We start from the raw sequence: 115,343 nt of genomic DNA on the forward strand, positions 1-115,343 counted from the left end.
GTCAATCACGACCGCCTGATGGCGCGGCTGAAAAGTCGCTGTCCGGACGCCGATCTGTTGCGGCTGGTCAATCGCTTCCTGAAGGCCGGCGTGAGCGTGGGTGGCAAAATTGAGCCCACGTCCATGGGCGTCCCGCAAGGCGGGCCGCTCTCGCCGGTGCTGGCCAACGTGGTGCTCGATGAACTGGATTGGGAACTGGCTCGGCGCGGCCACCGCTTTGCCCGCTATGCCGACGATTGCAACATCCTCGTCAAAAGCAAACGCGCCGGCGAGCGGGTGATGGCCAGCGTGACACGCTTTGTCAGCGACACACTGCGACTCACAGTGAATCCGCTGAAGAGCGCGGTCGATCGACCCAAGAACCGCAAGTTCCTGGGTTTCACGGTTAGCCGCAACGGCGCCAAGCTCAAGGTGGCCGATCAGGCCATCGACAAGCTCAAGGACCGCTTGCGGGAACTGACCCGTCGTACGCGAGGCACCAGCATTGGCGCACTCGTCGCGGAGCTTAGAGAAACCCTGCTTGGTTGGAAAGCGTACTTCGGCATTGCGAGGTGCTGAGTCCTCTGCGCGAGATCGACAAGTGGGTACGACGCAAGTTGCGCTGCTATCTCTGGAAACAGTGGGGGTCGTCTGGCTATCGGCAACTGCGCCAACGTGGCATCTCGGTCCGCGAAGCGTGGAACACCAGCAAGTCGGCCCATGGCCCGTGGCGGCTGTCCAAAACACCGGCTCTGTCCATCGCGCTACCATTGCGCTTCTTCGAAACATTGGGACTACCCAGCCTTGCGCCACGGTAGGAATTCAATTCATCGAACCGCCGGATACGTGACCCGTTCGTCCGGTGGTGTGGGAGGGGGAGGCCGTGAGGCTTTCTCCTATCCCGATTAGGCATCGCAAAAACCAACTGGGAGAGCCGTTTGTCAGACCCTCGCATTACGCGCCTTAAGACACCCGAAGACTGTGAGCAGTTTGCCAAGAACGTTGAGGCAGAACACCCAGAACTTGCAAAGCTGGCTCGTCGCCGGGCAGTCGAGCTCAGAGCCTTAAAGTACGGGGCGACAACTGACGTTGAGCGCGAAGCTCTACAGTGCATCTACGCCTTTGAGGAAGCAAGGTCGCAAGAAACTGGAAAGCGCGCAAGAGCCAACCGCACTTGGCAAAGCATCGCCAAGAACGGTATCTTGCCGACCGTAGACAAAGTTGTTGCAAGACGGAAGGCTACTGAAGGCTATGACTCGCTTATTAAGGCCGGGCTTGAAGACTTCACGTTTGAAACGGTCGTGCTTAAGTTCCAGGATCACTTTTCGCCTGAGGCCGTACAACAGGCAAAGCTGCGGCTCACAACCGGCGATGCCTAACAATTCCGTCGAGAGGGACGGCCCAAAGCTGCGCTTTGGGTTCCCTCCGCCTGCGGCTCCGGCCGCCCCTCACGTCAAACGTTGGGCCGCAAGAAGGAGCGATACGATGCCTCGATATTTGATTTCGTTTGATGACGGATCGATGGACCATATTCCCGATGAAGATTGGCCGTCGGTGGGCGAGGCATCACATAAGGTGGTTCGGGAAGCAAAGGCCGCAGGAGTCTGGATCTTCGGCGGCGGTGTCGAGCGCCAGCAATCGACCATCGTTGCGACAGATGGGACCACCACAGCCGGACCAGTACCGGAGACAAAGGCGGTCGTTGGAGGGTTCTCGATCATTGAGGTTTCTTCGCGTGAGGAGGCACTCGTTTGGGCTGCCAAAATCGCCATAGGATGTCGCTGCGCACAGGAGGTCCGGGAGATCATGTTCGATCCGGAGTCGTAACGTATGGCCGGTCTGCGGCCTAACGAATAAGGATAGATCGTGCGCAGCCACGATCTGATCCGTTTGTTGGACGAGCCCGGGCCGGAGCGCTGGGCGCCCCCTCTGCAAATATCTTTTTGGGTTACTCCGGAAGCATGGGCTCCGGATGGCCGGGAGCCGAGAAGTCCCGGCGCGCTGCGGGACAGGCAGCGAAGATCTTGCGAATCCGGCCGTTTTGGCGTCCCGGCCCCCGAATTCCGGGCGACCGCGCCACGCAGCTTGGGGAAACTGAAGTCCCGAACGCGGCCGGACAGCGCCGTGAAGGCGGCTTACATGATCAGAGGGCGACCGCAACGACCGGTGGCATAGCAACGACACTGGACGACGTCGATCGAATCCGCGTCCTGACGATCACCGTCACGGCGCCACAGCACGCGCAAAGCATCGCTGGCCGCGCCTTGCGCGGTGGCGTGAAGCGGCTGGGATCGAACTTCAGCAAGAGATGCAGCAAGCCGATCAGGCGCTTGCAATTGGCGTGCAGGAAGCCGAAATTGAACAGATAGACGCCGTTCTTGCCGCGACGCTTGCGTCGCCAGCGCTGCTTCGCTGCATCGACCGCCGCCGCGGGGACGACGAGATGGACATGCGGGTGGAAATCGAGCCGACGCGAGTGTGTGTGCAGGACCGCGGAGCGTCAAGGCCCCCGGAGTGCCCTGCAACTGCCGGTCGTTCTGGCTGAAGCGATGCACCGTTTCCCAGGCGCAGCACATCAGGAGATCGAAGGCGACCTCGGCATGCGCCGCAACGAGCCCGCGCAATTCCGCTGGCAGCGTGAAGGTCAGCAGAAAGTAGTCGGCCGGGACGAAGCGCTGCATCTGACGTTCCAGCCATTGCCGGCTCTCGTGGTGCTGGCGGTGCGGGCAAAGGCGATGGCCGCAGGAATGCGGAACGAGCTTTTGCTGATCGCAGCCTTCGCACTGGACCTGCATCATCGGGCTGGCCGGCCTGCGGCAATCGCGCATCGCCGAGAGCGCCTGAAGCTGCTCGAAGCTCAGCCGGTGGCGAAATTGCGTCATGAAGTCCGCTTCGAACTGGGCGATGACAGAGCCGAGGCGGATCATCGCGGCGTCCCCTTGGCCAGGCAATAGCGGTCCATCAGCGCGTTGATGCGGTCGATGGCGTGATGCCTGGTTTGCTCCGTCAGATGGGTGTAGCGAACGGTCGTGAGAATCGAGTGATGGCCGAGAATGCGCTGCACCTCGGTGAGCTCGACACCATCCCGCGTCTGCTGGGACACGGCCGCGTCAGCACGACGATGCGCTACTTCCATCTGGCGCGCACGCGGCTAACCGGTACCACCTCTACGCTCGAACTGCTCACGCCCAGCTGACCGGCGCCGGTGAAAGCGGCCGGCCTGGCCGGGGTGTTGGCCACCTTCGGCCAGGCTTAGCTCGCCAGCAAGCCTTTGGCGCGCGGGGCAGCCCGCGTCTGGCGTGCGATCCTTGCCTGTCGCACGGCGATCCTCGGCGGTCACGTCGAAAGCTGTGAGCACTGCGGCACGACCCGGCACGTCTATCACTCGTGCAGGAACCGGCACTGCCCACATTGCAAGATCGGGCAGTTTCGCGTGGTCGCGACCCTCTTGCCACAACGCAATCTCCCGAATCCGCGCGGACCGCCGCAATGATCGACGTCGGTTGCTCTCTTCCGGAGTCATCGGGTGGCGCTGCCATCCGCAGCGCCGTTCGCCTTTTTGGCAGCCGATCGGTGCCAGGAGTCCCGCGCCTACCGGCTGCGCTTCGGCTTGTCGATCTTCCGCGAGCTTTGCCGGCTATCGATGGGCAACTAGCCGCTCGGCGGATTCATGCCAAGCGACTGACTTCGGACCGTCCTATCGCCTTAGCGCTCGCGCCAGTATCCTGGCTTGCGGCGTTGGTGCGCGACAGCGAGCACTGTCACGGTATTGCCTCGAATCTCGTAAAAGACCGTGTAAGGAAAGTGACGGAGAATGTTTCGCCTGATTGCATCCTCGTCTTCGGAGCACATCAGCGCACTGATACCAAGCCGATCAATGGCCCCAAGGGTCTCGGTTCGAAAAGCATCGGCCGCAATTGGGCTGCGCTCAAAGTACCAGAGGAATGCCTCTCTGATTTCTGCCTCAGCCTCGGGCAGAATCTCGACTACAAAGCGAGTCACAGAGTGCTCAGTCTTGCTCTGGCTTCCGTCCAAGAAACGGCCTTTACTGTTCCCGCTCGTAGGGCCGCTTGCCGCGATCTGATTTCCTGCCGCCAAGCTTCCGCAATTGAAGAATCGTCACTGCCTTCGAGACTATCGAGTAGCGCTACGGTCAAGGCTGCACGCTCGGCGGCTGGCAGGCCGAGAGCTTCGTCCAGAAGGTGGTCCACGTGGGCGTTCATGCAGCAAAGTCTAGCACTCAGATTGGGCCGGGTCACTGCCTGCTTGGAGGCGATGCCCAACGAATGGGGATAGATCGTGCGAAGCCACGATCTGATCCCTTTGTTGGACGAGCCCGGTCCGGAGGGCTGAGCGCCCCCCCTGCAAATATCTTTTTTGGATTTGCCCCACAGGCATGAACGCCGGAGGGCCGGGAGCGGGAAGTTGCGGCGCGCTGCGGCGCAGTCAAGGAAGATCTCGCAAATCCGGGCGTTTTAGCGTCCCGGCCACTGAATTCGGGGCGACCGCAACGAGCGGTGGAACGGCAACGATGCCGGGTAATGTCGATCGAATCCGCGTCCTGACGATCGCCATCACGGCGCCACAGCACGAGCAACGCATCGCTGGCCGCTCCTTGCGCGGTGGCGTGAAGCGGCTGGGATCGAACTTCGGCAAGCGATGCAGCAAGCCCATCAGCCGCTTGCAATTGGCGTGCAGGAAGCCGAAATAGCGCGCGCGGCGAAAGCCCTTGGGCAGCAGGTGCTGGAGAATCAGCCAGAGGAAATCGGCACCGGTGAGCGAGCGCTTTTGCACCTTGTTCGTCTTTGCGCTGCGATAGCAGAAGCTCACCCGGCCATTCTCGCAGGCGAGGATGGCCTGTTCACGGATGACGCCGCGGTAGAGGTAGCGACCGAGGGTGATCAGGGCCTTCTCGCCATTACCCACCGATTGGCAGTGCGCCACCCATTGCCGCGGAGCGTCAAGGCCCCCGGCCTGCCCGGCAACTGCCGGTCGTTCTGGCTGAAGCGATGCACCGTTTCCCAGGCACAGCGCATCAGGAGAGCGAAGACGACCTCGGCGTGCGCCGCAACGAGCCCGCGCAATTCCGCTGCCAGCGTGAAGGTCAGCAGAAAGTAGTCGGCCGGGACGAGGCGCTGCATCTGACCCTCGGTGAGCTCGACGCCGGCCTCGAGCAGGTGCGTGGCATAGGCGTGCCTCCTGTGCCGAGCTCGGCACAGGAGGCACTATGCTTGTTAGTTTGTTAGCATGGCCACTTCGAATCGGGAAGCCAGCGCATGGACAACAGCGAGCAACCGCCAGCAGGGCGACGCAAGGGACGCGGGCAGCGGCGGGGGAGGCGCGTTGACGTAGCCACGCGGGACGCGGTCGCCGCGCTGCTGAGCGATCTGCCGCTGCGCCGCGATCTGTTGATCGAATATCTGCACCGGCTTCAGGACAGCCGCGGCTGCTTGCGTGCGGGCGAACTGGTGGCGCTTGCCGACCTGCTGCGCATCGGCGTCGCCGAGGTCTACGAGACGGCGACCTTCTATGCTCATTTCGACCTGCGCGATGATGACGAAGCCGTGCCGGCGCTCGCTGTGCGCGTCTGTGACGGGCTCAGCTGCCGGCTGCAGGGAGGCTTGCAACTCGACGCCGCCTTGCGCGCGCAGCTCGATCCAGGGCAGGCGAGAGTGTTGCGCGCGCCGTGCATGGGCCGTTGCGATCTCGCGCCGGTGGTGCAAGTAGGCAAGCGCCACGCCGACCGCGCCAGTGCCAGCGACGTGCTGGCCCTGATCGAAGTTGGCGAATTTGCAGCCTTGCCGGTCGTCAGCGAGACGCTGGCCGCCTACCGCGCACGCGGTGGCTACCGGCAGCTGCTGGCGCTGCGCGACGGTCGCCTGCAGGCCGAAGCCGTGATCGCCGAACTCGAAGCAGCCGGCTTGCGCGGAATGGGCGGCGCCGGTTTTCCCGCCGCGCGCAAGTGGCGACTGCTGCGCGCCGCGCCAGCGCCTCGCTACCTGGTCTGCAACGCCGACGAGGGCGAGCCGGGCACTTTCAAGGACCGGGTGATTCTCGAAGAGCAGACACACCCCTTCCTCGATGGCTTGCTGCTGGCAGCGGCCTGTATCGGCGCGCAGCGCTGCTGGATCTACCTGCGCGACGAGTACCCCGCGGCACACACGCTGCTGCGCCGCGAGATCGCGGCGCTCGAAGCAGCGCAGCTGATCGAGCCGGGTTTCATCGACCTGCGGCGTGGTGCGGGCGCCTACATCTGCGGCGAGGAATCGGCGCTGATCGAGTCCATCGAGGGCAAGCGCGGCTACCCGCGGCAACGCCCGCCCTACGTCGCCGAGGTGGGGCTGTTCGGACGCCCGACGCTGGTCAACAACGTCGAGACGCTGGCCATGGTGCCGACAATTCTCGCGAGCGGCGGTGCGCACTTCGCGGCGCTGGGCAGCGAGGGTTTCACCGGCCTGCGCAGCTACTCGGTCTCCGGCCGGGTACGCGAGCCCGGTGTGAAGCTCGCGCCGGCCGGGGTCAGCGCGCGCAAGCTCATTGATGACTACTGCGGTGGCATGGCCGATGGGCAGCAACTGCTGGCCTATCTGCCGGGCGGTGCTGCGGGGGGGATTCTGCCGGCGAGCATGGCCGAGCTGCCGCTACACTTCGGCGAACTGGAAAAGCACGGCGCACTGGTTGGATCGGCGGCGGTGATCGTTCTCTCCGACCGTGACGACCTGCGCGCCGCGGTGCAGGCGCTGCTCGAGTTTTTCGCCGACGAGAGCTGCGGCCAATGCACGCCGTGCCGGGTCGGCACCGAGAAGATGCTGGCACTGTTCGCGGCGCCTGAGCTCGATGTCGAATTGCTCAAGGAACTGGCGGCGGTGATGCGCGAGGCGTCGATCTGTGGCTTGGGGCAGGCGGCGCCGAATCCGCTCACCACGGCACTGACTTATTTCCCGCAGCAGCTAACGGTCATGGCTGCCCCCCCTCTTCCCCTTTTCCCCGGCCCTTCTCCCGCGCGGGGAGAAGGGAGATTGGTGAGTCGCGTACGCGACTTTCCCGGTACGGAGGAAGCGCGATGAGTGATGTAGTACGGCCAGTGCAAGCGACGCAGCTGCGCTTTGAACTCGACGGTCGCCAACTGATTGCTCTGCCCGGCGAAACGATCTGGCAGGCCGCCAGGCGCGCGGGCACGACGATTCCGCATCTATGCACGCGCGAGGCGCCGGACTATCGGCCGGGCGGCAACTGCCGGGCGTGCATGGTCGAGATCGACGGCGAGCGCAACCTGGCGCCGAGTTGCACTCGCCAGGTCAGCGCCGGCATGCGCGTGCACAGCGACACTTCCGAACGCGCGCTGAACAGCCGGCGGCTGGTGATCGAACTGCTGCTCAGCGAGCAGCCGCCACGCGCGCAGGCGCACGATCGCAACGCGCCGTTTTGGCACTGGGCCGAGCAATTGGGCTTGCAGGACAGCCGTTTCCCGTCGCGCGCCGCCATGGCCGGCACAGCGCCCGCCCCCCTCCCCGACCGCAGCCACCCGGCGATGAGCGTGCAGCTCGACGCCTGCATCCACTGCCAGCTGTGCGTGCAGGCCTGCCGCGACATCCAGGCCAACGACGTGATCGGCATGGCCGGTCGCGGCGCAGCGGCGAAAATCGTCTTCGATCTCGACGATGCCATGGGCGATTCGAGCTGCGTCGGCTGCGGCGAGTGCGTGCAGGCCTGCCCGACCGGCGCGCTGATGGCGACGACGATGCAGGCCGCAGACGGCAGCGGCCTGCTCGCGACGGGGGAGTCGGTCGACCGCGTCGTGCCCAGCATCTGCCCCTACTGCGGTGTCGGCTGCCAGATCGACTACCAGGTGCACAAGGAACAGATCATCGCCGTCACCGGCCGCAATGGTCCGGCCAACCGCGAGCGCCTGTGCGTCAAGGGCCGCTTCGGCTTCGATTACGTGCACTCGCCGCAGCGCTTGCTGACGCCGCTGATCCGCCGTGACGATGCGCCGAAAGTTGCCGACGCCACCTTCGACCCGGCCAATCCGCTTACCCATTTTCGCGAAGCGAGCTGGGCCGAAGCGCTAGAGCGCGCCGCCGCAGGGCTGCGCGCGATACGCCAGCAGCACGGCGGCAAGGCGCTCGCCGGCTTCGGTTCGGCCAAGTGCAGCAACGAGGAAGCCTACCTCTTCCAGAAACTGGTACGCACCGGTTTCGGCACCAACAACGTCGACCATTGCACGCGGCTGTGTCACGCCTCCTCGGTAGCGGCCCTGATCGAGGGCGTCGGCTCCGGCGCGGTTTCGGCATCGTTCATGCAGATCGACAAGGCCGAAGTGGCGATTCTCATCGGCTGCAACCCGGAAGCCAACCACCCGGTCGCCGCGACTTTCTTCAAGCGTGCCGCGCGCCGGGGCACGCGGCTGATCGTCATCGATCCGCGCCGCCACGGCCTGGCGCGCTTTGCCGATCAGACCCTGCAGTTTCGCCCCGGCAGCGACGTCGCGCTGCTCAACGCCATGCTGCACACCATTGTCGACGAGGAACTCTTCGACCCGGCCTATATCGCCCGTTACACCAGCGGCTTCGACGCCATGCGCGCACACCTGGCTGCCTACAGCCCGGAAGCGATGGCCGAAGTCTGCGCTATCGCCGCCGCCCAGATCCGCGAAGTGGCACGGCTCTACGCGCGCTCGAAAGCGTCGATGATCTTCTGGGGAATGGGGATTTCGCAACATGCCCATGGCACCGACAATGCGCGTTGCCTGATTGCCATGGCGCTGATGACCGGCCACATCGGTCGCCCCGGCACCGGCCTGCATCCGCTGCGCGGGCAGAACAATGTCCAGGGGGCATCGGATGCCGGCCTGATCCCGATGTTCCTGCCCGACTACCTGCCCATCTCGCTGGCCGCCAATCGGCAAGGCTTCGAGCAATTGTGGACGACGACGCTCGATCCTCAGCCGGGGCTGACCGTTGTCGAGATCATGAACGCCGCTGCTGCCGGCGACATTCGCGGCATGTACATCGTCGGCGAAAACCCGGCCATGTCGGACCCCGATCTCAAGCACGCGCGCCAGGCGCTGGCGTCGCTCGATCACCTGGTGGTGCAGGATCTGTTTCTCACCGAAACCGCCATCTACGCCGACGTCATCCTGCCGGCCTCGGCCTGGCCGGAAAAGGAAGGCACGGTGACGAACACCAATCGCCAGGTTCAGTTCGGCCGCCAGGCCCTGCCGCTGCCCGGCGATACCCGGCCTGACTGGTGGATCATCCAGGAACTGGCGCGCCGCCTCGACCTCGACTGGCAATACGAAGGACCGGCGGCAATCTATGCCGAGATGCGCCAGGCGATGCCCTCCCTGGCCCATATCAGTCGCGAGCGGCTCGAACGCGAGGGCTCGGTCAGCTACCCGTGTGCCGGCGAGGATCTCCCCGGTGCCGACGTCGTCTTCGCGAACGGCTTCCCGACGCCGAGCGGCCGCGCCGGCTTCGTCGCCGCCGCGCTGCTACCGCCCGACGAGCAGCCCAGCGAGGACTACCCGCTGGTGCTATCCACCGGGCGACTGCTCGAGCACTGGCATACCGGTGCCATGAGCCGGCGCAGCGCGGCACTGGACGCCCTGGAACCCGAAGCGGTGGTTACCGTCAGCGACCAGGATCTGCGCCGACTTGGCCTCGCCGACGGCGAGCGCGTCCGCCTGATCACCCGGCGCGGCGCAATCGAGGTCACGGCACATGCCGATCCGGCGGTCGCGCCGGGGTCGCTGTGGCTGCCGTTCTGCTTCCACGAAGCCGCCGCCAATCGCCTGACCAACCCGGTGCTCGACCCCTTTGGAAAAATTCCCGAGTTCAAGTATTGCGCCGTGCGCCTGGAGCGCGCCGGAATCTCATGAGGCGCGTTTGGATGCTCAAGTTCCTGCACCGGCTAGGCATTGGCGTCGCCCTGCTGGCGGCCCTTCTGTGGGCTGCCGGCCAACTCGGCCTGTTCACCGGCACGCCGCCGAGCGACCTGGGCGTTCGCGACGGAAAGCTCCCTCGACCATCGGCAACACCGAACAGCGTCAGCAGCCAGGCCAGGCTATGGCCAGATCATCCGCAGGGCGAGTACGCAGACATCGCACCGCTGGCGCTGCTGCGCAGCGATGGACCAGCCACCATCGCCAAGCTCAGAACGCTGCTGGCGAGCGAGCCGGGAGCCACCCTGATCGACAGCCGAGCCGACTATCTCTATGTGCAATACACCACCCGACTGCTGAAGTTCGTCGACGACGTCGAATTCTGGTTCGACCCGGCCAACGAGGTGATCCAGGTGCGCTCGGCATCGCGCATCGGGCGCAGCGACCTCGGCGTCAATCGCCAGCGCATCGAAGCCCTGCGCCAGCGGCTCGCGAACTCCTGATCGAAGGCAGGATGCGATGTCGACAGCGGTGATCGAAATAGTTCACTGTCCCGTCCTGACGCAATTCTTGCCCACTTGCTTGGCCACATAGACGGCCTGGTCTGCCGCCTTGATCAGCTCTTCAAAACTTGCGACGGCAGGCGTTCTGGCCGCAACCCCGACACTGATACTACCGTGCCAGGGCTCACCGCCAGTCGGCACGCGCAGGGCCGCGACAGCTATCCGGGTCAACTCGGCGATATGCATTCCGCCCTCCTTGTCGGTATCCGGGCAGATGACCAGAAATTCGTCGCCACCGAGACGGCAGACCACATCGTCACTGCGAAAGGAATGCTGCAGCCTCTTGGCCAACTCGATCAGCACCCCATCGCCCGCATCATGGCCACAGGTATCATTGACCCGCTTGAAGTGATCCGCATCGATCATCATGCACACCAGCGGCGAATCGTTCTCGACCGACTCCTCCCATAGCGATGCCAGTGCCCGCAGCGCGTGGCGGCGATTGGGAAGCCCGGTAAGGGCGTCGGTCAAAGACAGTTCGACCAGTTGAAGATTCGCTTCCGACAGTTCCCGGGTACGTTGGCGCACTTTCTCTTCGAGCGAGCGATTCAAGGCCAACAAATCCCGGTTCCTCGCCGAGACCTGATTGAACAGGCCGTTTAGCGCGATGAGCAGGGGCTCGGTGGCATTGTTGCTGGCTTTCTCTTTTTCGTCATAGGCTCTGCTTGCTTCCATACCACTCCCGATGGCGGCCATCTGCCTGGCCATGTTCTGGTCTGAACCGAGGATGTGATAGGCGAGCCAGTGCGTCAGAAGATCAAGAATATGCTTTGCCGCATCGAGATTATCCGGAGTAACACCGGCATGCATGGCGCTGATCTCGCGCAGAAAACTGCGATGCGCTTCAATGTGAGGGCCGAGATGACGCCGATCGATACCCACTTTCAACATCAAGGCCTCTTCTTCCTGGAAATGGTACCTGGCGTAATCGGCCAGCTTCGCGAAGACCTCTTCAAGGTCACTGAAGGCGACTTTGTTTTCCGTCAGCAGGTCGCCAAACTGGTTGATGATCCCGACCAGATGTTGATGCTGCTGATCGACATCTGAAAAGCCGGTAACAAAGTGCTTGTCCCAACGAAATGATTCCATAGACGAATTGCCTCCCCCGTTGATTTCCTGCTCCCGTAAGCGCTGCCGAGCGAGCACTTTGCACAGCGCAATGGCGACTCGGGCCGTCGCCACTCGCTGCGCGAAGTTCTATGCCTGCTGATTTCCGGCAGGCGCAGCTCCAGCGCCGGTGGTGCCAAGCTGACGGGTCAGCAAAGCGCCGCCCTCGACTGTTCCTTTTGTCCAAGGAAGCAGGGCATCCTACCAATTTTTCTCGAAGCTTGCGGGCCAAGGCGATCACCCAAGTCCGGCGATTGACATTCTCGCCGAGCGGCTGCCATGACTCTGGCACACACGCGGGAGTGGCACGAAGGTCGCCTCGTAGGGAATGACCTCGGTGCAGCGCCGACGTAAGGGAAACGCCCGCATCGCGCGATGTTCGCTTCGCTACTGCTAGCGCGGTTGGCGCAATACTTTGAATAAGCGCCACTCTCCCACAGGCCTTGCCGGAAGGCGGTGACAGATCAGCAAGGAACAAAAGCACCGATTCCCAACCAGCTTGCTTCGCTCATGGCTTGCGCCTGCGCGTGTATTCACATACCCTCAGCTCATGGGTGTCGGTTTATCTTACACTCCGCGCTGGCGCCGGCCGCCAATACTTTTCCATACGTCTGTTTATAAACAATAATTGCTATCAGCCATGATTATTGCATAGACGTCAACTTGACGGTGGAGGCATTCAAGGCCCACATGTCAATCGACCGACCACTTCGCAATTTCAACCCTTTTTTGATTGGAGAAGCATCCATGTCACGCATGAGCGTTGTAGTCGGTAGTGCTACCTTCGTGCTCGGCGCACTCGCCTGGCATCCTGCGTCTGCCATAACCATAACCATCGATGACTTCGTTACCGTACAAAACGCGGAGGTGCTTGCCAGCGCCCCACCAATTGCGTCTGCCGGAAGCGCGCTAGCTGCCCCCGGTGTAATTGGCGGCGAGCGCGATCTCTACGTTGAAAAAAACCGCCGGAGACGACGACGAGCGGGTGCGAGCTCGGATAAACCCGAGCGGACTAAACTTGCTGCGCATGACGATTGACGATGCAAAGGGGCGCGTGGTAATGACCTGGGACGGAAGCGATGGCCTGTTCGCTCCCGGTCAGGTAAGTTATGCGGGCCTTGGCGGGATAGACTTCACCCAGGCGTTGCAACTCGACCTCCTGGTAACGTTTTCGGACGTCGGCGGTCCGGTCAAGTTTGTCTTCTGGGACGCAGCGGACCTCTCAGGGAACACTCGCGCCACGACGACATTCACGGTCCCTGGGAGCATTCCTGCCGCCTCGAGCGTCACGCTCTCCAAGACCTTCTTGTCTTCCGATTTCACCGCGACGGGCGGAACCCTGGCCAGTATTTTCGCCAACGTCGGGGCAATCCAGATGGAAATCGATGCGCGCGCTGTAGCGCAGGAAGGGTGGGACGCGCGCTTCGACTATGTTCGCGCAACTGGCACGCTGCCGCCGACCGGCGTGCCCGAACCTTCCACACTGGCGCTCCTGGGACTCGGTCTCGTTGGCCTGGCACAGCGTGCCCGTCGCCACCGCAACTCCCCGACCGCCTAAACGAGCCTAGAGTAGAAACCGACACAGTAACGGGGCCGCCCATCCCTTCGCTGGCCCCGTTCAGTCTTCCTGGCAACATCCTTGCGGCAGATGCGAAAACCGATTCATCGTCCTGGCTAGAACTCGACCCTGCCCCTGAACACGAAAACGCGGGCCCCGCAACTGCGGCGCCCGCGCTTCTTGGGGAGAAAGGACTTACTTGCTGATCGACTCACCCGGCGTAACGATACCCAGGAAGCTGTCGGCCTTGAGCGCGGCGCCGCCGATCAGGCCGCCGTCGATGTCTTTCTGAGCGAGCAGGCCGGCGGCGTTGTCCGGCTTCATCGAGCCACCGTACTGGATGCTGATCGACTGTGCGACATCGTCGCCGAAGAGCTTGGCCAGCAGGCCGCGCACCAGCGCATGCGCCTCCTGTGCTTCGCCATCGCTGGCGGTAACGCCGGTGCCAATGGCCCACACCGGCTCGTAGGCGACGACGGTGCGCAGCGCTTCGTCAGCGGAAAGCCCGGCGTAGGCGCCATTGACCTGCGTCGTCAGCACGCTTTCCAGCTTGCCGCCCTTGCGCTCGTCGAGGGTCTCGCCGATGCAGACGATCGGGCCCATGTCCAGCGAAAGAACCTTCTTGATTTTCTTGTTGACCGTTTCGTCGGTCTCGCCGAAATAGCTGCGCTGCTCGGAGTGGCCGATGATGACCATATCGACACCGATGTCCTTGAGCATGTCGGCACTGACCTTGCCGGTGAAGGCACCCTGGTTTTCCCAGTGAACGTCCTGCGCCGCGAGCTTGACGTTGCTGCCCTTGACGACGTCGGCGACCTTGGCCAGCGCCAGATAGGTGGGAGCAATGGCGACGACGACGTTCTTGATGTCTTTGGCGGCGGCGACCACTTCGCTGGCCAGCCTGACTGACTCGGCAACCGACTTGTTCATCTTCCAGTTGCCGGCAATAACGATTTTACGCATGGTATTCCTTTTGTTGGTTAATGTGAAAGTCGCGCAAGCGACTCACGAAACTCCCTTCTCCTTGCGGGAGAAGGGGCAGGGGAAGAGGGGGAAACGGCCATGACTTTCATGATCTGGGGCATCTCGACAAGGCATGACCGTTAGGCATGATTCGGGGAGCAGGAGCAAGGCGGCCCCGGCACCCTGGCGGGGCCCCGGGGCCGCTCGGCTTACTTCTCGGAGAGTGCGGCGACGCCCGGCAGGACCTTGCCTTCGAGGTATTCGAGCGAAGCCCCGCCACCGGTCGAGGTGTGCGTGACTTTCTTCTCGGCGCCATATTTCTTGGCCGCGGTGGCGGTGTCGCCACCACCGATCACGGTCGTCGCCCCTTTGGCCGTCGCCTCGACAATGGCGTCTGCCATCGCCTTGGTGCCGGCTTCGAAGTTGGGAAATTCGAAAACGCCCGCCGGGCCGTTCCAGATGATGGTTTTGGCGTTCAGGATGGCGTCGGTAAACACCTTCGTCGATTCAACTCCGCAATCAAGCCCCAGCCAGCCATCGGGAATCCCATCGACATCGCTGGCGACACCGGTGTTGGCATCGGCGGCGAACTTGTCGGCGATGACGAAATCGCTTGGCAGCAGAATCTGCTTGCCGTTGGCTTTCGCCTTGGCCATCAGCTCCGGGACCAGCTTGGCACCCTCCTCGTCGAACAGCGAGTTGCCGATCGGCATCCCGGAAATCACTTTCTTGAAGGTAAACGCCATGCCGCCGCCGATGATGATCTGGTCGGCCTTGTCGAGCAGGTTGTTGATCAGCTGGATCTTGTCGGCCACCTTGGCGCCACCGAGGATCGCCAGCAACGGCCGTTGGGGGGGATTCGAGAACTGCCGAGAAGGCCGCCAGTTCCTTGTTCATGAGATAACCCGCCGCACGCTGCGGCAGCTGCACGCCGGTCATCGACGAGTGATCGCGGTGGGCGGTACCAAAGGCGTCGTTGATATAGACGTCGGCAAGCCGGGTCAGCGATGCACGGAAGGCCTTGACCTTCTCGGGATCGGCCTTGATCTTGCTGACGCTGCCGTCGGCCGCCTGGACGGTGCCCTTGCCTTCTTCCTCGATGTGGAAGCGCAGGTTCTCGAGCAGAATGACTTCGCCGGGCTTGATGCTGGCGCAGGCGGCTTCGACGTCAGGGCCGACACAGTCCGAAAGAAAGCTCACCGGGCGGCCGAGCAGCCCCTCCAGTGCGGTGGCTACGGGCTGCAGGCTGAATTGCGGCATGGCCTTGCCGTCCGGACGGCCAAGGTGCGACATCAGAATGACCGCGGCGCCCTTGTCCAAAGCCGACTGGATCGTCGGTAGCGCGGCTTCGATGCGCTTGGTATTGGTGATCGCTCCGGTCACCTTGTCCTGTGGGACGTTGAAATCGACGCGGATGAGTACGCGTTTGCCGTCAAGGGCGAGATCTTCGATGAACAATTTGGACATGTTTTCCTCGAGAAAGAGTGTTGCTGGATTAGAGGCGGACTACGAATCGAAAATGGCAGGGTGTCTCGGTTGCGGCCACAAAACGCCCCCTCAACAGGGCACCCATGCGCCACTGCGTTGAGAACCTGGAACATCGGGGAAAGCGTTTTAACCACGCAGACGAAGTATCCTTGGCGCCGCTGCCGGAGTCAAATGCCTTTCGGCGATTGGCGCGAGCAGTCACGCGGATAGCGCGGCATGGTTTTCTTCTCGCGCCGAAAAGGGCGCCGGTCGTCGCCACTTTTATGTAGTTACAGTGACACAATGACTTGAACAAGACAACAAGCGCTCAGCCAGCGGGCAAATCCTCGCTGGCGCTGCTGCCCGCCTTGACCACCAGGATGTCTTCCATCACCAGATACTCGAGATCCGAGCCGAAGAACATATTCAAGGCGTCGGTCGGCGAACAGATCATCGCTTCGCCGCGGCGGTTGAGCGAGGTGTTGAGAACGACGCCGTTGCCGGTCAGTTTTTCGAGTTCGAGCATCAGGTCGTAATAGCGCGGATTGAATTCGCGTTGCAGTACCTGCGCCCGCGAGCTGCCGTCTTCGTGCACCACTTCCGGAACGCGTTCCTGCCAGCCTTCGGCAACCTTGAAAGTGAAGGTCATGAAAGGGGCCGGGTGATCGCTGCCGAGCATCTGCGGAGCGACCGTATCGAGCATGCTCGGGCAGAACGGACGCCAGCGCTCGCGGAACTTGATCTGCGCATTGATCCGGTCGGCAACGCCGGCAATGCTCGGGCAACCAAGGATCGAGCGGCCGCCAAGCGCACGCGGGCCAAACTCCATACGCCCCTGGAACCAGGCCACCGGGTTGCCGGCCACCAGCAGCGCGGCAATTTCCTGTGCCACGTCGCGCAGCCGCTGCCCTTGCGGTTTTTCCGGATGGCGAGCACAGGCGGCAAGAACGTCTTCGTTGCTGTACGCCGGGCCGAGAAAGACATGCGCCATTTTTTCGATCGGCACGCCGCGCTGCACCGAGACGTAGCCCGCAGCGCCGACGGCAGTCCCGGCATCGCCCGAAGCCGGCTGCACGAACAGTTCCTTGACGTCCGCGCGGGCGATGATCTTCTGGTTGAGCTTGACGTTCAGTGCGCCACCACCGGAGAAAGCGAGCCGACCGGTTTCGCGCAGAATGTCGCCCAGGTAATGCTCGATCATCTGCAGCGACAGATCCTCGAACAGCTTCTGCATGCTCGCCGCGTAGTGGATATAGGGATCGTCGGCGCTGTCGCCGGCCCGCTTCGGGCCCAGCCACTCGATCAGCTTCGGCGAGAAGTAGTAGCCTTTGCCCTGCTCCTTGTAGCGGCGAAAACCGATCACATTGGCGTAGTCGGTGTTGACCGTCAGTTCGCCATTCTCGAACTTTGCCAGACGCGAGAAATCGTAGCGATCGGGGTCGCCATACGGGGCCATGCCCATCACCTTGTACTCGCCGTCCAGCATCTCGAAACCGAGATACTCGGTCAAGGCGCCGTACAGTCCGCCCAGCGAATCGGGGTCGTAGAACTCCTTGATCTTGTGAATTCTGCCGTTTTCGCCGTAACCGAAGAAAGTGGTCGCGTACTCGCCCTTGCCGTCGATGCCGAGGATCGCCGTCTTCTCCTTGAAACCCGAGCAATGGTAGGCGCTGGACGCATGCGCCAGGTGGTGCTCGACGGGCACGATTTCGGTCGTCTTGAGATCAAAACCGAGCTGCAGCAGACACCATTCGATGCGTTTTCGATAGCGGAAGAAACGCCGGTTGCCGGTCAGGAGGGCGTCCAGCGCCCGATCCGGCGCATACCAGTAGCGTTTGGCATAGTGCCAGCGGGCGCCTTCGGCGAGGCTGATCGGCGCAAAAGGAATGGCCACCGCGTCGACCTCGGCCGGCTTGATGCCGGCAAATTCCAGGCAGAACTTCGCCGCTTCGTAGGGCATGCGATTCTTGGCGTGCTTGTCGCGGACGAAGCGCTCCTCTTCCGCTGCGGCAACGAGCTTGCCATCGATGTACAGCGCGGCCGAAGGATCGTGGGTCAGCGCGCCGGAAAGTCCGAGTAGGATCAGTGCCAAAGTCGAGGTCTCACAGAGTCACACGTCGGGTCCCGCTAGCCAACTGGCCGCTGCGGACCGACGAAAGCGCCGAGTATACCTGCTGCAATGCCCCGCACGCGGAAGCAAGGACGCGACATCGCCCGGACGGTCTGCTCAGGCAGTGACGGGAAGGCGCGCCAGATAGTCCTGATGCACGGCCAGGCTGAGCGCATTGGGGCGCAGCGCCTTGACCACCGCCAGCGCATCCTCTTTGGCGTAGCCGCGTTCGACGAGGATCTGCGCCGCCATCAGGCCGGTCCGGCCTGAGCCGCCCTTGCAATGCACGACAATCCGCTTGCCGGCGTCGAGCAATTGATGGACGGCTGCCCCTTGCAGCTTCCAGGCGGCGGCAAAATCTTCTGCCGGCGCGTGGTCGTCCGCGATCGGCAGGTGAAACCATTGCAGCCCGTTTTGCGCGCACAGCGCCGGCAGGTCGCTCACCGCATTGCTCGCCATTTCGGCATCCTGCATCAAGGTGATCACGGCGCTGGCGCCGGCCGCCTTGAGTTGCTTGAGCGCGGTCTCGGTGTCAAGTTCTTTGGTCCCCGGACAAGGGGTCAATATCAGACCACCGGCAGGCGCTGCCAAGGGCAACAGATCGGATGGATGGCTAGGCATGGGGTTCCTTTGCTGGCTGGACAATGCCGCCAGTCTACAGCTGATTGTCGCTGAGCTGAAGCGAAGAGATTTGCTCACTTGTTGACGACTTGTCGGCCCATTTGTACCTTGCACGGCGCAAGCTACGCCGAGCTAACGCTCATGACAATCGAGACACCCCAGATCATGAAGGTCATGACCGTTTCCCTCCACTTGCAGTGCGCATTCCGGCTTGCACGCCGGAATCGTTCGCCGAGCGGGGAGCATGCTCCCCGAATTCCCCGCCTCACCCCCCCGGCCCTTCTCCCGCAAGGGAGAAGGGAGTTTCGTGAGTCGCTTGCGCGACTTTCACATTAAAGTCCGCGGTCCGACTCACGTTCTGAAACGAAGGAAAAAGTGATGCCCAAATTTGCCGCCAACCTGACCATGATGTTCAACGAAGTCCCCTTCCCGCAGCGCTTCGCCGCCGCGGCCAGGGCCGGCTTCCGTGCCGTCGAGTTTCTCTTCCCATACGACCATCGCCCCGCCGAGGTGGCCGGGTGGTTGCGGGAGAACGAGCTCGCAAGCGCTCTCTTCAACCTGCCGCCGGGCGACTGGGCCGGCGGCGAACGCGGGCTGGCTGCCTTGCCGGGTCGCGAAGCAGATTTCCGCGCCAGCGTCGCCCGTGCGCTGGAGTACGCATTGGCCATGGGCACCCCCCGGATGCACGCGATGGCCGGTTTGCTACCGGCGCATGCCGACCAGGCATACCGGGCAGCCTGCCGTGAGACCTACCTCGAAAACCTGGCCTATGCCGCGCGGGAATTGGCAAGGCATGGGCGGACGTTACTGATCGAGCCGATCAACGGGCGCGACATGCCCGGCTACTTCCTCGCCAGCCAGGCCGAAGGGCACGCCATCCGCGCGGCAGTGAACGAGGCGAACCTCAAGGTGCAGATGGACTTCTACCATGCGCAGATCGTCGAGGGCGATCTTGCCACCACCTTCAGAAAGCACTTCGCCGGCATTGGCCACGTGCAGATCGCCAGCGTCCCGGCCCGCCACGAACCGGACGACGGTGAAGTCAATTATCCCTACCTCTTCAGGCTACTCGACGAGCTCGGTTACGACGGCTGGGTGGGCTGCGAATATCGACCGCGAGGCAAGACGGAAGATGGCCTGGCTTGGTTGCGGGCCGCGCTTCGATAAGCCGACGAGGAATCCCCATGGCGATCGTGGCTACCGGGGATGGCGTTTTGGCTAGCATCGTCCACGCCTGTGTCGAGGACCACCAGCCAGCGTCCACGACATCGCCCAACTAGCGGATAAACGGCGTAGCCAGCGCAGGAAACACGCCACCAGCTTGCAGCGCGCCTGGACGATAGGGGCAAAAAAAACCAGGGGAAAAACCGGGGGGGGGTGGGAGCGCGGCCAAGCGCGCCCCCCACCTTGCTGCAAACTACTCCGCCTCGCCGGGCGGGCCAGTCAGACTACGCCACGCCGTTGCTGGCGTGGCGCGAACTGCGACAGGACTCAAGCGTTGCGCTCGCGCATCCACTTGCCAACCGTCGGCGCCAGCACCTTCTGCGACAGGCCGCCGGTGTAGATACCGATGTGGCCGGTGGCGATGGCGAACTCCGTGTAGTCCTTGCTGCCGACATGCTTGCCAAGGGCAACCGTGCACGGTGGCGGCACGATATGGTCCTTCTCGGCGAAGATGTTGAGGATCGGGATGGTGAGATTCTTGAGATCGACCTTGCGACCGCCGATCTCGAGGTCACCCTTGACCAACTTGTTGCCCTTGAGGAAGTCGCGGACGAACTCCTTGAACATCTGACCACCAGCATCGGGCCCACCGAACAGCCACTTTTCCATGCGCAGGAAATTCTGCACAGCCTGGCGATCGTCGAGGATATCGATCACGTCGGCGTACTTGCCGTAGTTCAGGATGAATGGAGAGGCCATCATGAACGACTCGTTGAGTACCGTGGCCGGCACGTTGCCATGCACAGCCACCATCTGCTCGACGTCGGCCTCGGCGCCCATGGTGAACATCAGGCCCTCGTGTGGCTTGTGATTCGCCTTGTAGGCGTCGAAGTCAATAGGCGTAACGGTCAGGACCAGATGGCTGATCTTGTCCGGGTTGAGCGTCGCATAGGTGGTTGACATGGCGCCACCCTGGCAGATCCCCAACAGGGCAATCCTGTCGACGCCGTGGTGCTGACGAATGAAGTCGACGGTGTCATCGAGGTAACCGTTGATGTAGTCGTCAATGGTCCTGAATTTGTCGACCTGACGCGGGTAGCCCCAGTTGTTGAGGTAGACGTCAATACCCTGGTTCAGCAAATTGCGGACCAGTGAGCGATCCGGTTGCAGGTCGGCCACTTCGTAGCCGTTGATCAGCGGCGGCACGATGAGCAGCGGCGTCTTCATGATCTTCGCCTGCTCGACGAGCGCGTGGTAATGGTAAACCTCGATCCCGTCCTGCTCGAAGATAACGTCCTTCGGCGTGCTGCCGATGTCGATATCGTCGTCGGTCATCTTGGTGAGATTGCTGATGCCCTTGGTGAGCTTCGCGTTCAGGGCGGCGGTTTCCGCGGCGATGTCGGCGGGAAGAATCTGTATTGGGAAAGAAAACATAGGGGTAGCGTCCTCCTAAAAGTCTATTAGCTTGTCAGCCGGATCAACAAGGGTCGGGCGGGCTCTGCCTACTCGCTCTTGGCACGACGCGCCGCGGTAGTACGAGCGGCAGGCTTGGCTGCTGCTGTTGCGGGAGGCAAGGACTTCTTGAGCAGGCGGACCTCTCTCTTCAGGTCGTGGATCACCTGGTAGGTTTCGTCCAGCTCGCTGCGAGTGGGCATATCCAGGCCGCGGAAGATGTCCTCGACGACAGCGCGCTGCGCCAGCTTGAACGCATGCTGAGCCTTGGTGAAATCGTTTTGCGTGTCGAGGAATTCCTGCTTGTTGAAGGTCACCAGCAGCGACTTGTCTGCGGTGCGATACCAGAGACTCATCAGCTGGCGTACGGCCGTGATCTTGTCGCCTTTGGCAGCAACCTTGCCAAGCTCATCGACGGTCGCTTCGACGGCCGTGGCAAGCGCCTCGGCGAAGCGCTTGTGAAACGCCAGGCTGGTCTTGCGCAGATCAACGACCGCGTCGACCAGCCGCAAGGTTTTGGCGTGCTTCTCGCGCGATGCGCCAAAGAGGGGGATCTGACCGACGCCGGGGACATCGCCTTCCATCGACAGCAGACGATTGAGACCCGACGTGCCACCGAGCATCGCTTCGCCAACGTGCCCCGACGAGGCCGCCTGCATCAGAAAGGACAGCCAGGGACCAAACGCATCGGGCATATCCTTGCTCATCGTCCCGGCAAGATCGCCGAGGTGAGAACTCATACCCATGCTGCGCTGGAGCATGGCAGTCGATTCCTTGGCCCAGTTATCGGCAAAACCCTTGAGGTCGGGACGCCAATCCTTGTTGGCCTCAAGGTTCGGTGCCACAACCTTCATCGACCGGAAAAAGAAATCCATTACCCGGGTCATTGCGGTCTGGCTGCCGGCCATGCGCTCCATAAGCATCTTCGCCGCATCATTGCTACCCTTGGTAGCCGCTTCAACGCCTTTCTTCACTGCTTCAACGGGGCTTGCCGTAGCGCCGCCTGGGAGATTCTGCAGCATCCCGGCCCAGTCGCTCATCATGCGCTTCTGCATATCAGCCCAAGCGTTGACGACGCCGCCTAGTTGCTCATTCGGATTATTACTTTCCACTCGTTCGATCTCCTTCCAGTGTGTCGGACACGCCTACCGTGATGCCGGGCAAATGCCCATCGGTAGACAAGGTGCTCTACAACCAAACAGCGGCCGTCCGAAGACGGCCGCGATCATGCAGTCGTACTGGCTAAAGCCTTGTCACGCCAGTGCCACCACCGCATCTGCCTTGTGCTTGGCCTCACCCTGCTCGTTGGCGCAGGTTAACTCGAGGCGTACACATTTCTCGCCGTTTTGTTCCAGCTTCTCGACGACTTTGCCGGTACAGACCATGCTTTCGCCGACCCAAGTGATCGCCGTGAAGCGCACCCCGAAAGTGCGGATCGCCTCCTGCGGCACCCATTGCGTCAGCAAGCGACCGAGGTAGGCCATGCCCAGCATGCCATGCGCAAAAACGTCCTTCATCCCGTTCGCGCGGACGTAGTCCTGGTCGAGGTGCAGGGGATGGTGATCGCCCGAGCCGGTCGCGTACAGCGCCAGGGTTAGACGAGACACCGGCTCCGTGGTGAACGAAGGGATCTCGTCGCCCACGTTGAGTGCATCAAAATTCGGTATTGTCATCGACTTTCCCCTATGCCCTGATGACGATCACAGTGCGCAGATCGCACACCGCTTCGCCCTGCCGGCTGACCTTGACATCCTTGACGATGAACTGCAAGGCACCGTTCTTCTTGTCGTAGATATCCGTCACCTGGCCGTCAAAATCCAGCGTATCACCTGAATAGACCGGCTTGTGATAGGTGAAAATCTGCTCGCCGTGGAGCATCTTGCCAAAGTCACAGCCCATGGTTGCGATGTAGTCGAAGGGCTCGTCCTTGTCCATGTCCATGCAGAAAAAGAAAGTCGGAGGCACCAGCACGCCTGGCAGGCCGGCCTTCCTGGCCGCCGCTTCGTCAAAGTAGATGGGGTTCGTTTCACCCGTCGCCTTGGCGAACCACTTCAGTTGCCACGCCGTCGGGGTGACCGCGTGTGGCGGCACTTTCATGCCTATGTGTTTCTTGTCAATCAACATCTGCTTCACTCCTCGCCCACCCCGCAAGCCAAGCTTACGGGGTGGGAATCCTCGTTGGCGACTCGATCAGAGAACTTCGATGGCAATCGCTGTTGCTTCACCACCACCGGCGCAAAGGCCGGCGATACCGCGCTTGAGACCACGCGCCTTGAGCGCGTAGAGCAGCGTCACCAGAATCCGCGAACCGGTGGCGCCGATCGGATGACCGAGCGCGCACGCGCCACCGTTGACGTTGACCTTGTCACGCGACAGCTTGAGGTCGCGCATCGAGGCCATGGTCACCGCCGCGAAAGCTTCGTTGATCTCCCAGAGGTCAACATCCTCGGCCTGCCAACCGACTTTCTTGAGCAGGTTCTGGAAAGCAAACACCGGCGCCGTGGTGAACCACGACGGGTCGTGCGCAAAGGTCGAATGGCCGACGATGCGTGCCAGCGGCGTGACGCCGGCAGCCTTGGCATCCGATTCACGCATCATGACAAAGGCCGCTGCACCGTCGGAAATCGACGACGAGTTGGCCGGCGTGAGGCCACCGTCCTTCTTGAACACCGGCTTCAGCTTCGAGATCTTCGAGGCGTCGCACTTCATCGGCGTCTCGTCGGTATCGAAGACCGTATCGCCACGGCGGGTGCTGACCGTAACCGGTGCGATTTCGTCCTTGAAGAGGCCGCTGGTGACGGCATTCTGCGCCAGAGTCACCGACTCGACAGCGAAAGCGTCCATCTCTTCACGCGTGAAGGCGTATTTGTCGACACACAGCTCGGCAAACGCACCCATCGGCTTGCCTTTTTCGTACGCGTCCTCAAGACCATCGAGGAACATGTGGTCGTGCAGTACGCCATTGCCCAGCCGGTAGCCCGAACGGGCGGTGGTCAGGACGTGCGGTGCGTTGGTCATCGACTCCATACCGCCGGCAATGGCGATATTGACCGAACCGGCGAGCAGTTCGTCATGCGCGATCATGATCGTCTTTTGCGCCGAACTACACATCTTGGTCAAGGTGGTGCACGGCACCGAGGTCGGCAAACCTGCGCCGAGAACGGCCTGGCGCGCCGGCGCCTGGCGCACACCGGCCATCAGGCAGCAGCCCATCAGGGCTTCGTCGATATCCTCGACCTTGACGCCCGACTGCTCGACGGCGGCCTTGATGGCGACGGCGCCGAGCTCGGGGGCGGTGACCGCCGAAAACTGGCCCTGGAAGGAACCGACGGGGGTGCGCTTGGCACCTACGATGACAACTGATTCACTCATGTAACACTCCTTTCATGCAATGGGTATTGGCGGTATGGCCAACGCAAAGTTCGCGGGTAGTCGGCGATTACTTCGGCGCCATGCGAATGGAACCGTCGATGCGGATCACTTCGCCATTCAGGTACGAGTTCTCGCAGATGTGCTGAACGAGGGCGGCGTATTCGGCCGGCTTGCCCAGGCGCGAAGGGAAGGGAACCATCTGGCCCAGGGAATCCTGAGCGGCTTGTGGCAGGCCTTTGAGCATCGGCGTTTCGAAGATGCCTGGAGCGATGCACATCACCCGAATGCCGTGCGCCGCCAGTTCACGCGCCACCGGCAGCGTCAAACCAGCCACCGCGGCCTTCGAGGAGGCATAGGCTGCCTGACCGATCTGACCATCGAAAGCGGCAACCGAGGCGGTATTGACGATCACGCCACGCTCGCCCTTGTCGTTCGGCTCGTTCTTGCTCATTGCGTCAGCGGCCAGACGAATCATGTTGAAAGTGCCGACCAGGTTGATGCTCACCACGCGCGCAAAGGTGGCCAGATCGTGCGGGCCATTGCGGCCGAGCACTTTCTTGGGGGGTGCGACGCCGGCACAGTTGACCAGCCCGTGCAGCCCACCGAATTCATTCACTGCCATTTCGATGGCCGCAGTGGCGCTCGCTTCATCGGTCACGTCGGTCTTCGCGAAGCGAGCGTTTGCCCCCAACTCCGCCGCCTGCGCCTCACCGGCAGTGGCATCGATGTCGACGATCACCACTTTGCCACCCGCACGAACCAAGTTGCTCGCCGTCTCTGCGCCGAGTCCTGAACCCGCGCCTGTTACCACAAACACACTACCGTTGATTTGCATTTTAACCCCCCAAAAAAATATCGCGACATCACGCGATGTCGCGCTACTGGTCCATGCCGACGTCGATCGTTGCGACCCGACATCGGCACGGAAGAATACGGTCCCCCCGCTGACCCGCCGCCATCCTGGTGACGCCGCAGCCGTGCCTGCGAAAATACTGCCCAGTGAAAAAATCGCACTGGCGGTCCGCCTCCCTGCTCACTGCGTCGCAGTGCCTACTTCCCGGCGGGACCGGTCGCAGCGACGAGCAATCGTGGCATTGTCGAATGCCGAGTGCTACTGAGTCAAGCTCTTGCTCTGCTCTGCGCTTACGCGTCAGCTACTCCGAGAGCAAAGCGCTTGCTGTGATGGCCGCCGACCTGGTTTCTGCCAGCACCCAGACCGAATCACCGCCGTCCCGTGCCGACAGCGGCCAGTGCAAACCGGTGCTGCCAACCCACAGCAGGCGTTGCGCGCGCTGATCCAGGGCAGCTGTCTGCAAAAGTTGACCTGGATCAGTCCGCCAACGGCCCGATGCCTTAGCATTTTCGCTTTGGCCGAAGCGCTTCGCGGCACCGACTGACGGGCACTCCGGCAACCATCGGAAGAGACTCCCATGAGCGAGAACTCCAAGCAATCCATCGAACCCTCCGTCGAGCCCGGCGTCAACGACGCAGCCCCACCGCCCGCGCACTTCTCGCGCCGCCTCAGCGATCGCCACACCCTCGATTCCCGCGCGCTGGAAGATATCGACCGCATGACCAACATCGCGCTTGGCAAACTGTGCGGTGGCGTTTCACCAGCGTCACTGGCCATGGCCTACCTCGACTGGACGGTGCACCTCGCCTCTTCACCCGGGAAACAGTTTCAACTGGGCGCCAAAGCGATCCGCAAGGCCATGCGCCTGGGCAGCTATGCCCTGACTTCGGCAATCACCGGCAAGGCCGAGCCGTGCATCGAGCCACTTCGCGGCGACCACCGTTTCGACCATCCGGGCTGGCAACGCTTTCCCTACAACGTCATCTACCAGGGCTTCCTGCTCAATCAGCAGTGGTGGCACAACGCCACCACCGACGTACGTGGCATTGCGAAGCACAGCCAGGCCTCGGTGTCGTTCACCGCCCGCCAGATCCTCGACATGGCGGCGCCGTGCAACCTCCCCTTCCTGAACCCCGAGATCGCCGAAACAACGCTCAAGGAGCGCGGCGCCAATCTGGTGCGCGGCGCAAGCAACTACCGTGAGGACTTCGGCCGCTCGCTGCGCAAGGAAGCGCCCGCCGGGGTGGAAGCCTTCCGCGTTGGCGAGAACCTGGCCATCACCCCCGGCAAAGTGGTCTACCGCAATCACCTGATCGAGCTGATTCAATATTCACCGAGCACCGACACCGTTCAGCTCGAACCGGTACTGATGCAATCGGCGTGGATGATGAAGTACTACATCCTCGACCTTTCACCGCACAACTCGCTGGTCAGGTACCTCGTCGATCGCGGCCATACGGTGTACATGATCTCCTGGCTCAACCCGGGTCCCGAACACCGCAATCTGGGCATGGAGGACTACCGCCGGCACGGCACGCTGGCCGCGGTGGACGCCATCTCCGAGATGCAAGCCGGGCGCAAGATCCACAGCGTCGGCTACTGCCTGGGGGGGTATTCTGCTGATCATCACCGCTGCAGCCATGGCCCGCGACGGTGACGATCGCCTGGCCAGCGTCACCCTGTTCACCACCATGACCGATTTCACCGAAGTCGGCGAAATCAACGTTTTCATGGACGCCAGCGAAGTGACGCTGCTCGAAGACATGATGTGGCAGAAGGGCTACCTCGATCACACGCAGGTTTCGGGGGGCTTCCAGATCTTGAAGTCTGCCGACCTGATCTGGTCGAAAATGGTCCGCGAGTATTACCTCGGACATCGCGAACCAATGTTCGACCTCATGGCCTGGAACGCCGACGGCACGCGCATGCCCTATCGCCAGCACTCCGAACTGCTGCGCCGACTGTACGTGGACAACGAGCTCTTCGAAGGCAAGTACATGGTCGAGGGCCGCGCCATTTCGATCAGCGACATCCACTGCCCGATCTTCGCCGTCGCCGCGGTCGCCGACCATGTCGCCCCCTGGCACTCGGTCTACAAGCTGCATCTGCAAAGCGATGCCACGGAACTGACCTTCGTCCTCACCAGCGGCGGCCACAACGTCGGCATCATCAACGAACCCGGCCACCCGGGCCGCTCCTTCCAGCTCAGCGTCTGCCACGAAGGGGACCGCTGTATCGACCCGGAAACCTGGAAGGAACGCACCCCGAGCACCGCCGGCTCGTGGTGGCCGGTGTGGCAGCAGTGGCTGACAAGGCATTCCTCGGGCAGCGAAGCGCCACCGGGCATGGGTGCGCCCGACAAGGGCTACCCGCCGCTGTGCGACAGCCCGGGAACCTACGTGCTGCAGAAGTAATCTGCATCCCTCGGCCGCCAGCGCCTCGAGAACGTCGACGACGAGACCAGAAGCATCCTCGTTGCTGGCGGGCTTCTATCAAGCTACCGGGCCTTGGTGGCCTGGTTACGTCGCGCGGCCCTGCGCTTGCAATCTCCCCTTGTTTCCGGAACAATAACCAAGCGCTTGCTTTCTTGGCACGTTCTTGCCATCTTCCGGAACCCACTTCATGAACCTGAGCACCGGCACCGTCGTGCCTTCCCCACCGCCTTCCCCCTACTCTCACTTGCTGGCCCCGCTCGATTTGGGCTTCACGACGCTCAAGAACCGCGTGCTGATGGGTTCGATGCACACCGGGCTCGAAGAGGAAAAGAACGGCTTCGTGCGCATGGCCGCGTTCTATGCCGAGCGCGCCCGCGGTGGCGTCGGGCTGATCGTCACCGGCGGCTTTTCGCCCAATCTGGCGGGGCGGGTCTACCACTTCGGTTCGCAGCTCAGTTTTCCCTGGCAGGTGCGCAAGCACCGCCTGATCACCGAGGCCGTGCATGCCGCCGATGGCAAGATCGCGCTGCAGATCCTGCATACCGGCCGCTATGCCTACCACCCGCTGAACGTCGCGCCGTCGAAGCTGCGCGCGCCGATCAACCGCTTCACGCCGCGCGCGCTGAGTGAGTGGGGCATTCGCAAGACCATCGGTGACTACGTGCGCTGCGCGCAGCTGGCGCAGACGGCCGGCTACGACGGCGTCGAGATCATGGGCTCCGAGGGTTACCTGATCAACCAGTTCATTGCCCAGCAGACGAACAAGCGCAACGACCAGTGGGGCGGCTCCTTCGAAAACCGCATCCGCTTCGCGGTCGACACGGTGCGCGCGACACGCGAGAAAGTCGGCCCCAATTTCATCATCATTTTCCGCCTGTCGATGCTCGATCTGGTCGAAGGCGGCAGCAGCTGGGAAGAAGTGGTGCAACTCGCCCAAGCCATCGAAGCGGCCGGCGCGACCTTGATCAATACCGGCATCGGCTGGCACGAGGCGCGTATCCCGACCATTGCCACCATGGTCCCGCGCGCCGCTTTCGCCTGGGTGACCAAGCGCCTGAAGGGTTCGGTGAGCATTCCGCTGATCACCACCAACCGCATCAACACGCCGGAAGTCGCCGAGGAAGTGCTGGCCTCGGCAAGCGCCGACATGGTGTCGATGGCCCGCCCCTTTCTGGCCGACGCCGATTTCGTCAACAAGGCGGCGGCCAACAGGAGCGACGAGATCAACACCTGCATCGCCTGCAACCAGGCCTGCCTGGACCACATTTTCAAGGGCAGGTTGAGCAGCTGCCTGGTCAATCCGCGCGCCTGCCACGAAACCGAGCTGATCATCGAGAAGGCGCTGACACGCAGGAAAGTTGCCGTCGTCGGCGCCGGGCCGGCAGGCATGGCCTGCGCCACCACGGCCGCCGAACGCGGCCACGCGGTCACCTTGTTCGAAGCGGCCGACCAGATCGGCGGCCAGTTCAACATCGCCAAGCGGATTCCCGGCAAGGAGGATTTCGCCGAGACGCTGCGTTACTTCGCTCGGCGCATCGAAACCAGCGGCGTGACCCTGCAGCTGAATCAGCGCGTCGATGCCGAACTGCTCAAGGCCGGCGGCTTCGACCATGTCGTGCTGGCCACCGGCATCAGCCCGCGCCAGCCAGCCATCACCGGCATCGACAGCGACAAGGTGAGCAACTACGTCGACCTCGTCGAAGGCCGCAAAGTGGCCGGCAAGCGCGTGGCCATCATTGGCGCCGGCGGCATCGGCTTCGATGTCGGCGAGTTCCTGACACATGCACACGACGAGCGGAGCGAAAGCGAACGCTTCAACGACGAATGGGGCATCGACCCGAGCTACGCGCATCGCGGCGGCCTCAAGCCGCCGCTCGATGAGCCGGCACCGCGGCAGGTCTTCCTGCTGCAGCGCAAGTCGTCGAAAGTCGGTGACGGCCTGGCCAAGACCACCGGCTGGATTCGCCGCACCCTGCTCAAGAAGCGCGGCGTGCAGATGATCGGTGGCGTGAACTACGAGCGCATCGACGACGCCGGCCTGCACATCACCGTCGATGGCAAAGCGACGACGCTGCCGGTCGACACCATCGTCGTCTGCGCCGGACAGGAATCGCGCCGCGAACTGCTCGCCCCCTTGCAGGCCGCCGGTATTGCGGTGACGCTGATCGGCGGTGCCGACGTCGCCGCCGAACTCGACGCCAAGCGCGCCATCGATCAAGGCACGCGGGTCGCCGCGGCGCTGTGATAATGGCTCGCCCGCACAAGCATCTCCGGCAAGCCGGTGCACGCCGGCTGCGCCGCGACGCCCGGGCCTGAGCCGATGCCCAGGCGAAAAGCAGAAGCCGGGCTCGAGCCCAATCGCCGCGCCGAGTTGCTGCGCGCAGCCGCCCGACTGTTCGTCGAAAAAGGTTTCGACGCCACCACCACGCGCGACATTGCCGACGCGGTCGGCATGCGCTCGGGCAGCCCTTTCTACCACTTCCGCAGCAAACAGGAACTCCTCAAGACGGCCATGGTGGAGGGACTCGACGCCGGCTACGCGCGCCTGCTCGCCGCCATCGACGGCATCACCGACCCCGAACAGCGACTGCGCATCCTGGTGCGCACTCACCTCGGCACCCTGCTCGAAGGTGAATGCCATGCGCCAATGCTGCTCGGTGAAACACGCGCCCTCGACGCCGCCGCGCACGCCGAAATCGCCGCCGCCTTCGACCGCTATCAAATGCCGTGGCAGACCACCCTCGACGAACTGCAGCACAGCGGCAAGCTCGCTTCGGCGGCGGCGCCGGTGCGGCTGCTGCTCTTCGGCATGCTCAACGGGTCCAAACACTGGTATCGCCCGGACGGAAAGCTGTCGCTCGATGAACTCGCCGATAGCGCGGTGGCGTTGCTGCTCGGCGAGTCGCGAACAATGGTGCCAGCAACAGGAACGCCCAAAGTGCCATGTTGACGACCCCGCAAACATCCTCCCCCGCCACTGCGAGGAACGCAGCGACGCGGCAGTCCAGCGCCGCCTTCTCGCCATAGCCGTTCCCTCGACTTCGATCAGCCAACGCGATTTTCACCCCACGAGCACACATGAACGCAGCGCCAGACTTCGCCCTGCAGCCCACACTAATCGGCGAAACGATTTTCCTTCGCCCGCTGCAAGCCGGCGATTTCGAGCCGCTCTACGCGGCCGCGTCGGATCCCGCGATCTGGGAGCAGCACCCGGAACCCTTGCGCTATCAGCGCGCAGTCTTTGCAGGCTTCTTTGCCAGCGCCCTCGCCTCCGGCGGTGCGCTGCTGGCTATCGAAAAAACATTCAGGCGCGGTGATCGGGTCGTCCCGCTACTACGACTGGAATCCCGAGGCCAGGGAGGTAACCATCGGCTATACCTTCCTGACCCGTAAGCATTGGGGTGGCTCCACGAACCGCGAAATGAAGCAACTGATGCTCGGCCATGCCTTCCTGTTCGCGAAAGCCGTGTGGTTCCATATCGGCAGCGACAACCGGCGTTCGCGCAAAGCCATGGAAAAGATTGGCGGCCAGCTGTCGCACGAGGTCAGCGTCGAATCGAACGGCGTCGCGCATGACTACGCCTTCTACAAGATCGAGGCGCCACGGTGATTCGGCAGCGAAAGCAAGCGGCTGGCAATGCTGACGGCGCCAGGCGATGCCTCTGGCGCGGAACAGGACAATCGGCCCTCAGCTACTGTTTCTTGGCACCCACGTCAAATGTGCTCAGCTGTTTCCTTCGGCATTTCCTTGGTAGCATTCAGGCCCGCTGATCGTCCTCTTGTTCAACCCGGCCGCTTCGCGGTCGAGAAGCTCGCTCCGCAAGCAATCAAGCTACCGGTCATGACATGTCGAGACACCCCTGATCATGAAAGTCATGACCGTTTCCCTCTTCCCCTGCCCCTTCTCCCGCAAGGAGAAGGGAGTTTCGTGAGTCGCTTGCGCGACTTTCACATTAACGCCAGCTCATCACGCATGGAAGTCACCACCGTTGGCGATTTGCTGCACTGGTCATAGGCAAACCTTGCCATGGCACACGCACACTCAGCCATTGCGGCAAAGGCCGACAAGTACAGTCGCACGCGCTTCATGATTCGTTCTCGCCGTTACGCGGGACTCAACAAGGAAACAATGAATATTGGCCCTCTGGCTGACGACGAGCGTTGCAGATGGTGCTCCCACAGGCCTGCTGTTACTGCGGGAGTCGCGACCGCCTGTCGGTCGACCATCTCATTCCAACGAAACATGACGACCGCTTGTAAACTCCGCTGGAATCAGGTCGACTCTCGTCTTTTGGGCGACCGAATCCTGAAGAAGATCATTCTCCATTTGATTCGGCTGCATACCTGCGACCAGACAAAAACCAGCTTGCGCCTGACGCGCACGCGAGCCGCTCGGGATGACGAGGTTCGGATGAAGATCCTGGGTTTCACGAAGTTATGATTGTCGCGTGCGGAGGCCCGGGCTGAAACCCCAACCCCCGGGCCTGACGCGCCAGGGCAGAAAGCGTGCCGACCGTAGCGGCCGAATCGCTGTCGGCAAGGAGCTCTTTGCTGCTCGGCGAAACCGCCGCCCAAAGTGACTGAAGGAGGTGTCCGTGGACTTGAATCCAGATCCGAAGACGTCGCTACGCAGGCTTGAACTCCCTGCAAAGCGCGCTGAACGATTCCTGTCAATCCGCCAAGTGACGAGCGCTCTTGCCGCGCCCCTTTCGACGGAGGATTGCGCGATCCAGTCGATGCCGGATGCCAGCCCGGTGAAGTGGCATCTGGCGCACACGACGTGGTTTTTCGAGACCTTCGTGCTGGTGCCGCATCAACCCGGCTACCGGCCACTTGAGCCGTCCTATCGCGTGCTCTTCAATTCGTACTATTACGCGGTCGGGGACCGACACCCTAGACCGGAGCGGGGAATGCTCTCACGTCCAGGATTGGAACAAGTGCGCGCGTATCGCGATCATGTAGATCAGGCCATGCTCGAATTTCTTTCCGGGGAACGGGCGCTCCCCGCGGTGGACGCCTTGATCGAGCTCGGGCTGCACCATGAGCAGCAGCATCAGGAGCTTATCCTGACCGACATAAAACACCTGCTCTCGCGCAATCCCCTGAAGCCCGCATACCAGGAACAATGGCCGCTGACCGCTATTCACGCATGCGCGCGGCGCTGGATTTCTTGCGCAGCGGGTTTGCGCGAGATTGGCTACTCCGGCCCCGATTTCTGCTTCGACAACGAGACGCCGCGCCACCGCGTCTGGCTTGACGCCTTCCGGATCGCCTCGCACCCGGTGACCCACGGCGATTTCATGGAGTTCATCGATGACGGTGGCTACCGGCGCCCGGAACTCTGGCTCTCGGCCGGCTGGGAGGCGGCGATGGCCCGTGGCTGGCAGGCGCCTGCGTATTGGGAGAGTCGGGACGGGCGCTGGTATTCGTTCACGCTTCATGGCGAAGCGCCGGTGGACCCGCATACGCCGATCTGCCATGTGAGCTTTTACGAGGCCGATGCCTTTGCGCGCTGGGCGAACGCACGGCTTCCGACCGAGAGCGAATGGGAAGTGGCTGCACGCAGCTCGCCGCTGGCCGGAAATTTTCTTGAGAGCAGCGCACTGCACCCGCTCGCGCTGCGCGAGGCGTCGGCCAACGGGACGCCCGCACAAGCATTCGGCGATGTCTGGGAATGGACGCGTAGCGACTATGGGCCCTACCCCGGCTTTCAGTGTACCTCCGGTGCGGTCGGTGAATACAACGGAAAATTCATGAGCGGCCAATACGTGCTTCGCGGCGGGTCGTGTGCGACCCCTTGCAGTCACATCCGCGCAAGCTATCGCAACTTCTTCCCGCCTGATGCGCGCTGGCAATTCTCCGGCCTACGCCTGGCGCGCGATGGCGAATGATGCTCCGGTCGTCCAGCCCACTGGGCAGGCAAAATCGCGGCAACCACGACCTTGCCGCGGAAGCGCTGAAGCGCGCGCCCCTGCAAGGCGAGTTTGGAGGCGCGTTGTTCCAAAATTGAAGGTCGCCTTTGGGTCACTAGCGCTCTTCCGTAAGCGTCACCGTACGGAGCATGGACGACTGGCAGCCATTTGCGCATCGCTACGCCATCCGGCGTAACAGCAAGCGCTTCTGGCCCTTCTATGACTAGCTCAATGCCTGGAACTTCGGCACCCGCAGTACTGACGCCTACTGGCCGCTCCCCCTTAGCCTGCGATTTTTTCCGCTTTGTGAGCTGAATCCATGCAAGGTCGCTAGCGAGGACGCCGCGTACCCATCAGGCGCCGGATATAGTCGGCAACGACCAATAACTGGCGCCTGTCCAGTCGCGCAATGATGTTGCGGATCATTGGCGCCATGATCCGGGTGGCGCCGGCTACCCCGAGATTGGCCGACTGCTGTACGACGAAGCCAACCTTGGCCAGCAGGAGTGGTTTGAGAAAGCAGTAGTCCATGCCGCTGTTGGTCAGTTCTACCACCAGGTCACCCAGCTCAGCGCGGTGCACCGTCGGGTCTTCGGCATGCTCGAGCGTATTCAGAAGCTGCACGGTCCTGGCGTGCAGATCCTCGGGATAGGCGATATGCAGGCAGTGTGGCTGAGCAGCGCGGGACATCAGTTTCTCCTTCGACAATCGCCGATCCCGCCGGCCGGGGTCAGCCGCGGCTGACCGGCGACCACTCGCGCCGTCAATGCCGGATGCAGATCTTTCCGAAATGGGCGCCGCTCTTCAGCCAGCCCATCGCTTCCTTGAGTTCTTCGAAGGCAAAGATGCGGTCGACCACCGGCTGCAGCCGATGCTGCTCGATCGCCCGCAGCATCGCCTCGAAACCGTCGCGATGTCCGACGGTGATCCCCTGCAGACGCACCTGGCGCGTCACCACCAGCCCGAGTGGCGCCGCCAGGCTCGACCCGGACAATACGCCAATCATCGAGAGCGTCCCGCCCGGCTTGATGCAGCGCAAGGATTGCGGCAGGGTCTTCTCGCCACCCAGTTCGACGATGTGATCGAAGCCGCGCCCGCCGCTGATCGCTCGCGCCGACCTGGCCCATTCCGGCGTCGTCAGGTAATTGATCCCGGCATCCGCGCCGACGGCTTGCGCGCGTGTCAGCTTCGCATCGCTCGACGAAATGACCGTCACGTGCGCACCGAGCAGCTTCGCGAACTGCAGGGCGAACAGCGCCACACCGCCGGTTCCCTGCACCAGTACGTGCGATCCGGGAGCGAGCGTGTCGTGGGTGACGACCGCGCTCCACGCAGTAAGCGCCGCGCAGGGCAGCGTTGCCGCCTGCTCGTCGGCGAGATGAGCGGGCACCTTGACGACGCCGCTTTCGGGCAGGCACACGAGATCGGCCATCATCCCGTCGACCGGCCCGCCAAGCGTCTGTGTCAGCCGATCGAGATCGGGGGCGCCGGCCAGCCAGCCCTGGTGGAAGCAGGGGCATGCGCGATCGCCGACGCGCACCCGGCTTACCCCTGCACCGACCTCGACGACGTCGCCGACACCGTCGGAAACCGGAATCAGCGGCAGCGTTCCGGTAAACGACCCGTAGCCGCGATCGGGTACGACCAGGTCGCGGTAGTTCAGCGAAGCCGCCTTCATCCGCAGCAACACCTGCCCCGGCCCGGGCTGAGGATCGCGCCGACTGGCCAACTGCAGATGGTCCATACCCCAGTCGTCCTGAATCTGGAAAACTCTCATCGCGCGCACTCCCAACGAGGTTGAAGACGACATCATGAGCTGGCACGCGGCGAGCTGCAACACGCTCCGGAGGGAAGGAGGAGGTGGCGGCGGGAGACGTGTCAACAACGAAAAGTATAGGAGGCCCGGTCAACCGCGGTCAATTGCAGATCCGCTCCCGGTGTATGAAATCGGCTCCGGCGGACGCTTGCCCGCCATCGAGAAAGCGGTGAAACCGGCGGAAGCCGGGGCGAAACCGGGGTAAGGCCGTTCGAAATGGCGCAGGTCATGCCAATTGCCGAGGCTCTTGTTCGAGTTCGCGCGGCACTATGCAAGACAGCTGCACAACCTTGCTTCCGGTGCTCGGGAGGGAACGCCTGACGACCTCGGCCGGAATCTTGCCCGGCAAAGCCCGCGCTAGCGTGATCGCCGCCCGGGCAGGCCATCGCGGCGCACCGCAATGCGCCACGCGGCCGCCCGGCTCCTCTGCCTGCGGTCGCCGGTCGCCACCCGCCCCGGCGAAGGGTCTCCCGCTGACCGGGAATGTCGCCTGCTCGAACTCGGGCCATCGACGATCACAGCGCGAGTTTGAATCTTCGATCTTGAACTATCGGCCTTGGATCGTCGCGATAGAAGCCTGGGTGAAAAAGATCCACGCGCCGGCAAAAAAAGCATGCAGACTTCCATTGTCGCCATCGGCGCATCCATGACAGCGATGGAACGATCGATGATTCGCATTCATCTACCGATGTCGCGCAGCGGCCCGTTCGCTGCGGGCGATGGAACGATGACTGCGGAACTACGAGCCTTGGGTAAAAAAGTATCCGCTCTGGGTCGGCAAGGGTGAAGAGTGGGTCAAAAGGATCGAAACCCGATCGGTGCTCGTGCAGCTGTCGATCGATCCGCTACAGGCTTCGCTGGCGGCGCCCGGCGCTTCGATCAGGAACGCGCAGCAATCGCCGTCGCGCAGCGAATGTTTCATCGCCGCGATGAAACATTCGCTGGCGAAGATGAAGAGCTCGATTGACCGCGTCCAGCCCTCGACCGTTGACGTTCGAATGGCTGCCCCCCGAGCTGGCGGCAGACCAGGCCCGGGGCGCGTGCGCAGCGCAGTCGGGCCGGAAGAACGCGGAAGAAGGGGGCCAGGCTGAATGTCACGCCCGCAGTCAGTTCCTCTGCCAACACAATTGAGTCTGGCCCCTTCATGGCCTCAGGTTCTTCAGCGCGCCACGGCAGTCAGACCGCCCCCACCGCCCGCAGCCGCTCGATCGCGGCCTCATCCCAGCCGAGTTCCAGCAAAATCGCGTCGCTGTGCTCCCCGAGCGCCGGCACGGCGTCCATGCGCGGCGTGAAGGAATCGACCTGACCGGGTGGCAGCAGGGCCGGGATCGGGCCGCACGGGGTATCGACCTCGGTCCAGCGGCCGCGCGCCTTGAGCTGCGGGTGCTCCCAGACGTCGTGCATGTCGTTCATGCGCGCGTTGGCAATCTGCGCGGCGTCGAGCCTGGCGATCAGCTGCTCGGAGCTGAGGCGCGCGAAGCGCGCGTCGATTAGCGCGCGCAGCTCGTCACGTGCCTGCGTGCGCCGCGAGTTCGACGAAAAGCGCGCGTCGCTGGCCAGCTCGGGCAATTCGAGCACCTGCGCGCAGAAGACCTGCCACTCGCGCTCGTTCTGCAGGCCGAGCATCACCGTCTTGCCGTCACCGGCGGTAAACGGACCGTAGGGAAAGATGGTCGCGTGCGCGGCGCCGGCGCGCGGCGGTGGCGGCGCACCGTCAAAAGCGTAGTACAGCGGATAACTCATCCACTCGACCATGCTTTCGAGCATCGACACTTCGATGTGGCAGCCGCGCCCAGTCCTGCCTCGCTGCAAAAGTGCGGCCAGGATGTTGCTCTGCGCGTACATCCCGGCCGAGATGTCGGCGACCGAGCAGCCGGCCTTGGCAGGCGCGTCAGGCAGGCCGGTCACCGAGAGGAAGCCCGACTCGCTCTGGATCAGCAGGTCGTAGGCTTTCTTGTCGCGATAAGGCCCGTCGCTGCCATAACCGGAGATGTCGCAGACGATCAGCCGCGGATGTCGTTCGCGCAGCGCTTCGTACGACAGGCCGAGACGCGCGGCAGCGCCGGGGGCGAGGTTTTGCACCAGCACGTCGGCCTGTTCCAGCAGCTTGCGCAGGATAGCCTCTGCCTCGGCATGCTTGACGTCCAGCGTCAGACTCTCCTTCGAGCGGTTGGTCCACACGAAATGCGACGCCAGGCCACGCACGCGCTCGTCGTAGGCACGCGCAAAATCGCCGGTTCGCGGTCGTTCGACCTTGATCACGCGGGCGCCAAGATCAGCCAACTGGCGGGTGCAGAATGGCGCGGCGATGGCGTGTTCGAGAGTGACTACGGTGATGCCGTCGAGCGGGCGCATGGCAGGCTTCCTAGAACGAGCGCGGCAACCCGAGCAGGTGCTCGGCGACGTAGGAAAAGATCAGATTGGTCGAGATCGGCGCCACCTGGTAGAGGCGCGTCTCGCGGAACTTGCGCTCGATGTCGTACTCGGTGGCGAAGCCGAAGCCGCCGTGTGTCTGCAGGCAGACGTTGGCCGCCTCCCACGAGGCTTTGGCGGCGAGATACTTGGCCATGTTCGCTTCGGCACCGCAGGGCTGCTGCGCGTCGAACAGCGCGCAGGCCTTGAAGCGCATCAGGTTGGCCGCCTCGACTTCGATGAAAGCCTCGGCAATCGGAAACTGCACGCCCTGGTTCTGGCCGATCGGGCGCTCGAAGACGACGCGCTCGCGGGCGTAGCGGCTGGCACGTTCGACGAACCAGTAGCCGTCGCCGATGCACTCGGCGGCGATCAGCGCGCGCTCGGCGTTGAGGCCTTCGAGAATGTACTTGAAGCCCTGGCCTTCCTCGCCGATCCGATTCTCTTCGGGAATCTCCAGATTGTCGAAGAACAGTTCGTTGGTTTCGTGATTGACCATGTTGGCGATCGGCTGCACGCGCAAACCATTGCCAATGGCTTGTTGCAGATCGACGATGAAGATCGACATCCCTGCAGACTTCTTCGTCACCTCGGCGCGTGGCGTGGTGCGCGCCAGCAGGACCATCAGGTCCGAGTGCTGGACGCGCGAAATCCAGACTTTCTGGCCGTTGACCACGTAGCGGCCGTCCTTTTTCACGGCGCTGGTCTTGATGCGCGTGGTGTCGGTGCCGGCGCCGGGCTCGGTGACCGCCATCGCCTGGATGCGCAGCTTGCCGGCAGCGATGTCCGGCAGGTATTTTTCTTTCTGCGCCCGGCTGCCGCTGCGCAGCAGCGTGCCCATGTTGTACATCTGGCCATGCACGGCCGCCGCGTTGCCGCCGCTACGATTGAGCTCTTCCATGATCACGCTCGCCGCCGTCAGACCCAGGCCCGAGCCGCCGTATTCCTCGGGAATCATCGCCGACAGCCAGCCGGCGCCGATCAGCGCATCGACAAAAGCTTCGGGATAGCCGCGCTGCGCGTCGATCTGGCGAAAATACGCGTCCGGAAACTGGCTGCAGAGGTCGCGCACGGCAGCGCGGATTTCCTGGTATTCGTCGGGGGTGTCGAGCATGGAGACCTCGTGGTTTCTTGGGGGAATGGCCGCCTGCAAGCAGCGGCCAGATTGTGCTTCAGACGCTGCCGCGGGGCAAGGCTGCTGCTGGACGGGCTTCGTGCCAGGGTTTGCGTGAACCAGATGGCGTCCGCAACACCGCCAGCAACAACAGTTGCGCCAGGCCGAACAGCCACAGCGGCGCGGCGCTGGCGGGTGGCTGCAGCAAGGCCAGCGCATCCCCCAGCCACCGTCATTGCGAGGAGGCGCGTGCCTGCTGTCGCGCCGCAACGTCATCCTCCATGTCATAATCCCGGCCCATGACCGACCCCAGCCCTAGCGGCAGCGCCGACGCCGCTGCCGCAGACTCTGCCGCCGCCTTTGTCGCCCGCTGGCGCGCGGCCGACGGTTCCGAGCTGGCCAACTATCAGCTCTTCGTCACCGACCTCTGTCGGCTGCTCGACGTCCCCTCCCCCGACCCGGCACACGACGATAGCCGCGACAATGCCTACGTCTTCGAGCGCCGCGTCAGCTTTCGCCACGGCGACGGCAGCTCGTCGAGCGGGCGCATCGACTGCTACAAGCGCGGCCATTTCGTTCTCGAAGCCAAGAAGATCCGCCTCGTCGCTGCCAGCAAGGGTTTCGACGATGCCTTGCAGCGGGCGCGCGGCCAGGCCGAAAGCTACGCTCGCGCGCTGCCCGCCGACGATGGCCGGCCGCCGTTCCTGGTCGTCGTCGATGTCGGCCACGTCATCGAACTGTACGCCGAGTTCACACGCTCTGGCGCCACCTACACCCCTTTCCCCCGACCCGCGCTCGCATCGCATCAAACTCGCCGACCTCGCCGAGCCCGGCATCCGCGAGCGCCTGCAGATGCTGTGGCGCGACCCGCTGGCGCTGGACCCGACGCGCGTCTCGGCGCGCGTCACGCGCGCGATCGCCGGCCACTTGGCACGCATCGCCCGCACGCTCGAAGGCGCCGGCCATCACCCCGAACTCGTCGCCGGCTTCCTCACCCGCTGCCTGTTCTCGATGTTCGCCGAAGATGTCGGCCTGCTGCCCCGGGAGAATGGCCAGGGCGCTTTCACCACCTTGCTCCAAACCCTGCAGAACAGTCCGCAGCAATTCGTGCCGCTGCTCGCCGCGCTGTGGCGCGAGATGGACGCCGGCGGCTTCTCCGTCGTCCTGCGCGCCACGCTGCCGCGCTTCAACGGCAAGCTCTTCAAGCAGCCGGAAGTGATCGCCCTGGATCGCGAGCAGATCGGCCTGCTGCTACAGGCCGCGCACGCCGACTGGACGCAGGTCGAACCGGCGATCTTCGGCACCCTGCTCGAACGCGCACTGACGCCCAGCGAGCGGCACGCACTCGGCGCCCACTACACGCCGCGTGCCTACGTCGAACGCCTGGTCCTGCCGACCGTCGTCGAGCCGCTGCGCGGCGAATGGCGCAACGTCCAGGCGGCGGCCCTGCTGCTCGCCAACGAAGGCAGGCTCGACGCCGCGCGTGCCGAAGTCGACGCCTTCCACCACCGCCTGTGCCAGATTCGCGTCCTCGATCCGGCCTGCGGCTCGGCGAATTTCCTCTACGTGACGCTCGAACACATGAAGCGCCTCGAAGGCGAAGTGCTCGACCAGTTGCACGCTTTCGGGCGCGGCCAGCAACGCCTCGAAGCCGCAGGACTGACCGTCGACCCGCAGCAGTTCCTCGGCCTCGAACTCAACCCGCGCGCCGCCGCCATCGCCGAACTGGTGCTCTGGATCGGCTACCTGCAATGGCACTTCCGCACCAGCGGCAGCGGCCTGCCGCCGCAACCGATCCTCAAGGACTTCCGCAACATCGAATGCCGCGACGCCGTGCTGGCCTGCGATGGCATCGAAATAGTCGTCGACGAGCGCGGCGTCCCGGTCAGCGGCTGGAACGGCGTGACCACGAAAACCCACCCGGTGACCGGCGAGCAGGTGCCCGACGAAAACGCCCGCACGCCACTGCAGCGCTATATCAACCCGCGCCAGGCGACTCGAAAAACTGCGCAGCGGCGAAGCGCTCAGCGCCAGGGAAAAAACCATCCACGAGCAGGGCCTGGTCAGCGTGCTGAAGACGCTGCACGACGAACTCGACGCCGCGGTGCTCGACGCCTATGGCTGGAGCGACCTCACCAGCGCACTCGCCAACCCGGAGCAGAAAGACGCGGCCGGCGAAACCCTGCTCGTGCGCCTGGTCGCGTTGAACGCCGAACGTGCGGCGGAAGAAGCGCGCGGCCAGGTGCGCTGGCTGCGGCCGGAATACCAGCACCCGGCCGCCGTGGCGAGCCACTCGCCGCTGGCTATCGGCGATCCGGACGTTAAACAGGCTGCGCTGACCACCGCCGTGGCGACAAGTCCCAGCGCACGCCAGGCCTGGCCGGCGGCACTGCCCGAACAGGTCGCCGCCGTCGCCAAGGTGCTGGCAGCCGCAGCTGTACCGCTTTCGGAAGCCGAGCTGGCCGCACGCTTCACCGGCAAAGGGGCATGGAAAAAACGCCTGGCGCAGATCGTCGACACGCTCGAAGCGCTCGGTCGCGTACGCCGTCAGGGAGCGCTACTGGCAAGCGCCGGCTAGTCCAGTGTTGCATTCACTGCGCACGGCGCTCGCTACTACCAGGTTCTCGATGCGCCGGCCCCGGATGCTCCTGCCTCGGGGTCGCCTGGTGGCACGGTGACCGTGGCTTGGCTCCTGGCGTCACGCCGTTGATGTCGCGCTTCGCGGGCCAGCGCGCGAAGTTCGTTGCACTTGCCGACGATGTTCACCAGCACGCTGGCGGTCCAGGCGAAGGTGAACATGCCCGAAATGGCGATGATCGGGGAGAGCATGTACCACTCATCGGACAGCACCCGGTGGGTGCCAAGCGTGGTGTAGGACAGCGCCGCGAAACGTGCAGCGGCAGCCCATACCGGGATGATCCCGCCGTACACGAGGGCTGCCGACCAGAGAATGATCGACATCAGGTGCAGACCGAGCATCCTGAAGACGGTGAAGCCAAGCAAGAGGTCAACGCTCCACCAACCCGAACGCTGCTCGATGCGCTGGGCGCGCTTGTCGAAGCGGCCGACAAGCAGACGCATGCCGATGGCCTGCAGGATGACGACGGCGACGAGAACCCCGCCACCAAACAGGATGTCCGGCAAAGGCAGCGCCTCGATCATCGGCAACTTCGCCTCGACGTAGGCTTCCGTCGACGCCAACTCGACGGGTAGCTGCTTGACCGCTGTCGTGGGGAGCTTGACCAGTTCGTGGGGCACTTTCTCGACGGCCTTCGGAAGCCGCGACAACTCCGTTTCGACCCGTTCTGCCACGGGTGCCAGCTTGACCACGTCATCCGTCAACGCACCGGCAAGCGAAGCCTTTGGCGGCAGCTCCTGTGCGGTTTTCCCACTCCCTGTCGTATCGGCCACTATGGACAACTCCCCAGCTGAAACCAGCGCAAGCAAATGTATTGACGAGCCTCTCGGTCGCACCCCCCGGTAGGTGGCCGTTGCTCGCAAAATGCGGGCAGCGAAAACTTCGCGCCAGCTGACTAGCATCTGCTTCTCGCCCGCCGTATGGCAAGCGGGCTACGAGTATACTAGCTCGTCCGCGGACCCGGTGTGCCTTGCCGCAGCCCCCGTGGCCAATGGGCCGGCCGTTTTGCCGGGGGAGAGGTGAGCTGACTTTGTCTCCGATGTCGGGCGGCTTGCTCCATCGCGACAGGGAGACAGGCTGCAAAGTGGAAGCGACCCTTATTGATGGCCAGGGCGTAATCAAGCGGCTCTCCGGGAAGGATCTTGCTGCCCGGCTCATCGGCGACTGGCGCCGCTGCGAGACCGAGTGAAGCCCGTAGTCACAGCAATCGGAGGCGTCCATGCTACCCGCCAGTGTTGTGTTGCACGCAGTATGGAATCTATAGATTCCGGCTACCGCGTCGGTTTCGCGCCGCTCTCATGCTTGCTGAAGGCCGCGTCGGGAATGGTGAATGCGGCGCCACACCCCACGTCATTGCGAGGAGGCGTAGCCGACGCGGCAATCCAGTTCCATCCTCTCACTTTTCCCAGCCGCATTGACATCGTGACAACGCGAAAAGCCAAACCTCTGGATTGCCGCGTCGGCTGCGCCTCCTCGCAATGACGGAGGTGGGGAGATGCTTGCCGAAAGTCTCATCAAGAAAGCAACACGACACCAGTGGATCCCCGCCGGCGTACGTCGCACCATCAAGGACGAAGACATGAACGAGCCGAGCCGCAGCAGACGAATCAGCGTGAACGGGGCAATCGCCCTCGGCGTTGGCTCCATGGTCGGAGCCGGCATCTTCGCACTGATGGGCGAAGCGGCGGCGATGGCGGGATCGGCGGTCTGGCTGTCGTTTCTGGTCGCCGGGATCATTGCGCTGCTCACCGGACACTCGTTCGCACAACTCGGCGTTCGCTATCCGTCGCGCGGCGGCGTCGTCGAGTACCTGGTGAAAGCCTACGGCCCGGGGCTCTTCTCTGGCGGCTGCTCGATCCTGTTCTATATCGCGCAGCTGATCGGAATGGCGATGATCGCGCTGGCCTTCGGCAAGTTCAGCGCCAAGCTCCTGGACCTTGGCGAAGCGGATCTGCTGCTCTGGGAACGACTCCTGGGATCCGCTCTGATCGTCACTCTGACTGCGCTCAACCTGGTCGGCGCCAAGTTCGTCAGCTCCGCCCAGCGGCTGGTCGTCCTCGCCAACCTGGCGGTCCTCGCCCTCTTTACGGTCGCGCTGTCGATGCACGCGGACGTGGCTAGACTCGCGCTCGAAACCTGGCCCGCAGCAAGGCCGATACTCGGCAGCCTCGGCCTCACCTTCTTTGCCTTTACCGGCTTTGCCGTGGTCAGCAATGCCGCCGGGGACATGGACAACCCGACTCGCGACCTGCCGCGGGCGATGTACACCACCATCGCCATCGTCCTGGCACTCTATGTCGCCCTCGCACTGGCGGTCACGGCCACGGTCGATGAACACCATCTCACCGCGAGCGGGGCAACGCTCCTGGTCGTTGTAGCCCGCCACAACTTCGGCGAAATCGGCTTCCACATTCTGCTGCTCAGCGCCATCCTGGCCACCGTCACCTGCCTCAACGGCGGCTTCTTCGGCGCCACCAGCATCACCTACACGCTCGCCGAGAACGGCCAGCTCCCTTCGCGCTTCGGGCAAAAGATCGGCATGAGCTATCGCGGCCTGACCATCTCCGCGTTGCTCGCCCTGCTAATGGTCAACTTCCTGACGCTGACGACCGTCGCCTCGCTGGGCAGCGCCACCTCGCTGCTGGTGTATTCCCTGGTCAACTTCGGCGCCTGGCGGCTCCTCAAGGGCGGCGGCTGGCACCGGGTCGCCATCCTGCTGAGCATCGTCGCCTGCGTTCTGGCGATCATCGTCTGGGGTTTCGACACTTTCCAGACTTCGCCCGGTTCGTTCTCGATCTTCCTCTCCTTCCTGGTCATCGCCTTCGCCGCAGAAGGCTTGCTGCAGCGCTATCACGGCCGGCGGATCCTGGCGCAGGAGCACTGGGAGAGTTCGTGACTGCAAGCAGCGGAAAAGCCACGGTCGATGGACTTTCCCTGCTCACGGTACCTTCCTCTCCTCTCCTGTGACCGAGCCCCCGCCTTCGTCAGGTCCGAGCCCTGTCGTCGCTCTTGTCGCTCTCACCGCTCTCGCCGCTGTCGATTGCTGTCGTCGCCGCGGCCGCCGCCACCTTCTCCTCGTGGTCCACGATCACCGCATGTACCGAACCGTAGATCGCGTTCGCGCCGAGCAGTTCGGTGAGGCCGTGGCGGTCGAACTGGGCGTGCAGTGCGGGAGAGACGTTGGCAAACACCAGCCGAATGCCCTGCTCGCGAAGCAGGAGGCAGACGCTGCGCAGCATCGCCGCAGCCGAGAAGTCCACGTCGCCAATCGCCGCCGCCTCGACGCACAGGCAATCCAGGGGGGCTGGCGCCCTGGTCTTTGCCAGGCCAAGGACCTCTTCGGAAAACTGCGCGCAGTTGGCGTAGTAGAGGCTGTGGCTGAAGCAATAGACCAGGAGACCGGGTGCAATCTGCTGCGCTGGGTTCAGCGGCACCATCTGCCAGCCCTTCTTGCGCTTGTCGGCGGCGATAACGGTGTTGTTGCCGCGATAGCCCCGGCGCACATGATCGAGCAGCGACAACACCATGGCCAGAACGATGCCCTGCTCGACGCCGACAACGACGACGGTGGCCGCGGTCAGCAAGGCCACCCAGAACTCGGCGCGCGCCTCGCTGTAAATCCGCCGCATGCCCTGGATATCGATCATCTTCACGGCCACCAGGAAAACGATCGCCGAGAGAACCGCGGCCGGCAGGTAAGCCAGTGGCCCGGTCAGGAACAGCAACACCAACAGCACGATGGCACTGGTGGTGAGCTGCGAAACCTGGCTGCGGCCACCGCCACTGGCAACCATCTCGGTGTTGGTCGGGCTGCCATTGACGATGAAAGTACCGGACAGGCCGGCGCCAAGATTGGCCATTCCCAGGCCGACCATGTCGACGTTCTCGTCGAAACGATCGTCGAAGCGGGCAGCGTAGGCGCGCGAGGTCGCCGCGCTCTGCGCAAGAATGACCACGAAACAGGCCAGGGCGATCGGCAGCAGTTTCCAGATCAGCGGCCAGCTCCAGTCGAGCTGCGGCAGCCCCAGCGTCGGCAGACCGCTGGGTACCGCGCCCAGGGTCTCGAGGTGGGCGCCGAGATTCAGTGCCCAACTGGCCGCGATGGCCGCCAGCACGGCGATCAGTCCACCGGGAATTTTCTGCGATATCTTCCGGCCACCGACAATGATCAGCAACACCGCCAGTGACACGGCGACGGCATAGGGATTGGTTTCGCCGAGCGAGCGGACGTCGTGCAGGATCTCCGTGAGCGGGTGGTTGCCGGTGCTATGCACACCCAGCAAGCCGGAGACCTCGAGCAGCGACACCTGCACGCCGACGCCGGTGAGAAAGCCGGTGAGCACGGTGCGCGAGAGAAAATCGGCCAGAAAGCCCAGGCGCATCACGCGTGCGAGGAACATGAAAGCCCCCGCCATCAGGGCAATCAGGCTGCACAGCGCCAGCCACTCGTCGCTCCCCCGCACCGCCATGCCGGCGAGAGCGGCGGCAACCACCGCCGCCGTCGCCGAGTCGGCATTGACCGAGAGATGGCGCGACGACCCGAAAATGGCGAACAGGCTCATCGGGATGAGAATAGTGTACAAGCCGGTGATCACCGGCGTGCCAATGATCTTGGTGTAGCCCATCGTCCCCGGAATCGACAGCGCGGCGAGGGTGAAGCCGGCAATGACGTCGCGCCCCACCCCTGCCCGGTCGATCGGCAGGATGCCCTGCAAAATCGGCAAGCTGAAGCCCTTGCCCTTCCCCTTGCCCTCGCTGGCCTGCGTCATTGCTGCCCTCCCTCGCTCACCCCACGCCCCCTGCCGTCATTGCGAGGAGGCGCAGCCGACGTGCCAATCCAGTTCCACCCTCTCACCATTTCCCGCCGTATTGATCTATTGAAAACGCGAAAAGCCGTACCTCTGGATTGCCGCGTCGGCTTCGCCTCCTCGCAATGACGTGCGGGCTGGTGTAGCGTCGCCTTCCCGACGAGACTTTCAGCAAGCCTGACAGCGGCGCGAAAACCGCAGGGCAGCCGAAATTCATAGTTTCCATACTGCGTGCAACACTACATTAGCCCTTGCCGTTTCGCTGTGCCTGCTCCGCCTCGGCCGCATGATACTTGGCGGTGATTTCCTTCAGATCCACCCGCGTCGCTGGCCGCTTGAGCCCCATGTCTTCCATGGTCTCGGTGATGATCTGCGAAATGGCCAGGTTGCGGAACCACTTGTGGTTGGCGGGAATGACGTACCAGGGCGCATCCTTGCTGCTGGTCTTGCTCAGTGCTTCCTCGTAGGCTTCGACATAGTCCGACCAGAACTCGCGCTCGGAATAATCGCCTTCGCTGATTTTCCAGTTGCGCGCCGGGTCGTCGAGTCTTTGCTTGAAGCGCGCGAGTTGCTCCTCCGGGCTGATGTGCAGGAAGAACTTGAGGATGCGCGTCCCGTTCGCGACGAGCAGCTTCTCGAAATCCTGGATCAGCTCGTAGCGCCCCGACCAGACGGGTTTCGGAACCAGATTGTGTACCCGCACGACGAGGACGTCTTCGTAATGCGAGCGGTTGAAGACCACGATCTCGCCCCTGGCCGGGGTCCTTTTATGGGCACGCCAGAGAAAGTCGTGTGCCGCTTCCTCGGCGCTCGGTTGCTTGAAACCGAAAACCGAGGTGCCCTGCGGATTCATGCCGCTGAACAGGTGGCGGACGACGCCATCCTTGCCGGCCGCGTCGAGCGCCTGCAGCACGACCAACAGCGACTGATTGCCGTCGGCGTAAAGCAGGGCCTGCAACTCGGCCATGCGCGCGACGTTTTTCTGGATCGCCGGCAGCGCCTCTTCCGACGAGGCATGGCCAGCAGTGTGTGCCGGGTCGATGGCGGCCAGCTTGAGTTTCTTGTCGGGGCTGACGAAGAATTGTTTGCGATAGTCCATGGGCTTTTCTCCTCGCGTGAGTAGCAGATGATCAGGTGAACAGGTGTCGAGCTAGGCGGCCGGTACGTGCGGCTGCAGCGACTGATTGACCATCTCCAGATGCTTCTGGCGACGTGCCGTCCGCTGGCTGGCAAAACGGTCGTAGACCAGGCGAACGCCGCCGAGGATGAACATCCAGGTCGCCACGTAGAGCCACACCCAGCCGATCAGCGTCCAGGAAATCGCCGGGACCAGCAAGCCAAAGCCGCACATCAGGGCCGCCGTGAGCTGCGTTCCGGCGATGGCCCCGAGCAGCGGCGCGGCCGGGTATGGGCGCTGGAAGAACCAGTTTTCGGTACGGGTAATGAACAGCAGCAGTTGGCCGCCGCCCACCAATTGCAGGAACATCATGGTCTGCAGTTGCGCGTGTGTCGTCAGCCCGAAGCTGGCCTGCAGATGAGGCTCCGACAACACCTTGACACCGAACAGCAACAGCCCGAAAGACTCGGCGATGAGAAAGGCGCCGAGAATCGAAGCCAGGCCGAAAATGCGCGGCAGATCCCAGCGTACCGGCCGCGGATTCACCGGCGTGTTGTCGTAGGCGATGGTCATCATCGGCAGGTCGTTGAGCAGGGACATGACGACGATCATGATCGCCGTCAAGGGCGAGAAGCCCAGGAAAATGGTCGACAGGACGACGACGAACATGATGTCCAGGGTCAGCGCGATGCGATAGGTCAGGTAGCTGTTGATGCGCCCGAAGATGCGCCGCGCCTCGTCGATGGCGCCATTGATCACCGACAGGCCGGGAGCCGTGAGAATCAGCGCCGCGGCGCCCCGCGCAGCATCGGTGGCCCCCGAAACCGCCGTGCCGCAATCGGCCTGTTTCAAGGCCGGTGCGTCATTGACCCCGTCGCCGGTCATCGCCACCAGGTGCCCGCGCGACTGCAAGGCCTTGACGATGGCGTACTTGTGCTCCGGGAAGACGCGCGCGAAACCATCCGCCCGCTCGATGGCGTCGATGATCGCCGGCGGCACGTTATCCGGATCCATGTCCTTGGGGAAGGCATCCGCCGCCGCGATGATGTGCGTGCCCATGCCCAACTGGCGCGCCGTCTCGATGGCGATGGCGGTGTCGTCGCCAGTGATCATCATCACCCGCACCCCCTTCTCCGCCGCCCTGTCGATGGTTTCCTTCGAGTCATCGCGTGGCGGGTCGAACATCGGCAGGATGCCGAGGAAAGACCAGCTCGCGCCGCCATCCGCCGAGCGCGCCACACCCAGTGCGCGCGCGCCCTGCGCTGCCAGCTTGTTGACCGCTTCCTTGACTTTCTGTGCGACATCCGCAGGCGCCTGGGCGAGATCGACAATCGCTTGCGGGGCGCCCTTGGCGACCATGAAGGACTTGCCGCTGGCGTCGGCCACCGTCGCCTGGGTGCGCTTGGTCACCGGATCGAAGGCCACGAACTTGCTCAGGGTCCAGGTCTTGAGAACGCTTTGGTCCTTGAGCGCGGTAATCACGGCCGTATCGATGGCGTCCTTGTCCTCGAGCTTGGACGCCAGCGCCGCTGCCAGGATGCAGTCCTGCGGGTCGGTGGCGGCGAAGAGCATCGGCTCGCTGAGGCTCAACTGGTTTTTGGTCAGGGTGCCGGTCTTGTCCGAGCAGAGAATATCGACACCGGCCATTTCCTCGATTGCCGAGAGCTTGGAAACGATCGCCTGTTCCTTTGACAGGGCCAGTGCACCGAGCGCCATGGTGATCGAGAAAACCGCCGGCATCGCCACCGGGATCGAAGCGACCATCAGCACGAGCACGAACTGCAGGATGCCGAGCGCGTCATCGAGGCCCCAGTCCCTGGCAATGACGATATCGTGATAGACCTTGACGCACACCATGACCAGGGTCAGGCAGACGGCGACGATGATCAGGAAGTTGCTGATCTGGAACATCGCTTTCTGCGCGTGACTGACCGATCCGGCGCCAGCGACGAGCTGGGCGGTGCGGCCGAAGAAGGTATTGGAGCCGGTGGCGATGACCACCGCTTCCATCTCGCCCTGCTTGACGACGCTACCCGAATAGGCCTCGTCGCCGATTTTCTTTCTGGCGGGCAGCGACTCGCCAGTGAGCGCCGCCTGGTCGATCGAGGCGAAGTCACCACCGGTCAGGCGCAGATCCGCGGGCACGATCACGCCAAGACGGATCTTGACCATATCGCCGGGTACCAGCGTCGACGCCTGCACCGTGCTCCACTGACCGTCGCGCAGCACGGTTGCCTCGGGTGCCAGGCCGGCCTTGAGCGCGGCCAGCGCGTTCGAGGCCTTGCGGTCCTGCCAGTATTCGAGAGCGGCGTTGAACAGCAGCAAGGAGCCGATGATGACGAAGTCGTCCCAGTGGCCGAGCAGTGCGGAGACCAGAGCCGCCGCCTCGATGACGTAAGCCATCGAGCCGGTGAAGTAGCCGCGAATCTGCTCACCGAGCGTCTTTTCCTTGACGATGATCGCGTTGGGACCGTATTTGGCCGTGCGCTGCTGAACTTCCGCCGCGCCGAGACCCTGCTCGGGCTTGACGCCGAGGGTCGACAAAACCTGCTCGACCGGAATTTTTTCGAGATCCGCTTCGTTGGCAGCAGGAGCGCCTGCTTGAGTGGGGACATTGGCCATACATTCCTCCCGTGAAAAAGGAAATAAAGGTAATGAAACATCAAGCCTTAGGCGATTGCCGGGAAAAACGCTGGCCTCTCGGAGCTTCGTCCCGGGGTGAAAATATAACGGTACGGTGATTTACTTGCTTGCAGCGGCCGGTGCCGGTGCGGGTGCCGGTGCAGCGGCCGGTGCAGGTGCGGCTACCGACACTTCGATAATCTCGATCTTGGCCTTGGCTTTGAGATCCTCGAGATCCTTTTTCAGGTTCTGCTGCTGCAGATGTTGGGCCAGGTCGGGTTTGACTTCGTCAAAGGGTGGCGCCTCTATCGGCCGGGTATCTTCCAGCAAAATGACGTGATAGCCGTACTGGGTCTTGACCGGTTCTTGCGTGAATGTGCCCTTTTCCAGCTTGCTGATGGCGCCGCTGAACTCCGGCACCATACTGCTCACGTCAAACCAGCCCAGATCACCGCCCCGCAGCTTGGAGCCGGCATCAGCGGATTTTTCCATGGCCAGCTTCGCGAACGATGCCGCATCGTCCTTCAGCTTGGCAATAATTGCATTCGCCTCGGCTTCGCTCTCGACGAGGATGTGGCGCGCCTTGTATTCGCTGCCAGTAACGGTGGCCTTGATACGCTCGTACTCGGCTTTCAGCATTTCGTCACTGACTGGATTGTGCTTGATGAAATCCTGTACATAAGCGTCGGCCAGAACCGATTGCCGGAGGATCTCGAGTTGCTCGGTGACTTCGGGCAATTTATCCAGGCTTTTTTTTCACCGCTGCCTCTGCGATCAGCGTTTGCATGGTCAGCTTGTCGATGATGCTCTTTCTGGCTTCCGGAGTGTCCACTTCGCCGGCGCTGGCACCGTGCGCGATGATCATGTCGACACGGCTCTTGTTGATGGCGGTGCCGTTCACGGTCGCCACGGCCACTCCCTTAACCGCTGGTGCCGCTGCCGGCGCTGCAGATTGTGCATTTTGCTCGGAGTTGCAGGCGCTGAGGACCAGCAGCGAAGCGGCGCTGGCGAGCAGAACTCGGGATTTGATGGATTTCATTGATGCTTCCTTGGGATATATGTACTGCTCCGCAAAGACCAGGCGGAACTGGGAACTGGGAACTGGGCTCAGATTGCCCCGTACGCTTGCCTCACTCGAAACTGAAGATCTTCTTCCAGTCCTTCTTCATGCTGATGACTGTCCAGCCCTGCTTTTGCGCCTCGTCATAGAGGGCCTGCGTGAAGGCGCCGACCTTGGTCGCCGGCAGCCCTTGTGCTGGACCATAAGCATATTCACGTTCGCCATCGTCGTGCATCACCAGCATCGACAGGCGCGCACCGTCCCCCGCCTTGGTGTATTCCAGCATCTGCTGATCACCCGAGGTGTTGCCAACGGCCATGTGCGGGCGTCGACCAATCATCAAATGGATGCCCTCGACCTTGCCGGCGTTGTTGTCGTTGAGCAGCAGCTTCGGCTCCTTGGTCAAAAAGGGCGAGCCGTCCCTGGCGTAGCCGTACTTTGTGCCGACCGCACTACCCACCACCTGCTCGGGAGGAATGCCATAGACCGCCTCGGAATACTGACGCACGAAGTCCTGCCCGCCACCGGTGACGATCCAGGTCTTGTAAGCATTCGCCCGTAGATAGGTCAGCACTTCCTGCATCGGCAGGTAGGTGAGCTCGGTATAGTGCCTCTTCCAGCGTGGGTCCTTCGCTTCAGCCAGCCACTTCTTCGCCTCGGCGCTAAAGCTGTCCACCGACATGCCGGTCAGCGTGGCCATGGCGAGCTTTTCGAGGTCGGGCAGCGTCAGTTTGGCGATGGCCGCACGATCGCCTTTGAGTATTTCCAGCACCGTCGAGTAGGGCGCGACCTTGGCCAGTTCAGGCTTCGCCTTGACCAGTGCTGGCACGCTCTCGAGGATGTACATCACCTGCGAGTACATCGGGTGCTCGACCCACAGCGTACCGTCCTGGTCAAAAGTGGCGATGCGCTCGGCGGGCGGCACGAACTTCGGGCTGCCCTGCATAGTGGTCTCTTCTACAAAGGTAATGATCGCCTGCTTGGCGGCACCGTCGTTCCAGGACGGCAACGGGTCTGTTTGCGCCTGGGCATGCATGCCCAGGGCGAGCAGTGCCGTCAATGCCAGAAAACGGGTAAACGCTGAAAAGGACGGTGTGGTTCCAGTCATGTTTCGTCTCCAAAAACACCAGAAAAACGGGCGCCCGATAACAGGCGCCCGCGCAGTCACAAGTCGTCAGCCCGCGGGCTCAATCGTGCCCGTTGTTACCACCCTTCTGCATGGCCTTGAGGATACCGTCCAGATTGTAGGTTTCGGGAGCCTGCATCGGCGGGAACTCCCTGTACGAAGACAGCTCCTTCTCCCACAGCAACTGCCCGATCGGCAACATGTTCCAGTTGTAGATATAGGCGTTGCCGGGAGAGCCAAGCGCACCGCCGTAGCCCAGCAGGGACTTCGCGTCGGCACCGACCGTTTGCTCGAAGGGATCGCGCTTGAGGTTGAGGAGCTGGGTCCAGTGGAAACTGGTGGCGCCAAACAAGCCGCCGGTCGCCGTGTCAGGCACGATCGTGTAGTACATCTTCCAGTTCTTGTAGCGCACCGCCGATGGTTGCGAGCCGGTGTAGTAGAAGAACACCTCACGCGCCGATTTCTCGGACTTGCCGGTCAGGTAGTCGGTCTGGTCAACGCCGTCGAGCTTGGTCTTGACGATGCCGGGGTAGGTGCCGGCCATGATCTGCTCGTTCAGCGCATTGCCCTTGAGCCCACCAGCGATATTGACCAGCGTCGGCACCCAGTCGAGCGAGGCGAAGATATCGTCCTTGACCGTGCCCGGCTTGATGACACCCGGCCAGCGCACGAGCATCGGCGCGCGCATGCCGCCTTCCCAGGTGGTCAGCTTGCCACCTTTGAACGGAGTGGTGCCGCCGTCCGGGAAAGTGATGTTCTCGGCGCCGTTGTCGGTGGTGAAGACGATGATGGTGTTGTCGAGTTGACCCATGGCTTCGAGTTTCTTGATCACTTCGCCGATGTTGTCGTCCATCTGCTTCATGCCCGCTTCGTTGGTGCCCCAGTCCTTGCCACCGGCTTCACCCACCATGGCCTCGTACTTCGGCGGCAGCACGGTCGTGATGTGCATGCGTGCCGGGTTGTACCAGACGAAGAATGGTTTGCCGGTCTTCTTCGGATCGTTGCGGTCGAGGAAGTCGATGACCTTGGCCGAAATTTCTTCGTCGACGGTCCGCGAGCGATCCAGGGTCAGCGGTCCTTCGTCCTTGCAGGTGGTGTTCTTCTGCGTGCCGTCGCTGGACTTGCACCAGATGACCGGCCGCGGTGGGGTCAGGCAGGTCCCTGTTTTGGGATCGATGGCGCCTGGCACCTCTGGCAAACCGGTGATTGGCGTGTTCGTGCACGGCGGCGCAATGCCCTGCACCAGCGGCGTCTTGTTGATGTCGACGAAGCTCACGCCCTGCATGGCGTCGAGGTGGTACAGGTAGCCCCAGTATTCCTGGAAGCCGTGCGAAGTCGGCAGTGCCTCGAAATGGTCGCCGAGGTGGTTTTTACCGAACTCGCCAGTGTTGTAGCCAAGGTCGAGCAGGAACCTGGCCAGCGCCGGCGTGCCCGGACGCAACCAGGACGGGCTGCCCGGCAGTTGCGGCGGGATCATGCCCGTACGCAGCGGGTGCATGCCGGTGAAGAAGGCGTTGCGCCCCGCCGTACAGCTTTGCTCGGCGTAATAGGTCATGAATTTCGCACCTTCCTTGCCGATGCGATCGATGTTCGGCGTTTCACCGACCATCAGGCCCTGATGATAAATACCCGGCTGCATCCAGCCGATGTCGTCGCCCATGATGAACAGGATATTGGGCTTGTTGGCGCTGGAGGCGGCACTCGGGGTCGCACCCGGAGTGGCAGCCGGAGTCGCAGCCGGAGTCGCAGCCGGTGCGGCAGCGGGGGCGGCAGTCGGGGTCACGACGCTTGGAGTCGTCGCACTGGGAGTCTCGCTCGGGGTCGTGGGCAAAGCGAAGACCGCCCCGATACACAACGCCAGCGCAGCGGGAATTGTCAGTAGTCGAAAACGGAATCTCGAGATACGTTTCATTTTCTTTCTCCTATGTTGTCTGTCCTGCCATAACAAGAACAATATGTTCCGCCCGCAGCAGCGAGCGCCGGTGCCGGACACGGTAATCAAGAACCGCTTACAGAGGTGCTGCGCCCGCGAGACCGAAACGTCCCGCGCCCCCGCAGCGGTGTGTCTCCAGCAGTGTTTTCAGCAGTGCCAGGACGATCATCCTACGCCGGGCAAGTGTCATTACCGTCGATTCAAAAAGCGTGCCGATCATCGCACAGAAAAGCCAGGAGCACGCGACTGACGGGCGGCGATTTCCAGCTGCCGTCGAGAATCGCCTGTGCGCGCCACTACTCTCGCAGCCAGATCGAGTAGAGCCTGCCGGATGGCTGACGCTTTAACCACTTCCCTTTCCGGAAGGTTTGCGCCTCTTCGTCGAATAATCCCTCGGCCTGCAGCAGCCGGCACCCACCGATCAGCTGTCGATTGCCGATTGCCGACTGACGGCGCGGGTCGCAGCTCTCAGCCGGCAGCCCGCGCGACCTTGAGCGCCGCTTGCAGCTTGGCTTCTTCCTGGTGCGTCAGATTGGTTTCGAGGACCTTGCCGCCGGTACCCTGCAGTGCGGCCAGCACCTGCTCGGGACTCGCGTGGCGGATCAGCACGAAGAGGACCGAGCTGCCGTTCTGGAAAGTCGCGGCCAGGTCCTTTAGGAAATCCTCGTCGACGCCCGCGCCCGCCAGTGCGCCTCTGATCGCACCACTGCGCGCATCGCTGGCCATACCAAGAGTCGGTTCCATCACGATCGCCCCGACCAGCGTGTTCCAGAAGCCTTTGTGTGCTTCGACCTCGACAGCCGGCTTGGACATCCTCAACAGGGTCACCTCGCCCTGATCATCCTTGACGGCGACGAGGGCTTGCTCGAGATCGATGAGATGATCCTGTTGCAGCCTGCGCAGCTTGGTGCGGACCTCTTCGGCCTTGAATTGATCATCGTAGGCAATTACCGCGAGCTTGCTCATGAAACGTTCTCCTAGCTTGGTTGAGTCACAGTGACCGGAGCTCGTGCTCCGATAGAATCGCGACGCCATGGCAATCGCTTGAAATCCGTTGGCGGTCGCCCGCCATCTTCGCCCGGCAGAATATCGCCTGTCGAGCAGCGGCTGGCAAATCACCGAACGAGCCGCCTGCCAGCGCCTCAGTCTTTCCCTTCTTCGAAAGGAATGCGCGCATCATCCTCGAAGCGCGCCTTGCGCTTGCGGCCGAACACCCAGATCACAATGCCGGCGAAGGCGGCGATCAGGAGCCAATGATAGACGCTCAAATCCATGTTCATTCTCCTCGTCACATTAACGCGTCATGACCTGTCGAGAGGCGCCAGATGATGATGAACCCTGGCGCCGCGTAGTGTTTCGGCGCCCGACATTCTACCTCAGCGCGGTGCGACCGGATGCAGCAAGCCGAAGCGCAGGCACGGCAATTCATCAAGCTGCAGAGGCCGGGGCACAAGCACCCGCAAGCTTGGCAGGCCAGTCCCGGCAAGCCGCTGCCGCAGACGAAGGAGTGCCTGAAAATGCTATATTTGCCGTATTCCGTTTCGCCACACCGCCATGAGCCGCAGCACAACTGGATGACTGACATGAAAACCGTTCATTACTTCCTCCTGGGGATTTTCGTCTCGGCAAGCGTCGCCGCGCAAGCAATCTACGAAACGCAAGGCAAGAACGGCCCCGTCTTCTCGGACCTGCCGAGTGAAGGCAGGGACTTGCCGAGTCCAGGGGCGACCGAGGTGAAACTGCCGCCGCTCAACCTCAGCGACGCACCGCCCGCCGCCCGAGCGGCCCAGCCGACGCCGGCGCCGGTCGGCGCTCGCTACCAGTCGCTAAGCATCAGCCAGCCAGCCAGCGGCGGCACGATCCATTCGAATACCGGCCAGTTTTCCGTCCAGGTGGCCATCGATCCGGCGCTGCAGGTCGATCAGGGTGATGTCCTGGTCGTCAGCCTCGACAACTTTGCGCTGCCGAGCACGCGGACAACGCTGCAGTTCGAGATCAGTGCCTCGGAATGGCAGACGGCGGCAGCAGATAGTGTCGAACATCAATTGCAGGTCTCGGTAATGGACCGCTCGGGCAAGCTGCTGCTCACCTCCGCGCCGCAGAACTTCTACGCTCACCGCGCAACGCAGAGCCACCGCGCGCGATAGACCGATCCGCCGGCGTAGAAAAGGCGGCGATCGCGCGCTCTCAATATGCCGGCGACCTTACGCCGATGGGTTATACTCGCGCAACCCTCGGGGTGCGAATCATGGCGCGCTCTCATCGTTGCTTGGCCGCAGCCAGGCGGCTTTTCCCGAAACCAGGATCGACCGGCGGCAAAACCTCATGGAATCTTTGGCATCCCTACTGGGTACTGGCAATCTCGTCGACCTGTCAGCGACCGCGGCAACCAGCTTTGCCCTGATCGCCGCCGCCGAAATCGGCGACAAGAGCCAGCTGGTGTGCATGACGCTGGCCTCGCGGCACCGCCCGGCGCCGGTGATGCTCGGGGCCCTGGCCGCCTTCTCCTTGCTGAATACGCTGGCGGTGGTCTTCGGGGTGGCCATTGCCAACTGGTTACCGCCGTACGTGGTGGGCGCGATCGTCGCCATCCTGTTCGCCCTCTTTGGCCTGCACGCCTTGCGCGCCAAAGACGACGAAGACGATGACGAAGTCGAGGAGAAAAGCAGCCATGGCATTTTCTTCACCACCTTCATCTTGCTGACCGTGGCCGAGTTCGGCGACAAGACGCAACTCGCTGTCGTCGCCCTGAGCAGCACACAGCTTCCAGCCGGCGTCTGGCTCGGCGCCACCCTTGCACTGGTCGCCACCTCAGCGCTGGGCATCCTGGCTGGTCGCACCCTCCTGAAGAAAATCCCGATCGCGCTGCTCCACCGGATCAGCGGCGCTTTCTTCCTGATCCTGGCGCTGGTCGCCGCCTGGCAGGCGTACACGGCGTACAGCGGAACGTAGCAGCGGGACGGAATAGCGCGCCAGCGCGCGAAATTCGCAGGCCATGGCTGAGCCCGGCTCGGAGGAAACCGCATTGGCAGGGCTGTTGGCGAGCAGCATTCGCCGGGTTTTCCGAATTGTCTTTCCGCGTTCTGCCGGTTTATCCGGCTCTGGCAAAAAGCTATAGTCTCCCACCGCCAAACAAGGAGTGAAGGAAATGACCCAACTGACCATCGTCGCCAACATCCACGCCAAGCCCGATCAAATTGACCTGGTCAAGGCGGAGCTGGAAAAGCTGCTTCCGATCACGCGCGCCGAAGAAGGCTGCCTGCAATATGACTTGCACCGCGACAACGACAATCCGGCGCATTTCATGTTCTTCGAGAACTGGGAGTCGCGCGAACTCTGGCAGAAGCACACCGCCGCCCCGCACCTCGCTGCATACAGGGCAGCCACGGACGGCGCCGTTGCAGAACGCACGGTAACCGAAATGACCCACATCGGCTGAGCAGGCTCTCCCACCAGGAGATTCAAGAATGAAAGCTGTTGCGCTTACCCACTATCTTCCCGTCGAGGATGCGAATGCATTTCTTGACGTGGACCTGCCCAAGCCGACGGTATCGGGTCGCGATCTGCTGGTCGCGGTGCGTGCGGTATCCATCAACCCGGTCGATACCAAGGTCCGCAGCCCGAAGGGCAAGGTGGAAGACAGCCCTCGCGTCCTGGGCTGGGATGCCAGCGGGATTGTCGAGGCGGTTGGCCCGGAGGTCACGCTGTTCAAGCCCGGGGATGAAGTCTATTACGCCGGCGACATTACCCGCTCGGGCTCAAACGCGGAATTTCAGCTGGTTGATGAACGCATTGTCGGATACAAACCGAAGAGTCTCGGTTTTGCCGAGGCCGCGGCGTTGCCGCTGACGACGATCACCGCCTATGAAGCTTTCTTTGACCGTCTGGGAATCGATCGCGACGGGGCCGACGAGGGGCAGTCGGTGCTCATCATCGGTGCGGGTGGGGGGGTTGGCTCGATCGGCATTCAGCTTGCCAAGGCGGCCGGGCTGGTCGTCATCGCCACGGCTTCGCGCCCGGAGACGGAAAGCTGGGTCAGAGCGCTTGGCGCCGATCATGTGGTCAATCACCGCCTGCCGATGGTCGACCAGGTGCGTGCGCTCGGCTTCCAGCATGTCGATCACATCGCCATTTTCAATGACATGCGCCATTGGGAAACGGCTGTTGAACTGATTCGGCCGCAAGGGGCGATTGTCACGATTGATGACACGGAGCTGCCGATGCCGATGGCGGGCATGAAAATGAAGGCTGCCAGCCTGCATTGGGAGTTCATGTTCGCCCGCGCCATGTTCCAGACAGCGGACATGATCGAGCAGCAGCGCTTGCTGAACTACGTGGCGAACGAAATCGACGCTGGCCGGATTCGCACGACGCTCGCCACCGTTCTCAGCCCGATCAATGCGGAAAACATTCGCGCCGCGCACGCGCTCATTGAAACAGGGCAGGCGAAAGGCAAGATCGTCGTTCAATCCTTCTGAAATCGATCCCATCTGCTTGCGGAGGGGAAATCAGCATAGCGTTCGGCCCCTGCAATGGGGCCAAACGCCATTCTTGCGCATGAGCGTTGAACCGGCCGGCGGACAAATGCGTCCGCTGCCCGCTCAACCGTAGCCGCCACTCACCTTGCCGCGAAATACCCAGTACACGCCGATGGTGTAGATGGCGATCACCGGCAGCACCACCACGCCGCCGTAGAACAGGAACTGCAGCGAGGCCTCCGGTGCAGCAGCATTGGCCACGGTGATGGCATAGGGCACCATGTACGGCCAGAACATCACCCCCAGGGTCAGGAAGGCGCTCACGAAAAACAATGCCGTGCAGGCAAGCGGCCAGGCATCGCGCCGTGCACGCGCAGCCCATGCCGCGCCCAGCAGGGCGACCACGCCGAGCAGCGGAAAAACCCAGCCCCAGGCGCGGCCAGCCAGATGGCCCTGCGCCACCGCGCCGGTATCGACACTCAGCACCGTGGCAAAGGCCGCGGCGATGATCGCGAAGACAATCACCAGCAGCCAGCCGATGCGCGCATAGGCCCAGTCGCGCAGCGCACCGTCGCTCTTCAGGACGATCCAGCCGGCGCCGAGCAGTGCATAGCCGAACACCAGGCCGATGCCGGTGAGCACCGCGAACGGGTGCAGCCAGTCGAAGGAGCCGCCGGCGTACTGGCCGTCGACGACGCGGATGCCGCGCATCATCGCACCGACGGCCGCGCCCTGCACGAAGGCGACGACGATCGAGCCGATGAAGAAACCTCCGTCCCACAGCCAGCGCAGGCGCTGGCTGCGGTAACGGAATTCGAAGGCCACGCCGCGGAAGATCAGACCGAACAGGAGCAGCAACACCGGGATGTAGAAGGCGCTCAGGAACACCGCATAGACCGTCGGGAAGGTGGCAAAAAGCCCGGCGCCGACGATCACCAGCCAGGTCTCGTTGCCGTCCCAGAACGGCGCAATGGTGTTCATCATTGACACGCGCTTGGCTTCGTCGGTGGTCGTGCCGAAGAGAATGCCGACGCCCAGGTCGAAACCGTCGAGAATCACATAGACCATGATCGCCAGGGCGATCACGCCGGCCCAGAACAACGCCAGATCGCTGGCTTGCAGCTCGCTCATGGCTGTTGTCTCCCGGCTCGGCCGGTGGCAGTGTCGGCATGGCCGGCAAAGGCCAGCGGCCGGCTGCCGGTGGCGCCGCGAACAGCTACGGGCGTTGCGTCAGGGCCTGGGCCATCGCGCAGCAGACTATAGATGTAGTACAGGCCGAAACTGTAAACCACCGCATAGACCAGCACGTAGCCGGCCAGCGAGAAGGCCACGTCGCCGGTGGTCAGCGACGGGGTGACCGCGTCCCTGGTGCGCAGCAAGCCATAGACTACCCAGGGCTGGCGGCCGACTTCGGCGGTGTACCAGCCGGTGAGAACGGCAACGAAACCGGTCGGAAACGACAGGTAGGTGCACCACAGGAACCAGCGCTGCGTCTCGAGCTGCCCACGCCAGCGCAGGAAGTTGCCGAACCACGACACCGCCAGCATCAGCAGCCCCATGCCGACCATGATGCGAAAGGCGAAGAACGGAATCACTACCGGCGGTCGATCCTCTTTCGGGAAGGATTCGAGCCCGACCTCGGCCGATGTCCAGTTGCCCGAGGCGATCATGCTGCCGAGCTTGGGGACGGTGATCGCGAACAGGTTGCGCTCATTGGCCTCGTCGGGCCAGGCGATCAGCACCTCGCTGGCCGGCTGCTCGTTCTTCCAGCGCGCTTCGATGGCCGCGAACTTGGCTGGCTGATGCTTCAGCACGTACAGCCCGGTCAGGTGGCCGAAGAACAGTTGCACCGGAATCAGCACCGCCACCAGACCGAGGCCCCAGTGCAGCATGACCCGGCCTTCGTCGCGGTGCACGCCGCGCAAGGTGTACCACGCACCGGTGGCGGCCACGCACATGGCACTGGTCAGGAAAGCGGCCAGCAGCATGTGCGGCCAGCGCACCATCTGCACCGGGCCGAGGACGATCTGCATCCAGTCGGCGGGGACGATCTTGCCGTCGACGATTTCGTGGCCCAGCGGCACCTGCATCCAGCTGTTGTTGGCCAGGATCCAGAACGAGGAGAACATGGTGCCCAGCGAGACCATGCAGCAGGCGAAGAAATAGAAACGCGGCGACACCCGTTCGCGGCCGAGCAGCATGACGCCGAAGAAAGTGGCTTCGAGCATGAAGGCGGTGAACGCCTCGTAGCCGAGCAGCGGCCCCTGGATCGAGCCGGTCTTCGCCGCCAGCACGCTCCAGTTGGTGCCGAACTGGAAGGCCATGACGATGCCGGTGACCACGCCCATGCCGAAGGAAACGGCGAAGACCTTGATCCAGAAGTCGAAGACGCGCCGGTACAGGGCGTTGCCGGTGAATAGCCGCGCGCCTTCGATGGTCGCCAACCACGCCGCCAGGCCGATGGTGAAGGCCGGGAAGATGATGTGGAAGCTGATGACGAACGCGAACTGGATGCGCGACAGGATGACGGGGTCGAGTTCCATTGCATATTTCTCTATTCGCTAGTGCCGATTGTCCACTCCCCGCTAGAGGCCGGGGCTACCCTGCATGATGCCGCCGTCGGCAAAAATGGTGGTCGCGGTGACGTAACTGGCGCCGTCGCCAGCCAGGAAAGCGACGACGCTGCCGATCTCGGACGGCTGCGCCATGCGCCCGAGGGGGATGGCATCGTCGAGTTTCTTGAGCAGCGCGGGATCGTTCATGGTGGCCGTATTGATCGGCGTGGCAATGGCGCCCGGACCGACGCCGACGACCAGGATCCCGTGCGGCGCGAGTTCGACGCCGGCGGTGCGCGTCAGCATGCGCATGCCGCCCTTGGACAGGCAATAGGCTGTGTTGCCGGGCATCGGCCAGTCTTCATGCACCGAGGTGATGTTGATGATCCGGCCACCACCGCCCTGCTTGATCATCTGGCGTGCGGCGAGCTGGGTGCCGAAGAAAGCGCTCTTCAGATTGATTGAAAGCACTTTTTTCGTATTGCTCCTCGGTGGTGTCGAGGATCGACGAGCGCGTTTCCACGCCGGCGTTGTTGACCATGATGTCCACGCGACCGAAGGCGTCGACGGCGGCGGCAATCAGCGTTTCCAGCTCGGCCACCTGGCTGACGTCGGCATGCACGCCGATGGCCTGGTCGCCAAGGGCGCGGACCTGCTGTTCCAGCGCTTCGGCAGTCTCGGGATGGACCACGTAATCGATGACGATGTTGGCGCCCTGGCGGGCCAGTTCGAGAACAATGGCCAGGCCGATGCCGCTGTTGCCGCCCGTGACTATGGCGACTTTTCCTTTCAGGTTCATGCTCGTCTTCCTTTTCTGAGGGTGATTATTGTTGGCACAAGCTCGCGCAGCCGCGCGCGCGACATTTCAGGGCCCGGTCGGCGTAGCTTGCGGGCCGCGGACGACGAGAACGGCCAGCACCGCCATGCTCAGTGCGACTACCGTCGTCGCGCCGAAAATGACGTTCAGGTCGAGGCCGGCCCGGCTTTGCAGCGGTCCGACGCCGAATGCGGCGATACCGTAACCGATCTGGTAGAAAGCGATCAGCCCGCCGGCCACCGAAGCGGCGATGCTCGGCAGTTGCTGCTGGGCGAAGCTGATTGCCAGTGGCAGCAGCGCCGAGCAGCCGAAGCCGGCGAGCGCGAAAGTCGCAATACCGAGCGCCGGACCGCCCTTCGGCAGCAAGGCGGCGCCGAGCAGAGCGCCAGCGACGACCCACGGCAGGATTTGGCAGCTTCGCTGCGGTGGAAAGAACTTCTCGATGACCGCGAAGAGAATCCGTCCGGCCGTCACCGCACCCCAAAAGACGGTCAGCGCAAGCGAGGCCATGGTCGCACTGGCACCAAGCTCGCGAGTCATGTACAGCGACGCCCAGTTGCCATTGATCGTTTCGCAAACGCCGTACACCAGCGCGAAGGCGGCGAACAGCCAGAAGCGCGCCGGCAAGCTGTTTCGCCCTTCCGCCCCGCCGTGGACGGTCGCCGGCGCGCCTTCGTTCAAGGGCAGGCGCCGGCTGAAGAGCAGCAGCCCGACGATCGCCACTGCCACGAGCACCGGCAGTCCCCACCAGATTCCCAGGCCGACGAACAGCGCCACGAAAAGCGGCGCCAGCGCGGTGCCCAGCCCGAGCAGGGCGTTCAGTGCGAGCACCGCCCGGTCCACCCGCTGCGGGAAAAAGGCCGCGGCAAAAGTATTCAGCGTCGGCACGGTAAACCCGAAGCCAACTCCCAGAGACGCTGTGGCGACCAGCAGCAACCCATAGGCCAGCGCATGCTGGCGCATGAGCAGGCTGCTGACGATCAGCAGCGCCATGGCCAGCAGATTGGCGAGCAGGCCGAGCAGGTAGATGCGCTTCGCGCCGAGCCGACGCGCCAGGCCGGCGCCGAGCAGCGAGGCGGTAATGGCGGTGATCGCCTGCGGCACGAACATGCCCCCGTACTCGGTACTCGAGAGGCCGTAACCAAACTCGTCAGCCCCGGTGAACACCGCGCTGGCCGCCGGGAAGGTGACCAGCGCCACACCCTGCACGACGCCGGCCACATAGACGGCAGCGATCTCGCTACGTTGGGCCATCGCCACCACCGCTCAGCGCAGACGTTCGAGCAGGTGGTCGCCGACGCGCAGGGCGTTGGCGATTGCCGTCAGCGAGGGGTTGACCGCGCCGATGCTGGGAAAGAAGCTGGTGTCCACGACATAGAGGTTATCGACTTCGTGTGCCTTGCAGTTCACGTCGAGGACCGAGTTGGCGGGATCGCTGCCGAAGCGGCAGGTGCCCGCCTGATGGGCGACACCGGCGATCGGAATGTGTTTCCCGAAGTAGAGATTGTTCGGAATCAGGTGCGAGTGCATGTCCATGTGTTCGAGCATCGACTGCAGTTTATGGCGCAGGCGATCGAGTGGCTCGAGGTTGGTGAACTCGTAGTGCAGCTTGATCGCGCCCTGCGCATTCAAGGTCACACGGTTCTGCGGCAGGCCCAGGTCTTCGCTGGTCAGCCAGAAATCCACCGCGTGCCTGGCCATCTGATCGAGCGTGAAACCCGGTGCAAAACTCGGTGCGTCTTCCCTGAACATCGGCCCCTTGGACTTGCCGAGCATCTGGATGTTGCCGAGCGGAAACTCGTAATCGCTTGCGCCAAGGTAGAAATCGTTGATGGTCAGCGTTTTCTGAAACTCGGTGTTGTTTTCGCGTCGGGAGAGCGCGACCAGGGCAATGGCGTTGTGGAACATGTAATGGCGGCCGACCATGTCCGAGCCGTTGGCCAGACCACGCGGATGTTTCGCGTCGGCCGACATCAACAATAGCCGCGCCGAGTTGGCTGCGCCACAGGAAACGACGACCACTCCGGCAGTGAATTCCTCGCGCCGGCCGTCGCGGTCAACGACGACCTTGCTGACCTCGCGGCCGCTGGCACTGGTCTCCAGTCGGTGGACATGCGCGCCGGTGAGCAGTGTCACGTTCGGATATTGCAGGGCGGGACGAACGGCGATGACTTCGGCGTCGGCCTTGGCGTGCACCAGGCAGGGGTAGCCATCGCAGGAATCACAACGGATGCAGCGGCTGTTCGGCCGATCGGCCTCGTCGAGCAGGATCGCGCTCGGCGCATACGAGGGGTGATAGCCGGCACGGCGCAGGCCATCGGCGATTTCCGCGATGCGCGGCTCGTGGCTGACCGGCGGATAGGGATAAGGTGCGCTGGCCGGCGGATCGGTCGGATCGTCGCCACGCTGGCCGTGCACCTGATAAAGCTGCTCGGCCTGGGTGTAATACGGTTCGAAGTCCGCGTAGCCGAGCGGCCAATCGGGCGTCAGGCCGTCCGCCGTGCGGTGGGCGGTGAAATCGTGCTCGCGCAGGCGGAACAGCGCCGCGCCATACATCTTGGTCGCGCCACCGACAAAATAATGGACGCCCGGCTGGAACGGCTTGTCGTCGCGATCATGCCAGGTGTCGCTGGAAACGTAGCGATTCCTGACAAAGACCTCGTTTACATCCCAGTTCTGTTTTTCGCGCGGCAGATAGTCGCCCCGTTCAAGAATCAGGATGCGTTTGCCGGCTGGCGCGAGTTTGAGTGCCAGCGTGCCGCCACCTGCGCCGCTACCGATGATGATCACATCGTAGGCATGGTCTTTGCTCATTCCTGGTCCTTGCTCGGCATCGCCGCCTTTGCTGCTGGCCGGGCGACCGGCAGTGAGTCGAACTGGCTGCTGCCGGGCTGAAGAAGTTTCGCCACCAGCCCCGTCCAGCCAGTCTGGTGTGAAGCGCCCAGGCCGCGACCGTCGTCGCCGTGAAAATACTCGTGAAAAAGAAGGTAGTCGCGAAAATGCGGGTCGCTCGCCAGCTTGGGATGCGACTTGAGCACCGGCCGCTGGCCGTCTTCGCCCTTCAGGAAGAGGCCGCTCAGGCGACGGCTCAATTCATCCGCCACCTCCTTGAGGTTCAGAAACCTGCCGGACCCGGTCGGACACTCGACCTTGAAATCGTCACCGTAGTAGTGGTGAAACTGCTGCAGCGACTCGATGATCAGGTAGTTGACCGGCATCCAGACCGGCCCGCGCCAGTTCGAGTTGCCGCCGAAGAGACCGCTTTTCGACTCGCCCGGCCAGTAGTCAACCTCATAGCTCGCGCCGCCAACGTCGACGCGGAAAGGTTCGCGCTCGTGGATTTTCGAAAGCGCGCGCACGCCGTAGGGCGACAGGAAACCACTCTCGTCGAGCATGCGCCTCAGCAAGGCCTTGGTACGGTGGCCGCGCAGCAGCGAAAGCAGCACGCGATTGCCGCTGCCCGGGACACGCCAGTTCGAGATCAGGGCAGCCAGCGCCGGACGATGCTCGAGGTACCATTCCATGCGCGCCGAGAATTCGGGCAGTTGCGCGACCAGTTCGATGTCCGCGGGCTGCACGGCAAACAGCGGAATCAGGCCGACGATGGAATGTACGCGCAAGGGAATGTTGCTTCCATCGGGAAGACACAGGTGGTCGTAGTAAAACTGGTCGGTCTCGTCCCAGAGGCCGGACGACTCGTCGCCAACGCCGTTGATGGCACCGGCGATCGACAGGAAGTGCTCGAAGAACTTGCTGGCGATGTCTTCATAGACGTGCTTATGCACCGCCAGCTCGGCGGCGATACGCAAGAGGTTGAGGCAGAACATCGCCATCCAGCTGGTGCCATCGGCCTGGTTGATGAAGCCGCCGGTTGGCAGGGGCTTGCTGCGGTCGAAGCAGCCAATGTTGTCGAGTCCAAGGAAGCCACCCTGGAAGATATTGCGTCCCTGTTCGTCCTTGCGGTTGACCCACCAGGTGAAGTTGAGCAGCAGCTTTTGAAAAACGCGTTCGAGAAACACCAGGTCGCCGGGGTCGGACGGATCGCCATGCTCAGCCTCACGTCGCTGCCGGCGATCGATTTGAAAGACGCGAAACGCCGCCCAGGCGTGCACCGGCGGATTGACGTCGCTGAACTCCCACTCGTAGGCCGGTAGCTGACCGTTGGGATGCATGTACCACTCGCGGGTCAACAGGACCAGCTGCGACTTGGCGAACTCGGCATCGATCACCGCCAGCGGCAAGCAGTGGAAAGCGAGGTCCCAGGCGGCGAACCACGGATACTCCCACTTGTCCGGCATCGACAGGACTTCGGCACTGGCGACATGCTTCCAGTCGTGGTTGCGGCCGCGTTTACGCGCCGCCGACGGCTGCGGCTGGCTGGCATCGCCGTCCAGCCATTTGTGCACGTCGTAGTGAAAAAACTGCTTGCTCCAGATCATCCCGGCAAAGGCCTGGCGCTGCACGAGACGCTCGTCGGCGTTGTCGATTTCGCCTTGCAAGTCGGCGTAGAACTGATCGGCTTCGTTTCGTCGTTGGGCGAAGATGGCGTCAAAGTCGGCGAAGGGCGGCGCGGTTTTCCCGCCTGTCGAGCTCGGTGCCAGTCGCAGCCGCACCCGCACGCTGCCGCCCGCGGGCACGCTCAGTGAGTAAAGCGCGCCGGCCTTGGTTCCGCTTTGAGCGGGATTCACCGCCGCGGTATTGCCGGCGACGACCAGCTCGTGAAAGGCATCCTTGAAGAAGCCTGTCGCCTCGGGCTGGTCAAAGTGACGCCTGGCGTTGGTTTCGTTCTCGCAAAAGAGCAGACCGGGCGCGCAATCACTCTCTCCCTCTCCCTCTCCCTCGCCATCGCAGTCCAGGCGGTAGCTGCCCAGCTCCGGATGCTCGATATTGACGCCTCCAGCCACGGCCGAGAGCATGGGTTTCGGCATTCCCGCCTGCCACGACCAGGTGTTGCGGCAGCACAGCTGCGGCAGCAGCGACAGCTTCGCCGCCTCGGCGCCGCGATTGTGCACAGTCACCAACATCAGGATGTCATCGGCTGCCGCCTTCGCGTATTCGACGAAGACGTCGAAGTAGGCATCATCGTCGAACAGGCCGGTGTCGAGCAACTCGAACTCGGCCTCCTCCGCGCCGCGCCGCTGGTTCTCCTGCAGCAGCCGGGCGTAAGGGAATGCAGCCTGCGGATACTTGTAGAGCATCTTCAGGAAGGAATGTGTCGGCGTCGCGTCGAGGTAGTAGTACAGCTCCTTGACGTCCTCGCCATGATTTCCCTCGCTGTTGGTCAGGCCGAACAGGCGTTCCTTGAGCAGCGGGTCGCGGCCGTTCCACAGGGCCAGCGAGAGACAGAGCAATTGCCGGTCGTCGCTGAAGCCGGCGATGCCGTCCTCGCCCCAGCGATAGGCACGACTGCGGGCGTGCTCGTGCGGCAGGTAGTTCCAGGCGTTACCGTCGGGGCTGTAGTCTTCGCGGACGGTGCCCCATTGCCGCTCGGAGACATAGGGACCCCAGCGGCGCCAGTCAGCGCGGCCAGCCTTGTCGTCAGCGAGGCGTTGTTTTTCGGCGGACAATGGCTGCAAGCCTTTCAGTGGGCTGAGTCGGGATCATGGTCGTCGGCGAGTGTCACAGGTGACGTCGTCACACCCGGCGTGGCGTCGAAACTGTCGCCAAGCGCCAGATGCAGGCGGACACGGTTGGCGCCCTGGATGGCACGCAGTTTGATGACCACCGCCTGACCCTGGAACTGCGCCGATTGCAGCTGCGCGACCCAGAGCAGGTCCCGGCGCCCTGCCCGATACTGAATGGTGGCAATGCGCACGGCGGCGCTACGGCTGAGCACGGCTTGTTCCTCAAAAGGTATGCGCCTGGCCAGCAACTGCTCGTTGGCCAATCCGCTCTCGACTTCGCGGAAGGCAGTCAGCATGAGCGCGCCGTAAGCGGCGACCGCCTGCGCCTGCTGCGCGCTGGCGATCTCTATTTCTGCGCGCAGCGCGCCGCCTTCGTAAATCGGGATCGACACCCCGATTCCGGCGGCGGCCAGCCACGGATTGAGGCGCAGCAGCGAGAGCAGATTGTCGCCGAGTCGGCCAGCGGCCAGTGACAGGGAGAAATCAGGCAGCAGCGCCAGTTGCGCGGCTTCCTGCTGACGGAAAGCGGCGAGCACGGCGCGCTCGGCGGCGACGATGTCCGGGCGGCGTTCGAGCAGCGCGATGGGGGCCCCGGCAGCGGCGGCTGGCGGCAGCGTTGGGTACGACGACGCTACCGCCAGCTCGGCGGCCGGATAGCGGCCGAGCAGCACCTCCAGGGCACGGCGGACTTCGCCGGCGGCCTGGCGAGATCCTTCGAGATCGCCCCGTGCCGTCTCGAGCTTGGCGCGCACGTCAACCACGTCGAGGTCGGAATCCTTGCCGGTGGAACGTCTGATTTCCACCAGCTTGAGCAGCTCCCCGAAGACCTGCACGGTCTGCTCGCCGAGTTCGACCAGCTGCCGCGTCTCGATCGCCAGGTACCAGGTCTTCGCCACCAGCGCCGCCAGCGATTGCCGGGCATGCGCATAATCGAGCGCACTGACTTCGAACGCCGCCTCGGCCGCGGCGCGTTGGGCGCGCAGCCGACCCCAGAGGTCGACTTCCCAGGCCACCCCGACGTAGGCCAGCGTGCTGTTGAAGCTGTCGTCCTGATCCTTGTCGCGAATGCTCCTGGCGCCGAGCTGCCCACCGATCTGCGGCGCCAGCTGCGCGCCGACGACCAGCAGCTGCTGCTCGGCGACTCGCACACTCTCCGCGGCCACGCGCAGGTCGATGTTATTGGCAATGGCCTCGGCAACGATGGCCTCGAGCAGCGGATCCTGAAAGGACTTCAGCCAGCCGTCGGCAACCGGTCCGGCCGTGCTCTCCGCCTGCCAGGCAGCGGGAATGTGCGTCGTCGCCGGCAGCGCCTGCTCGACGACCTCGGATTGCGTCAAGGGGGCCTGCAAGGCACAGCCGGCCAGGGCGACGAGTCCAAACAGCCCGCCGAGCAGGAGGATGATTGGCGCGCGCATCAGCCGTTGAAGGGGTACAGCCAGTTGAACCAGCTGTAGGCACGGATGCCGATCTTGCGCAACACGACGAAGCCGCTATCGGGGTTGGTGTAGATCGTCGCCCGGCCCTGGGTACCGATCGGAAACTTCGCTTGATCCTCGTCATCCAGGTGAATGGCCACCGCGAACTGCCCCTGTGGCACTTCGACCGGCACGTAGGAAAAATTCGGCAGCGTACCGCTCGGCAGCATCTGCCCGGCACCACTGCCCTGCCCGATGGCCGCAACCTTGCCGCGGAAGATCTGCCCGGGACAGAGATCAATCGCCGCCTCGACGATCTGGCCTGGCTTCACGTACTTGAGGTTCTCCTGGAAGAAGTTGGCCAGCAGGTAGCGATCGGCATCGCAGATGAAAGAGGCGATGGCGCCGAAACGAATCTCGCCGGCGACCATGCCCGGACGTACCTGCAGGTTGATGATGTAGCCATCCTCGGGCGCCACCATCAGCGTGTTATCGAGATAGTAGCGCGCCTGATCGAGGTCGGCCTGGATCTCGGCGACGGTCGTATTGACGCCATTGATCTCGGAGCGATAGCGCAGCCAGGCGCGCTTCTCCTCGGCCTGCGCTTCCTTGACACCGGCCGCATGGGCCGCTGCCTGGGCGCTCCATTTCTGGGCGTCTTCCTCGGGGCCGGCGCCCTGCCTGGCCAGCTTGATGGAGAGTTTTTCCTGGTATCTGGCGTACTTCAGCTCGCTACGCAACTTGACGACCTTCTCGACGCTGATCTCGATGTCGCTTTTCATCACCAGCACGTTCTGCGTGGCCTTGGCCAAGGATGCTTCGAGCTGATTGACCTTGTATTGATAGGGACGACGGTCGAACTGGAACAGCGGCTGCCCCTTCTTGATCGGCACGTTCGGAGCGACCAGCACGGCGGTCACCAGCGTCGGTTCGGGTAGCCGCGGGACCAGCTGAATGGTGTGCTGGATGAGCTTCGCCTCGGTGGCATAGGGGGCGACGAAACGCAGGCCGAGCATGAAGATGATCAACAGATGCAGGCCAACGGAGACAGACACCACCCCCCAGGCGATGTTGAACTTCATCCACTTGAACTTGAAGAACACCAGCCACACCACGAGAGCGTAGCCAAACAGCAGCACAAAACCGAATAGCATGGGGATCGCTCCTCGTCAGCTCGGCGCGCCGCTGGCGGGTGGGGGCTCGGTCCTTGCCCTGGCCGGCGCGGCGGCCGGCGTGCCGCTAAGGCGGGCGATATCCTCGTCGATGGCGCGTGCCTCTTCGCGCGGGAAGCGTCGGATGTCGATGATCTCGGTCGGTTTGAACGCCCAGATGAAGGCTTGTACCCACGGGTAGATCGTCGGCAGGAGGCCCGCCCAGCCCATCAGCTTCACCGCTTCCGCCTCGGGGTGATTGCGCGCCAGAGCAATCCGGCCGGGCAACCCGGCAAGCCAGACAAAAATCATCAGCACCGCTACACCGGCGGCAAGGGCAGTGGCGAAAGTCGCGTAATCCCAGAAATCGAGTTCGAAGCCAAGCATTCCTGATCCCTCCCAAGAGCTGTGTTCGTATCCGCAGCGGCATCATTCCTCAGTCGCAGACGCGGCTTGCACGGCAAGCCTGGGCGAATCTTGCCACGAAAAAGCCCTCGCAACCGCTACCGTCGACGCTAAGCACCGGCGCGTCATCTCTCGCCCGCTGCCTTAACGCTGGTTTCGGCAGCCTTTTCGGCACCTGGGCCGGGCAAATGCAGGTAAGCGCCCGTGCTCCGACGTCCAACAATCTCGATCGCCAACGAGTGGGCGATCTGGTGTCGAAATAATTTACACTCGCTCAAGAAATAGACAAAGAAGAAAGCGAAAACTGTTTCCATATCAATTAATTGCCGAAAAAGGCCTAAATTTTGCTTATTCCTTTCGCCGATTGTGCAACTGTCTTGAGGCTCACTCTCGGAATGACGGTGGCTGGGTTTCCGGTGCACACACCACGCCGCGGGAATTTGACGATTCAGAAGCATGCAATGATCGGTTTCACGGTGGTGACCGAGAACGCGAAACACTGCGGGACTGGTGCGCCAATCCAGCGCGATCGAATCAAACGCGTTCCTGTCAGCCGAATGGCCGAGGCATTCACAGCGTTGCCGACAGGTATCCCGTTCTCGTGTTCTCCCGACTGCCGATGGCAAGGAGTTTTTGCGATGTATAAACCGATAAATGAACAAAGCAAAGACTTGATTGGCGAGCAAGACATGCTTTCCCGCAGTGCGCTGGACGCTGCGCTGCGTGCTTATGCCGAGCAGCCCCAATTTCGCAGTGCGACCGGGGACGAGGTAATCTTCGATAACCCTTTTCACCGACCGGTTCGCGCACAGGATTTGTCTTTTCTGGATTTTTCTCGACCTGTCGATCAAGACCACGTTCATGCCTTGTGCTCACTCATGGGCAACCGCATGCTCTTCAACATCTATGAGGCGGATCTTTCCTTCGTTGGCGAGTCGCTTTCGCAGCAAGCTCACACCGACCGCGCCGCGTTCTACTCGACTGCTAACCGAGTGCTCGGCGAGCGCGTGCGCGGTGCGCTGGAGCGCCACTGTTTTGCCTGGATTGACGATGCGCTGCACGATACGGACGAAGAACCGGCGAGCCTGATCGAGCGCTCGCTCGCCGAGTTCGAGAACTCGGCGAGCGCCGTCGCCCATACGATCGAGGGATCGGCTTCCAGCACCCGCATGGCGCAACTGCTAGCGATTCAGATCTGCGGTCCGCTGCGCGCTCGCGACTTCGCACGCCAGCGCTACGTGGTCGCCGGTCTCGATGGTCACTGGAACGAGTGGATCGCCGCTGCTGCAGGGGTAGTACCCGCCTGGCGCAGAGCCTATCCGGCTTTGGCGAATGCTGCGCAGCTGAGCACAACTCCGCACGCGTATTGGCAGTTCTACCTGGGATCGCAGCTTGCCGTTGCCAACTATCTGGCTCGCACATTGAGGGCACCGAGCCGCTTCTTTGAAGCTGCGGGCGCCATCGTCGCAGATCGACTTTGCTCACTCCAACTCGCCCGCTGTTGGCGCGAGGTTTTTGTTTCGGCATTTGGCAGCGATATGTTCTGGTCGAGCGATGAGCAAGGCGGCGGCAGCGACGCTCTGTGTAGCGAAGCCCTGAAACTGCTCGAAAAAACGCCGGGAGCAGAGCAAGCGGAGTGCTTGAACGCCTTCAAGCGAGGCCTCCAGGGAATGTGCCGGGTTTGGGTCGCTGCCAACGAGGATCTCGGGCGGCAGATCGCTTGGGCGGGTCACCCCGCCGAGCATCGCGCGCTTGCCGAAGATTACATGCGCATCATCCGTGATCGGGCTTTGGCGGTAGCCATGGAAACCTACGTCGAGCCATCGAGCGAGCGATCGACAACGCACGTTCACGATACCGACCGGCTGTTGGTCATCGAATCGGGCGAGATGGATTTCTGGCACAGCTACGGCCAGCCCTTGCATTTCGAGCCCGGCGACATGATCTTCGTGCCCAAGCATCGTTTGCATGGCTCAGTCGTCACCACTGACCAGTGTGTCTATCACCAGCCGATCGTGGACGCAAAGCTGCGCGAACTCGTCGATCGACTGCGATCAACGCACTAGCGGCTTGATGCCGTGGATGCGACCCTCCTTTCGGACACTGCCGACCTGGCAACAGCGAATGCCGAACAGTGGCGGTCCAGTCCAGACTTGGCGCTAGACGCGGTATGGCTGGCAAGGCACAAGCTGCGCCCTGAGGAACTGCTGATTGCCGCATTCGGGCTCGTCGTGGCGCAGATCCACGACGCCGATTTGGTAAACCTTGGCGTCGTCCTCGATGGCTCATCAGGAACGCTGCACTCCTTACAGCTGACCACCTCGCCGTCGCAGGATCTCGTTCAGCTATGTCGCGAAATCGGGCGCCAAACTCGCCGACGCAGCAGCGACCCGGCAGCGGAAGCCTTCGACGCCCGGCTGACCATCACCCACTCGCGCCGGGCTATTCCGGCTGCCGTGCCCGCAGCATCTGGCCTTGCTCTCGAGCTTGTTCTCGATGGACTGCGCGTAAGTGAAATCGCGATTACCTACGACGATCGGATCACTGCGCCAGCGCTGCTGGAGTGGCTCGAGCGCGGATTCCTGCGCGCCATTGCCAGCATTCCGAATTGTTGCGTCAGCAAGGATATCGAGTGGCTCGCTCAGGACGAATACGATCGCATCGTCTATCAGTGGAATGCGACCAGCGCACCCTACGCCTACGAACAGTGCCTCCATTGGCTTTTCGAAGCACAGGCGCGGCGCACACCCGATGCCGTCGCACTGGAGATCGACGGGCAAGCGCTTTCCTACCACGAACTCGAGCGACGTTCGCGTCAGCTGGCCTGCGAGCTGCGTAATCGTGGCGTTGATTGCGACGTGCTCGTACCGCTGTGCGCTGAGCGCTCGCTGGCCATGGTGGTCGGAATTCTCGGGATACTACGCGCCGGTGGCGCCTACGTGCCGATCGATCCACGCTTTCCTGCCGACTACAACGCGCGCGTCGTCGAAGACAGTGCTCCGCGACTGATCGTCACCGAGTCACGATGGCAGGCCCATATGGCGAGCTTCGGGCTGCCGGTGCTGCTGATTGACGAACTTCCCGTAGCCGGCGAGCCGGCATTCTGCATGCGACTCGGGCGGCCAGAGGGGCTTGCCTGCGTGATGCATACATCGGGGTCTACAGGAGTGCCCAAAGGGACTCTCCTCGAACACCGCGCGCTTCTCAACAATCTGTTCTGGTTGCAAGAGCACTGGCCATTGAGTGCTGGCGAGGCGGTACTGCAGAAAACGCCCTTCACATTCGACGTCTCGATCAAGGAGTTCCTCTGGCCGCTTTGCTTTGGTGGGCGACTCGTCCTGGCGCAAGCGGGCAAGCATCTGGACATCCCTTATCTTGGCAAACTCATACAGCAGCACCATGTTGCCGTGGCTCACTTCGTACCATCGATCCTCCAGGCTTTCGTGGCGCTACCGGGCGTTGGCGCCTGTACCAGCCTGCGCTTGGTGATGTGTGGTGCCGAGGTGCTTCCGCCTGAATTGGTCAGCCGCTTTTTCGCCGTGCTCGAGGCCAAGCTTCTCCACCTTTACGGGCCGACCGAGGCAGCCATCTCGGTAACCGGATGGGAATGTGATCCGCGCTCAGAGCCCCTGCGCGCCGTCCCTTTGGGGCGGCCCATGGCCAATGTGCAAATCCACGTGCTCAATCGGGCGCAGCGCCCAGTTCCTCCTGGTGTCAGCGGCGAGCTTTATATTGGTGGCATCGCCCTTGCACGCGGATATTTGCGCCAGCCCGGCCTTACCGAGCAGTGCTTCGTTGTCGACCCGTTCGGCGTTCCGGGGAGTGTTGGCCGTCTCTATCGATCCGGAGACCGCGCCCGCTACACCGCTGACGGTGTCATCGAGTTTCTCGGTCGCTTCGATCAGCAAGTGAAGATCCGTGGCGCCAGAGTCGAGCCAGGAGAGATCGAGAACACGCTGCGCAAGCACCCCGCCCTGGCGCGCGTCGCGGTCACTGTGCGCGCCGACCGCAACGGACAGAAGCGCCTTGTCGCCTACGTAGTCGGCAGGGCTGGTCCGGCTCCCGGCCCCGCCGACCTGCACCAGTTTTGCCGCGCGAAACTCCCGGGTTACATGATGCCCAGTGCTTTCGTGGACCTAGCGCAGCTACCTCTTCTCGCCAACGGCAAGGTCGACTACGGCGCATTGCCGAACCTGACTTAGGCATCAAAGGAGAACGCGTATGCTTGCCACCGAACCGTCAGTAGCGTCTGACTATCGCGCACGCCTAATGCTTGGCGACAGGATCGGCAGAGCCGTTCAGCCACCCGACTGGTTTGCGGAGTCCTACGAGATCTTTCAGGCAATCGTTAGCAATCCCGCGTACCCCTGCCACTTTGGTAGCGCTGCCGAGAGCCGAGGTGAACTCTATTACACGATTGCCGATTCATGCCCCGGACAAACACTGGCGCGAACCTTGCAGAATTTTCTTGCCAGTGCCAGGCTCGCCGCGCGCCAGAGGCGAAACCTGACGATATTCTTTCCCCCCGACGAACGGCCCCTTGGCATTACAGACTACCAGGAGCGATTTTGGTCCACGCTTGAGGCGCTATCCGAAGCCGATCCAAGCCCTTGGCCAGAGCATATTTCGTCGCAGCCCGACAGCCCGGATTGGGAGTTTTGCTTCGCTGGCGAGCCAATCTTCGTTTTTTGCGGTGCCCCTTGCTACCGGCTGCGCTCCAGTCGCAATCTTGGCCCCGGAATGATTATCCTCATGCAACCGCGCAGCTCGTTCTTCGGTATCGAAGGCGACTCGCGCGCTGGAATTGAAGCGCGGAAGAAGACCCGCGAACGGCTGGCGCAATGGGACCAAATGCCGGCGCACCCCGACCTCGGGGTCTACGGCGATGCGGCGAACCGCGAATGGAAGCAATACGCACTGCCTGACAGCAACTCGCGGGTGACCGGCAAGTGTCCCTTTCTCAACACGGGAGCAGGAGGCCTGGGAAACCCTGACGTCCACATGGGTGATACCGCGCCGGTTAATGGCTGCGAAAGCGGCCATTGGTAGACCTTTGGCAGGGGCTATTCTCCAGAACACCCTGCTGGGCGTGATTGACCATTCGCCATGCCTCTCCTGCGTCCACGAGTTGCTGAAACGCCACCGAAAGCCCGCTTTGAGCAAGGCCGGACAAAACACCTCAGAACATCAGCCGCGCCAGCAACAGGCCCGTGGACACGGCGGTAGCGGTGGCCACGAGGCCCGGGATCATGAACGAGGGATTGAGCACGTACTTGCCGATCTTGGTGGTCCCTGACAAGTCGAAGTTGATCGCCGCAATCAGGGAACCATAGGTCGGAATGAAGAAGTCGCCATTGACCGACGGAAACATCGCGATCAGGAATTGCGGTGGAATCCCGAGCACGATCCCCAGCGGCATCAGCGCCCGGGTCGTCGCCGCCTGACTGTAGAGCAGCACCGATGAGAAGAAGAGGCCAAAGGCAAAGGTCCACGGCGCGACTTCCGCCAGATGCCCGATCGCCGGCACGATGACCTCCTTGTTGGCAGCGATGAAGCTGTCACCCAGCCACGCCAGACCGAAAATCCCGATGACCGCCACGACGCCGGCGCGGCGCGTCGCCGTCTTGGGAACTGCGTCGACATTCACCCTGGTCAGCATCAGCATGATCGCCGCGACGGACATCATCACCACTTCGATCACGATCGGCATGCCGATGGCGCCCTTGGCGCCGCACAGCTGTCGCAAGTCGGGGAAGAAGCCCAGCAAGACGACCAGCGCGACACCGCTCAGAAACAGGTAGGCGGAGATTTTGGCTGCTGGCTTGTGCGGCTGTCGATCGGCGGCCGCCTGCGGTGCGGGTATGTCGCCAGCCGCCAGGCGCGCCCGGTACTCGGGATCGTCCTTCAGATCCTTGCCGAGAAACATCGAGACCAGGGCGCCGGCCACGACACCGGTCAGCGTGGCCGGAACGCAAATCATCAAAATCTGCGGCAACCCCCATTGCGTCATCCCCTTTTCGGCGAACAGACCAATCATCGCCGCCGTCGCAGCCGCCACGGGACTGCCGGTGATCGCAGTATAAACGGGCCCAGAAACGATGATCCGCCAATGGTCGGCTCTCCCAAATCGGCGACAGGGAGTTAACGACTAGGCCCGTGTCGACTTCGACGACGGGTTCCCGTCGTGGAAGTGCCTCGGCCAGTGGCAAAGACCAGTCAAGGTCAAACCTAGGTGATGAACGTAACCGACAAGAAAGTTGCTGCGGCCTTATTGGCCTAGTCACTTCCTACTGAGCATGGCGAACAAAGGAGGCCGGGTGCGCGCTTCCGTTGGACTTTCGATAGAGCAGGCAGGAGTGCTAGCAAACGCAGGCGCGCCGCTCTTCTGAACCGCTGGTCCTCTTCGACCACGCGGCCAGGCAGGATTCGCGCGACGCCGGCCGCTAATCAAAACACAGGCAGCACAAGGCTGCTTTCAGCCGGTCAAGCCTGGAGGCGGACTGAATACTGAACCGGTGTCGGCTCGTTCGATCCTCTCATTTGGCGACCGTGTTCGCCGGATGCCGATGCCCCTTGGTCAGGTGTTGCACGATGCCGAGCAGGGACGCACTGGTCAGGCCGAGCATCAGGATGCCATTGAGCGCCTCGAGCGGGCCGAGGAGTTTCCGGTCGGTGCTCATGACCACGTCCCCATAGCCAAGCGACGTAAAATTGACGCCCGAGTGGTAAACCGCCTGATGGAAATCCGCGAACTCTCCGAACCACAAGAACAGGGCGCCCCACAGCATGATCTGCAGAAAATTGCCCAGCATCATGACCACCATCGCCATCAAAAGCCTGCGTGTACCCGTGAGCAGTGCACTGCCGAACCCCGGCTCGTCCGAGTGGCGCACCACGTAACGGACGCTCCAGAGAGAGAACATCACCTGCAGGGCCAGGCACATCATCATCGTCAGCAAGCCGATTGCCAGGTTAATCAGTATCATGCCGAACATCTCCTTCAGCTGTGGTGGAAGAACAGGGCCTCGCTTCTCGACGCGCGCCAGCGCTCGAGCAGCCAGACGGTCGCCCAGGCATAGAGCGCGACGCCGACGAACAGGCAGACACGAACGGCGGACGCCGCGAGCACACCCTTGCCGCTGGCGCTGTCCTCGATCGCCGGCCCGAGCAGGATCAGCATCGTTATCAGCGCGTTGCTCCAGAATGAGGGCGAGAAGGGCGTCGCCTTGACGCGGAAGAGCCGCGCGCCGGCCCACAGGGCGGCCGCCATTATCCACAGCATCAGCATCCACAGGTTCGGCCACAGCGACAGGCCGAACCATACGAGCAGAGCCATCCCCGCCCCCATCAGGGTCGATCCCAGCAGTTCCCGACCGGCGGAACGGGTATCTGTCGAACCGGCCTGCTGGCCCAGAGACACCGTCTTCATGATCGCCGCCAGATAGAACGAGGGGTCGGTGAGGGCCAGAACGAACACTGGCAGCACTACCAGCGTGCCGCGCAGGGCGATCCAGCTTGCCGTCTCACGGCTGGGGCGTGGTGGCTTGGCTGCCTTCGCGGCCGGCTCTTGCGCGTCGGGAAAGAAGGCATGCGAAAAACCGCCGACCAGGCTGCCAACGGCGATGCCAACGGCCAGCGCCACGCTGATCGCGGTGACGAGCGCCTGGTCGGCCACCCCGGCGACCGGGATCAGCGTGAAGGCCACGACCAGAATCATTGTCAGCGGGTTGCCGGTGCGGATACCGAAGAAGAACAGCGCGTAAAGGATGACCCCCGTCAGAAGCACGCCGGCCAGCGCGTAGTTCTCCAGCAAGGGGACCATCAGCACCCCCATCACCAACAGTCCGGCAAACAGCAGGGCGATGACCACGGCCTTGGCCGGCGGGATCGGCGGGCCCGGCTTGCACAGCACCACCATTGCCATCAGGCAGACGATGTACGGAAGCGACAGGGCCAGGCCGTAGGCAATCAGGACGGCCAGACCGAGTCCGACGGCCAAGCGCAGAACCGCCTTGTCAGCCGGAGCGATCATGATCGGCTCAGTAGAGGTAGGAGAGCCAGCTCATCAGGCGGATGTAGGCCGCGCCGAGCGTGTTCATCAGGAAGTTGTCGCCGGTGTAGACCATCACCTCGGCCTGACCGCCGATGCGTACCTTGCCCAGACGCTTTGCCTCCGTCGCATCGAACTCGACAGCCACCGGGAAGCGCTGCGCCTGGCGCAGCCAGTCGCGACTGTTTTCGATCGTCGGCAGCGTTCCCGGCGGCGCCTGCTGGGCGGAGCTGACGCCGCTGCCAACGCTGCGCACGCGGCCTTTCAACACTTCGCCGGGGAGCATATCGAGAACGATTGCCACTTCGTCGCCGGGTTCGAGGTTGCCGAGGTTGTTCTCGGTCATGTCCGCGCTGATCCACAGGTCGCGGATCGCAATCAGCGTCATCACCGGCGCACCTGCCTGTGCGAACTGACCGACTTCGGTGCGCAGATCGGCGACACGGCCGCCGGCGGGGGCGACCACTTTCGTGCGCGCCAGGTCGAGCGCGGCCTTTTCGATCGCCGCGCGCGCGCTGCGCAACTGTGCGTTGTTGTCACCGGCCTCGCCGGCGGCTTCCTGCGCCTTGCGCACGTCGGCTTCGGCAGCCTTTGTCCGGCTGCGCGCCTCGACCCCTGTCGCCTGTGTGACCTCCAGTCGGCGCACCGATATCGCGCCGGGATCCTCGGCGTAGAGCGCCTCGTGCCGCGCCGCGTCCTTTTCGGCCTTGACTTCATTGGCCTGCGCTGCCTGCAGCGAGGCGCGCGCGGCGGCCACGGTCTCCACCGCGGCATTGACTGAACTGCGCACCGATTCGAAGTCCGAGCGGCTGCGTTGCAGCGCGATCCGGTATTGCTCCGGGTCGATGTCGAAGAGCGCTTGCCCGCGCCCCACGTCGTCGTCGTTCCTGACGTGAACCGCGAGCACCTTGCCCGCCACCTCGGCGGCCACCGGCACCACAAAAGCCTGGACGCGGGCCTGCGAGGAGTACGGAGTGACGCGATCGGCGGCAAAATACCAGAGCAGGCTGCCGCCGATCAGCGCCAGCACGACCGTCGCGCCGATACGGCTTGCCTTCCCCGCTTGCGGCGCTTCGCTGGCGGCTACGGTCGACGGGTCCTGGCTGGACGATTCCTGGCTCATCGTGCTTCCCTCTCTGGTGTGATCTGTGGCGGACCGGCATCGGGTGGCGGCAGAGGCACTGCCAGCATCTCCCGCCAGGCGCTGCGCTCGGCCATCGTCTCGCGCGTCGCGTCGTCAACCAGCGGCCGCTTGCGCCCCTGCTGCCAGCCACCGCCCATCGCCTTGTATAGCGTGACCAGGCTCTGTGCAACATTTCCCATGGTGTTGACCTGCCGCTCCTGCTGGCTGAACAGCGCGCGCTGCGAATCGAGTACGCGCTCGAAGCCGGCCATCCCCTCGCGGTACTGGAGGGTGGCGATAGCGAGCGAACGCCGCGCCGCCTTGACCGCCTCCTCGAGCAGGGGCAGCTGGTCGCGGTTGGCGACGAAGCCGGCGGCGGCGTCATCGACTTCGCGCGCCGCCGCGAGCACCGTCCCCTGGTACTGCTCATAGAGTTGCTGGAAGCGAGCGTCCTGGACCAGCACCTCGTTGCTCAGGCGGCCGTGGTCGAAGACGTTCCAGACCAGGCTCGGGCCTATTCCCCAGGCGAGTGTCCGCGGCGAACCGGACAGCGACGTGGCCGAAAGGCCGAGCGATCCCAGCAAGGCAATCGACGGGTAGAGGTCGGCGACGCTGACGCCGATCAGCGCCGACTGCGCCGCCAGTTGCATCTCCGCTGCGCGCACGTCAGGGCGGCGGCGCAGCATCCCTGCGGGCATGTCGGCGACGACCGCGAGCCCGGTCTGCGGGATGCGTTGCCGGCCTGCCGCCATTTCCGGCAGGGGTCCCGGCGAGCGGGCGAGCAGTACGGAGAGCGCGTTTTGCGTCTGGCGCAGGCTGCCCTCCAGTTGCGGGATGGAGGCAAGCGTGCTCAGGTACTGCGACTTCGCCTGCTGCACGTCGAGTTCGGAATCGTTGCCGTGCTTGAACAGCCGTTCAGTGATCTCCAGACTGCGCTTCTGTAGTGCGGCGTTCTCGTGCGCGATCGTCAGGCGCAACTCAAGGGTGCGGATCGCAGCGTATAGAGAGGCGGTCTGCGCTGCCACCAGCACCTGCATGTCGTCGTACTGGGCGATGCTGGCGAAGTAAGCGGCGTCGGCGGCCTCGATGCTGCGCCGGAACTTGCCCCAGAAATCGATTTCCCAGCCGACGCCAAAGCCGATGCTGTACGCCGTCAGCGCGCTGTCCGGCCCGCTGCTGGCCTCGCTTCCCGTGCGCAGTACCGCGCCGGTCACCTGCTGCTGTTGCGGATAGAGCAGGCTGCCGGCGATCGCCAGTTGCGCGCGCGCCTCGAGGATGCGCATGCCGGCTGTGCGCGCGTTCGGGTTGGCGCGCTGCGCCTCGGCGACCAGCGCATCAAGCACCGGGTCGTCGAAGTTGCGCCACCATTCATCGCCCTCCGGCCGCGGACGCTCGCGCTTTTCCGCTACCAGCGTCGCCAGCGAGCCACCCGACCAGCCAGCCAGCGCCGGCACTTCGGGCCGCTTGAAGTCCGGCCCGACCGCCACGCAGCCGCCGAGCAACAGCGCAGCAGCGAGAGCGGGCAGGCGCGGGCCGGTGGCGCCGGCGAAGCACCGCCGCATCGGCTCAGGCGGTGGTGGAGGAGGAATCGGCAGCAGGCCGTGTCGATGTCCGTTCCGGATTGTCAGCCACCCAGCGCATGAAGATCTGGTAGCCCAGCGCCAGCAAGGTCGCGCCGATGAACATGCCGAGGATGCCGGTCGTGGCCATGCCACCGAGTGCGCCGATCAGGATCACCGGCATCGGCGCATCGACGCCGCGGCCGAGCATCAGCGGTTTCAGGACGTTGTCGGCCATGCCGCCGACGAACAGCAGAACGGAGTAGGCGGCGGCGGCAACGGTACCGTAGTCGCCGCTCGTCCAGATCCAGCCGATCACCGGCAGCGTGACGAGCAGTGCTGGCAACTGTGCGATGCCGAGCACGAGGACGACCACGGCCAGCACGCCGGCGAACGGGACGCCGGCGATCATCAGCGCGACGCCGATGATCAGCGCCTGAATACAGGCGATGCCGATGACGCCCGAGGCGACGGCACGCACCGTCGCCGTCGACAGCGTGGTGAACTCCTTGCCGCGGGCCAGCCCGGCGATACGTTCGAAAATCTCCAGCATCGCCTTGGCGCCCGCTTCGCCCCAGGCCATCATGATGCCGGCGACGATGAACGAGAAGATGAACATCAGCAGGCCACCGCCGAGGCCGGCGACCATGCCCAGTGCCTTGCTCGCCAGTTCGCCGATCTTCGGCTGCATGGTCTTGACCAGTGCCGGCAGGTCGGCGTGCGCCTGCGACCAGAACTCATGCACTTTCTCGCCCACCACCGGCCAGGAAGCCACCTTGTCGGACGGCGCCGGCACCTGGATCGTGTTGTCGCGCACGCCGTGGACCACGCCTTGCACCGAGTCGCCGAACTGGCTGGCCAGCATGACGGTCGGCGTGATGATGACCGCGACGGCGAGCAGCACGATGAGCGTCGACGCGAGCCCCTGCTTGCCACCGATCCGTGCGGCGAGCATCTGGTGCAGCGGATAGATCGTGATCGCCAGGATCAGCGCCCACAGCATCATCGACATGAATGGCGAGAAGATTTTGTAGCACAGCAACACCAACGCCAGGACCAGGCCGGCGCGGATAAAGACGTCGAGCAGGCGACGTGACAGACGGTCTTCCAGTTCGTGGTCGGGTTCGCGAGGGGCGGTCATCGGGGATCTCCTTCTATGCGGCGGTGAATGGGGCCGGCAACGGTGCTGGCGGCACGCCACCCCATGTGGCGGCGGCGTGAATGTAGCACACCACAGCGTCGCCACGCATGACATGCCAGCTGACGCTATGAGCTTGATTCATCGGCGAATTCGAAGCGAACGACGAGAACGAAGAGCAACGGGAGCGGCCTGGCGACCTGCCGGAAATGCGGCGAGGATTTGGACGAAGCGAACCTATCGAGCAGAGGAGACGGTCGAAGCGTGCTCTGCAGCTGGCGAGCACGGCATTCGACCGCTACTGTCAATCAATACTTGATGTCCCGCTTCTCCTCGCGGCCATCCTGTTTCGTTTCGCGCTTGTCTTGCCGGCACGCGGCGTTGCTCTGCTGGTTGGTGGCCCGGCAGTCGACCTTCTCCGAGCGCGCGTCCTGTTTGGCTGACTGATTGGTATCGCGACCTTCCTGGCGTTGTTGCGACTGGTCGGTAGCCAGGGCGGCACCGGATAGCGCCAGGAGTCCGACGGCGGTCAGCGTCCCGACGGTGCGGCGCCAGATTCCGATTCTTGATTCGCTCATGTTCACGCTCCTCACTTGTCGACGTTGCCACTGATCAGGTTGTCGAAGGAGAACAGCTCGTCCCATTTTTCCTGGCTCAGCAACTTGCGTTCCTCGACGACGATTTGCTGCAGCGACTTGCCCGTCTCGTAGCCCTCGCGCGCTATTTCAGAGCACTGCTTGTAGCCCAGCGACTGCTTGAGCACGGTAACAATGCCCAGCGAGTTGAGAACCATGTCGCGCGAATGCTCGGCGTTGGCGGTAATCCCGCGCACGCAGTTCACGCGCAGGCTGTTGACTGCATGTTCCATCGTGAAAATGGACGTAAACAGTGCGAAGGTGATCACCGGCTCCATGACGTTGAGCTGCAACTGGCCGGCCGAGGCGGCCAGCGTGACGGTCAGGTCGAGGCCGATGACCAGGAAACTGGTCTGGTTCACAACTTCCGGAATCACCGGATTGACCTTGCCCGGCATGATCGACGAACCGGGCTGCATCTGCGGCAGATTGATCTCGTTGAAGCCGCAGCGCGGCCCCGAGGCGAGCAGGCGGATATCGTTGCAGATCTTGGTCAGCTTCGCCGAAGTGCGCTTGAGCACGCCGGAAAGCTGCACATAGGCGCCGGTGTCGGAAGTCGCCTCGACCAGGTCGCCGGCCAGGATCAGCTTGACGCCGGTGAGGTCCGACAGGCAGCGCGTCACCTGCTCCGGGTAACCGCGCGCGGCGGTCACCGAAGTGCCGATCGCCGTCGCTCCGAGGTTGACCTCGTGCAGCAACTGGCGCACGTCGGCGATGCGGTGCACCTCCTCGCCAATGGTCGTTCCCCAGCCGTGGAATTCCTGTCCGAGCGACATCGGAACGGCATCCTGAAGGTGCGTGCGACCCATTTTCAGGACCCCCTCGAACTCCTTGCCCTTGGCGTGGAAAGCATCCTCCAGGCGGCGCAGCGCATCCATGTAGCTGCTCAGCCGCAGGATCAGCGCCAGCCGGAACGCCGTCGGATAGACGTCGTTGGTCGATTGCCCGCAGTTGACATGATCATTGGGGCTGACGAACTCGTACTCGCCCTTCTTGTGGCCCAGGCTTTCGAGTGCCAGGTTGGCGATCACCTCGTTGGCGTTCATGTTGGTCGAGGTGCCGGCGCCGCCCTGGATGAAGTCGGTCACGAACTGGTCGTCCATGTCGCCAGCGATCAGGCGGTCACAGGCTCCGATGATCGCGTCGGCGATCCTGGCATCGATGACGCCGAGATTGCGGTTGGTCAGCGCCGCCGCCTTCTTCACGTACCCGAACGCCTTCACGAAGAACGGCTCAGCCGACATCGGGATGCCGGTAATGTGGAAGTTGTGCAGGCCGCGCAGCGTCTGCACGCCGTAGTAGGCGTCGTCGGGCAATTCCTTCTCGCCCAGGAAATCCTTTTCGATTCGTGGCATTGCGTTTCCTTTCGCTTGCGTGAGAGGCGACTGCCACAGCAGCTTGACAGCCGTGTTGGAGAAAACCGATCCGGTGCGCCTGCGAAGCCAACCTGCCAGGACACGCCTGCTGCAAGCTTACGCCACATTCCGGCCCGCGAACGCAGCACTCAGCGGAGTCTGCCCGCCACGACCGCCTTTATTCCAGTCACTGGCTGGACAGGCATAACTTTCCGGATCGTTTCCAGCACCTCGCGGCTCTCGGAGAGCGGCATTCTCAGCGTGCGCGAAGCAACCGAGACGAATTCGATGAGGATCGACACGCCGATGATGCCGCCCGCCTTGATGATCTCCTTAACTCGCCATGCTTTCGCTTCGTCGGATGAAAGCAGGTACAACGTACCCTGCCGGGTAGGCAAGAATCGCTTTTGGCTGACGTCTGTCTGCCTGAAGCGGGGCACTGTCGCCGCTGTAGTCAGCCGGGCAGAAAGCTGTCACCATCGTTGCGGACCGTCGCGTCGCAGGCGATGCAGTGACCTTGCAGCCGCTCAGCGGTGTCTCGCCGGCAAGCTTGCATGAAATCACTGAGGGTCCTTGCTAACGATCATGACACTCGAGAGACCCCGGATGATGAAAGTCATGACCGTCCCCCCGGCCCTTCTCCCGCGAGGGGAGAAGGGAGTTTCGTGAGTCGCTTGCGCGACTTTCACATTGACAGTTGAACAGGCTCACGCGCACCGCCTACTTTGACTGACTCGGCGTACGACGACTCTCGTGACCTCAACGACGCGAACCGCCCGTGCGGACCCGCATGCCTGATGATGTCGGACCGCTCGGGCAGGAAACGGGCCGACCCTAGCCCGGTTGCACGTGGCGAATTCTCAGCGACCCTGCAATCGTTGTAATGCCTGCTGAGCAGCCGGGTAATTCTTATCCAATGTCAGGGTCTTTTCGAATGCCACCGCTGCTTCCTGAGGTTTGCCCATTTCCTGTAATACCACGCCCAAGTGATAGAACACCGAAGCAGGCACGTGTTGTAGACGAGTGGCTCGTTGCAAGGACAGCTCGGCGTCCTTTAAATTGCCTCGCGCACGATAAACCCAGGCGAGGGTGTCATGGTAGTCGGCGATATCTGGCGACAGTTGCACCGCCTTTTTGGCCCACACCTCAGCCTGTTCGAGGTTTTTTCCATTTTCTGTTTCCATCCAGGCGAGGTTGTTGTAGGCGGCTGACAGCTTGAGATCAAGCTTGATGGCCGCCAGATAGGATTTCTTGGCCTCCTCGTACTGGCCTAACTGTTGCTGAATAATCCCCTGCTTCAGCCATGCGGTAACCAGGTCGGGCTGAGCAAGAACAGCGGCGGAATAGTCTGCCAGGGCTTTGTCCGGGCTGCGACGTGCTTGCTGAATGTCGCCACGCAATTCCAAAGCGTCGGCCAGTGTCGGCTGGATTGTCAGGGCGCGCTCAAGCAAGATCAGGGCTTCATCCAGTTCCTTCTGTTGCAGGCTCAAACGCGCCAACGCCAGCAGTGGTAGCGGATTAGCTGGCGCCAGACGGGCGGATGTTTCCAAAGCAGCCCGCGCCTTGGTCAAGTCGCCCACACGCATCAGAGTTACCCCATAGGCGTAATTTGCGCCGGCGTGATTTGGGTCAATGTCCAGCACCTGTCCGTACAGGGATAAGGCCGCACTCGGCTTGCCAAGCACTGTGGCATAGAGATCGGCCAGATCCATGCGCGGCCTGATCAGTTTCGGATCCAGTTCAGCCGCTTTTTTCAACGCTTTCTCGGCCTCTGGATACTTCTTCTGCACAGCCAGCAGGCGGCCCAGCGAGGCCTGCGCATTAGCGTTGTCCGGTGCGGCTTTGACGGCCTGTTTGATCAGCTTGGCGGCCAACTCCGGATGCTGTCTCTGGTGGGCAATTTCCGCCAGGCCGAGAAGCGAGTTGGCATGGTCAGGCTGCTTCTTGAGAGCACGATTGAAGGCGAGTTCCGCACCCTCGGTGTCGTTTGCCGCCAGCTTTTTGATGCCTTCCGCATAGTCCTGGTCTGCCGGCGAGGCGGTCTGGTCCGCAGGGAGGGTCAGGCGCGGGGCAGAGCCAAGTGCCTGCGGAGTGGCATTCGCCAGACAGGAAAAAAGCGACGAGACGAGCAGGAGAATCAGCGGCCGAATGAATATCATGATTGAAAGCCCGTAAAAAGAAAAACCCACCGCAGCATCTTACGCCACGGTGGGTTTTCCTTCAACGAGCGCTTACCTGCCTCGCCCGCACTGCTACATTGTCGAGAGTGCTATCGATCAGGCTTTCCGGCGGCGGGAAAATCCCAGACCGGCAAGGCCCAGACCCAACAGCGCAAAAGTGGCTGGTTCAGGAACGTCGCAGGGAGGTTGTCCCGGCAGGCCGCACTCAATAGGTTTACCGCCTACGCCCGCGAAACCGAAGATGAATGTGGGTGCATCATCATCGGCACTGCCTCCGCTATTGCTCTGCCCAAGCGAATACAGCTCAATGCTTTCAGCGGCGATGGCAGCGATGGCTGCGGCTTTTCCGCCCGCGGCACCGTAGAAAATATCAAATTCGTACGTTTCGCCATCGGCGATGGAGCCGAAGTTGAAACGGAAGTAGGCGCCATGGTCCGATGGCCCGAATGCTTCACAGTCCGAGTCATGGCAGCCGTAACCGCTGTCGGAATAGGGCGCGAGCGGATTGGCGGTGTTGAACCCGTTGGCGCCTGATTCCTCGAGCAGCGTGGTAGTGGCGGTTCCCTTGATGGTCACAAATTCACTGAACTCGGTCGGCGGGACGTCCCAGTCCATGACGCGTACGTACTTGACGTCGGAGACCGCAGCACCGGTCGTGTTGGTGATCGTGACGTGATCGCGGAACAATGCGCCCGGCGCATTGGTTGAAGGTTGATAGGCTTGCTTGACGACAAGTCCGGGCAGGCTGGTGAGGCTGGTGGTGGTGGTGACCGTGCTGCCTGTAACAGCGGTTGCAGCGCCGAAGGTCAGGTTGTTGGGCCCAGAATCAGTGGTAACGTTGGCATAGCCGCTATCCGTGCCATTCACCGATACCCCCCAGCCTTCGCAAAAACAGCCGGGCGAGGTGGCGTCACGCCAGTCCGACGCGGTAGCGCTGCCAAACTGATAGGCCAAACCAGTCACACTAGAATTCACAACGATGTTGGGCGTAGTGTTCAGCGAACCATCATCATTGACCCCCAGCGCGACGGCGGCGGTAGCGGCAGAGCCGGTGTTGTAAATGACGGTACCGGCCTGGGCCGCACCGGCGGCGAGAAGCAGCGCGGCAGCAATGGCGCTTGTCTTGAACATGTTTTTCATTTTGGTCTCCAGGGAAGAAAGGTAGAACGGCGATCGACTTTGATTGGGGAGCTACGCCAGATACAAAGCATGATCTGTGCCACATTTATTACTACACAACAAAACAATAACTTAAGAACTTAAGGGAGGTCTTTACGCGGGGGGAGTGTAAAAAAGGTCGACACACTCGCGATCAAGGACAGGGAATTCAAGGGCCTCAACCAGAGCAACCGTGCTCAGCTTTGATTTGGGTCCTTGTCGTTTCGTGAGCGTTGAGGGCGCGGTCAAGGACGGGCAGCCGCCCGGCGAATCGAACCTTGGTAGCGTCAGAAACGCCACTACAATCAATGATTTGTGGCTGGTTGCGATCTTTCGCGCCTCCACCAGCGCGCAAGCGCGTCGCCGCGGCTCTTCCCTGCTTACCGCGTCAGCGCCATGAACAGCTCCGGCAGACGCTCCGGCAGACGCTCGATGTTGTCGATCACCGTATACCGGCGGCCAAAGATGTCCCCGACGTAGTCGTCGGCCTTGCGGTCGAGGTTGATGCAGTAGCTGAAAATGCCTTGCTGGTCGAGTTCCTCGACCGACTTGCGGGCATCCTCGATCAACAGGCGCTCGTCATGGACGTCGACGTCGGCGGGCTGGCCGTCGGTGAGCAGCAGCAGCAGTTTCTTGTCGGCTTTCTGCGCCGCCAGGTAGTGTGCAGCGTGGCGCATGGCGGCGCCCATGCGCGTCGAATAACCGGCCTGCATCGCTGCCAGGCGGGCCTTGACGACATCGCCCCAGCGCTCGCTGTAGCCTTTCAGGTGCAGGTAGCGGACGTCGTGGCGGCTGTCGGAGTGAAAACCGGCGATGGCAAAAGGGTCGCCGAGTTGCTCGATCGACCAGGCGAGCAAGGACACCGCCTCCTGACTCAATTCGAGAATGCTCTGCTCGCCGCCGCTGGCGCCGACCTTGACCTTGTCGGCCAGCGACTGCGAGAGGTCGAGCAGAACCATTACCGCCAGGTTGCGACCGTCTGTGCGGTGGCTCATGTTGATACGCGGGTCGGGGCTGGCGCCGCCCTTGAAGTCGATCAGCGAACGCAGGGCGACATCGAGGTCGAGTTCGCTGCCCTCTTCCTGGTAGCGGATGCGGACCTTGTCCTGCGGCTTGAGGATGTCCAGCAGACGCTTCAGGCGCCGAGCCAGGACGGCGTGTTTTTCAAGCAGGCGATCGATCTTGCTGGCCTCGCCGGCGGGGTGCAGCGATTCGTAGAGGCTGACCCAGTCCGGCCGGTAGCTCTGGCTCTGGTAGTCCCACTCGGGATAGTGGCGCGGCGGCAGGCGATCGACATCGGCGGCGGCTGTCGTCGGACGCTGTTCGTCGAACATTTCCTCGTCGTCGCTGAGTTCGTGGAAGCGCCACAGGTGGCGGTTGTCGTCGCGATAGCCGACCTCGCTGTCGGCGAAATGGATATTGGCCAGCTGGTCGCTCTGGCGGCGGGTGCGGGCGATGTAGGCCAGAGCCAGCTCGGCGATTGCTTCGCTGCCGGATTCGCCCTGGGCCATCGTCTCGTGGAAGTGGCGAACGAACTTCAGCAACTCTGCCTCCTGATAGCCATGTTCGGCATCGAGCAGCGCGCGCGAGAACATGCTCAGGCGATGCCGCAGGCAGGAGGTGGTTTCGGGGTCGCAGGCGCCGGCGCGCGGCGTCGGGTGCAGCGCCAGGAAGATGCGGCGCATGCCGGGGTAGGCGCGCATGACCAGCGTCTCGATGCGGCTGTCTTCGAAAACCTCGATCGCCAGGCGCTGCATCGGGCTGCAGTTGTCGGCGAACATCGGCGTGCTCCAGCGGCGATGGCCGGCAATGTGGGCCAGGGTTGCGCGGTAGCGGTCGATGCCGGAAACGCCGTGCGCATCGTCAAGGACGTCCGGCAGGCGGATGCCCGAAGCGTCGTAATACGGCAGCGGTCGCTGCTGCGGTTCGTCGGGATCGGCCGGATACGGCACCAGTTGCGTGCTGTCGCCCCACAGCCCGCGCAGGTAGAGGTCGAGCAGGCGCTCCTTGTCGACCAGCAGCGTGCCGCGGCGCTCGCGCTGCAGCACGGCGCGGCTGTCCGCCGACTTGAGGCTGAAGTAGTCGCGTTGCCGCTCGGGATGATTCGGGTAGTTGCGGATGCCGTAATCGACCCAGTTGCGCAGCCCGGAGATCGACAACTGATTGAGCAGGGTCGGGGCCTGCGCAAGGAAATCGGGCAGGCCGGGGCTGGCGAAAGTTTGATGAATGCCGTGGATCGAACCTGTGGTGCGCGCGGTGAACTCCTGCGTCAGGTCCAGGTAGCGCTGCAGCTGCTGGCGCGACGGCAGCCGCCGGGCGACGGCGGCCAGGCTCTGCAGGAAGGGGGTTATTGCCTTGGCATTCGGTGATTTCCAGAGCGCATGCATGCTGGCGGTAACCGCCGGCAAGGCCGCTTCGCCGACCAGCTTGGCAATCGGCGGCCACTCCTCGAGGAATGCCAGTAGCGGCTCGACGCCGCGGCCCATGCCGCCGAGGAAGCGCGCCGTATCGAGATAGCCGGCGACGCCTTCGGCCGAGAGGACGGCCAGCGCTTCGCGCATGCAGTCTTCGAAGACTTCGCCGACCTGCGGGAAGCCGCAGGCGAGCTGCTCGCGGTAGCCGCGCAGGCGCTCGTCCCAGGAAGGGGCGGCGGTATCGTCGGGAGGGGTCATTGCCTGAACCTCTACTCGGCAAGCGCACTCAGGTGAAAGTGGCGTCGATCGCGTGGTCCAGCGTGTCGCGAATGTCGCGATCGTCGGTGATCGGGCGCACCAGCGCCATGCGACAGGCATCGACGGGAGCGACACCGCCCTTGATCAGGGTTGCAGCATAGACCAACAGGCGCGTTGAAACCCCTTCGTCGAGGCCGTGCCCCTTGAGGCGCCTTGCCGCGGCGCCGATACTTACCAGCTGCGCAGCGGTCGCTGCGTCGATACCGCTTTCGCTGGCCAGGATGGCGATCTCCAGCGCCGCATCGGGGTAGTCGAACTCGAAAGCAGTGAAACGCTGCTTGGTCGACTGCTTGAGGTCCTTCATCAGGCTCTGGTAGCCGGGGTTGTAGGAGATCACCAGCTGAAAGTCGGCATGCGCGCGCAGCAACTCGCCCTTCTTGTCGAGCGGCAGGGTGCGCCGATGGTCGGTCAGGGGGTGGATGACGACCGTCGTGTCCTGGCGCGCTTCGACGACTTCGTCGAGATAGCAGATGGCACCAATGCGCGCCGCGGTGGTCAGCGGTCCGTCGAGCCAGCGCGTGCCGTTGGCTTCGAGCAGGTAGCGCCCGACCAGGTCGGACGCGGTCATGTCTTCGTTGCAGGCGACGGTGATCAACGGCCGTTCGAGCTTCCAGGCCATGTATTCGATGAAACGCGATTTGCCGCAACCGGTCGGCCCCTTGACCATCACCGGCAGACGCGCCGCGTAAGCCGCTTCGTAGAGCGCGACTTCCCTGCCCTGCGCCTGATAGAAAGGCTCGTCGCGAACCTTGAACTGCTCCTTGTCGGTCATGGCCTGTTCCTGTTCCTGTGGCTATCGCTGTTCTGAAGAAAGCGACACGACGGGCAGGTCTGGGGGTCTGCGCATATTCCCGCGTTAGCCCCTCCTGGCCCGCCCGCCGCGCCTGTTAGCGATGGGCGGCGAGCTTGTCGCGCCAGCCGGGATAGAGAGTATCGGCGTCGCCCGGGAAGGACGCAAAAGCACGCGCAAATTCCTGGTGCTCGCGAGCCCATTCGATCGGGTCGGCGCCGGCTTGCCAGCACTCGTAGGCCTGGCGCAGTGAAATCGCGCCGGCGGCGGGGCTGTCGATGTGGCCGTAGGAACCGCCCCCCGAGGTGTTGATGACGTTGCCGTGGCCGAGGTTGGCGAAGAAGCCGGGCAGGCGCAGGGCGTTCATGCCGCCGGAGATGATTGGCGTCGTCGGCTTCATGCCGTACCACTTCTGGAAATAGGCCGGGCCCTGATATTCGTCGCGTTCGATGATGTAGGCGATCGCCCGGTCGTCGGCCGTGCCTTCCATCTTGCCGTAGCCCATGGTGCCGACGTGAATTCCCGAGGCACCCTGCAGACGTGCCATCTTGGCCAGCACGTAGGCATCGTAGCCGCGCTTCGAGCTTGGCGAGGTGACCGCGCCGTGCCCGGCGCGGTGGTAATGCAGGTACTGGTTGGGGTACTGGCGGCGAGCGGTGGTGACCATGCCCGGACCGCCGACATAGCCGTCAACCAGGAACGCGACCTTGTCGGCGTCGGGCCCGAAAGTTTCGAGGATGTAGTCGGCACGGGCGCACATTTCGTAGTGATCGTCGGCGGTGATGTTGGCCGAGAACAGTTTCGCCTGCCCGGTCTCGTCCTGCGCCCGCTTCATCGCGTCAGCGACCAGCGGCATGACTTTCTTCATCGGCGCGAACACCTGGTTGCCCTGCGGCTCGTCGTTCTTGATGAAGTCACCGCCGAGCCAGAACTGGTAGGCGGCCTTGGCGAAGGGTTCGGGGCGCAGCCCTAGCTTGGGCTTGATGATCGTCCCGGCAATGTAGCCACCGTCCTTTAGCGGGCGACCGAGGATCCGCCACATGTCGGAAATGTCCTTGGCCGGACCGTCGAACAACTGCAGCGCGCGCTCGGGCACGTAGAAGTCATAAATCTTGGCGTGCTCGATGTCACCCATGCCCTGATTGTTGCCGATCACCAGGGTCAGGAAGGAAACGATCATCATCCGTCCGTCGGTGACGTTGCGATCGAAAAGGTCGACCGGATAGGCGATGCGCATCTCTTCGCTGGCTTCGTCGATCAGATAGACCAGGGCATCGACACCGCGGGTGAAATCGTCGGTGGTACACACCTCGACGTTGGTGCCGGTGGACGACTCGGCGGCGAAATGTGCAGCCGCCTGCAGATAGTCGTAACCGGCCTTGGGCTTCATCTTGTAAGCCACCAGGATATGCTTGCCGCCACTGATCAGATCGTCTTCCCTGAGGCTGAGGTCGGCGTAACGATTCGATTGGTCCATGCTTGTCTCCGTGTCGAGTAATGGTGAAGGGCAACTTGCCGCAGGTGACGACCGACCACTCCCAGCCCGGGCCAAACTGCGCAAAGGCGCGGTTGAAGGCCAGGCGGTGAGCGTCGCGTTCCGTCTCGGCGAGTGCCCCGTCAACGTCGAAAATGAGCGCCTGCCGCTTGACCGTTTGCCGCCGCGCCGCGCGGAAAAGGAGGCTGCTGCTCATGGGGCGTTCGGCCGGCGGGTTGTGCATTCGGGTCGCCTGGCGTCGTTCAATGCTGGCCAGTGTAGGCGGCGCAATAGATAATTAAAAGTTAAACTTTTTTCTGTTTATGGTTAGCTTTTACTATTCAAAAGAGAGCAGCGTAAGAGCAATGCCTATCTGTAGTGACAAGCAGACCCCTCCTCGCGCTGCGTCACAAGGGGAGGTGGCAATGCCCGCTGTTTTGGCGGATAATTTGCCCATGCTACCCATCGCCCCACTCCTGATCGGTTAATTATCGTGCCTCTTGCATCCAGCGACCTGACCAACGTCATCCGTGCACTTGCCATGGATGCGGTGCAGCAAGCCAACTCCGGCCACCCTGGCATGCCCATGGGAATGGCTGAAATAGCCGAAGTACTCTGGCGTCGCCACCTGCGACACAACCCGGGCAATCCTCACTGGCCAGACCGCGACCGTTTCGTCCTTTCCAACGGTCACGGCTCAATGCTGCTCTACGTGTTGCTGCATCTCACCGGCTACGACGTCTCCATTGACGACCTGAAGAACTTCCGTCAGTTTCGCTCGAAGACGCCCGGACACCCGGAAGTGGGTCATACCCCCGGAGTGGAAACAACAACCGGGCCGCTCGGCCAGGGTCTCGCCAACGCCGTCGGCATGGCCATTGCGGAGAAGGTTCTGGCCGCCGATTTCAATCGTTCCGGTCACTCCATCGTCGACCACTCGACCTACGTATTCCTTGGTGACGGTTGCCTGATGGAGGGCGTTTCACACGAAGCCTGCTCGCTGGCAGGCACCCTCGGACTGGGCAAGCTGATCGCCCTCTACGACGACAACGGCATCTCCATCGACGGCCATGTCGAAGGCTGGTTTACCGACGACACCCCGCAACGCTTCGCCGCTTACGGCTGGCAGGTCATCGCCGCCGTCGACGGACACGACAGCGACGCCGTCGACCAGGCACTGCTCGCGGCACGCGCCGAGCGCGAGCGCCCGACGCTGATCTGCTGCAAGACACGCATTGGCGAAGGTTCACCAAACAAGGTGGGTAGCCACGACGTTCATGGCGCGCCGCTCGGCAGCGCGGAGATCGCCGCCACGCGCGCACATCTCGGCTGGCAACACGCGCCCTTCGCAGTCCCCGCAGCCGTCTATGAGAGCTGGGACGGCCGCGTCCGCGGCCAGGCCTTCGAGAACAACTGGCAGGCGAGCTTTGCGGCCTATCAGGCCGCTTTCCCGGAATTGGCCGCCGAGTTTTTGCGCCGCATGCGCGGCGAGCTACCGGCCGACTGGAACATCTGCTGCGCACAAGCCTTGGCCGAGGTCGCGGCCAAGGCCGAAAACATCGCCACCCGCAAGGCGTCGCAGAACGCGATCAGTGCCTTCGCGCCGCAGCTACCCGAACTGCTTGGCGGTTCGGCCGACCTTGCCGGCTCGAACCTGACGCTGTGGAAAGGCTCGCAGGGCATCAGCCGAACCCGGGGCGGCAACTACCTCTATTACGGGGTGCGTGAATTCGGCATGACCGCAATCGCCAACGGCCTCGCCCTGCACGGCGGCCTGATCCCGTACACCGCGACCTTCCTGGTCTTCTCGGACTACGCGCGCAACGCGATCCGCATGGCGGCGCTGATGAAGCTGCGCCAGATCATGGTCTACACGCACGATTCGATCGGCCTCGGCGAAGATGGCCCGACCCACCAGCCGGTCGAGCACATCGCCAGTTTACGCCTGATCCCCAACCTTGACGTCTGGCGCCCGGCCGACGCCAGCGAAACGATGGTCGCCTGGATCGCCGCTCTCGAACGTGCTGACGGCCCGACAGTTCTGGCGCTCTCGCGGCAGAATCTGCCGACGCTCAGCACCGGCATCGCGCCCGACATGATTCGCCGTGGCGCTTATGTTCTGGCAGACTGCGCGAACCCGCAGGCGCTACTGATCGCCACCGGCTCGGAGATCAAGCTGGCACTCGACGCACGCCAGGCGCTCGCCGACGAGGGCGTCGCCGTGCGCGTCGTCTCGATGCCTTGCGCCGAGGTCTTCGACCGCCAGGACCGGGCGTACCAGGAAGCAGTTTTGCCGCGCGCGCTACCGCGCGTGGCCATCGAAGCGGGCGTGAGCAATTTCTGGCGCAAGTACGTCGGACTTGACGGCGCCGTTATCGGCATCGATCGTTTTGGAGAGTCGGCACCCGCAGGCCAGGTGTTCGACTTTTTCGGTTTCACGGTGACCAATGTGGTCACGACCGTGAAATCAGTGTTGTAATTTCTCAAGGAGACCGTTTCATGACCATCAAAGTAGGGATCAATGGCTTTGGCCGTATCGGACGGATGGTGTTTCGCGCTGCTGTGCAAGATTTTTCGAACGAGATCGAAATCGTCGGTATCAACGACCTGCTCGAACCCGATTACCTGGCGTACATGCTCAAGTATGATTCCGTGCATCGTCGTTTCCAGGGCACGGTTGCGGTGGATGGCAATTCGCTGATCGTCAATGGCAAGAAAGTCCGCCTGACCGCAGTCAAGGATCCGGCCGAGCTGAAGTGGGACGAAGTTGGTGCGGACATCGTGGTTGATGCAACCGGTCTTTTCCTGACCACCGAGTCGTGCCAGAAGCACATCGCCGCCGGCGCCAAGAAAGTCATCCAGAGCGCACCGAGCAAGGACGACACGCCGATGTTCGTGTTTGGCGTCAATGACAGCACCTATGCCGGCCAGACGATCATTTCGAACGCTTCCTGCACCACCAACTGCCTGGCCCCGGTGGCCAAGGTGTTGAACGACAACTGGGGCATCAAGCGTGGCCTGATGACCACGGTTCATGCGGCAACCGCGACCCAGAAAACCGTTGATGGTCCGTCCAACAAGGACTGGCGTGGCGGCCGCGGCATCCTCGAGAACATCATTCCGTCCTCGACCGGTGCTGCCAAAGCCGTCGGCAAAGTCATTCCCGAGCTCAACAAGAAACTCACCGGCATGGCCTTCCGCGTGCCGACATCGGACGTCTCGGTCGTTGACCTGACCGTCGAGCTGAACAAGGACGCCACCTACGAGGAGATCTGCGCAGCGATGAAGGCGGCCTCGGAAGGCCCGATGAAGGGCGTTCTCGGTTACACCACCGACAAAGTGGTGGCCACCGATTTCCGCGGCGAGACCTGCACCTCGGTCTTTGACGCGGATGCCGGCATGGCGCTTGACGGCACCTTCGTCAAGGTCGTCTCGTGGTACGACAACGAGTGGGGTTATTCCTGCAAGGTGCTGGAAATGATCAAGGTCATGGCCCGCTAAACTGCCGTTCAGGGGCGCCTTCGGGCGCCCCTCGTGTTTTCTTCCCTTCTCTTTCCCCGCTTCCTCGATCGACGCTTTCCTGTGCTTGTGCTTTTTCAGTGCAGGTTTTTTGCGCCACTTCGGCGCTTGATGGATCTGCTCGGTGCAGCCCTGACCCTGCAGCCGTCGTCTTCGCCGTCGCCGTCGATCGCCGACAAGATCAGAAATCCTCGTTGAACCTGATGATGCCCATCGCTGTCCCACGCAGCGGCAGGAAAGCCTGCTCGTGCCCCTGGTCAGCGCCCTGAAACAGGCCCCAGACAAAACCACTGTCTGTACAAGAATAATAGGAAGCTCATGCCCCGCGATACCAAGATCGTCGCCACCCTCGGTCCGGCCTCGTCGGATCCCGATGTACTCGAACGAATGATCCGCGCCGGCGTCGACGTCGTGCGCCTCAATTTTTCCCACGGCAAACCGGCGGATCATGTTGCGCGTGCGCAACTGGTTCGCGAAGTAGCCGCCCGCGTCGGACGCCCGGTAGGCATCCTCGCCGATCTGCAAGGCCCGAAGATCCGTGTCGGCAAGTTCGCCGAGGGCAAGATCCGGCTGGAGCAAGGCGCGCCCTTCATCCTCGACGCCAAGTGCGAGTTGGGCAATTCCGAACGCGTCGGCCTCGACTACAAAGACCTGACGCGCGACGTCTCACCTGGCAGCGTCCTCCTGCTCGATGACGGTCGCATCGTGCTTGACGTGCAGCGCGTGCTCGGCTCCGAGATTTTCACGGTTGTTCGCCATGGCGGCGACTTGTCCGACAACAAGGGTATCAACCAGCAGGGAGGTGGCCTTTCGGCACCCGCACTGACCGCCAAGGATATGGAGGATATCCGCACGGCGGCCGCCATCGACGTTGACTATGTAGCCATCTCGTTTCCCAAGAGTGCGGCCGACATGTACATGGCCAAGCAACTGATCCATGCCGCGAACGGACATGCGCAGACCATTGCCAAGATCGAACGCCTCGAAGCCGTGGCCGCACTCGCCGAGATCATCGCCGCTTCGGACGGGATCATGGTCGCCCGCGGCGACCTCGCTGTCGAAGTCGGCGACGCCGCCGTACCTGCGCTGCAGAAGCGCATGATCCACATGGCACGCGAGAACAACAAGCTGGTGATTACCGCTACGCAGATGATGGAGTCGATGATTGTCTCGCCGAACCCGACCCGTGCCGAAGTCTCTGACGTCGCCAACGCGGTTCTCGACGGCACCGACGCGGTGATGCTCTCGGCTGAAACCGCTGCCGGCAGGTATCCGGTGGAGACTGTTGAAGCGATGGCGCGAATCTGCCTGGAGGCCGAAAAATCCTCGGAAGTGACTCTCGAGCGTGAGTTCCTCAATCGAGTTTTCACGCGCATCGACCAAACGATTTCGCTGGCCGCCATCTGGGCGGCTCACCACCTCAAGGTCAAGGCCATCGCCGCGCTCACCGATTCCGGTTCGACGGCTCTCTGGATGAGCCGCCTGAACTGTGGTGTGCCGATCTACGCGCTGACGCCGCGGGCTGAGGCGGTAACCAAGATGAGTCTCTATCGGGCCGTTTCCCCGGTACACATGAGCCATCAGCCAAGCTCCCGCGATGAACTGCTCGACGCGGCGGAGCAACAGTTGATCAAGGAGGGCGTGGTCGAAAAGGGAGACTTCATCGTCATCACAGCCGGTGAGCCGATGGGCAATAGCGGCGGCACCAATACGATGAAGATTGTTCGCGTCGGCGAAAAGAAGGGTCCCGCGGCCTGAGCGGAAGGCGTGCCGCAGAACCCGTCACGGAAATCGCCGCCGGGCCGTTCCGGTTGGCGAAACGCGGCGGACCGACGCCGCGCTCGTGGCAGCCAGGATGTGTCCTATAATCCCAACGCTCGACTTTCGCACTGGCGACGACCCATTTCCTAACCGGATCAGCAACGTGACCGATGCCCTCTTTGAATCGACGATCAAGAGCCTGCCCCTGCTAGGCCGCGGCAAGGTGCGCGACATTTACGCCGTCGGCGACGACAAGCTGCTGATCGTCACCAGCGATCGCCTCTCGGCCTTCGACGTCATCCTGCCCGACCCGATTCCCGGCAAGGGCCGACTGCTCACCCAGCTGGCCTGCTTCTGGTTTGAAAAACTTGCGGCCATCGTCCCCAACCAGATGACCGGGATCGACCCGGAGAGCGTGGTCGCGGACGACGAGCGCGCCCAGGTCCGTGGCCGCTCACTGGTCGTCAAGCGCTTGCGGCCACTACCGATCGAGGCCGTCGTGCGCGGTTATCTGATCGGTTCGGGGTGGAAGGATTACCAGGCCACTGGGGCCGTCTGCGGCATCCCGCTGCCGCCGGGGCTGTGCCTCGCCAGCCGCTTGCCGGAGCCGATTTTCACGCCGGCGACGAAAGCCGCCATCGGCGATCATGACGAGAACGTGTCGTTCGAGCGCGCGCAAGCCGACTGTGCGAGCGCGCTCGCCGACCTCCTTGCCGTCGCCGGCAAGAGCGGCGCCGAGATTGCCACGCAGACACGCGCCGTGGCGATCGCACTTTACACCGCCGCCGCCGAGCATGCTGCTACGCGCGGCATCATCATTGCCGACACCAAATTCGAGTTCGGCCTCGATGCTGCCGGCACGCTACACCTGATCGACGAAGTACTGACTCCGGACTCGTCACGCTTCTGGCCAGCCGATGACTACCGCGAGGGCAGCAATCCGCCCTCCTACGACAAGCAGTACATCCGCGACTATCTGGAAACACTGCCCTGGAACAAGCAGGCACCCGGCCCAAGCTTGCCACTGGCGGTGATCGCCGGAACGCGTGCCAAGTACGCCGAGGCCTTGCAGTGCCTCACCGGAGAGAAGCCTGTCCAGTGACCGCCGCGCAGGCGCGGCGCATGACATTCGGCCGACGCCCCGTCAGCAAGGAGACCGCATGGGTCTAGAAGCCACGTCATCCGAGCGGCGCCAAGCACCGCTGAAGGTTCGCAGCGTCGCCGTCGGCCAGCCCCTGGTATGGTTGGCCGCGGGCTGGCGCGACATGCGCGCCAATCCCATCGCCAGCCTCTCGTATGGCCTTCTGTTCGCCATCTTTGGCGACCTGATCACCATCTTTGCCTGGCGGCAAGGCCACCTCTTCATTGCCGCCACTTCCGGCTTCCTGCTCATTGCGCCGATGCTCTGCGGCGGACTGTACGAGATCAGCCGCCGCCGCCAGGCCGGCCAGTCTTCGACTTTTCTCGAATCGCTGGCGGGTGGCCGCCGCAACGCCCGCGAACTGATCAAGCTCGGGCTGCTCCTGGCCATCATCGGACTGTGCTGGGAACGCGTTTCGACGCTGCTCTTCCTGGTCCTGGCACCACATATCCCGCCTGACCTGCTGATCTTGCTGGCCGAGATGCCCAAGCTGCCGGAAAATCGCGATCTGATGATCATCTGGTTGATGAGCGGTGGCAGTCTGGCTTTACTGGTCTTCGCCATCACCGTCGTCTCGGTGCCGCTGCTGCTCGATCGCCAGGTGGACTTCATCGTCGCCATGCGCACCAGCCTGAGTGCCGTCGATGCCAACATACGCTTGATGGTCTTCTGGGCGACACTGGTTGCAACGCTGACCGTGCTTGGCATCGGCACGCTGTTTTTTGGCTTGATCGTGCTCATGCCCTTGATCGGGCACGCCTCCTGGCACGCCTATCGCGACCTTGTAGAACAGCGAGCTGCCAGCGACCATCCGGACAGCCAGACAGCCAGACGCTAGCCCTGCCCGGAACAAGCGCTCTGCGCTCGGCGAGCACCCTCCCCCTGCACCCACGGAACCCTTGATGACTGCCACCACCCCGTCCGACAACCCTCTTCTTGACCTGTCCGGCCTGCCGCGCTTCGATGCCATCGCGCCGAGCGACGTGCAGCCGGCGATCAGCCAGCTGCTCGATGACTGCCGAGCGCTGATTGTGCGGCTGACGTCGCCAGGCGCCGCGACGACCTGGAACGACTTTGCCGCCGCCCTGACCGACGGCCTCGAACCGCTGTCGCGCGCCTGGGGAATTGTCGGCCATCTGCACGCGGTCAATGACGTCCCCGAATGGCGCGCGGCGTATAACCGCATGCTGCCTGAAGTGTCACGCTTCTACGCCGAGTTCGGCCAGAACCTAAAGCTCTTCGCCGCCTACCAGGCAATCGCCGAGAGTGCTGAATACGCACGCCTTTCGCCGGTGCAGCAGCGCATCATCGACAACGAGATTCGTGATTTCCGACTTGCCGGTGCGCAGCTGCAGGACGATCAGAAGCCACGCTTCCAGGCGATCTCCGAGGAACTCTCGCAGCTCTCGGCCAAATTCTCGGAAAACCTGCTCGACGCCACCAACGCCTTTGCCGAGTGGGTAAGCGACGAGGCCGAACTTGCCGGCCTGCCCGAAGACACTCGCCAGGCGGCGCGCGAGGCGGCCGAGAAAGACGCTCAGAGCGGCTGGAAGTTCACTCTGCACATGCCCTCCTACTTGCCGGTAATGCAATACGCCGACAGTCGCCGCCTGCGCGCACAGATGTACCGTGCCTACACCACCCGCGCCGCCGAATTCGGGCCTGCCGAGCTCGACAATACGCCGCTGATCAGCCAGATCCTCCGCCTGCGCCGCGAAGAAGCGCAAATGCTTGGCTACGCCAACTTCGCCGAAGTCTCGCTGGTACCGAAAATGGCCGTGTCGGTGCCACAGGTCCTCGACTTCCTGCGCGAGATGGCGGTCAAGGCCCGGCCTTTTGCCGAACGGGATATCGCCGAGCTGCGCGCCTTCGCGCGTCGCGAGCTGCAACTCGAAAGCATGGAAGCCTGGGATATTGGCTACGTTTCCGAAAAGCTCTTGCAGAAGCGCTACGCCTTCTCGGAGCAGGAAGTAAAGCAGTATTTCACCGAAGAGAAAGTCCTCAGCGGTCTCTTCAAAGTCATCGAAACGCTGTTTGGCGTCTGCCTGAAGCCTGACAGCGCAGCGCTCTGGCACCAGGACGTCCGCTTTTTCCGCATCGAAACGCCGGCCGGCGAACTCCTTGGCCAGTTCTACCTCGACCTTTACGCCCGCGAAACGAAACGTGGCGGCGCCTGGATGGACGAAGCAATCACTCGCCGCCGACGACCGCCGGGATCAGTGGCGAGCGACAACATCCAAAAACCGGTGGCCTATCTCAACTGCAACTTCTCGCGGCCGATCGGCAGCAAGAATGGCCAGGCACGGCCGGCCCTGTTCACGCACGACGACGTGATCACCCTTTTCCACGAGACGGGTCACGGCCTGCACCACTTGCTGACCCGCGTCGATGAACTGGCGGTCGCCGGCATCCACGGCGTCGAGTGGGACGCCGTCGAACTGCCGTCGCAGTTCATGGAAAACTACTGCTGGGAGTGGAGCGTCGTGCAGGGGATGAGCAGCCATGTCGACACTGGCCAGCCGCTGCCGCGCGCGCTGTTCGACAAGATGCTGGCCGCCAAGAACTTTCAGAGCGGTATGCAAACGCTTCGCCAGATCGAGTTTTCGCTGTTCGACCTGCTGCTGCACAGCGACTACGACCCGGCTGACGAGCGCAGCGTCCTTGACCTGCTCGGCGACGTGCGTCGCGAAGTTGCGGTTCTCGTGCCGCCCGCGTGGCATCGCTTCCCGAACAGTTTCGCGCACATCTTTGCCGGTGGTTATGGTGCCGGCTACTACAGCTACAAGTGGGCGGAGGTCCTTTCGGCCGACTGCTTCGGCGCTTTCGAAGAGGCCGGCGACCCCTTCGACCAAGACACCGGCCAACGCTTCCTGAACACCATTCTGTCGGTCGGCGGCAGTCGTCCGGCGATCGAAAACTTCCGCGCCTTCCGCGGTCGCGAGCCGCAAGTCGACGCGCTGCTCAGGCACAGCGGCATGGTTGGCGTGTAACGGTCATGCCATGTCGATGCTCTCCACATCATGAAAGCCACGACCGTCCCCCTCTTCCCCGACCCTTCTCCCGCACGGGGAGAAGGGAGTTTCGTGAGTCGCGTGCGCGACTTTGCCAGCAAAGGAAACTCAGCCATGGACACGACAAGCGCCCTGCGTTTCGCCTGCATCGCCACGGCATTGCTTGCCGCGACCGCCGTCAGCGCACAAACCACTTACCGCTGGGAGGACCCGCGCAGCGGCATCACGGTGATCTCCGACCGGCCCCCGCCACCGGGAACGCGCGACGTGACCGTCACTGAAGGACCCAGCATCGCCGCCGAACAGCAGCAAATGCCCTACACCATTCGCCAGGCGAGCGAAAAATTTCCGGTGACCCTGTTTACCAGCGCCGACTGTGGCGCCTGCGAGCAAGCACGCGCACTGCTCAATGGCCGTGGCGTTCCCTTCTCGGAAAAGCTGCTCACCAGCCAGGAAGAGCTGACAGCGCTTGGCCGCCAATTGGGCGGCGACGCCGTACTGCCCAGCATCAGTGTCGGTCGGCAGCATGCGACCGGCTTTGCGCCCCCCAAATGGAACGAGCTGCTCGACTTCGCTGGCTATCCGGTCAGCGCGCCCTACGGCTTCAAACCTGCCGCTGCGCCCAGCCAATGAAAATCGCCAGCTGGAACGTCAATTCACTCAAGGTCCGCCTGCCGCAGCTGCTCGACTGGTTGGCGGCGCGGCAACCCGATGTCGTCTGCCTGCAGGAAACCAAGCTCGACGACCCTTTTTTCCCGGCGCAGGAGCTCGCGGCCGCCGGTTATCACGTCGCCTTCTCCGGACAAAAAACCTACAACGGCGTTGCTCTGCTGAGCCGCGACGCGCCGACAGATATCGTTTGTGGCAACCCCCTTTACGCGGATCCCCAGAAGCGCCTGCTGGCGGCAAGCGTGAACGGGATTCGTGTCGTCTGCGCCTACGTGCCGAATGGCCAGGCGGTGGGCAGCGACAAGTACGCCTACAAGCTCGCCTGGCTGGAGGCGCTGGTCAACTGGATAGGCGCTCAACTGGCCGACAACCCACGTCTGGTCCTGGCCGGTGACTTCAACATCGCCCCCGACGACCGCGACGTGCACGACCCGGCGGCCTGGGCCGGACAGATCCTGTGCTCCGAACCCGAGCGAGCCGCTTTCCAGCGCCTCCTCGGCCTTGGCCTGGAGGACAGTTTTCGCCTTTTCGAGCAGCCGGAGAAGAGTTTTTCGTGGTGGGACTACCGAATGCTCGGCTTTCAGAAGAACCGCGGCCTGCGCATTGACCACGTCCTCCTCTCGAACGCACTCGCCGAGCGCTGCACGCTGGCCGGCATCAGCCGCGAAGTACGCAAGCTCGAGCGGCCATCGGACCACGCACCGGTGACTGCGGAACTGGCTGACTGGGCCGACTGATGCCTGGCACGCCAGCGGGCAGCCTGCCGCCATCCCTGCTCGCGCTCTATCCAAGCCTGCGTTCGCTAGCGGCCGAACAACTGGCGGCCCTCGGCCAGCAAATGACTCAGCGCGACCTGCCCGCCGGCACGCAACTGTTCAGCGAGCGGCAGGACTGTATGGGTTTCCCGCTGCTTCTCGCGGGCACGATCAAGGTCGTGAAAAGTACCGCCGGCGGTCGCGAAATGCTGCTCTACCGCGTCGAACCGGGCGGCTCGTGCATCATCAGCTCGAGTTGCCTGCTCGGTCACACGCCGTATTCGGCGCGTGGCATTGCTGAAACCCCCCTGTCGCTACTCCTCTTGCCGATCGCGACTTTCGAAAAACTACTCGCCGAACATGCGAGCTTCCGCAGCTTCGTCTTCCACCTGTTTGCCGAACGCATCGCCGAACTGATGCAACTGGTCGAAGAAGTCGCTTTCCACCGCCTCGATCAACGCCTGGCAAAACTGCTCCTCGCCAAGGGTGACACTATCCATGCCACCCACCAGGCACTGGCGGAGGAACTCGGCAGCGTCCGCGAGATGATCAGCCGTTTGCTCAAGGGCTTCGCCCTACAGGGACTGGTCAGGCTGGGTCGTGAACAGATTACGGTGATCGACCCGAGCGGGCTGCAGCAACTGGCCGACGGCTCTCGCTGACAGCGTCTGGCCGCGTGCGTGCTTGCCAGGCCGCACGCTCTTTGCCGCGCGGCCCCTGGACTCCCTATCCTTTGTCTCCGCTTGCCTCTGTGACTGCAGTTACATACAGCTAGGCCGCCGCGACGTACGCTGTCGCCTTCACTCAACACGGTTAACGGAGCCAATCATGAAAACAAACGTCGGTGGAATCGACAAAATCCTGCGTATCGTCGTCGGTATCGCGCTCGTCTCGATGGCTGCTCTGGGCGTCGTCGGCGCCTGGGGCTGGATCGGTGTGGTACCGCTGCTGACCGGTCTGTTCGGCGTCTGTCCAGCCTACTCGCTGCTCGGAGCCAATACCTGTGCGGTCAAGAAAAGCGGCTGAACGGCGAGCAAACCGAGCGCACGGCGTAGCCAGTCTCGGTACGCCGTTTTCATGTCAAGGTGTTGGCCAGGCGAACATAGTCGGCAACCGACAGTTCCTCTGCCCGGCAGGTCGGCGAAACGCCAAGCGCCGCCAGCTGATCCTCGTCAAGGATGCCCCTGAGGCTGTTGCGCAGCATTTTGCGGCGCTGCCTGAAAGCAGCGGCGACCAGCGCAGCGAAGTGCGCTTCGTTCACCACCGACAAGGCTTCCGGGGGACGCGGAATCAGGCGCACCAGCGCCGAGTGCACCTTGGGCGCCGGATCGAAAGCCTCTGGCGGCACGTCGAGCAGGCGCTCGACGACGAAACGGTATTGCAGCATCACCGTCAGCCGGCCGACGTCGCCACTTCCCGGCTCGGCGACCATGCGCTCGACGACTTCCCTTTGCAGCATGAAATGCATGTCGCGCACGCAAGTACCATAGCCAGCAAGATGAAAGAGCAGCGGCGTCGAGATGTTGTACGGCAGATTGCCGACAATGCGCAGCTGGCCACCAGCGGCGCTGGCCAAGCGGCCAAAATCGAAAACCAGCGCATCGCCCGCGTGCACCGTCAGTTGCTCGGTCGGATAGCTTTTCGCAAGCCGGGCAACAATGTCGCGATCGATCTCGACGACGTGCAGGTGATCAAGCCGTCGCGACAGGGGCGCGGTCAGGGCGGCCAGCCCCGGGCCAATCTCGACCACCGTCTCGTCACGCTGCACCGCCAGCTGGTCGATGATCGCCGCGATGACCTGTTGATCGACCAGGAAATTCTGGCCAAAGCGCTTGCGCGCGACATGCGTCCTCATGCGCTCACTTGCTTGCTGCCGCCGGGTCGAGCGAGCGGAGCCACCGGAGCCGCCCTAGCCACCATCTCGATGGCCTGCTCGATGGCCACCAGCAAGCTGCCGGGATCGGCTCGTCCGCTGCCCGCCAGTTCCAGCGCTGTGCCATGGTCAACCGAGGTGCGAATGATCGGCAGGCCCAGCGTGACGTTGATGCCCTGGCCAAAACTCGCGTACTTGAGCGCCGTGAGACCCTGATCATGGTACATGGCGAGAACGCAGTCGCCGCGTTCGAGGAGCGGCGGAGAGAACATCGTATCGGCTGGCAACGGCCCGAGCAGGGCCATGCCTTCGGCACGCAGGCGCTCGAGGACCGGCGTGATCACTTCGATCTCTTCACGGCCCAGGTAGCCTCCCTCGCCAGCATGTGGATTGAGACCGGCAACCAGAATGCGTGGGCGGGCAATCCCGTACTTCGCCGCCATCTCGCGATGCAGAATGCGCAGGGTTTCCTCGACAGCGCCTTGGGTAACCGCCGCCGGCACGTCCCGCAGCGGCAGATGCGTGGTCACCAGGGCCACCCGCAAACCGCCACCAGCGAGCATCATCACCACACGTGGCGTTGCCGTCTTTTCCGCCAGATACTCGGTGTGCCCGCTGAAGGGAATCCCGGCATCATTGATGATGCCCTTGTGCACCGGCGCGGTGACCATGGCCGCAAACTCACCGCTCTGGCAGCCGTCCAGGGCCCGGTCCAGCAGCGCCAGCACGTAAGGGGAATTGGCCGCATCAAGTTGACCGGGCCTGACCGCGGCAGCTAGCGGCAGATGCAGAACGTCCAGGGTGCCGACCTGTGGCGACCGGGCCGCTTGCCACTCACGCAGTGTGCAGGGAAAGTGCAATGCCGCCGCCCGCTCGGCGAGCAGCGAGCGATCCGCCAGAACAACGATTCGCGCCGCAAAGCGAGCGTCCAGCGAGCAATCGGCGAGGCGTAGACAGATCTCGGGACCGATGCCGGCCGGTTCGCCACTGGTGACGGCAATCACCGGCGGGCACGACATGGCGCTCATCTTTCCTCCAGGCGAAGCTCCACGTAGGCGCGGTCTCGCATCTGGCGCAGCCAGTCCTGATAGGCCTCATCCCGCTTGCGCTCGCGTAGCACCTGCCGTGCCGCAGTGCGCTGACGATCACTCGACACATCCTGGACGCGACGTTCGGTGACCTCGATCAAATGGAAACCAAAAGGCGATTTCACCGGCTCACTGAGCTGGCCAGGAGCCAGTTGATTCATCGCCCCCTCGAACTCCGGTACCGTATCACCGGCGTAGATCCAGCCAAGATCCCCACCTTTCGACGCCGAGCCGTCCTGCGAGAAAAGCCTGGCCAGATCGGCAAAGTTCTCGCCGTGCTTGATGCGCTGGTGCAGGGTTTCCACGGTATGTCTGGCCTCCGGTTCCGAGACCACTTCGTTGACCTTGATCAGAATGTGCCGGGCGCGCGTCTGCTGAACGGCCGGCAAGGCACCACCGCCCCGCTTGCCGAGCAACTTGACCAGATGAAAGCCGTTCGAGCTGCGCATGACCGGCGACACCTCGCCCACCTGGAGCTTCGCGGCCACTTCGGCAAACATCGTCGGCAGGCGATTGAGTGAACGCCAGCCAAGATCGCCGCCACGCAGACCATCCGGCGCATCCGAATAAGCAGCAGCCAGTTGGGCGAAGTTCTCGCCTTGGCGCAGCCGCTCAACGATCTGATCGCTCTTTGCGCGTAGCTGTTGAATCTGCTCCGGGCTTGCCGACTCGGGGGCACGCAGCAGGATGTGCGCCATCTGGTACTCTTCACCACCGGCCTGCCCCGCCTCGCCCGCCAGATAATTGTCGATCTCACCTTCGGAAATGAAAATCCGGCTGTCAACCTCGCGCTCACGCAAGCGCGCGATAGTCATTTCGGCGCGAATCTCCTCGCGAAAGCTGGCAAACGCAATACCGTCTTTTTCCAGCGCCACCCGGAACTGCGCGAGCGTCAGTTTGTTATTGCTGGCAATACGTTGCAGCGCCTGGTCAAGCTGTGCATCGTCGACGCGCAAGCCCACCTCGCGGGCAAACTGCAACTGTACCTTGTCGATGACCAGGCGTTCGAGCATCTGCTTTTCGAGCACCTCCCGCGGCGGCAGGGCGGTCCCCTGTCGCTGCAGTTGCCCCAACGCGGAATCGAGACGCGAACGCAACTCGTGATGCGTTATCACCTCGTCATTGACGACGGCAACGATACGGTCGGCAGCCAGCGGCTGGCTGCTTGGCTTTGCAGCGCCTTGTGCCGCCGCCACCCCGACGAGAACAAGGGAGAGCAGCAACGCGCGAAATATAAGCATCATGGTCACCCTTACTGTTCGGCCAGAGCCGAATCGGTCTGCGGCTGATTAGCGACGCCGTAACCGGGAATCCTGCGCTGCAGGAGGTTGATCGGACTCGATCCCAGGCGCGAAAAATCGCTCAGTTCAAGTTGCACAAAGGCTCTCGTCGTCGCGTCCGCCTCGGTGGTCTGCAGACGCTGACCGACGACGCGCACCACCCAGCAACCCGCGTTGTATTCCAGGCCACCGATAATCTCGATCGGCTGCTTCTGAAGAAACGAGTAGTTGTAGCGACCTACCGCCTGCAAGCGGCCGTTGATCGGCCACTGCCCCGAAATGTCGACCTGTTTGATCGGCGTCACCGCCTGCGGATTGTAGCTGTAGGAGGCGTTGACCAGCTTGCCGGCTGCCGGGAAATAGCGCGTCCCGATCGAAAAGCGGTCGGTCTGCTGATTGTCCACGTCGTACTGTAGCGCCGCGTCGGCATAGACTCGAGGCAACACCTGCCCGGTAAAACCGGCCAGAAAATCAGATCGGCCCCACTCGCGAGTGGTCGCTCCCGGCAGCGCTACCTTGTCGTCGGTGAAGTAAAGTCGCTGCCCGATCATGCCGCGCATGATCTCACTCCCGGAGGCCGGATCGATCAGGCGCGAAGACAGAGCGGCGGTCAATTGATTGGCGTTGTTGATACGATCCCAGCCGGAGAACTGGTTGTCGGCAAAAATCTGCGCGAAGTTGAAGTCGGCCAGCGCGGTATCGAAGATCGGGATGTCATTCTGATCTTCGTACGGGATGTTGAGATAGTAGAGACGTGGCTCGAGGGTCTGCGTGTAGTCGCGACCGAACCAGTTACTGGGGCGCTCGAAAGTCATCCCCGAATCGACGCTGAAGATAGGCAGGTTGCGATTGATCGAAGTCGGGAGGACGTTCGCCGAGCCCGGATAGGACAATGCATAGTGCGTGACGTTGACCCCGAGCCGCGGCGTGACATACCACCCTGGCGTCACATAGGGAATTGAAATCTGCGGCTGCATGACTGTCCGCTGTCCCTCGACGGTCGACGCATCGGGACGAACAAAATCAGTGTACTGCCCGAAGAAGGCGCTGTCGGTCGAGTAGAAGTCCGGTTGCCGCGCGTTTAATGTGATTTGCGGCATGAGCTGATAGGGTGGCGTGACCGGATTCTGGGGGTCCGGCTGCAGCGTCTGAAAGGACTGCACGTTGGCCGTCGCGGTCCACCACCCCCCACCGCTGTAGGTCACCAAGCCTTGCTGCAGAAGCTGCGTTTCAGACGTCTGGGTGATCTCGCTCGACAGGTCAGTGTAGTAGTCGCTGTCCGAGACCCGGTTGTAGTTAACCGCGCCAGAAAAGCCGTTGCCCGCGACCTGGCTATGCGTCAGCGCCACACCCCAGCGATCCCTGTCCGCCACGCGATCATTAGGAAGATACTCGGCGCGCAGGTTGCCGAAATAGGTCCCACCATACGCGGCGTTGAGGTAGCGGAAGTCGGTGCCCATCAGCAGGCCACGTTTGGTGAGCAGCGTTGGCTCAAACGTGGCGTCCATGTTCGGTGCAATATTCCAGTAGTACGGCAGCGTAAACTCGAAACCGCTGTCACTACTGGAACCATAGCTTGGCGTCAGAAATCCCGATTTACGCTGGTTGTTGAGCGAAAAGGAAAACCACGGCGCGTAGAGAATCGGCACCCCGAGGAAATGGACGGTGGCGTCGTTACCGCTGCCCACCTCATTGTCGTAGTCGAGATGCAAAGCGGCGGTACTCAGATACCAGTCGTCATTGCCGGGCTTGCAGGTGGTGTAGGTGGCCGAGTTCAAACGGATCTGGTTCTCGCCTTCGAAGTCGATGCGCTGCGCCGTGCCGCGTGCTTCCGTCGTGCCACCATTTGCGCCATCGTGATACTTGAGCGTGGTCTGCCCGGGCGCCACGCCATAGAAACGGGGTGCCGCAAAACCGCTGGTGAATTCGCTGCCGAGCTCGGTTGACGCCTGGTCGTGAGCCCCCGCGCCGCCAGATTCCGCGCCCGCCACCGGGCGGGGTGGGCGCTTCACGAGATAGGAAGCATCGTCGAAGAAACCAAATTGATCTTCGAGCCGCATCCGCATCCTGGTACCCGAAACGACGTCATCACGCTGCTGAAAGCGCGCACTCCCGACCGCCTCGACTTCGTCGTCCACCGGCCAGTAGGTCATGCGGTCGGCGGTCAATACCTTGTCGAGCTGGCGCAATTCGGCATTGTCCTGAGCAATGAGCTCCCGGTCGACAATGCCCGATATCCTCTGCGCGCTCAGAAAGGTCGCTTGCGACCCGGCTTCCGTTTCAGCTGACTGCGGCCTGACGCTTTCCGGCGCCGACGGCGCGGCAGCTGCTTCGGCTTGCGTGGCCGGCACCGGTGCGGGCGCAGGCAAGGACATCGTCGTGGTGCTCATGGTGGCCGCCGCTGCGTCGGGCGCGTGCGTCGGCGCCACGCTCGCCCGGACATCAGCCGCACCGGCCTCCGGCATCTCCTCGAGCGGCTCGGCCAGGCGTTGATCGGGCTGGCTGATAACCGGCAGCGGCTGTTCGGCATCCTGCACCAGCGCTGGTTCCGGTTGCACTTCCGGTTGCACTTCCGGTTGCACTTCCGGTTGCACTTCCTGCCTGGACGCCGTGTCAGGCGTAGCGACGGTTTCGACCGACGGCTGCTTGCTGACTTCGGCCGCAGCTGGCAGCGGCTCTGCCGTGCTTGTCGGCGCAGGCACGGGTTGCGCCTCGATGAGCGGAGTCAACTCCGGCTTGCTCGCCGCAGGCACGCTCTTTACCTTCGCCACCGGCGGCCGCTCGAGCGGCACGGCGGGTGCCGCTGCCGGCAAGCCAAGCAAGGCGGGATCGACGCGCAGCGCTGGTTCGGTCTGCGCCTGTGCGAAGCCAGGCAAGCTGCCGACAAGCGCACTGGCGACACTGCAGCAAAAGATCAAGGTCAGCGGCTTGCGCCGAAAGGGAAACGTCATTCCAGAGTCGTCAGTGGAGGAGGATGCGACGGATTGCTCGGGTGCCAGGCTGTGGAGTCATTGGCTTCTTGCCTGTGACGGCGCTTCAAGCCGTACCCGGATGGTAAAATCGATCGCACATTTTAGCATCATCGTTCAAGGAGAAGCGGCATGCCGCGTACCACCCTGCTGCGCAACTGGCTCGGCCAAGTCTTCGCGCCGGCTTTCCCCGGCTGGGATGTGCACCTCGAAGCGGCCTCGGCCGACGCCAGCTTTCGGCGTTATTTCCGCGTTCTGCTTCCCGATCAAACGACGCGCATCGTCATGGACGCGCCCCCAGAGAAAGAAGACTGCCGCCCCTTTGTCCAGGTCGCCGCGCTGTTTCGCGAGGCCGACGTGCATCTGCCCGAGGTCCTCGCCAGCAATGTCGAACAAGGCTTTCTGCTGCTCTCCGACCTCGGCAGCACCACTTACCTGAGCGCCCTGCAGGATAGAAGCGTGGCGCCACGACTCTACGCCGATGCCAACCGGGCACTGCTCGCCATCCAGCTCGCCAGTCGCCCCGACGTCCTGCCGGCATACGACCGCGGGCTCCTCAGCCGCGAGCTGGCTTTGTTTCCCGAGTGGTACCTGCGCCGCCACCTCGGAGTGAGCATCGACGAAGGCATGCAAGGCACTTTGCAAACGGTGTGCGAAGCGATCCTGGTGAATAACCTGCAACAACCACAGGTATACGTCCATCGCGACTACCACTCGCGCAATCTGATGCTCGTCGGCGAGCCCACGCCCGCTTTTCCGAGCAACCCCGGCATTATCGATTTCCAGGATGCGGTCTACGGGCCGCTGACCTACGATCTCGTCTCGCTTTATCGTGACGCCTACATCGACTGGCCGGAAGATCAGGAGCTCGACTTCGTGATCCGCTACTGGGAAGGGGCGCGCCAGGCCGGACTGCCGGTACAGACCGATTTCCACGACTTTTATCGCGACTATGAATGGATGGGCGCGCAACGCCAGCTCAAGGTGCTCGGCATCTTTGCCCGCCTCTGCCATCGCGACGGCAAGAGCGATTACCTGGCCGACATGCCGCGCGTGCTGAGCTATCTGCGTCGTACCTGCGAGCGCTACAGCGAACTGCGGCCGCTCGCCCGCCTGCTCGACGTGCTCGAGAAGCGCCCGGTCAGCGTCGGCTACAGCTTCTGATGAAGGCCATGATTCTCGCCGCCGGCCGCGGTGAACGCCTGCGGCCGCTCACCGACAGCACCCCCAAACCACTGCTAATGGCTGGCGGCAAAGCGCTGATCGTCTGGCATCTGCAAGGCCTGGCAAGAGCCGGCTGGCGTGAAGTGGTGATCAACCACGCCCATCTCGGCGAACAAATCGAGGCCGCACTGGGCGACGGCAGCGATTTCGGCCTGCGTATCGCTTACTCGCCCGAACCGGTCGGAGCGCTGGAAACCGCCGGTGGCATCGCCACGGCACTGCCACTGCTTGGCGAGGAAGCCTTTCTGGTGGTCAATGGTGACATCTGGTGCGACTGGGACTTTGCGCAGGCCAGGCGCATCGCCAGCGCAGTCGACCAGCGCCGCGCCCACCTGCTGCTGGTCGACAATCCAGCGCACCATCCCGGCGGCGACTTCTGCCTCGACGGCGAAGACCTGCGCACGGCAGTCGGAACGTGCGACGGAGCGCTCACCTACGCCGGCATTGGCGTTTTCTGGCCCGATTTCTTTGCCTCTGTGGCGGCCGGCGTGAAGATGAAGCTGCGCCCCTTGCTTGACGCCGGTATTGCCGCAGGTACCGTCACTGGCCAACGCCATGAAGGCCGCTGGGTGGACGTTGGCACCAGCGAGCGCCTTGCCGAACTCGACCTGGAGCTGGCGCAAAACCGATGAGCCACACAACCCACGCCAAACGTCGCCAACGCGTACTCGACAGCCTCGGTGACGGCGTCGCTGTCCTGGCCACGGCACCCGAGCGTCTGCGCAACCGCGACTCCCATTATCCCTACCGCTTCGACAGCTACTTCTGGTACCTGAGCGGCTTTGCCGAGCCCGATGCGGTGATGGTCCTGGTGGGCGGCGAGCGCGCGAAAGCGATTCTCTTCTGCCGCGAGAAAAATGAGGAACGCGAAACCTGGGACGGTTTCCGCTACGGACCTGACGCCGCCGCCGCGGCCTTCGGCTTTTGCGAAGCGCACCCGATCGGACTTCTTGACGACATGCTGCCCAAGCTGATCGCCAACCGCGCGGCCCTGTGGCACTCGCTGGGTCACGACAGCGAATGGGACCGGCGCATCACCAGCGCGCTGAATACGGTTCGCACTCAGGGGCGCAGTGGCACGCGCGCGCCCGGAGAAATCCGCGACCTGCGCGGCTTGCTCGACCAGATGCGACTGATCAAGGATGGGCACGAAATCGAGCTCATGCGCCGTGCCGCCGACATTGCTTCGGCCGGCCACAGCCGCGCCATGCGTGCCTGTCAACCGGGCATGGCCGAGTACGAACTCGAAGCCGAATTGAGTTACGAATTTCGCCGCCGCGGTGCCGACGGCCACGCCTACACGCCGATCGTGGCCGGCGGCGCCAATGCCTGCATCCTGCACTACGTCGACAACAACAAACTGCTGGCCAGTCAATCGCTGGTCCTGATCGATGCCGGCTGCGAGGTCGCTGGCTACGCCTCGGACATCACCCGTACTTTTCCGGTAAGCGGACGCTTTAGCGCCGCCCAACGCGAGGTCTATGAAATCGTCCTCGCAGCGCAGCAGGCGGCGATTGCCGCGGTACGCCCGGGTGCCTCGTTCGCCGCCTATCACCAGGCAGCGCTGCGCGTCCTGTCACAGGGGCTGATCGATCTCAAGCTGCTCAGCGGCAGCGTGGACGGCGCCATCGAGAGCGAAGCCTACAAGCCGTGGTACATGCACCGCACCGGCCACTGGCTCGGCCTGGACGTTCACGACGCCGGCGAATACAAGACTGGCAGCGCAGACGACGACTGGGTCAGGCTGCTTCCCGGCATGACCCTGACCGTCGAGCCGGGCCTCTACTTGCGGCCCGGCAGTGCCGTCCCGGAGCATCTGCACGGCATTGGCGTGCGCATCGAGGACGACGTCCTGGTGACCAGCGACGGCTGCCTGACCTACACCAACGCGCCACGAACGATCGCCGAAATCGAGGAAGTGATGCGCCATGAGTGAGCAGCTGAAGGATACCGAAAGCACCACCGGCGCCAGCGATGAGAGCAGCGTCGACGTCGCCATCATCGGTGCCGGGCCGGTCGGCATGGCGCTCGCCCTGGCGCTGGCGGCGGGGCCGCAGCGCGTACTGCTGCTCGACAGCCGCGCGCGTGCTGCCTGGTCCGGCGATCCGCGCGCCTTGGCGCTGGCGCATGGCAGCCGCCAGCTCCTCGAACACCTCGGCGCCTGGAACACCGCTGCGGCGACGGCAATCGAGAGCATCCACGTTTCGCAGCGCGGTGGCTTCGGCCGCACGCTGATCGACGCCAGGGAATATGGGATTGCCGCACTCGGCTACGTGATGCGCTACCGCGATCTCGCGGCCACCCTCGATGCGAGCATCGATGCGCACAGCACGGCAACTCAGCGCCTGTACAGCCGTACCGTGCTGGGCATCACCACCGACAGCGAGGCTGCCGAGATTACTCTGGCCGAGCCAGCCGCAGCAGCCGGCAACACCGCCGCACCACGCCGTATCCGGGCCAGACTCGTCGTCCATGCCGAAGGCACTCCCGCCAGTGACCCCGCGGTGCGCGTGTACGATTATCGGCAGCACGCCATCGTCGCCGAGGTTCGCCCCGTTCCTGGCCACCAGCATCGGGCATGGGAACGCTTCACTCCCAACGGTCCGCTGGCGCTGCTGCCGCTGGCCGAGGACTACTCGCTGGTGTTTACCGTAGCGCCGGAAGAAGCCGCTCGCTTGCTCGACCTCGACGAGGAGGCTTTCCTCGCCGCCTTGCGTGCACAGTTCGGCAGCCGCCTCGATTTTGTCGCCAGCAGCCCGCGCGCCAGCTTTCCTCTTGCGCTGCGCGTCCGCGAGCAGCTGGTCGACCCACGCCAGGTATGGATCGGCAACGCCGCACAAAGCCTGCACCCGGTCTCCGGCCAAGGCTTCAATCTCGGCTTGCGCGACGCCTGGGCGCTCGCCGCCGCGCTGCTTGCCAACGCCAGCGGCGACGCGGGTGATGCCGCCACCCTGGACAGCTACGCGCGCGCGCGCCGCCTTGACCGCAAGGGCAGTATCGCTTTCACCGACGGCATCGTGCGCGTCTTTGGCAATGACCTGGCACCGCTACGCATCGCTCGTGGCCTCGGACTGCTGGCGCTCGACGTCTTGCCACCTCTACGCCACTTCGTTGCCAGGCGAATGATCTGGGGCGCCCGCGCCTGGCCCTAGACCATCCCCGGAGAACTAGTAGCGCCGACTGAGCGCTCGCGCCAGCCACCGCAGGCAAGGAAAATCTCGTCGCTTCAGTTCGCTTTTGCGGGTGATTCCGCTAGACTTCGTCGCTTCCCCAGTCCCTGCCAAAGCGCCCTGACGATCCCATGCCGCAAAACAACATTACCCCACCGC

95 protein-coding genes and 8 pseudogenes (1 of these 103 running past the window's edge) are annotated in these 115,343 nt (G+C 63.1%); 44 read left to right on the plus strand and 59 right to left on the minus strand.

Annotation, left to right across the window (positions count from 1 at the left end; all coding sequences use genetic code 11):
* Positions 1 to 18 precede the first annotated feature (18 nt).
* The 3 genes and pseudogenes from E4Q23_RS23530 (at position 19) to E4Q23_RS03905 (ending at position 1,806) form a co-directional block, all read left to right on the plus strand.
* Positions 19 to 797 (plus strand): annotated as a pseudogene (locus E4Q23_RS23530) (reverse transcriptase domain-containing protein).
* Positions 798 to 917: 120 nt separating this feature from the next.
* Positions 918 to 1,358, plus strand: a complete 441-nt coding sequence (locus E4Q23_RS03900) for a hypothetical protein (protein ID WP_169065419.1) — start codon at positions 918 to 920, stop codon at positions 1,356 to 1,358.
* A gap of 106 nt (positions 1,359 to 1,464) precedes the next feature.
* Positions 1,465 to 1,806, plus strand: a complete 342-nt coding sequence (locus E4Q23_RS03905; RefSeq protein WP_169065420.1) for a YciI family protein — start codon at positions 1,465 to 1,467, stop codon at positions 1,804 to 1,806.
* A 316-nt stretch (positions 1,807 to 2,122) separates the two neighbouring features.
* Here the strand turns inward: E4Q23_RS03905 and E4Q23_RS24760 are convergent.
* Positions 2,123 to 2,906: pseudogene (locus E4Q23_RS24760) on the minus strand (IS91 family transposase).
* 62 nt (positions 2,907 to 2,968) lie between these two features.
* Between E4Q23_RS24760 and E4Q23_RS03915 the strand changes: the two are divergent.
* Entirely contained in the window at positions 2,969 to 3,175 is a 207-nt protein-coding gene (locus tag E4Q23_RS03915) for a hypothetical protein (protein ID WP_169065421.1), read from the plus strand.
* Positions 3,176 to 3,250: 75 nt separating this feature from the next.
* A pseudogene (locus tag E4Q23_RS03920) lies at positions 3,251 to 3,433 on the plus strand (transposase zinc-binding domain-containing protein); the annotation flags it as partial.
* 251 nt (positions 3,434 to 3,684) lie between these two features.
* Here the strand turns inward: E4Q23_RS03920 and E4Q23_RS03925 are convergent.
* The 3 genes and pseudogenes from E4Q23_RS03925 to E4Q23_RS03935 all read right to left on the minus strand — a co-directional run.
* Positions 3,685 to 3,981: a type II toxin-antitoxin system RelE/ParE family toxin gene (locus E4Q23_RS03925; RefSeq protein WP_169065422.1), complete on the minus strand. Its 297-nt coding sequence runs from the start codon at positions 3,979 to 3,981 to the stop codon at positions 3,685 to 3,687.
* A complete protein-coding gene (locus E4Q23_RS03930; RefSeq protein WP_169065423.1) occupies positions 3,978 to 4,202 on the minus strand; it encodes an addiction module protein in 225 nt (74 codons plus the stop codon). The genes E4Q23_RS03925 and E4Q23_RS03930 overlap by 4 nt, the downstream gene beginning before the upstream one ends.
* Positions 4,203 to 4,425: 223 nt before the next feature.
* Positions 4,426 to 5,129: pseudogene (locus tag E4Q23_RS03935) on the minus strand (transposase); the annotation flags it as partial.
* A 126-nt stretch (positions 5,130 to 5,255) separates the two neighbouring features.
* Between E4Q23_RS03935 and E4Q23_RS03940 the strand changes: the two are divergent.
* From E4Q23_RS03940 to E4Q23_RS03950, 3 genes are read left to right on the plus strand one after another with little or no spacing between them, the layout of a single operon-like run.
* Complete coding sequence (locus E4Q23_RS03940; protein WP_169065424.1) at positions 5,256 to 7,046, plus strand: NADH-ubiquinone oxidoreductase-F iron-sulfur binding region domain-containing protein; 1,791 nt, start codon at positions 5,256 to 5,258, stop codon at positions 7,044 to 7,046.
* Positions 7,043 to 9,859, plus strand: a complete 2,817-nt coding sequence (fdhF, locus tag E4Q23_RS03945) for a formate dehydrogenase subunit alpha (protein WP_169065425.1) — start codon at positions 7,043 to 7,045, stop codon at positions 9,857 to 9,859. The genes E4Q23_RS03940 and fdhF overlap by 4 nt, the downstream gene beginning before the upstream one ends.
* A gap of 11 nt (positions 9,860 to 9,870) precedes the next feature.
* A complete protein-coding gene (locus tag E4Q23_RS03950) occupies positions 9,871 to 10,365 on the plus strand; it encodes a DUF1499 domain-containing protein (protein WP_169065426.1) in 495 nt (164 codons plus the stop codon).
* A gap of 42 nt (positions 10,366 to 10,407) precedes the next feature.
* Here E4Q23_RS03950 and E4Q23_RS03955 read toward each other — a convergent pair whose 3' ends face one another.
* Positions 10,408 to 11,514 carry a GGDEF domain-containing protein gene (locus E4Q23_RS03955; RefSeq protein WP_169065427.1) on the minus strand — a complete coding sequence of 369 codons (1,107 nt, stop codon included), beginning with the start codon at positions 11,512 to 11,514 and terminating at the stop codon, positions 10,408 to 10,410.
* A gap of 970 nt (positions 11,515 to 12,484) precedes the next feature.
* Here E4Q23_RS03955 and E4Q23_RS03960 point away from each other — a divergent pair.
* The gene (locus tag E4Q23_RS03960) at positions 12,485 to 13,090 is read left to right on the plus strand and encodes a PEP-CTERM sorting domain-containing protein (protein ID WP_248595226.1); all 606 of its coding nucleotides are present in this window, start codon (positions 12,485 to 12,487) and stop codon (positions 13,088 to 13,090) included.
* A 195-nt stretch (positions 13,091 to 13,285) separates the two neighbouring features.
* Here E4Q23_RS03960 and tpiA read toward each other — a convergent pair whose 3' ends face one another.
* From tpiA to E4Q23_RS03980, 4 genes and pseudogenes are all read right to left on the minus strand, one after another.
* A complete protein-coding gene (tpiA, locus tag E4Q23_RS03965) occupies positions 13,286 to 14,053 on the minus strand; it encodes a triose-phosphate isomerase (protein ID WP_169065428.1) in 768 nt (255 codons plus the stop codon).
* A 209-nt stretch (positions 14,054 to 14,262) separates the two neighbouring features.
* Positions 14,263 to 15,520 (minus strand): annotated as a pseudogene (gene pgk / locus E4Q23_RS03970) (phosphoglycerate kinase).
* 328 nt (positions 15,521 to 15,848) lie between these two features.
* Positions 15,849 to 17,612, minus strand: a complete 1,764-nt coding sequence (locus E4Q23_RS03975) for a carbamoyltransferase family protein (RefSeq protein ID WP_169065429.1) — start codon at positions 17,610 to 17,612, stop codon at positions 15,849 to 15,851.
* A gap of 135 nt (positions 17,613 to 17,747) precedes the next feature.
* Entirely contained in the window at positions 17,748 to 18,251 is a 504-nt protein-coding gene (locus E4Q23_RS03980) for a cyclin-dependent kinase inhibitor 3 family protein (protein ID WP_169065430.1), read from the minus strand.
* A 378-nt stretch (positions 18,252 to 18,629) separates the two neighbouring features.
* On the opposite strand from E4Q23_RS03980, the gene otnI reads away from it, so the two are divergent.
* Positions 18,630 to 19,418 carry a 2-oxo-tetronate isomerase gene (otnI, locus tag E4Q23_RS03985; protein ID WP_169065431.1) on the plus strand — a complete coding sequence of 263 codons (789 nt, stop codon included), beginning with the start codon at positions 18,630 to 18,632 and terminating at the stop codon, positions 19,416 to 19,418.
* A 324-nt stretch (positions 19,419 to 19,742) separates the two neighbouring features.
* Here the strand turns inward: otnI and phaC are convergent, their stop codons facing one another.
* From phaC to E4Q23_RS04015, 6 genes are all read right to left on the minus strand, one after another.
* On the minus strand, positions 19,743 to 20,849 hold the full coding sequence (gene phaC / locus E4Q23_RS03990; RefSeq protein ID WP_169065432.1) for a class III poly(R)-hydroxyalkanoic acid synthase subunit PhaC: 1,107 nt from the start codon (positions 20,847 to 20,849) through the stop codon (positions 19,743 to 19,745).
* 68 nt (positions 20,850 to 20,917) lie between these two features.
* Entirely contained in the window at positions 20,918 to 21,979 is a 1,062-nt protein-coding gene (locus tag E4Q23_RS03995) for a poly(R)-hydroxyalkanoic acid synthase subunit PhaE (protein ID WP_169065433.1), read from the minus strand.
* Between the two features lie 141 nt (positions 21,980 to 22,120).
* Positions 22,121 to 22,540, minus strand: coding sequence for a MaoC/PaaZ C-terminal domain-containing protein (locus E4Q23_RS04000; RefSeq protein ID WP_169065434.1), 420 nt, complete (start codon positions 22,538 to 22,540; stop codon positions 22,121 to 22,123).
* 10 nt (positions 22,541 to 22,550) lie between these two features.
* Complete coding sequence (locus E4Q23_RS04005; protein WP_169065435.1) at positions 22,551 to 22,991, minus strand: MaoC family dehydratase N-terminal domain-containing protein; 441 nt, start codon at positions 22,989 to 22,991, stop codon at positions 22,551 to 22,553.
* Between the two features lie 66 nt (positions 22,992 to 23,057).
* Complete coding sequence (locus E4Q23_RS04010) at positions 23,058 to 24,239, minus strand: acetyl-CoA C-acyltransferase (protein WP_169065436.1); 1,182 nt, start codon at positions 24,237 to 24,239, stop codon at positions 23,058 to 23,060.
* 67 nt (positions 24,240 to 24,306) lie between these two features.
* Positions 24,307 to 25,074 (minus strand): 3-hydroxyacyl-CoA dehydrogenase, encoded by a 768-nt coding sequence (locus tag E4Q23_RS04015; RefSeq protein WP_169065437.1) that lies wholly within the window; start codon positions 25,072 to 25,074, stop codon positions 24,307 to 24,309.
* 595 nt (positions 25,075 to 25,669) lie between these two features.
* Here E4Q23_RS04015 and E4Q23_RS23550 point away from each other — a divergent pair.
* The 7 genes from E4Q23_RS23550 (at position 25,670) to egtB (ending at position 33,418) form a co-directional block, all read left to right on the plus strand.
* Complete coding sequence (locus E4Q23_RS23550; RefSeq protein WP_248595227.1) at positions 25,670 to 26,749, plus strand: PHA/PHB synthase family protein; 1,080 nt, start codon at positions 25,670 to 25,672, stop codon at positions 26,747 to 26,749.
* On the plus strand, positions 26,733 to 27,506 hold the full coding sequence (locus E4Q23_RS23555; RefSeq protein ID WP_248595228.1) for a PHA/PHB synthase family protein: 774 nt from the start codon (positions 26,733 to 26,735) through the stop codon (positions 27,504 to 27,506). The genes E4Q23_RS23550 and E4Q23_RS23555 overlap by 17 nt, the downstream gene beginning before the upstream one ends.
* 208 nt (positions 27,507 to 27,714) lie before the next feature.
* Entirely contained in the window at positions 27,715 to 29,772 is a 2,058-nt protein-coding gene (locus tag E4Q23_RS04030; protein WP_169065439.1) for an FAD-dependent oxidoreductase, read from the plus strand.
* A gap of 75 nt (positions 29,773 to 29,847) precedes the next feature.
* A complete protein-coding gene (locus tag E4Q23_RS04035; RefSeq protein ID WP_169065440.1) occupies positions 29,848 to 30,477 on the plus strand; it encodes a TetR/AcrR family transcriptional regulator in 630 nt (209 codons plus the stop codon).
* Between the two features lie 128 nt (positions 30,478 to 30,605).
* Positions 30,606 to 30,920 (plus strand): hypothetical protein, encoded by a 315-nt coding sequence (locus tag E4Q23_RS24765; RefSeq protein ID WP_336511600.1) that lies wholly within the window; start codon positions 30,606 to 30,608, stop codon positions 30,918 to 30,920.
* On the plus strand, positions 30,841 to 31,137 hold the full coding sequence (locus E4Q23_RS04040) for a GNAT family N-acetyltransferase (RefSeq protein WP_336511595.1): 297 nt from the start codon (positions 30,841 to 30,843) through the stop codon (positions 31,135 to 31,137). Before E4Q23_RS24765 ends, E4Q23_RS04040 begins: the two co-directional genes overlap by 80 nt.
* A gap of 985 nt (positions 31,138 to 32,122) precedes the next feature.
* On the plus strand, positions 32,123 to 33,418 hold the full coding sequence (gene egtB, locus E4Q23_RS04045) for an ergothioneine biosynthesis protein EgtB (protein WP_336511596.1): 1,296 nt from the start codon (positions 32,123 to 32,125) through the stop codon (positions 33,416 to 33,418).
* A gap of 351 nt (positions 33,419 to 33,769) precedes the next feature.
* Here the strand turns inward: egtB and E4Q23_RS04050 are convergent, their stop codons facing one another.
* Both E4Q23_RS04050 and E4Q23_RS04055 read right to left on the minus strand, forming a co-directional pair.
* Positions 33,770 to 34,129 carry a hypothetical protein gene (locus tag E4Q23_RS04050; RefSeq protein WP_169065441.1) on the minus strand — a complete coding sequence of 120 codons (360 nt, stop codon included), beginning with the start codon at positions 34,127 to 34,129 and terminating at the stop codon, positions 33,770 to 33,772.
* Between the two features lie 73 nt (positions 34,130 to 34,202).
* Complete coding sequence (locus E4Q23_RS04055) at positions 34,203 to 35,216, minus strand: zinc-dependent alcohol dehydrogenase family protein (protein WP_169065442.1); 1,014 nt, start codon at positions 35,214 to 35,216, stop codon at positions 34,203 to 34,205.
* Between the two features lie 595 nt (positions 35,217 to 35,811).
* Here E4Q23_RS04055 and E4Q23_RS04060 point away from each other — a divergent pair.
* Positions 35,812 to 36,042 (plus strand): hypothetical protein, encoded by a 231-nt coding sequence (locus tag E4Q23_RS04060; protein WP_169065443.1) that lies wholly within the window; start codon positions 35,812 to 35,814, stop codon positions 36,040 to 36,042.
* Between the two features lie 389 nt (positions 36,043 to 36,431).
* Here the strand turns inward: E4Q23_RS04060 and E4Q23_RS04065 are convergent, their stop codons facing one another.
* Genes E4Q23_RS04065 through E4Q23_RS04075 form a run of 3 tightly spaced genes read right to left on the minus strand, consistent with a single transcriptional unit; the run spans position 36,432 to position 38,989 of the window.
* Positions 36,432 to 37,610 (minus strand): CaiB/BaiF CoA transferase family protein, encoded by a 1,179-nt coding sequence (locus E4Q23_RS04065; RefSeq protein ID WP_169065444.1) that lies wholly within the window; start codon positions 37,608 to 37,610, stop codon positions 36,432 to 36,434.
* A 10-nt stretch (positions 37,611 to 37,620) separates the two neighbouring features.
* Positions 37,621 to 38,781, minus strand: a complete 1,161-nt coding sequence (locus E4Q23_RS04070; RefSeq protein WP_169065445.1) for an acyl-CoA dehydrogenase family protein — start codon at positions 38,779 to 38,781, stop codon at positions 37,621 to 37,623.
* Between the two features lie 58 nt (positions 38,782 to 38,839).
* Entirely contained in the window at positions 38,840 to 38,989 is a 150-nt protein-coding gene (locus E4Q23_RS04075) for a hypothetical protein (protein WP_169065446.1), read from the minus strand.
* A 91-nt stretch (positions 38,990 to 39,080) separates the two neighbouring features.
* On the opposite strand from E4Q23_RS04075, the pseudogene E4Q23_RS24770 reads away from it, so the two are divergent.
* From E4Q23_RS24770 to E4Q23_RS23560, 3 genes and pseudogenes are all read left to right on the plus strand, one after another.
* Positions 39,081 to 39,482, plus strand: a pseudogene (locus tag E4Q23_RS24770) (type IIL restriction-modification enzyme MmeI); the annotation flags it as partial.
* Positions 39,483 to 39,498: 16 nt separating this feature from the next.
* On the plus strand, positions 39,499 to 41,106 hold the full coding sequence (locus E4Q23_RS04080; RefSeq protein WP_336511597.1) for a DNA methyltransferase: 1,608 nt from the start codon (positions 39,499 to 39,501) through the stop codon (positions 41,104 to 41,106).
* On the plus strand, positions 41,063 to 41,359 hold the full coding sequence (locus tag E4Q23_RS23560) for a hypothetical protein (protein WP_248595230.1): 297 nt from the start codon (positions 41,063 to 41,065) through the stop codon (positions 41,357 to 41,359). The genes E4Q23_RS04080 and E4Q23_RS23560 overlap by 44 nt, the downstream gene beginning before the upstream one ends.
* Positions 41,360 to 41,394: 35 nt before the next feature.
* On the opposite strand, the gene E4Q23_RS04085 is transcribed toward E4Q23_RS23560, so the two are convergent.
* A complete protein-coding gene (locus tag E4Q23_RS04085) occupies positions 41,395 to 42,192 on the minus strand; it encodes a hypothetical protein (protein WP_169065447.1) in 798 nt (265 codons plus the stop codon).
* A gap of 722 nt (positions 42,193 to 42,914) precedes the next feature.
* Between E4Q23_RS04085 and E4Q23_RS04090 the strand changes: the two genes are divergently transcribed.
* Positions 42,915 to 44,315 (plus strand): APC family permease, encoded by a 1,401-nt coding sequence (locus E4Q23_RS04090; RefSeq protein WP_169065448.1) that lies wholly within the window; start codon positions 42,915 to 42,917, stop codon positions 44,313 to 44,315.
* Positions 44,316 to 44,403: 88 nt separating this feature from the next.
* On the opposite strand, the gene E4Q23_RS04095 is transcribed toward E4Q23_RS04090, so the two are convergent.
* The 9 genes from E4Q23_RS04095 to E4Q23_RS04130 all read right to left on the minus strand — a co-directional run bounded on the left by E4Q23_RS04095 (position 44,404) and on the right by E4Q23_RS04130 (position 55,359).
* A complete protein-coding gene (locus tag E4Q23_RS04095) occupies positions 44,404 to 46,188 on the minus strand; it encodes a SulP family inorganic anion transporter (protein WP_169065449.1) in 1,785 nt (594 codons plus the stop codon).
* A gap of 283 nt (positions 46,189 to 46,471) precedes the next feature.
* Positions 46,472 to 47,326, minus strand: coding sequence for a polyphosphate kinase 2 family protein (locus tag E4Q23_RS04100; RefSeq protein ID WP_169065450.1), 855 nt, complete (start codon positions 47,324 to 47,326; stop codon positions 46,472 to 46,474).
* A 51-nt stretch (positions 47,327 to 47,377) separates the two neighbouring features.
* Positions 47,378 to 49,966 (minus strand): plasma-membrane proton-efflux P-type ATPase, encoded by a 2,589-nt coding sequence (locus tag E4Q23_RS04105; RefSeq protein ID WP_169065451.1) that lies wholly within the window; start codon positions 49,964 to 49,966, stop codon positions 47,378 to 47,380.
* A gap of 120 nt (positions 49,967 to 50,086) precedes the next feature.
* Complete coding sequence (locus E4Q23_RS04110) at positions 50,087 to 50,704, minus strand: peptidylprolyl isomerase (RefSeq protein ID WP_248595231.1); 618 nt, start codon at positions 50,702 to 50,704, stop codon at positions 50,087 to 50,089.
* A 1-nt stretch (position 50,705) separates the two neighbouring features.
* Positions 50,706 to 51,005, minus strand: coding sequence for a hypothetical protein (locus tag E4Q23_RS23565; RefSeq protein ID WP_248595232.1), 300 nt, complete (start codon positions 51,003 to 51,005; stop codon positions 50,706 to 50,708).
* Between the two features lie 91 nt (positions 51,006 to 51,096).
* The gene (locus tag E4Q23_RS04115) at positions 51,097 to 52,134 is read right to left on the minus strand and encodes an HAD family hydrolase (protein WP_169065452.1); all 1,038 of its coding nucleotides are present in this window, start codon (positions 52,132 to 52,134) and stop codon (positions 51,097 to 51,099) included.
* A gap of 79 nt (positions 52,135 to 52,213) precedes the next feature.
* Positions 52,214 to 53,812: an arylsulfatase gene (locus tag E4Q23_RS04120; RefSeq protein ID WP_248595240.1), complete on the minus strand. Its 1,599-nt coding sequence runs from the start codon at positions 53,810 to 53,812 to the stop codon at positions 52,214 to 52,216.
* 741 nt (positions 53,813 to 54,553) lie between these two features.
* Positions 54,554 to 55,051 carry a DUF1269 domain-containing protein gene (locus E4Q23_RS04125; protein ID WP_169065453.1) on the minus strand — a complete coding sequence of 166 codons (498 nt, stop codon included), beginning with the start codon at positions 55,049 to 55,051 and terminating at the stop codon, positions 54,554 to 54,556.
* 176 nt (positions 55,052 to 55,227) lie between these two features.
* Entirely contained in the window at positions 55,228 to 55,359 is a 132-nt protein-coding gene (locus E4Q23_RS04130; RefSeq protein ID WP_169065454.1) for a cbb3-type cytochrome oxidase subunit 3, read from the minus strand.
* Positions 55,360 to 55,479: 120 nt separating this feature from the next.
* On the opposite strand from E4Q23_RS04130, the gene E4Q23_RS04135 reads away from it, so the two are divergent.
* From E4Q23_RS04135 to E4Q23_RS04150, 4 genes are all read left to right on the plus strand, one after another.
* Positions 55,480 to 56,232 (plus strand): hypothetical protein, encoded by a 753-nt coding sequence (locus tag E4Q23_RS04135; RefSeq protein WP_169065455.1) that lies wholly within the window; start codon positions 55,480 to 55,482, stop codon positions 56,230 to 56,232.
* 178 nt (positions 56,233 to 56,410) lie between these two features.
* Entirely contained in the window at positions 56,411 to 57,037 is a 627-nt protein-coding gene (locus E4Q23_RS04140; protein ID WP_169065456.1) for a TMEM165/GDT1 family protein, read from the plus strand.
* A 196-nt stretch (positions 57,038 to 57,233) separates the two neighbouring features.
* On the plus strand, positions 57,234 to 57,524 hold the full coding sequence (locus E4Q23_RS04145) for a putative quinol monooxygenase (protein WP_169065457.1): 291 nt from the start codon (positions 57,234 to 57,236) through the stop codon (positions 57,522 to 57,524).
* A gap of 28 nt (positions 57,525 to 57,552) precedes the next feature.
* Entirely contained in the window at positions 57,553 to 58,563 is a 1,011-nt protein-coding gene (locus E4Q23_RS04150; protein WP_169065458.1) for a zinc-binding alcohol dehydrogenase family protein, read from the plus strand.
* A gap of 123 nt (positions 58,564 to 58,686) precedes the next feature.
* Here E4Q23_RS04150 and cydB read toward each other — a convergent pair whose 3' ends face one another.
* From cydB to E4Q23_RS04200, 10 genes and pseudogenes are all read right to left on the minus strand, one after another.
* On the minus strand, positions 58,687 to 59,694 hold the full coding sequence (gene cydB, locus E4Q23_RS04155; RefSeq protein WP_169065459.1) for a cytochrome d ubiquinol oxidase subunit II: 1,008 nt from the start codon (positions 59,692 to 59,694) through the stop codon (positions 58,687 to 58,689).
* On the minus strand, positions 59,691 to 61,106 hold the full coding sequence (locus E4Q23_RS04160; protein WP_169065460.1) for a cytochrome ubiquinol oxidase subunit I: 1,416 nt from the start codon (positions 61,104 to 61,106) through the stop codon (positions 59,691 to 59,693). Before E4Q23_RS04160 ends, cydB begins: the two co-directional genes overlap by 4 nt.
* 42 nt (positions 61,107 to 61,148) lie before the next feature.
* A pseudogene (locus E4Q23_RS04165) lies at positions 61,149 to 61,917 on the minus strand (SDR family NAD(P)-dependent oxidoreductase).
* 66 nt (positions 61,918 to 61,983) lie between these two features.
* Positions 61,984 to 63,189 carry an MFS transporter gene (locus tag E4Q23_RS04170; protein ID WP_169065461.1) on the minus strand — a complete coding sequence of 402 codons (1,206 nt, stop codon included), beginning with the start codon at positions 63,187 to 63,189 and terminating at the stop codon, positions 61,984 to 61,986.
* Between the two features lie 12 nt (positions 63,190 to 63,201).
* Complete coding sequence (locus E4Q23_RS04175; RefSeq protein ID WP_169065462.1) at positions 63,202 to 64,749, minus strand: GMC oxidoreductase; 1,548 nt, start codon at positions 64,747 to 64,749, stop codon at positions 63,202 to 63,204.
* The gene (locus E4Q23_RS04180) at positions 64,746 to 67,502 is read right to left on the minus strand and encodes an MGH1-like glycoside hydrolase domain-containing protein (protein WP_248595233.1); all 2,757 of its coding nucleotides are present in this window, start codon (positions 67,500 to 67,502) and stop codon (positions 64,746 to 64,748) included. Before E4Q23_RS04180 ends, E4Q23_RS04175 begins: the two co-directional genes overlap by 4 nt.
* A 14-nt stretch (positions 67,503 to 67,516) precedes the next feature.
* Complete coding sequence (locus tag E4Q23_RS04185) at positions 67,517 to 68,974, minus strand: efflux transporter outer membrane subunit (RefSeq protein WP_169065463.1); 1,458 nt, start codon at positions 68,972 to 68,974, stop codon at positions 67,517 to 67,519.
* Complete coding sequence (locus E4Q23_RS04190) at positions 68,974 to 70,128, minus strand: HlyD family secretion protein (protein WP_169065464.1); 1,155 nt, start codon at positions 70,126 to 70,128, stop codon at positions 68,974 to 68,976. Before E4Q23_RS04190 ends, E4Q23_RS04185 begins: the two co-directional genes overlap by 1 nt.
* A 15-nt stretch (positions 70,129 to 70,143) precedes the next feature.
* The gene (locus E4Q23_RS04195) at positions 70,144 to 70,512 is read right to left on the minus strand and encodes a DUF3302 domain-containing protein (RefSeq protein ID WP_169065465.1); all 369 of its coding nucleotides are present in this window, start codon (positions 70,510 to 70,512) and stop codon (positions 70,144 to 70,146) included.
* A gap of 143 nt (positions 70,513 to 70,655) precedes the next feature.
* Positions 70,656 to 71,393 carry a hypothetical protein gene (locus tag E4Q23_RS04200; RefSeq protein WP_169065466.1) on the minus strand — a complete coding sequence of 246 codons (738 nt, stop codon included), beginning with the start codon at positions 71,391 to 71,393 and terminating at the stop codon, positions 70,656 to 70,658.
* A gap of 27 nt (positions 71,394 to 71,420) precedes the next feature.
* Between E4Q23_RS04200 and E4Q23_RS04205 the strand changes: the two genes are divergently transcribed.
* From E4Q23_RS04205 to E4Q23_RS04215, 3 genes are all read left to right on the plus strand, one after another.
* Positions 71,421 to 72,596, plus strand: coding sequence for a cupin domain-containing protein (locus tag E4Q23_RS04205; RefSeq protein ID WP_169065467.1), 1,176 nt, complete (start codon positions 71,421 to 71,423; stop codon positions 72,594 to 72,596).
* 12 nt (positions 72,597 to 72,608) lie between these two features.
* Positions 72,609 to 74,732, plus strand: coding sequence for a non-ribosomal peptide synthetase (locus tag E4Q23_RS04210; RefSeq protein WP_169065468.1), 2,124 nt, complete (start codon positions 72,609 to 72,611; stop codon positions 74,730 to 74,732).
* 67 nt (positions 74,733 to 74,799) lie between these two features.
* Positions 74,800 to 75,579, plus strand: a complete 780-nt coding sequence (locus E4Q23_RS04215) for a YqcI/YcgG family protein (RefSeq protein WP_248595242.1) — start codon at positions 74,800 to 74,802, stop codon at positions 75,577 to 75,579.
* A gap of 130 nt (positions 75,580 to 75,709) precedes the next feature.
* On the opposite strand, the gene E4Q23_RS04220 is transcribed toward E4Q23_RS04215, so the two are convergent.
* The 15 genes and pseudogenes from E4Q23_RS04220 to E4Q23_RS23575 form a co-directional block, all read right to left on the minus strand.
* On the minus strand, positions 75,710 to 76,633 hold the full coding sequence (locus E4Q23_RS04220; RefSeq protein ID WP_336511599.1) for an anaerobic C4-dicarboxylate transporter family protein: 924 nt from the start codon (positions 76,631 to 76,633) through the stop codon (positions 75,710 to 75,712).
* Positions 76,634 to 77,066: 433 nt separating this feature from the next.
* Complete coding sequence (locus tag E4Q23_RS04225; RefSeq protein WP_211203634.1) at positions 77,067 to 77,516, minus strand: two pore domain potassium channel family protein; 450 nt, start codon at positions 77,514 to 77,516, stop codon at positions 77,067 to 77,069.
* Between the two features lie 14 nt (positions 77,517 to 77,530).
* Complete coding sequence (locus E4Q23_RS04230; protein ID WP_211203635.1) at positions 77,531 to 78,562, minus strand: DUF2955 domain-containing protein; 1,032 nt, start codon at positions 78,560 to 78,562, stop codon at positions 77,531 to 77,533.
* A 7-nt stretch (positions 78,563 to 78,569) separates the two neighbouring features.
* Positions 78,570 to 79,610: an HlyD family secretion protein gene (locus E4Q23_RS04235; RefSeq protein ID WP_336511598.1), complete on the minus strand. Its 1,041-nt coding sequence runs from the start codon at positions 79,608 to 79,610 to the stop codon at positions 78,570 to 78,572.
* 89 nt (positions 79,611 to 79,699) lie between these two features.
* Complete coding sequence (locus E4Q23_RS04240) at positions 79,700 to 81,265, minus strand: efflux transporter outer membrane subunit (protein WP_169065472.1); 1,566 nt, start codon at positions 81,263 to 81,265, stop codon at positions 79,700 to 79,702.
* Positions 81,266 to 81,269: 4 nt separating this feature from the next.
* Entirely contained in the window at positions 81,270 to 82,403 is a 1,134-nt protein-coding gene (locus tag E4Q23_RS04245) for an AI-2E family transporter (RefSeq protein WP_169065473.1), read from the minus strand.
* A 305-nt stretch (positions 82,404 to 82,708) separates the two neighbouring features.
* Complete coding sequence (locus E4Q23_RS04250; RefSeq protein ID WP_169065474.1) at positions 82,709 to 82,978, minus strand: hypothetical protein; 270 nt, start codon at positions 82,976 to 82,978, stop codon at positions 82,709 to 82,711.
* Between the two features lie 11 nt (positions 82,979 to 82,989).
* Positions 82,990 to 84,390: an aspartate ammonia-lyase gene (locus E4Q23_RS04255; protein WP_169065475.1), complete on the minus strand. Its 1,401-nt coding sequence runs from the start codon at positions 84,388 to 84,390 to the stop codon at positions 82,990 to 82,992.
* Between the two features lie 149 nt (positions 84,391 to 84,539).
* Positions 84,540 to 84,767 (minus strand): hypothetical protein, encoded by a 228-nt coding sequence (locus E4Q23_RS04260; RefSeq protein ID WP_169065476.1) that lies wholly within the window; start codon positions 84,765 to 84,767, stop codon positions 84,540 to 84,542.
* A gap of 483 nt (positions 84,768 to 85,250) precedes the next feature.
* Positions 85,251 to 86,579 (minus strand): tetratricopeptide repeat protein, encoded by a 1,329-nt coding sequence (locus E4Q23_RS04265; RefSeq protein ID WP_169065477.1) that lies wholly within the window; start codon positions 86,577 to 86,579, stop codon positions 85,251 to 85,253.
* 87 nt (positions 86,580 to 86,666) lie between these two features.
* Positions 86,667 to 87,710: a PEP-CTERM sorting domain-containing protein gene (locus E4Q23_RS23570; protein WP_248595234.1), complete on the minus strand. Its 1,044-nt coding sequence runs from the start codon at positions 87,708 to 87,710 to the stop codon at positions 86,667 to 86,669.
* Positions 87,711 to 88,108: 398 nt separating this feature from the next.
* Positions 88,109 to 90,400: a nitric oxide reductase activation protein NorD gene (locus E4Q23_RS04275; protein WP_169065478.1), complete on the minus strand. Its 2,292-nt coding sequence runs from the start codon at positions 90,398 to 90,400 to the stop codon at positions 88,109 to 88,111.
* A gap of 28 nt (positions 90,401 to 90,428) precedes the next feature.
* Complete coding sequence (locus E4Q23_RS04280) at positions 90,429 to 91,232, minus strand: CbbQ/NirQ/NorQ/GpvN family protein (protein WP_169065479.1); 804 nt, start codon at positions 91,230 to 91,232, stop codon at positions 90,429 to 90,431.
* A gap of 115 nt (positions 91,233 to 91,347) precedes the next feature.
* A complete protein-coding gene (locus E4Q23_RS04285) occupies positions 91,348 to 92,727 on the minus strand; it encodes a ribulose-bisphosphate carboxylase (protein ID WP_169065480.1) in 1,380 nt (459 codons plus the stop codon).
* Between the two features lie 31 nt (positions 92,728 to 92,758).
* A pseudogene (locus E4Q23_RS23575) lies at positions 92,759 to 92,941 on the minus strand (hypothetical protein); the annotation flags it as partial.
* A gap of 276 nt (positions 92,942 to 93,217) precedes the next feature.
* Between E4Q23_RS23575 and tkt the strand changes: the two are divergent.
* The 10 genes from tkt to E4Q23_RS04340 all read left to right on the plus strand — a co-directional run bounded on the left by tkt (position 93,218) and on the right by E4Q23_RS04340 (position 104,606).
* The gene (gene tkt, locus E4Q23_RS04295) at positions 93,218 to 95,203 is read left to right on the plus strand and encodes a transketolase (protein ID WP_169065481.1); all 1,986 of its coding nucleotides are present in this window, start codon (positions 93,218 to 93,220) and stop codon (positions 95,201 to 95,203) included.
* Between the two features lie 20 nt (positions 95,204 to 95,223).
* Complete coding sequence (gene gap / locus E4Q23_RS04300) at positions 95,224 to 96,225, plus strand: type I glyceraldehyde-3-phosphate dehydrogenase (protein ID WP_169065482.1); 1,002 nt, start codon at positions 95,224 to 95,226, stop codon at positions 96,223 to 96,225.
* 336 nt (positions 96,226 to 96,561) lie between these two features.
* Positions 96,562 to 98,001: a pyruvate kinase gene (gene pyk / locus E4Q23_RS04305; protein WP_169065483.1), complete on the plus strand. Its 1,440-nt coding sequence runs from the start codon at positions 96,562 to 96,564 to the stop codon at positions 97,999 to 98,001.
* A gap of 166 nt (positions 98,002 to 98,167) precedes the next feature.
* The gene (locus E4Q23_RS04310) at positions 98,168 to 99,106 is read left to right on the plus strand and encodes a phosphoribosylaminoimidazolesuccinocarboxamide synthase (protein WP_169065484.1); all 939 of its coding nucleotides are present in this window, start codon (positions 98,168 to 98,170) and stop codon (positions 99,104 to 99,106) included.
* A gap of 58 nt (positions 99,107 to 99,164) precedes the next feature.
* Positions 99,165 to 99,983, plus strand: a complete 819-nt coding sequence (locus E4Q23_RS04315) for a DUF2189 domain-containing protein (protein WP_169065485.1) — start codon at positions 99,165 to 99,167, stop codon at positions 99,981 to 99,983.
* A gap of 64 nt (positions 99,984 to 100,047) precedes the next feature.
* Complete coding sequence (locus E4Q23_RS04320; protein ID WP_169065486.1) at positions 100,048 to 102,135, plus strand: M3 family metallopeptidase; 2,088 nt, start codon at positions 100,048 to 100,050, stop codon at positions 102,133 to 102,135.
* Between the two features lie 135 nt (positions 102,136 to 102,270).
* Positions 102,271 to 102,789, plus strand: a complete 519-nt coding sequence (locus tag E4Q23_RS04325; RefSeq protein ID WP_169065487.1) for a DUF4124 domain-containing protein — start codon at positions 102,271 to 102,273, stop codon at positions 102,787 to 102,789.
* Complete coding sequence (gene xth, locus E4Q23_RS04330; protein ID WP_169065488.1) at positions 102,786 to 103,562, plus strand: exodeoxyribonuclease III; 777 nt, start codon at positions 102,786 to 102,788, stop codon at positions 103,560 to 103,562. The genes E4Q23_RS04325 and xth overlap by 4 nt, the downstream gene beginning before the upstream one ends.
* On the plus strand, positions 103,562 to 104,242 hold the full coding sequence (locus E4Q23_RS04335) for a Crp/Fnr family transcriptional regulator (RefSeq protein ID WP_169065489.1): 681 nt from the start codon (positions 103,562 to 103,564) through the stop codon (positions 104,240 to 104,242). The genes xth and E4Q23_RS04335 overlap by 1 nt, the downstream gene beginning before the upstream one ends.
* Positions 104,243 to 104,408: 166 nt before the next feature.
* A complete protein-coding gene (locus tag E4Q23_RS04340) occupies positions 104,409 to 104,606 on the plus strand; it encodes a YgaP family membrane protein (RefSeq protein ID WP_169065490.1) in 198 nt (65 codons plus the stop codon).
* 49 nt (positions 104,607 to 104,655) lie between these two features.
* Here E4Q23_RS04340 and rsmA read toward each other — a convergent pair whose 3' ends face one another.
* From rsmA to lptD, 4 genes are read right to left on the minus strand one after another with little or no spacing between them, the layout of a single operon-like run.
* Entirely contained in the window at positions 104,656 to 105,435 is a 780-nt protein-coding gene (rsmA, locus tag E4Q23_RS04345) for a 16S rRNA (adenine(1518)-N(6)/adenine(1519)-N(6))-dimethyltransferase RsmA (RefSeq protein WP_169065491.1), read from the minus strand.
* Positions 105,432 to 106,472: a 4-hydroxythreonine-4-phosphate dehydrogenase PdxA gene (gene pdxA, locus E4Q23_RS04350; RefSeq protein ID WP_169065527.1), complete on the minus strand. Its 1,041-nt coding sequence runs from the start codon at positions 106,470 to 106,472 to the stop codon at positions 105,432 to 105,434. Before pdxA ends, rsmA begins: the two co-directional genes overlap by 4 nt.
* Positions 106,473 to 106,477: 5 nt before the next feature.
* Entirely contained in the window at positions 106,478 to 107,782 is a 1,305-nt protein-coding gene (locus E4Q23_RS04355) for a peptidylprolyl isomerase (RefSeq protein WP_248595235.1), read from the minus strand.
* Positions 107,783 to 107,793: 11 nt separating this feature from the next.
* Positions 107,794 to 110,772 (minus strand): LPS-assembly protein LptD, encoded by a 2,979-nt coding sequence (gene lptD / locus E4Q23_RS04360; RefSeq protein WP_169065493.1) that lies wholly within the window; start codon positions 110,770 to 110,772, stop codon positions 107,794 to 107,796.
* Positions 110,773 to 110,922: 150 nt separating this feature from the next.
* Between lptD and E4Q23_RS04365 the strand changes: the two genes are divergently transcribed.
* From E4Q23_RS04365 to minC, 5 genes are all read left to right on the plus strand, one after another.
* Entirely contained in the window at positions 110,923 to 111,954 is a 1,032-nt protein-coding gene (locus tag E4Q23_RS04365; RefSeq protein WP_169065494.1) for an aminoglycoside phosphotransferase family protein, read from the plus strand.
* Positions 111,954 to 112,646: an N-acetylmuramate alpha-1-phosphate uridylyltransferase MurU gene (gene murU / locus E4Q23_RS04370; protein ID WP_169065495.1), complete on the plus strand. Its 693-nt coding sequence runs from the start codon at positions 111,954 to 111,956 to the stop codon at positions 112,644 to 112,646. The genes E4Q23_RS04365 and murU overlap by 1 nt, the downstream gene beginning before the upstream one ends.
* Positions 112,643 to 113,950, plus strand: a complete 1,308-nt coding sequence (locus E4Q23_RS04375; RefSeq protein ID WP_169065496.1) for an aminopeptidase P N-terminal domain-containing protein — start codon at positions 112,643 to 112,645, stop codon at positions 113,948 to 113,950. Before murU ends, E4Q23_RS04375 begins: the two co-directional genes overlap by 4 nt.
* Positions 113,943 to 115,166 (plus strand): FAD-dependent monooxygenase, encoded by a 1,224-nt coding sequence (locus E4Q23_RS04380; RefSeq protein ID WP_169065497.1) that lies wholly within the window; start codon positions 113,943 to 113,945, stop codon positions 115,164 to 115,166. Before E4Q23_RS04375 ends, E4Q23_RS04380 begins: the two co-directional genes overlap by 8 nt.
* Positions 115,167 to 115,315: 149 nt before the next feature.
* Positions 115,316 to 115,343, plus strand: partial view of a septum site-determining protein MinC gene (minC, locus tag E4Q23_RS04385; protein WP_169065498.1) — the start only. 869 nt of this gene lie beyond the right edge of the window; the window shows 28 of its 897 coding nt (coding positions 1–28); the start codon lies at positions 115,316 to 115,318; its stop codon lies beyond the right edge, outside the window.

Origin of the sequence: Candidatus Accumulibacter phosphatis, from assembly GCF_012939955.1 — a bacterium.
Taxonomy (GTDB): domain Bacteria; phylum Pseudomonadota; class Gammaproteobacteria; order Burkholderiales; family Rhodocyclaceae; genus Accumulibacter; species Accumulibacter delftensis.

Coding starts and splice junctions, on each gene's coding strand:
- E4Q23_RS03905 (WP_169065420.1), top strand. CDS start 1,465: ATGCCTCGATATTTGATTTCGTTTGATGACGGATCGATGGACCATATT.
- E4Q23_RS03915 (WP_169065421.1), top strand. CDS start 2,969: ATGCCTGGTTTGCTCCGTCAGATGGGTGTAGCGAACGGTCGTGAGAAT.
- E4Q23_RS03930 (WP_169065423.1), bottom strand. CDS start 4,202: ATGAACGCCCACGTGGACCACCTTCTGGACGAAGCTCTCGGCCTGCCA.
- E4Q23_RS03940 (WP_169065424.1), top strand. CDS start 5,256: ATGGACAACAGCGAGCAACCGCCAGCAGGGCGACGCAAGGGACGCGGG.
- fdhF (WP_169065425.1), top strand. CDS start 7,043: ATGAGTGATGTAGTACGGCCAGTGCAAGCGACGCAGCTGCGCTTTGAA.
- E4Q23_RS03950 (WP_169065426.1), top strand. CDS start 9,871: ATGCTCAAGTTCCTGCACCGGCTAGGCATTGGCGTCGCCCTGCTGGCG.
- E4Q23_RS03955 (WP_169065427.1), bottom strand. CDS start 11,514: ATGGAATCATTTCGTTGGGACAAGCACTTTGTTACCGGCTTTTCAGAT.
- tpiA (WP_169065428.1), bottom strand. CDS start 14,053: ATGCGTAAAATCGTTATTGCCGGCAACTGGAAGATGAACAAGTCGGTT.
- E4Q23_RS03980 (WP_169065430.1), bottom strand. CDS start 18,251: ATGCCTAGCCATCCATCCGATCTGTTGCCCTTGGCAGCGCCTGCCGGT.
- otnI (WP_169065431.1), top strand. CDS start 18,630: ATGCCCAAATTTGCCGCCAACCTGACCATGATGTTCAACGAAGTCCCC.
- phaC (WP_169065432.1), bottom strand. CDS start 20,849: ATGTTTTCTTTCCCAATACAGATTCTTCCCGCCGACATCGCCGCGGAA.
- E4Q23_RS04000 (WP_169065434.1), bottom strand. CDS start 22,540: ATGACAATACCGAATTTTGATGCACTCAACGTGGGCGACGAGATCCCT.
- E4Q23_RS04005 (WP_169065435.1), bottom strand. CDS start 22,991: ATGTTGATTGACAAGAAACACATAGGCATGAAAGTGCCGCCACACGCG.
- E4Q23_RS04010 (WP_169065436.1), bottom strand. CDS start 24,239: ATGAGTGAATCAGTTGTCATCGTAGGTGCCAAGCGCACCCCCGTCGGT.
- E4Q23_RS04015 (WP_169065437.1), bottom strand. CDS start 25,074: ATGCAAATCAACGGTAGTGTGTTTGTGGTAACAGGCGCGGGTTCAGGA.
- E4Q23_RS23550 (WP_248595227.1), top strand. CDS start 25,670: ATGAGCGAGAACTCCAAGCAATCCATCGAACCCTCCGTCGAGCCCGGC.
- E4Q23_RS23555 (WP_248595228.1), top strand. CDS start 26,733: ATGGCCCGCGACGGTGACGATCGCCTGGCCAGCGTCACCCTGTTCACC.
- E4Q23_RS04030 (WP_169065439.1), top strand. CDS start 27,715: ATGAACCTGAGCACCGGCACCGTCGTGCCTTCCCCACCGCCTTCCCCC.
- E4Q23_RS04035 (WP_169065440.1), top strand. CDS start 29,848: ATGCCCAGGCGAAAAGCAGAAGCCGGGCTCGAGCCCAATCGCCGCGCC.
- E4Q23_RS24765 (WP_336511600.1), top strand. CDS start 30,606: ATGAACGCAGCGCCAGACTTCGCCCTGCAGCCCACACTAATCGGCGAA.
- E4Q23_RS04050 (WP_169065441.1), bottom strand. CDS start 34,129: ATGTCCCGCGCTGCTCAGCCACACTGCCTGCATATCGCCTATCCCGAG.
- E4Q23_RS04055 (WP_169065442.1), bottom strand. CDS start 35,216: ATGAGAGTTTTCCAGATTCAGGACGACTGGGGTATGGACCATCTGCAG.
- E4Q23_RS04065 (WP_169065444.1), bottom strand. CDS start 37,610: ATGCGCCCGCTCGACGGCATCACCGTAGTCACTCTCGAACACGCCATC.
- E4Q23_RS04070 (WP_169065445.1), bottom strand. CDS start 38,781: ATGCTCGACACCCCCGACGAATACCAGGAAATCCGCGCTGCCGTGCGC.
- E4Q23_RS04080 (WP_336511597.1), top strand. CDS start 39,499: ATGTCGGCCACGTCATCGAACTGTACGCCGAGTTCACACGCTCTGGCG.
- E4Q23_RS04090 (WP_169065448.1), top strand. CDS start 42,915: ATGCTTGCCGAAAGTCTCATCAAGAAAGCAACACGACACCAGTGGATC.
- E4Q23_RS04095 (WP_169065449.1), bottom strand. CDS start 46,188: ATGACGCAGGCCAGCGAGGGCAAGGGGAAGGGCAAGGGCTTCAGCTTG.
- E4Q23_RS04100 (WP_169065450.1), bottom strand. CDS start 47,326: ATGGACTATCGCAAACAATTCTTCGTCAGCCCCGACAAGAAACTCAAG.
- E4Q23_RS04105 (WP_169065451.1), bottom strand. CDS start 49,966: ATGGCCAATGTCCCCACTCAAGCAGGCGCTCCTGCTGCCAACGAAGCG.
- E4Q23_RS23565 (WP_248595232.1), bottom strand. CDS start 51,005: ATGAAATCCATCAAATCCCGAGTTCTGCTCGCCAGCGCCGCTTCGCTG.
- E4Q23_RS04115 (WP_169065452.1), bottom strand. CDS start 52,134: ATGACTGGAACCACACCGTCCTTTTCAGCGTTTACCCGTTTTCTGGCA.
- E4Q23_RS04120 (WP_248595240.1), bottom strand. CDS start 53,812: ATGGGCGACGACATCGGCTGGATGCAGCCGGGTATTTATCATCAGGGC.
- E4Q23_RS04125 (WP_169065453.1), bottom strand. CDS start 55,051: ATGAGCAAGCTCGCGGTAATTGCCTACGATGATCAATTCAAGGCCGAA.
- E4Q23_RS04130 (WP_169065454.1), bottom strand. CDS start 55,359: ATGGATTTGAGCGTCTATCATTGGCTCCTGATCGCCGCCTTCGCCGGC.
- E4Q23_RS04135 (WP_169065455.1), top strand. CDS start 55,480: ATGCAGCAAGCCGAAGCGCAGGCACGGCAATTCATCAAGCTGCAGAGG.
- E4Q23_RS04140 (WP_169065456.1), top strand. CDS start 56,411: ATGGAATCTTTGGCATCCCTACTGGGTACTGGCAATCTCGTCGACCTG.
- E4Q23_RS04145 (WP_169065457.1), top strand. CDS start 57,234: ATGACCCAACTGACCATCGTCGCCAACATCCACGCCAAGCCCGATCAA.
- E4Q23_RS04150 (WP_169065458.1), top strand. CDS start 57,553: ATGAAAGCTGTTGCGCTTACCCACTATCTTCCCGTCGAGGATGCGAAT.
- cydB (WP_169065459.1), bottom strand. CDS start 59,694: ATGAGCGAGCTGCAAGCCAGCGATCTGGCGTTGTTCTGGGCCGGCGTG.
- E4Q23_RS04160 (WP_169065460.1), bottom strand. CDS start 61,106: ATGGAACTCGACCCCGTCATCCTGTCGCGCATCCAGTTCGCGTTCGTC.
- E4Q23_RS04170 (WP_169065461.1), bottom strand. CDS start 63,189: ATGGCCCAACGTAGCGAGATCGCTGCCGTCTATGTGGCCGGCGTCGTG.
- E4Q23_RS04175 (WP_169065462.1), bottom strand. CDS start 64,749: ATGAGCAAAGACCATGCCTACGATGTGATCATCATCGGTAGCGGCGCA.
- E4Q23_RS04185 (WP_169065463.1), bottom strand. CDS start 68,974: ATGCGCGCGCCAATCATCCTCCTGCTCGGCGGGCTGTTTGGACTCGTC.
- E4Q23_RS04190 (WP_169065464.1), bottom strand. CDS start 70,128: ATGCTATTCGGTTTTGTGCTGCTGTTTGGCTACGCTCTCGTGGTGTGG.
- E4Q23_RS04195 (WP_169065465.1), bottom strand. CDS start 70,512: ATGCTTGGCTTCGAACTCGATTTCTGGGATTACGCGACTTTCGCCACT.
- E4Q23_RS04200 (WP_169065466.1), bottom strand. CDS start 71,393: ATGAACGTGGTCTTGATCGACAGGTCGAGAAAAATCCAGAAAAGACAA.
- E4Q23_RS04205 (WP_169065467.1), top strand. CDS start 71,421: ATGCTCTTCAACATCTATGAGGCGGATCTTTCCTTCGTTGGCGAGTCG.
- E4Q23_RS04215 (WP_248595242.1), top strand. CDS start 74,800: ATGCTTGGCGACAGGATCGGCAGAGCCGTTCAGCCACCCGACTGGTTT.
- E4Q23_RS04225 (WP_211203634.1), bottom strand. CDS start 77,516: ATGATACTGATTAACCTGGCAATCGGCTTGCTGACGATGATGATGTGC.
- E4Q23_RS04230 (WP_211203635.1), bottom strand. CDS start 78,562: ATGATCGCTCCGGCTGACAAGGCGGTTCTGCGCTTGGCCGTCGGACTC.
- E4Q23_RS04240 (WP_169065472.1), bottom strand. CDS start 81,265: ATGCGGCGGTGCTTCGCCGGCGCCACCGGCCCGCGCCTGCCCGCTCTC.
- E4Q23_RS04245 (WP_169065473.1), bottom strand. CDS start 82,403: ATGACCGCCCCTCGCGAACCCGACCACGAACTGGAAGACCGTCTGTCA.
- E4Q23_RS04250 (WP_169065474.1), bottom strand. CDS start 82,978: ATGAGCGAATCAAGAATCGGAATCTGGCGCCGCACCGTCGGGACGCTG.
- E4Q23_RS04255 (WP_169065475.1), bottom strand. CDS start 84,390: ATGCCACGAATCGAAAAGGATTTCCTGGGCGAGAAGGAATTGCCCGAC.
- E4Q23_RS23570 (WP_248595234.1), bottom strand. CDS start 87,710: ATGAAAAACATGTTCAAGACAAGCGCCATTGCTGCCGCGCTGCTTCTC.
- E4Q23_RS04275 (WP_169065478.1), bottom strand. CDS start 90,400: ATGACCCCTCCCGACGATACCGCCGCCCCTTCCTGGGACGAGCGCCTG.
- E4Q23_RS04280 (WP_169065479.1), bottom strand. CDS start 91,232: ATGACCGACAAGGAGCAGTTCAAGGTTCGCGACGAGCCTTTCTATCAG.
- E4Q23_RS04285 (WP_169065480.1), bottom strand. CDS start 92,727: ATGGACCAATCGAATCGTTACGCCGACCTCAGCCTCAGGGAAGACGAT.
- gap (WP_169065482.1), top strand. CDS start 95,224: ATGACCATCAAAGTAGGGATCAATGGCTTTGGCCGTATCGGACGGATG.
- pyk (WP_169065483.1), top strand. CDS start 96,562: ATGCCCCGCGATACCAAGATCGTCGCCACCCTCGGTCCGGCCTCGTCG.
- E4Q23_RS04315 (WP_169065485.1), top strand. CDS start 99,165: ATGGGTCTAGAAGCCACGTCATCCGAGCGGCGCCAAGCACCGCTGAAG.
- E4Q23_RS04320 (WP_169065486.1), top strand. CDS start 100,048: ATGACTGCCACCACCCCGTCCGACAACCCTCTTCTTGACCTGTCCGGC.
- E4Q23_RS04325 (WP_169065487.1), top strand. CDS start 102,271: ATGGACACGACAAGCGCCCTGCGTTTCGCCTGCATCGCCACGGCATTG.
- xth (WP_169065488.1), top strand. CDS start 102,786: ATGAAAATCGCCAGCTGGAACGTCAATTCACTCAAGGTCCGCCTGCCG.
- E4Q23_RS04335 (WP_169065489.1), top strand. CDS start 103,562: ATGCCTGGCACGCCAGCGGGCAGCCTGCCGCCATCCCTGCTCGCGCTC.
- E4Q23_RS04340 (WP_169065490.1), top strand. CDS start 104,409: ATGAAAACAAACGTCGGTGGAATCGACAAAATCCTGCGTATCGTCGTC.
- rsmA (WP_169065491.1), bottom strand. CDS start 105,435: ATGAGGACGCATGTCGCGCGCAAGCGCTTTGGCCAGAATTTCCTGGTC.
- pdxA (WP_169065527.1), bottom strand. CDS start 106,472: ATGTCGTGCCCGCCGGTGATTGCCGTCACCAGTGGCGAACCGGCCGGC.
- E4Q23_RS04355 (WP_248595235.1), bottom strand. CDS start 107,782: ATGCTTATATTTCGCGCGTTGCTGCTCTCCCTTGTTCTCGTCGGGGTG.
- lptD (WP_169065493.1), bottom strand. CDS start 110,772: ATGACGTTTCCCTTTCGGCGCAAGCCGCTGACCTTGATCTTTTGCTGC.
- E4Q23_RS04365 (WP_169065494.1), top strand. CDS start 110,923: ATGCCGCGTACCACCCTGCTGCGCAACTGGCTCGGCCAAGTCTTCGCG.
- murU (WP_169065495.1), top strand. CDS start 111,954: ATGAAGGCCATGATTCTCGCCGCCGGCCGCGGTGAACGCCTGCGGCCG.
- E4Q23_RS04375 (WP_169065496.1), top strand. CDS start 112,643: ATGAGCCACACAACCCACGCCAAACGTCGCCAACGCGTACTCGACAGC.
- E4Q23_RS04380 (WP_169065497.1), top strand. CDS start 113,943: ATGAGTGAGCAGCTGAAGGATACCGAAAGCACCACCGGCGCCAGCGAT.